This is a genomic window from Rhodospirillales bacterium (genome assembly GCA_023898765.1).
GTDB lineage: Bacteria > Pseudomonadota > Alphaproteobacteria > Micavibrionales > Micavibrionaceae.
Genome location: CP060238.1, coordinates 115344 through 229083, shown reverse-complemented (window position 1 = coordinate 229083; position 113740 = coordinate 115344). Strand labels below are relative to the sequence as shown.

General features: G+C 53.0%; 110 protein-coding genes, 4 tRNA genes, 1 other RNA gene and 1 pseudogene (3 of these 116 cut by a window edge). 63 read left to right on the top strand and 53 right to left on the bottom strand.

Annotated elements, in window-relative coordinates:
* Together H6853_01140 and H6853_01135 are read left to right on the top strand one after the other, a co-directional pair.
* Positions 1-894, top strand: a pseudogene (locus tag H6853_01140) (type IV secretion protein IcmB); it begins 2055 nt to the left of the window's first position.
* 188 nt (positions 895-1082) lie between these two features.
* Positions 1083-1586: a hypothetical protein gene (locus H6853_01135; GenBank protein USO03917.1), complete on the top strand. Its 504-nt coding sequence runs from the start codon at positions 1083-1085 to the stop codon at positions 1584-1586.
* Positions 1587-1621: 35 nt separating this feature from the next.
* Here the strand turns inward: H6853_01135 and H6853_01130 are convergent, their stop codons facing one another.
* Positions 1622-2854 carry a hypothetical protein gene (locus H6853_01130; protein USO03916.1) on the bottom strand — a complete coding sequence of 411 codons (1233 nt, stop codon included), beginning with the start codon at positions 2852-2854 and terminating at the stop codon, positions 1622-1624.
* A gap of 133 nt (positions 2855-2987) precedes the next feature.
* Positions 2988-3608: a hypothetical protein gene (locus H6853_01125; protein ID USO03915.1), complete on the bottom strand. Its 621-nt coding sequence runs from the start codon at positions 3606-3608 to the stop codon at positions 2988-2990.
* Positions 3609-3768: 160 nt separating this feature from the next.
* On the opposite strand from H6853_01125, the gene rpmH reads away from it, so the two are divergent.
* The 5 genes from rpmH (at position 3769) to H6853_01100 (ending at position 7244) form a co-directional block, all read left to right on the top strand.
* Positions 3769-3903: a 50S ribosomal protein L34 gene (gene rpmH / locus H6853_01120; GenBank protein USO03914.1), complete on the top strand. Its 135-nt coding sequence runs from the start codon at positions 3769-3771 to the stop codon at positions 3901-3903.
* 44 nt (positions 3904-3947) lie between these two features.
* Complete coding sequence (gene rnpA / locus H6853_01115) at positions 3948-4316, top strand: ribonuclease P protein component (GenBank protein USO03913.1); 369 nt, start codon at positions 3948-3950, stop codon at positions 4314-4316.
* Positions 4317-4335: 19 nt separating this feature from the next.
* On the top strand, positions 4336-4641 hold the full coding sequence (gene yidD / locus H6853_01110; protein ID USO03912.1) for a membrane protein insertion efficiency factor YidD: 306 nt from the start codon (positions 4336-4338) through the stop codon (positions 4639-4641).
* Positions 4631-6547, top strand: coding sequence for a membrane protein insertase YidC (gene yidC, locus H6853_01105; protein USO03911.1), 1917 nt, complete (start codon positions 4631-4633; stop codon positions 6545-6547). The genes yidD and yidC overlap by 11 nt, the downstream gene beginning before the upstream one ends.
* Before the next feature lie 70 nt (positions 6548-6617).
* The gene (locus H6853_01100; GenBank protein ID USO03910.1) at positions 6618-7244 is read left to right on the top strand and encodes a YihA family ribosome biogenesis GTP-binding protein; all 627 of its coding nucleotides are present in this window, start codon (positions 6618-6620) and stop codon (positions 7242-7244) included.
* Here the strand turns inward: H6853_01100 and H6853_01095 are convergent.
* Entirely contained in the window at positions 7228-7929 is a 702-nt protein-coding gene (locus H6853_01095; GenBank protein ID USO03909.1) for a hypothetical protein, read from the bottom strand. The genes H6853_01100 and H6853_01095 overlap by 17 nt on opposite strands.
* A gap of 39 nt (positions 7930-7968) precedes the next feature.
* Here H6853_01095 and H6853_01090 point away from each other — a divergent pair, with 39 nt between their 5' ends.
* From H6853_01090 to truA, 4 genes are read left to right on the top strand one after another with little or no spacing between them, the layout of a single operon-like run.
* Positions 7969-9240, top strand: coding sequence for a DNA recombination protein RmuC (locus H6853_01090; GenBank protein USO03908.1), 1272 nt, complete (start codon positions 7969-7971; stop codon positions 9238-9240).
* Positions 9233-9841, top strand: a complete 609-nt coding sequence (locus tag H6853_01085) for a peptide deformylase (protein ID USO03907.1) — start codon at positions 9233-9235, stop codon at positions 9839-9841. Before H6853_01090 ends, H6853_01085 begins: the two co-directional genes overlap by 8 nt.
* A 10-nt stretch (positions 9842-9851) precedes the next feature.
* Positions 9852-10802 (top strand): methionyl-tRNA formyltransferase, encoded by a 951-nt coding sequence (locus tag H6853_01080; protein ID USO03906.1) that lies wholly within the window; start codon positions 9852-9854, stop codon positions 10800-10802.
* Complete coding sequence (truA, locus tag H6853_01075) at positions 10799-11554, top strand: tRNA pseudouridine(38-40) synthase TruA (GenBank protein ID USO03905.1); 756 nt, start codon at positions 10799-10801, stop codon at positions 11552-11554. Before H6853_01080 ends, truA begins: the two co-directional genes overlap by 4 nt.
* Before the next feature lie 62 nt (positions 11555-11616).
* Here the strand turns inward: truA and H6853_01070 are convergent, their stop codons facing one another.
* From H6853_01070 to H6853_01050, 5 genes are all read right to left on the bottom strand, one after another.
* The gene (locus tag H6853_01070) at positions 11617-11853 is read right to left on the bottom strand and encodes a hypothetical protein (GenBank protein ID USO03904.1); all 237 of its coding nucleotides are present in this window, start codon (positions 11851-11853) and stop codon (positions 11617-11619) included.
* A gap of 275 nt (positions 11854-12128) precedes the next feature.
* Positions 12129-13328, bottom strand: a complete 1200-nt coding sequence (locus H6853_01065; protein USO03903.1) for a hypothetical protein — start codon at positions 13326-13328, stop codon at positions 12129-12131.
* A gap of 79 nt (positions 13329-13407) precedes the next feature.
* On the bottom strand, positions 13408-14607 hold the full coding sequence (locus H6853_01060; GenBank protein ID USO03902.1) for an LL-diaminopimelate aminotransferase: 1200 nt from the start codon (positions 14605-14607) through the stop codon (positions 13408-13410).
* A 44-nt stretch (positions 14608-14651) separates the two neighbouring features.
* Complete coding sequence (locus tag H6853_01055) at positions 14652-15095, bottom strand: two pore domain potassium channel family protein (GenBank protein USO03901.1); 444 nt, start codon at positions 15093-15095, stop codon at positions 14652-14654.
* A gap of 12 nt (positions 15096-15107) precedes the next feature.
* Entirely contained in the window at positions 15108-15896 is a 789-nt protein-coding gene (locus tag H6853_01050) for a YihY/virulence factor BrkB family protein (protein USO03900.1), read from the bottom strand.
* A gap of 93 nt (positions 15897-15989) precedes the next feature.
* On the opposite strand from H6853_01050, the gene H6853_01045 reads away from it, so the two are divergent.
* The 5 genes from H6853_01045 to glmS all read left to right on the top strand — a co-directional run bounded on the left by H6853_01045 (position 15990) and on the right by glmS (position 21634).
* A complete protein-coding gene (locus tag H6853_01045) occupies positions 15990-16628 on the top strand; it encodes a PH domain-containing protein (protein USO03899.1) in 639 nt (212 codons plus the stop codon).
* Positions 16625-17575 carry a GNAT family N-acetyltransferase gene (locus tag H6853_01040; GenBank protein ID USO03898.1) on the top strand — a complete coding sequence of 317 codons (951 nt, stop codon included), beginning with the start codon at positions 16625-16627 and terminating at the stop codon, positions 17573-17575. Before H6853_01045 ends, H6853_01040 begins: the two co-directional genes overlap by 4 nt.
* 64 nt (positions 17576-17639) lie before the next feature.
* A complete protein-coding gene (locus H6853_01035; GenBank protein ID USO03897.1) occupies positions 17640-18404 on the top strand; it encodes a DUF3108 domain-containing protein in 765 nt (254 codons plus the stop codon).
* 84 nt (positions 18405-18488) lie between these two features.
* Positions 18489-19805 (top strand): bifunctional UDP-N-acetylglucosamine diphosphorylase/glucosamine-1-phosphate N-acetyltransferase GlmU, encoded by a 1317-nt coding sequence (gene glmU, locus H6853_01030; protein USO03896.1) that lies wholly within the window; start codon positions 18489-18491, stop codon positions 19803-19805.
* Positions 19805-21634, top strand: coding sequence for a glutamine--fructose-6-phosphate transaminase (isomerizing) (gene glmS / locus H6853_01025; GenBank protein ID USO03895.1), 1830 nt, complete (start codon positions 19805-19807; stop codon positions 21632-21634). The genes glmU and glmS overlap by 1 nt, the downstream gene beginning before the upstream one ends.
* 307 nt (positions 21635-21941) lie before the next feature.
* On the opposite strand, the gene H6853_01020 is transcribed toward glmS, so the two are convergent.
* The 3 genes from H6853_01020 to H6853_01010 all read right to left on the bottom strand — a co-directional run bounded on the left by H6853_01020 (position 21942) and on the right by H6853_01010 (position 22946).
* Positions 21942-22017 (bottom strand) — tRNA-Glu (locus H6853_01020).
* Positions 22018-22142: 125 nt separating this feature from the next.
* Positions 22143-22796, bottom strand: coding sequence for a hypothetical protein (locus H6853_01015; protein ID USO03894.1), 654 nt, complete (start codon positions 22794-22796; stop codon positions 22143-22145).
* Between the two features lie 75 nt (positions 22797-22871).
* A tRNA-Gln gene (locus H6853_01010) sits at positions 22872-22946 on the bottom strand.
* Positions 22947-23144: 198 nt separating this feature from the next.
* On the opposite strand from H6853_01010, the gene H6853_01005 reads away from it, so the two are divergent.
* The 4 genes from H6853_01005 (at position 23145) to H6853_00990 (ending at position 26561) form a co-directional block, all read left to right on the top strand.
* On the top strand, positions 23145-23849 hold the full coding sequence (locus tag H6853_01005) for a CvpA family protein (protein USO03893.1): 705 nt from the start codon (positions 23145-23147) through the stop codon (positions 23847-23849).
* Positions 23846-25321: an amidophosphoribosyltransferase gene (locus tag H6853_01000; protein USO03892.1), complete on the top strand. Its 1476-nt coding sequence runs from the start codon at positions 23846-23848 to the stop codon at positions 25319-25321. The genes H6853_01005 and H6853_01000 overlap by 4 nt, the downstream gene beginning before the upstream one ends.
* Before the next feature lie 2 nt (positions 25322-25323).
* Positions 25324-26037 carry an SDR family NAD(P)-dependent oxidoreductase gene (locus H6853_00995; protein ID USO03891.1) on the top strand — a complete coding sequence of 238 codons (714 nt, stop codon included), beginning with the start codon at positions 25324-25326 and terminating at the stop codon, positions 26035-26037.
* 110 nt (positions 26038-26147) lie between these two features.
* Complete coding sequence (locus H6853_00990; GenBank protein USO03890.1) at positions 26148-26561, top strand: hypothetical protein; 414 nt, start codon at positions 26148-26150, stop codon at positions 26559-26561.
* Here the strand turns inward: H6853_00990 and H6853_00985 are convergent.
* Genes H6853_00985 through H6853_00970 form a run of 4 tightly spaced genes read right to left on the bottom strand, consistent with a single transcriptional unit; the run spans position 26558 to position 30840 of the window.
* A complete protein-coding gene (locus H6853_00985; protein USO03889.1) occupies positions 26558-27376 on the bottom strand; it encodes a mechanosensitive ion channel in 819 nt (272 codons plus the stop codon). The genes H6853_00990 and H6853_00985 overlap by 4 nt on opposite strands.
* Positions 27377-27403: 27 nt before the next feature.
* Entirely contained in the window at positions 27404-28825 is a 1422-nt protein-coding gene (gene der, locus H6853_00980; GenBank protein ID USO03888.1) for a ribosome biogenesis GTPase Der, read from the bottom strand.
* Between the two features lie 18 nt (positions 28826-28843).
* Positions 28844-30181, bottom strand: a complete 1338-nt coding sequence (locus tag H6853_00975) for a PQQ-binding-like beta-propeller repeat protein (GenBank protein ID USO03887.1) — start codon at positions 30179-30181, stop codon at positions 28844-28846.
* On the bottom strand, positions 30178-30840 hold the full coding sequence (locus tag H6853_00970; protein ID USO03886.1) for a hypothetical protein: 663 nt from the start codon (positions 30838-30840) through the stop codon (positions 30178-30180). Before H6853_00970 ends, H6853_00975 begins: the two co-directional genes overlap by 4 nt.
* Before the next feature lie 65 nt (positions 30841-30905).
* Between H6853_00970 and H6853_00965 the strand changes: the two genes are divergently transcribed.
* Both H6853_00965 and H6853_00960 read left to right on the top strand, forming a co-directional pair.
* Positions 30906-31262 carry a DUF2794 domain-containing protein gene (locus H6853_00965; GenBank protein ID USO03885.1) on the top strand — a complete coding sequence of 119 codons (357 nt, stop codon included), beginning with the start codon at positions 30906-30908 and terminating at the stop codon, positions 31260-31262.
* 85 nt (positions 31263-31347) lie between these two features.
* Positions 31348-32463 carry a L,D-transpeptidase family protein gene (locus H6853_00960; GenBank protein USO03884.1) on the top strand — a complete coding sequence of 372 codons (1116 nt, stop codon included), beginning with the start codon at positions 31348-31350 and terminating at the stop codon, positions 32461-32463.
* Here the strand turns inward: H6853_00960 and H6853_00955 are convergent.
* From H6853_00955 to H6853_00945, 3 genes are all read right to left on the bottom strand, one after another.
* Complete coding sequence (locus tag H6853_00955) at positions 32460-32759, bottom strand: hypothetical protein (protein ID USO03883.1); 300 nt, start codon at positions 32757-32759, stop codon at positions 32460-32462. The two genes, H6853_00960 and H6853_00955, sit on opposite strands and share 4 nt — an antisense overlap.
* Before the next feature lie 103 nt (positions 32760-32862).
* Entirely contained in the window at positions 32863-33072 is a 210-nt protein-coding gene (locus H6853_00950) for a hypothetical protein (protein USO03882.1), read from the bottom strand.
* 172 nt (positions 33073-33244) lie between these two features.
* The gene (locus H6853_00945; protein USO03881.1) at positions 33245-34513 is read right to left on the bottom strand and encodes an N-acetylmuramoyl-L-alanine amidase; all 1269 of its coding nucleotides are present in this window, start codon (positions 34511-34513) and stop codon (positions 33245-33247) included.
* A gap of 176 nt (positions 34514-34689) precedes the next feature.
* Here H6853_00945 and H6853_00940 point away from each other — a divergent pair, with 176 nt between their 5' ends.
* From H6853_00940 to H6853_00910, 7 genes are all read left to right on the top strand, one after another.
* The gene (locus H6853_00940) at positions 34690-35586 is read left to right on the top strand and encodes a hypothetical protein (GenBank protein USO03880.1); all 897 of its coding nucleotides are present in this window, start codon (positions 34690-34692) and stop codon (positions 35584-35586) included.
* Between the two features lie 364 nt (positions 35587-35950).
* Positions 35951-38362: an Rne/Rng family ribonuclease gene (locus H6853_00935; protein ID USO03879.1), complete on the top strand. Its 2412-nt coding sequence runs from the start codon at positions 35951-35953 to the stop codon at positions 38360-38362.
* A gap of 774 nt (positions 38363-39136) precedes the next feature.
* A complete protein-coding gene (locus tag H6853_00930) occupies positions 39137-39844 on the top strand; it encodes a hypothetical protein (GenBank protein ID USO03878.1) in 708 nt (235 codons plus the stop codon).
* 34 nt (positions 39845-39878) lie between these two features.
* On the top strand, positions 39879-40940 hold the full coding sequence (locus tag H6853_00925) for a glycosyltransferase (protein ID USO03877.1): 1062 nt from the start codon (positions 39879-39881) through the stop codon (positions 40938-40940).
* Between the two features lie 7 nt (positions 40941-40947).
* A complete protein-coding gene (locus H6853_00920) occupies positions 40948-41991 on the top strand; it encodes an NAD(P)/FAD-dependent oxidoreductase (protein USO03876.1) in 1044 nt (347 codons plus the stop codon).
* A gap of 9 nt (positions 41992-42000) precedes the next feature.
* Positions 42001-42795, top strand: a complete 795-nt coding sequence (locus H6853_00915; GenBank protein USO03875.1) for a hypothetical protein — start codon at positions 42001-42003, stop codon at positions 42793-42795.
* Positions 42792-43109 carry a 2Fe-2S iron-sulfur cluster binding domain-containing protein gene (locus H6853_00910; GenBank protein USO03874.1) on the top strand — a complete coding sequence of 106 codons (318 nt, stop codon included), beginning with the start codon at positions 42792-42794 and terminating at the stop codon, positions 43107-43109. Before H6853_00915 ends, H6853_00910 begins: the two co-directional genes overlap by 4 nt.
* Positions 43110-43226: 117 nt before the next feature.
* Here H6853_00910 and H6853_00905 read toward each other — a convergent pair whose 3' ends face one another.
* Positions 43227-43490 (bottom strand): Usg family protein, encoded by a 264-nt coding sequence (locus tag H6853_00905; GenBank protein ID USO03873.1) that lies wholly within the window; start codon positions 43488-43490, stop codon positions 43227-43229.
* Between the two features lie 197 nt (positions 43491-43687).
* Here H6853_00905 and groES point away from each other — a divergent pair, with 197 nt between their 5' ends.
* From groES to argS, 11 genes are all read left to right on the top strand, one after another.
* Positions 43688-43978: a co-chaperone GroES gene (gene groES / locus H6853_00900; protein ID USO03872.1), complete on the top strand. Its 291-nt coding sequence runs from the start codon at positions 43688-43690 to the stop codon at positions 43976-43978.
* 67 nt (positions 43979-44045) lie between these two features.
* Positions 44046-45698 (top strand): chaperonin GroEL, encoded by a 1653-nt coding sequence (groL, locus tag H6853_00895; GenBank protein ID USO03871.1) that lies wholly within the window; start codon positions 44046-44048, stop codon positions 45696-45698.
* Between the two features lie 99 nt (positions 45699-45797).
* A complete protein-coding gene (locus tag H6853_00890; GenBank protein ID USO03870.1) occupies positions 45798-46169 on the top strand; it encodes a hypothetical protein in 372 nt (123 codons plus the stop codon).
* A 97-nt stretch (positions 46170-46266) separates the two neighbouring features.
* On the top strand, positions 46267-46536 hold the full coding sequence (gene rpsT, locus H6853_00885; protein ID USO03869.1) for a 30S ribosomal protein S20: 270 nt from the start codon (positions 46267-46269) through the stop codon (positions 46534-46536).
* Positions 46537-47120: 584 nt separating this feature from the next.
* Entirely contained in the window at positions 47121-48554 is a 1434-nt protein-coding gene (gene dnaA / locus H6853_00880; protein USO03868.1) for a chromosomal replication initiator protein DnaA, read from the top strand.
* A gap of 195 nt (positions 48555-48749) precedes the next feature.
* Positions 48750-49865 carry a DNA polymerase III subunit beta gene (locus H6853_00875; protein USO03867.1) on the top strand — a complete coding sequence of 372 codons (1116 nt, stop codon included), beginning with the start codon at positions 48750-48752 and terminating at the stop codon, positions 49863-49865.
* Positions 49865-50836, top strand: coding sequence for a 2-hydroxyacid dehydrogenase (locus H6853_00870; GenBank protein ID USO03866.1), 972 nt, complete (start codon positions 49865-49867; stop codon positions 50834-50836). Before H6853_00875 ends, H6853_00870 begins: the two co-directional genes overlap by 1 nt.
* Before the next feature lie 7 nt (positions 50837-50843).
* Positions 50844-51749 carry an EamA family transporter gene (locus H6853_00865; GenBank protein USO03865.1) on the top strand — a complete coding sequence of 302 codons (906 nt, stop codon included), beginning with the start codon at positions 50844-50846 and terminating at the stop codon, positions 51747-51749.
* Between the two features lie 42 nt (positions 51750-51791).
* Positions 51792-52985, top strand: coding sequence for a DNA replication/repair protein RecF (gene recF / locus H6853_00860; protein ID USO03864.1), 1194 nt, complete (start codon positions 51792-51794; stop codon positions 52983-52985).
* Positions 52986-53140: 155 nt separating this feature from the next.
* Positions 53141-55579 (top strand): DNA topoisomerase (ATP-hydrolyzing) subunit B, encoded by a 2439-nt coding sequence (gene gyrB, locus H6853_00855; protein ID USO04555.1) that lies wholly within the window; start codon positions 53141-53143, stop codon positions 55577-55579.
* Between the two features lie 779 nt (positions 55580-56358).
* A complete protein-coding gene (argS, locus tag H6853_00850) occupies positions 56359-58182 on the top strand; it encodes an arginine--tRNA ligase (GenBank protein USO03863.1) in 1824 nt (607 codons plus the stop codon).
* 9 nt (positions 58183-58191) lie between these two features.
* Here the strand turns inward: argS and H6853_00845 are convergent, their stop codons facing one another.
* Genes H6853_00845 through H6853_00825 form a run of 5 tightly spaced genes read right to left on the bottom strand, consistent with a single transcriptional unit; the run spans position 58192 to position 63781 of the window.
* Positions 58192-58869 carry a transposase gene (locus tag H6853_00845; GenBank protein USO03862.1) on the bottom strand — a complete coding sequence of 226 codons (678 nt, stop codon included), beginning with the start codon at positions 58867-58869 and terminating at the stop codon, positions 58192-58194.
* A 49-nt stretch (positions 58870-58918) separates the two neighbouring features.
* Positions 58919-59617: a hypothetical protein gene (locus H6853_00840; GenBank protein ID USO03861.1), complete on the bottom strand. Its 699-nt coding sequence runs from the start codon at positions 59615-59617 to the stop codon at positions 58919-58921.
* Positions 59604-61901, bottom strand: coding sequence for a type IV secretion system DNA-binding domain-containing protein (locus H6853_00835; protein ID USO03860.1), 2298 nt, complete (start codon positions 61899-61901; stop codon positions 59604-59606). The genes H6853_00840 and H6853_00835 overlap by 14 nt, the downstream gene beginning before the upstream one ends.
* Positions 61902-61948: 47 nt before the next feature.
* Positions 61949-62545: a hypothetical protein gene (locus H6853_00830; GenBank protein USO03859.1), complete on the bottom strand. Its 597-nt coding sequence runs from the start codon at positions 62543-62545 to the stop codon at positions 61949-61951.
* A gap of 27 nt (positions 62546-62572) precedes the next feature.
* Complete coding sequence (locus H6853_00825) at positions 62573-63781, bottom strand: type IV secretion system protein (GenBank protein ID USO03858.1); 1209 nt, start codon at positions 63779-63781, stop codon at positions 62573-62575.
* A gap of 225 nt (positions 63782-64006) precedes the next feature.
* Between H6853_00825 and H6853_00820 the strand changes: the two genes are divergently transcribed.
* Positions 64007-64081 (top strand) — tRNA-Thr (locus H6853_00820).
* A gap of 5 nt (positions 64082-64086) precedes the next feature.
* Here H6853_00820 and H6853_00815 read toward each other — a convergent pair.
* Positions 64087-64488, bottom strand: a complete 402-nt coding sequence (locus tag H6853_00815; GenBank protein USO03857.1) for a flagellar biosynthesis protein FlgC — start codon at positions 64486-64488, stop codon at positions 64087-64089.
* A 66-nt stretch (positions 64489-64554) separates the two neighbouring features.
* On the opposite strand from H6853_00815, the gene H6853_00810 reads away from it, so the two are divergent.
* Positions 64555-65040: a hypothetical protein gene (locus H6853_00810; GenBank protein USO03856.1), complete on the top strand. Its 486-nt coding sequence runs from the start codon at positions 64555-64557 to the stop codon at positions 65038-65040.
* On the opposite strand, the gene H6853_00805 is transcribed toward H6853_00810, so the two are convergent.
* The 13 genes from H6853_00805 to hflK form a co-directional block, all read right to left on the bottom strand.
* The gene (locus H6853_00805; GenBank protein USO03855.1) at positions 65041-65559 is read right to left on the bottom strand and encodes a hypothetical protein; all 519 of its coding nucleotides are present in this window, start codon (positions 65557-65559) and stop codon (positions 65041-65043) included.
* A 35-nt stretch (positions 65560-65594) separates the two neighbouring features.
* Entirely contained in the window at positions 65595-66497 is a 903-nt protein-coding gene (locus H6853_00800) for a DMT family transporter (protein ID USO03854.1), read from the bottom strand.
* Positions 66498-66566: 69 nt separating this feature from the next.
* Positions 66567-67586 (bottom strand): ketol-acid reductoisomerase, encoded by a 1020-nt coding sequence (ilvC, locus tag H6853_00795; GenBank protein ID USO04554.1) that lies wholly within the window; start codon positions 67584-67586, stop codon positions 66567-66569.
* A gap of 73 nt (positions 67587-67659) precedes the next feature.
* The gene (locus H6853_00790; GenBank protein ID USO03853.1) at positions 67660-68085 is read right to left on the bottom strand and encodes a hypothetical protein; all 426 of its coding nucleotides are present in this window, start codon (positions 68083-68085) and stop codon (positions 67660-67662) included.
* A gap of 30 nt (positions 68086-68115) precedes the next feature.
* On the bottom strand, positions 68116-68676 hold the full coding sequence (ilvN, locus tag H6853_00785) for an acetolactate synthase small subunit (GenBank protein ID USO03852.1): 561 nt from the start codon (positions 68674-68676) through the stop codon (positions 68116-68118).
* A 37-nt stretch (positions 68677-68713) separates the two neighbouring features.
* A complete protein-coding gene (locus H6853_00780) occupies positions 68714-70504 on the bottom strand; it encodes an acetolactate synthase 3 large subunit (GenBank protein USO03851.1) in 1791 nt (596 codons plus the stop codon).
* A 226-nt stretch (positions 70505-70730) separates the two neighbouring features.
* Complete coding sequence (locus tag H6853_00775) at positions 70731-71273, bottom strand: hypothetical protein (protein USO03850.1); 543 nt, start codon at positions 71271-71273, stop codon at positions 70731-70733.
* 83 nt (positions 71274-71356) lie between these two features.
* Positions 71357-72244 carry a tRNA (adenosine(37)-N6)-dimethylallyltransferase MiaA gene (gene miaA / locus H6853_00770; protein ID USO03849.1) on the bottom strand — a complete coding sequence of 296 codons (888 nt, stop codon included), beginning with the start codon at positions 72242-72244 and terminating at the stop codon, positions 71357-71359.
* Positions 72234-72785, bottom strand: coding sequence for an alpha/beta hydrolase (locus H6853_00765; GenBank protein USO03848.1), 552 nt, complete (start codon positions 72783-72785; stop codon positions 72234-72236). The genes miaA and H6853_00765 overlap by 11 nt, the downstream gene beginning before the upstream one ends.
* A gap of 1 nt (position 72786) precedes the next feature.
* Positions 72787-74247, bottom strand: a complete 1461-nt coding sequence (locus tag H6853_00760; GenBank protein ID USO03847.1) for a DegQ family serine endoprotease — start codon at positions 74245-74247, stop codon at positions 72787-72789.
* Between the two features lie 70 nt (positions 74248-74317).
* Complete coding sequence (locus tag H6853_00755; GenBank protein USO03846.1) at positions 74318-74527, bottom strand: DUF2065 domain-containing protein; 210 nt, start codon at positions 74525-74527, stop codon at positions 74318-74320.
* Between the two features lie 5 nt (positions 74528-74532).
* Entirely contained in the window at positions 74533-75534 is a 1002-nt protein-coding gene (gene hflC / locus H6853_00750) for a protease modulator HflC (GenBank protein ID USO03845.1), read from the bottom strand.
* Between the two features lie 2 nt (positions 75535-75536).
* Positions 75537-76625, bottom strand: coding sequence for an FtsH protease activity modulator HflK (gene hflK / locus H6853_00745; protein USO03844.1), 1089 nt, complete (start codon positions 76623-76625; stop codon positions 75537-75539).
* A gap of 95 nt (positions 76626-76720) precedes the next feature.
* Between hflK and H6853_00740 the strand changes: the two genes are divergently transcribed.
* Positions 76721-77527, top strand: coding sequence for an Mrp/NBP35 family ATP-binding protein (locus H6853_00740; GenBank protein ID USO03843.1), 807 nt, complete (start codon positions 76721-76723; stop codon positions 77525-77527).
* On the opposite strand, the gene H6853_00735 is transcribed toward H6853_00740, so the two are convergent.
* Both H6853_00735 and H6853_00730 read right to left on the bottom strand, forming a co-directional pair.
* Complete coding sequence (locus H6853_00735; GenBank protein ID USO04553.1) at positions 77499-77972, bottom strand: dihydrofolate reductase; 474 nt, start codon at positions 77970-77972, stop codon at positions 77499-77501. The two genes, H6853_00740 and H6853_00735, sit on opposite strands and share 29 nt — an antisense overlap.
* Positions 77972-78766 (bottom strand): thymidylate synthase, encoded by a 795-nt coding sequence (locus tag H6853_00730; protein ID USO03842.1) that lies wholly within the window; start codon positions 78764-78766, stop codon positions 77972-77974. The genes H6853_00735 and H6853_00730 overlap by 1 nt, the downstream gene beginning before the upstream one ends.
* Positions 78767-78837: 71 nt before the next feature.
* On the opposite strand from H6853_00730, the gene ssrA reads away from it, so the two are divergent.
* Positions 78838-79243: a transfer-messenger RNA gene (ssrA, locus tag H6853_00725) on the top strand.
* Positions 79244-79311: 68 nt separating this feature from the next.
* Positions 79312-81291 carry an O-antigen ligase family protein gene (locus tag H6853_00720; GenBank protein ID USO03841.1) on the top strand — a complete coding sequence of 660 codons (1980 nt, stop codon included), beginning with the start codon at positions 79312-79314 and terminating at the stop codon, positions 81289-81291.
* Here H6853_00720 and H6853_00715 read toward each other — a convergent pair.
* A complete protein-coding gene (locus tag H6853_00715) occupies positions 81288-82211 on the bottom strand; it encodes a DMT family transporter (GenBank protein USO03840.1) in 924 nt (307 codons plus the stop codon). The two genes, H6853_00720 and H6853_00715, sit on opposite strands and share 4 nt — an antisense overlap.
* Before the next feature lie 126 nt (positions 82212-82337).
* On the opposite strand from H6853_00715, the gene H6853_00710 reads away from it, so the two are divergent.
* The 3 genes from H6853_00710 to H6853_00700 are packed head-to-tail and all read left to right on the top strand — an operon-like array spanning position 82338 to position 84773.
* On the top strand, positions 82338-82841 hold the full coding sequence (locus H6853_00710) for a hypothetical protein (protein USO04552.1): 504 nt from the start codon (positions 82338-82340) through the stop codon (positions 82839-82841).
* A 2-nt stretch (positions 82842-82843) separates the two neighbouring features.
* Complete coding sequence (locus H6853_00705; GenBank protein ID USO03839.1) at positions 82844-83791, top strand: hypothetical protein; 948 nt, start codon at positions 82844-82846, stop codon at positions 83789-83791.
* 46 nt (positions 83792-83837) lie between these two features.
* Positions 83838-84773, top strand: a complete 936-nt coding sequence (locus tag H6853_00700; GenBank protein ID USO03838.1) for an ABC transporter ATP-binding protein — start codon at positions 83838-83840, stop codon at positions 84771-84773.
* A gap of 108 nt (positions 84774-84881) precedes the next feature.
* Here H6853_00700 and H6853_00695 read toward each other — a convergent pair whose 3' ends face one another.
* Complete coding sequence (locus tag H6853_00695; GenBank protein ID USO03837.1) at positions 84882-86690, bottom strand: tetratricopeptide repeat protein; 1809 nt, start codon at positions 86688-86690, stop codon at positions 84882-84884.
* An 85-nt stretch (positions 86691-86775) separates the two neighbouring features.
* On the opposite strand from H6853_00695, the gene H6853_00690 reads away from it, so the two are divergent.
* A tRNA-Arg gene (locus H6853_00690) sits at positions 86776-86852 on the top strand.
* A gap of 134 nt (positions 86853-86986) precedes the next feature.
* Positions 86987-87247, top strand: a complete 261-nt coding sequence (locus H6853_00685; protein ID USO03836.1) for a hypothetical protein — start codon at positions 86987-86989, stop codon at positions 87245-87247.
* A gap of 70 nt (positions 87248-87317) precedes the next feature.
* Here the strand turns inward: H6853_00685 and H6853_00680 are convergent, their stop codons facing one another.
* The 3 genes from H6853_00680 to H6853_00670 form a co-directional block, all read right to left on the bottom strand.
* The gene (locus H6853_00680) at positions 87318-91835 is read right to left on the bottom strand and encodes a filamentous hemagglutinin N-terminal domain-containing protein (GenBank protein ID USO03835.1); all 4518 of its coding nucleotides are present in this window, start codon (positions 91833-91835) and stop codon (positions 87318-87320) included.
* 306 nt (positions 91836-92141) lie between these two features.
* Positions 92142-92639 carry an Hsp20/alpha crystallin family protein gene (locus tag H6853_00675; GenBank protein ID USO03834.1) on the bottom strand — a complete coding sequence of 166 codons (498 nt, stop codon included), beginning with the start codon at positions 92637-92639 and terminating at the stop codon, positions 92142-92144.
* 88 nt (positions 92640-92727) lie between these two features.
* On the bottom strand, positions 92728-94113 hold the full coding sequence (locus H6853_00670) for an AarF/ABC1/UbiB kinase family protein (protein USO03833.1): 1386 nt from the start codon (positions 94111-94113) through the stop codon (positions 92728-92730).
* An 81-nt stretch (positions 94114-94194) separates the two neighbouring features.
* On the opposite strand from H6853_00670, the gene H6853_00665 reads away from it, so the two are divergent.
* From H6853_00665 to H6853_00655, 3 genes are all read left to right on the top strand, one after another.
* Complete coding sequence (locus tag H6853_00665) at positions 94195-94857, top strand: DotI/IcmL family type IV secretion protein (GenBank protein USO03832.1); 663 nt, start codon at positions 94195-94197, stop codon at positions 94855-94857.
* Between the two features lie 80 nt (positions 94858-94937).
* Positions 94938-95228: a DUF2312 domain-containing protein gene (locus H6853_00660; protein ID USO03831.1), complete on the top strand. Its 291-nt coding sequence runs from the start codon at positions 94938-94940 to the stop codon at positions 95226-95228.
* A gap of 117 nt (positions 95229-95345) precedes the next feature.
* Positions 95346-95855, top strand: a complete 510-nt coding sequence (locus H6853_00655) for a hypothetical protein (protein USO03830.1) — start codon at positions 95346-95348, stop codon at positions 95853-95855.
* On the opposite strand, the gene acs is transcribed toward H6853_00655, so the two are convergent.
* Positions 95852-97792: an acetate--CoA ligase gene (gene acs, locus H6853_00650; protein USO03829.1), complete on the bottom strand. Its 1941-nt coding sequence runs from the start codon at positions 97790-97792 to the stop codon at positions 95852-95854. The genes H6853_00655 and acs overlap by 4 nt on opposite strands.
* 53 nt (positions 97793-97845) lie before the next feature.
* Positions 97846-98256 carry an EVE domain-containing protein gene (locus H6853_00645; protein USO03828.1) on the bottom strand — a complete coding sequence of 137 codons (411 nt, stop codon included), beginning with the start codon at positions 98254-98256 and terminating at the stop codon, positions 97846-97848.
* Positions 98257-98549: 293 nt separating this feature from the next.
* Between H6853_00645 and H6853_00640 the strand changes: the two genes are divergently transcribed.
* Positions 98550-99707, top strand: coding sequence for a hypothetical protein (locus H6853_00640; GenBank protein USO03827.1), 1158 nt, complete (start codon positions 98550-98552; stop codon positions 99705-99707).
* A gap of 54 nt (positions 99708-99761) precedes the next feature.
* Here H6853_00640 and H6853_00635 read toward each other — a convergent pair whose 3' ends face one another.
* Genes H6853_00635 through H6853_00625 form a run of 3 tightly spaced genes read right to left on the bottom strand, consistent with a single transcriptional unit; the run spans position 99762 to position 102590 of the window.
* A complete protein-coding gene (locus tag H6853_00635) occupies positions 99762-100754 on the bottom strand; it encodes an NAD(P)-dependent glycerol-3-phosphate dehydrogenase (protein ID USO03826.1) in 993 nt (330 codons plus the stop codon).
* A 43-nt stretch (positions 100755-100797) separates the two neighbouring features.
* Positions 100798-101892, bottom strand: a complete 1095-nt coding sequence (gene tsaD, locus H6853_00630) for a tRNA (adenosine(37)-N6)-threonylcarbamoyltransferase complex transferase subunit TsaD (protein USO03825.1) — start codon at positions 101890-101892, stop codon at positions 100798-100800.
* Entirely contained in the window at positions 101889-102590 is a 702-nt protein-coding gene (locus tag H6853_00625) for an FkbM family methyltransferase (GenBank protein USO03824.1), read from the bottom strand. The genes tsaD and H6853_00625 overlap by 4 nt, the downstream gene beginning before the upstream one ends.
* A gap of 78 nt (positions 102591-102668) precedes the next feature.
* Between H6853_00625 and hemC the strand changes: the two genes are divergently transcribed.
* From hemC to H6853_00605, 4 genes are read left to right on the top strand one after another with little or no spacing between them, the layout of a single operon-like run.
* Positions 102669-103604, top strand: a complete 936-nt coding sequence (gene hemC, locus H6853_00620; protein ID USO03823.1) for a hydroxymethylbilane synthase — start codon at positions 102669-102671, stop codon at positions 103602-103604.
* Positions 103601-104326, top strand: coding sequence for a uroporphyrinogen-III synthase (locus H6853_00615; GenBank protein USO03822.1), 726 nt, complete (start codon positions 103601-103603; stop codon positions 104324-104326). Before hemC ends, H6853_00615 begins: the two co-directional genes overlap by 4 nt.
* A complete protein-coding gene (locus H6853_00610; GenBank protein ID USO03821.1) occupies positions 104319-106019 on the top strand; it encodes a hypothetical protein in 1701 nt (566 codons plus the stop codon). Before H6853_00615 ends, H6853_00610 begins: the two co-directional genes overlap by 8 nt.
* A gap of 40 nt (positions 106020-106059) precedes the next feature.
* Positions 106060-107424 (top strand): heme biosynthesis protein HemY, encoded by a 1365-nt coding sequence (locus H6853_00605; protein USO03820.1) that lies wholly within the window; start codon positions 106060-106062, stop codon positions 107422-107424.
* Between the two features lie 10 nt (positions 107425-107434).
* Here the strand turns inward: H6853_00605 and H6853_00600 are convergent, their stop codons facing one another.
* A complete protein-coding gene (locus H6853_00600; GenBank protein USO03819.1) occupies positions 107435-108184 on the bottom strand; it encodes a rhomboid family intramembrane serine protease in 750 nt (249 codons plus the stop codon).
* 87 nt (positions 108185-108271) lie between these two features.
* A complete protein-coding gene (locus H6853_00595; protein USO03818.1) occupies positions 108272-108922 on the bottom strand; it encodes a hypothetical protein in 651 nt (216 codons plus the stop codon).
* Positions 108923-109136: 214 nt separating this feature from the next.
* Between H6853_00595 and H6853_00590 the strand changes: the two genes are divergently transcribed.
* The 5 genes from H6853_00590 to H6853_00570 form a co-directional block, all read left to right on the top strand.
* Positions 109137-109664, top strand: a complete 528-nt coding sequence (locus tag H6853_00590) for a hypothetical protein (protein USO03817.1) — start codon at positions 109137-109139, stop codon at positions 109662-109664.
* 74 nt (positions 109665-109738) lie between these two features.
* Positions 109739-110932 carry a hypothetical protein gene (locus H6853_00585; protein USO03816.1) on the top strand — a complete coding sequence of 398 codons (1194 nt, stop codon included), beginning with the start codon at positions 109739-109741 and terminating at the stop codon, positions 110930-110932.
* A 6-nt stretch (positions 110933-110938) separates the two neighbouring features.
* Positions 110939-112129 (top strand): glycosyltransferase family 4 protein, encoded by a 1191-nt coding sequence (locus H6853_00580; protein USO03815.1) that lies wholly within the window; start codon positions 110939-110941, stop codon positions 112127-112129.
* Complete coding sequence (locus H6853_00575; GenBank protein USO03814.1) at positions 112126-112956, top strand: hypothetical protein; 831 nt, start codon at positions 112126-112128, stop codon at positions 112954-112956. Before H6853_00580 ends, H6853_00575 begins: the two co-directional genes overlap by 4 nt.
* Positions 112949-113740, top strand: the 5' portion of a protein-coding gene (locus H6853_00570; GenBank protein ID USO03813.1) for a glycosyltransferase family 2 protein. 84 nt of this gene lie beyond the right edge of the window; only the first 792 of its 876 coding nucleotides appear in the window; it begins with the start codon at positions 112949-112951; the stop codon falls past the right edge of the window. Before H6853_00575 ends, H6853_00570 begins: the two co-directional genes overlap by 8 nt.
* On the bottom strand, positions 113724-113740 hold the 3' end of the coding sequence (locus H6853_00565) for a glycosyltransferase (GenBank protein USO03812.1). The gene runs 742 nt beyond the window's last position; 17 of the gene's 759 nt are visible here — the last part of the coding sequence; the start codon falls outside the window, past its right edge — the gene reads right to left on this strand; it ends in the stop codon at positions 113724-113726. The genes H6853_00570 and H6853_00565 overlap by 101 nt on opposite strands.

Sequence of the window (113740 nt, the reverse complement as noted above, 5' to 3'; positions counted from 1 at the left end):
CTTACCATGGAAAACGTCATCAGTGCGTTTGAACGGATGGTGACCTCCGCGATCCGGGAATTTCCGATTCTTGCCGGGGTGACAAAATTTGACGTTTCCGATTCGCGGGTTTGCGCGATTGACTTGATGGATGTGTCTCCCCAAGGGGACGATACGGCGGAACGGCAAACGTCCGTGATGTATCTTTTGGCCCGTCATGTCCTTGTCCGTAACTGGTGGATGGGCGCGGAAATGCTCTCGAGCGTTCCGGAGAAATACCGTGGATTCCATGAGACCCGTATCCAGAACATCATGGAAACGCCCAAGCGGCTTTGCTATGACGAATTTCACAGGACCGGCGGGTCTTTGTCTGTGCGGGCGCAGCTTGTGAGGGACGTGCGCGAGGGCCGGAAACGCGGGGTGCAGATTGCGCTGTCTTCGCAGCTTTTGGGCGACTTCGATCAGGATATGGTGGATCTGGCCACGGGCGTCTGGGTACTGGGCGCGGCCATTTCGGATCAGGCCGTGGATGATATCCGGGAGCGCTTCGGTTTGTCGGAAACGGCGCGGAACGTTATTCGTTATAAACTGACGGGGCCGAAGGCAGGGGGGGCGCCCGTCCTGTTTGTTCTGGGAACCGTTGACGGCAGGTATGAACAGTTTTTGTATAATACCCTGGGGCCGATCGAAATCTGGGCGCTTTCCACATCTTCGGAAGATGTGGCAATCAGGAGCCGGCTTTATAACATATTGGGCGCCCATCTCACGCGGCAGATTCTGGCGATCAACTTTCCAAACGGAAGTGCGCGAAATGAAATCCGGCGCCGCATTATTGAGCTGTCGGAGCATGGACATGCCCGGTCTGCGGCGCTGGCGCAGGTGATCGACGATATTGTAGCCGAACTGGTTGAAGCCAGCGGCCACAAGATGAAGGGTGTGCCGCAGGATCCTTCGCAGCCCGAGCCCGAAGGGGACAAACGCCGGAAAGTTGTTGATGACGACGATGATGACGAGATTCTGGGACCGAAGAAAAATCCGGCGCCTCCTGCCGAAGACTTTGAAGATAAGGACTCCAAAGACAAAAAAAACGGGCAGGATAAACCATGAGAGAAAATCCTGTAGATTCCTCTCCGGATCCGGAAGGGCAGGATGATATTGATGAAATGCTTCCGCCGGTCTGGAACAGGACGCGCGTTGCTCTGGCGGGTATTGCTGCGTTTGTTCTCCTGATTATTCTCTTGTCGTTATTTTCCTGCGATCCGCCGAAAGGCAGCATTTTATATGGCGTTTGCGGTGCGTTTTTAGAGCAGAATGTTGCTTATCCTGAAACGATCCGTCATGAATCCGTTGAACAATATCCTCGCGCGACCCGTATTAATTTCACGAGCATTGACGCGTTTGGCCAGTATAAAATGGAAATGATTGAATGCTCTTTCACGCAGGATGATGCGGGGGGGCTGATGATCGAGAAGGTGTTCTTCAACCGCCGGGAAGTCGACTCCGATATTATCAAAAAGTTTAATATTTCCATTCCGTCCATCATCGCTGCAGAGCCGGACCTGACTCTGCCGCCGCCTGCAGAGGATATGCTTGAGGGCCTGTATTAGAGGCAGGGAGTTTCCGCTCCCTGCCTTTGTTTGTTTTAGCTGAATGAAATACCGTATTGGGTGATGCCCAGTGTCGTCTGGACGGCATTCATGGCAGGGCCGAGGTTGACCGCGATGGCGCCGCCGATAAGATGGGTCATGCCCGCCATCATAGAGGCCTGGGAACTTCCCTCGGAAACGCCCCTGATAATGAAAAATCCGCGCACGATGCTGATCCATCCGATAATGGCGACAAAGACGATGACAGCCTGAATGACGGCTTCCGCATGGGCTTTTTCCGCGCCTGTCAGGCCGGGCGTATAAACCAGCTCCGGTTTCATGGTCACAACGTTTGTTTCAAACAGGGACGTGGAAAGGGCTCCGACCATTTTGTGAACGGAGAACAGGGCGCCTGCCACGAGGAAGGTCATAATTGTTCCAATCCCGGTTGGCCCGCGGGCGCCTTCCTGCTCTGTTTTTAAGAAACGTGAAATACCGATAATGACCAGGATCGTACCGGCAAGATAGCTGAAGGAAATCACAAGCCACAGCGTCGGCTCCCATATATCTTCGACAAGGCTGACGATCATGGCGTCCAGCCCTGTGCCGCTCGTGCCTTCCTTAAAGCCGCCGGTTGTAAAAGAATCAAGGTTGTCCGCATCAAGGCTCCTTTGTACGGCTTCCGCAACGGTCGGAAGGGCGAAGAAAGCGCCGCCGGCCAAAAAGCGTTTGACGGAGTCCCATATCTGGACCTGTCCGGGGTTTTCGACATGATCTCTCAGTTTCATAATACCCCAGATTCCAAGGAACACGCCGAAGAGGTAGGACGCGCCGGAAAAGAGGCCGGGGAGCCTGTTGGAAGACAGTATGAGATTGCATATAACCGTGCCCAGCGTTTCCCCTCCGGGGCAGCTTCCCCCTCCGCCATAGGCAACACCGCTCACTTCAGCCTGTTCCAGTGCGCCGTCTTCTCCAATCGTGATTTGCATGGCTTCGAAAACGAGCGGCAGGGCAAAGAGCGCACCGCCGGCTGCCAGGCGGATCATACCGTGTTGCAAAGGCGTGCTGCCCGGATTGTCGGCATGATCCTTGATTTTCAGGACTCCCAGAACGCCAAGCAAGGTTCCGAGCAGATAGGATACGCCGCTCAGCAGGCCCGGCAGATCGTCTATCGATTCTACGATATTATCCGAAACGGTATTGATATCCTGCGCAAAAACGGGGTTCGCGAAAGATATTACCCCAAGCGTAACGATATGGAAAAGCGCTAATTCTTTGAAATTCTTCATATTTTAGTCCCTCTCATGACCTTACTAAGTATACCACAGGGCCGGAGAAGAATAAAAATTTTGAAGGGGTGCTCCCGGCCTGTCAGGACCAGAAACAAAAATTCCTGTTTTATATCAATGCGTTGCCGTCCTATTAAGAGACAGGCGCATCCACTTTGACAGGAAGGTCCGCCGCGATGGGCTCGTCGTCCAGCATTTCGATCATTCCGCCGGGCTGGACGGCAAAATTTGCGATGAAAAGCGCGTTGGAATAATAGACAACGGCGTCGCAAAGCCAGTAGCCCTGCTCGTTCTTGCCCTCATAGGAGGCCGGACGGATGGTGCCTTCAATAACGGAGCGGGTCCTGTCGTCCAGATCCTTGGGCATATACGGGTCGTCCATGCTTTCGGCAATCAGGAAGGGGCCTTCTTCGCCGCGCACAAAAAAACAGAAGAAATTGAGGTATTCCAGTACGTTTTCATCCGTTATTTTGATGGGCGCTTTTGCATTGATCTCATGGATAGGCGGGGAGGTGCCGTTGAGCCAGTAAAGATTTCCCTGATCTGTCAGGTAATAAATGAACAGATTCCGCGGGGTCCATGCCGGATCTTTAACGCGAATCAGGGCAACCTGATCGTAAAAGGGCAACATTCGCCACTCCACGATCGTGGTTTCCGGATTCACCTTGTATTTCCCGCCGACAGGATCGATTTGATCCAGAAAGCCTGCAAGCTCTTCTCCCTGCACGGGAGTCCATTTGTCATCGATATACATGTAAGATTGAGCTTTCTGTAAGTCCCTGATTTAAAATCTTTAACCCGCCTATATTGCCAAACCTGACATAAATCGCAAGAAAAATTGACAGAAAAAGAGTTTCCCTGTACAACATCGCCAGAATTCAAGGAATTAAAGCCCAAATAAGGGGAAGAAAAGAATGAAACGTACCTATCAGCCGAGTGAACTTGTTCGTAAACGCCGCCACGGTTTTCGTGCCCGCATGGCTACCAAAAATGGCCGCCGCGTTCTGGCGGCACGCCGCGCCAAGGGCCGCGCCCGTTTAAGCGCGTAACATCCGTCCGCTCTTTATTTTATGATGAAGCGGCGCAAAACAGGGTGGAAGCCAAAAAAGAGAACATAAAGTCGCTGGACCGTTTGAAAAAACGGTCCGATTTTTTGCGTGCAAGGTTTCAGGGGCAAAAATGGGTGGCCAAAGGCCTGATCCTGCAGGTTTGCGAGAATGAGGGGAAAGGCATTCGGTTCGGGCTGACGGCGACCAGGAATTTAAGCAAATCTGCCGTGAATCGAAACCGGATCAAGCGCCGCCTGCGGAGCGTCGCATATGACGTTCTGCCTCTTGTGGCCAGGGATCATACGGACTATGTCCTGATCGGGCGGCCTCAGACCGGAACGCGCCTTTATTCCGACCTGAAAAAGGATCTGGAATATTGTTTGCGGAAGACGGGCGTTTTGAAGGGGGATTAAGTTAAGTGAGTAGAAGCGGATGAAGCAGGTTTTACAGTTCTTTATCAGGGGATATGCTTACCTGATTTCTCCGCTTACCGGTCCGTGCTGCCGTTTCCATCCCACATGCAGCGCCTATGCCATGCAGGCGCTTGAGAGGTACGGGGTGCTTAAGGGGCTGTTTTTGTCTCTCAAGCGGATACTGAGGTGCCATCCCTGGTACAAAGGGGCTTATCTGGATCCTGTCCCGGGCATTGATCGTGAAGGGATCATCGGTTATAAACGCCTGAATTCGAACTCTTGTCCAGGCTCTGGCCCCAAAACGAAAGCCGATCATGCAGAATAAAGATGAAATGCATCCAAATGATATCCGCAATCTCATTTTGTTTATGGTGTTGTCGGTAGCGCTTTGGGCGGCCTATGACCATTTTATTCTGGCGCCGCAGGCCGAGGCGATACGGGCGCAGCGCGAAGCTGTCGCCGCCGCCGTGAAAGAGTCTCAGGTATCCGGCGTTCCTTTTGTGGAAGAGGAAAAACCCCGCGATGAAGTTATTTCGCAAACGGCCCGTGTGCCGTTTGAAAATGAAGACGTTTCCGGCTCTGTCAATTTGACGGGCGGGCGGATTGATGACCTCAGCCTGAAAAATTATTTTAAAACGATTGAAAAGAAAAAAAGGGTTTCTCTTTTGTCTCCCTCCGGCGCGGCGTTCGCCCGCTATATGGAGTTTGGATGGGTGACATCGGACAAGAGTGTAAAAATGCCGGACAAAAATACGGTCTGGAAAGCCGGCGGTTCAAAAACTCTTTCCCCGCAGACTCCTGTGACGTTGACATGGTCGAATGGACAGGGGGTGTCTTTTGAAAAAACCATTTCGCTGGACGAGGAATACGGTTTCACTTTGAGCCAGCGCGTTGTCAACAAGGGATCGAAAACGCTGACGTTTTTTCCCTATGCCCTGATTTCTCAAAAAGGGTTTCCGGAAGAATATGCCGGGCGCTGGGTGGTGCATGAAGGGCCGCTCGCCTATGTCGGGAATGAAATGACAGAGCGCAGCTACGGCGATCTGGTGGAAAACCCGCGTGAAAAATTTGAAGCGGTCAAAGGCTGGATCGGTATCACGGAAAAAGACTGGCTGGTGGCCCTGGCGCCGGATCAAAAGGAATTCTCCACTTTTCGTTTTGCACACACCCCCGGGGCTTTGCCGAAAGATGCGGGGCGTTACCAGAGCGATATTATGGGGCAGGCCCGCACGATCGGGCCCGGTGAATCGGCCCGTTTTGAAAACCGTTTTTTTGCGGGGGCCAAAAAGATTCAGACACTAAATGCCTATGAAGAAAAATGGAATCTTCCGCATTTCGATCTGGCGATTGATTTTGGCATTTATTATTTTCTGACGCGCCCGTTCTTTTTTATTCTTAATTTCTTTTACGGTCTTGTCGGAAATTTCGGCGTTGCCATTATCATGTTTACGGTCGTGCTGCGCCTGGCTGTTTTTCCCTTGGCCAATACGTCCTACAAATCCTTTGCCAAGATGCGGAAAGTCTCTCCCAAGGTCTATAATCTGCGTCACGAATATAAAGACGATAAGAAAAAGCTGCAGGAGGAACTGGTCAAGCTTTATCAAAAAGAAGAAGTCAACCCGATGGCCGGATGTTTGCCGATTATTGTGCAAATTCCGATTTTCTTTGCGTTGTTCAAGGTGCTGTCCAACACCATCGAAATGCGTCATGCGCCGTTTTTTGGCTGGATCAAGGACCTGTCTGCGCCGGATCCGACCACGGTCTTTAACCTGTTTGGGCTGATTCCATGGGATCCGCCGCAAGCGCTTATGATCGGGGCGTGGCCGGTGATGATGCTGATAACATCGATTGCACAGCGCAAGATGTCGCCGCCGCCACAGGACAAAATGCAGGCGCGTATCATCGCGGCGATGCCGTGGCTGATGTGCTTTATTCTGGCGAAATTTGCGTCCGGACTCGTTATTTACTGGACATTCAGCAACCTGCTTGCTGTGATCCAGCAATATGTGATTACGCGCTCCATGGGGGTTGAGGTTCATTTGTTTTCCAGGGATAAGGATATAGAACAGATGGAAGAGGCTGTCGAAGAAGGCCCGTCCATCCATCCGGGGCTGGAAATGGTGGAAGAGGAGGTCGAAGAGGCCCTGTTCGGCGAGGAAGAGGACTCGAAAGACTCCGGGCCGGAAAAGCCGGTTTCCAAACCAAAACCCAGGAAAAAGAAGAAGAAATAATAATATCCGGTTCTCCCGCTTTCAAAACCGGGTTCATGCGGCAGCACATAAAGCGGCACATAAAATAAATATGACGGAAGAGTTTTCAAAACAGGAACTGGAAGAAGCGCGCAAAATTTTTGCGGGTCCGTGCGATTTTGTTCTGGGCGTTGCCGATCTGGCGCAGTTGCCTGCGGCAAGCTGCAGCGAAGTGGCGTTTGCGGGGCGCTCCAATGTCGGGAAGTCTTCTTTGCTCAATGCGTTAACGGGCCGGAAAGATTTGGCGCGCACGTCCGGCACGCCGGGCCGGACGCAGCAGCTTAATTTTTTTGAACTGGGCGGTGCGCTTTATCTGGTAGATATGCCCGGATACGGCTATGCGAAAGTCTCCAAAACAACGCGCAGGGAATGGGATAGCCTGATCTTTGATTATTTGCGGGGGCGGCCCACTTTGCGCTGCGTTTTCGTTCTGGTGGATGCCCGGCACGGCTTGAAGGACAGCGACGAGACTCTTATGACGATGCTGGACAAGGCGGCGGTTAATTACCGCATTGTGCTGACCAAGTGCGACAAGGGAAAAAATCTGTCCGCGCTGGAAAAGGATATTTTAGAAACGCTTAAAAAGCATCCGGCGGCGTATCCCGGAATTTTGCAAACAAGCGCGGCAAAGAATAAAGGAATCGATATCCTTCGCGCCGTGCTTATTGCCCTTCAATAACGATAAAATAGCTCCACATATCTGCGGCGGCGTTGCTGACGCACAGGCCGGCGATTCCGTCACAGCTTGCGCAAACAACGGCCGTGAAATCCGCATTCGTGCCGGTGTGCAGGGAATCGTCGATTAAATAATCCGCCAGAACGCCGGTGCCGGCAATGGCCGGAATGGTCGTGGTTCCTGTCACTTTCAGGTTGATATTCTCGCAGGCCGGTTTGCTGATCTGGTGGGCGGTCAGGATGATATCCTGCGTTGCGGAAGGGGTCCATTCGACATTGTTAAAAAGCCCCATATACCAGCCGGGATCTGGGTCGTTGTCCGTGCCGGTGAAAATTTCCGGATCAGCCTTGCCTGAAATAAGGCCGCCGCCTTCCGGGTGATAAACCTTGTGGATATAGGGGGCCGTATCGAAGCTGGCGGAATTGGGCAGATCGAAAACCAGATCGCTGGTATTGGAGCCGGACATAATCATCTGGTCCACAACGCTTTGCGCGGACTGGGCATAATTCAAAAGCCGCGTAACCTGGAATTCGACCAGTTCATCGTCGATATTCTGGGCGTCCGATTGTTCGTTCTGGCGGGACAGGGTCATCGTCAAGGCCCCGAGCAGGGCGAGGGCCAAAAGGATATAAACCATAACGCCACCGCTTTGCGCGGCTGTACCGTTCTTTTTTTGTTCAGATTTCAATTGAACTTTCCTTCCTGAATATGCGACCTTCATTATAGCATGGAAAACGAAATTATATCACCGGATTTAATATTGGACCCGCTTTCTTTGGGGATGGGGGCCGTGGCCGGGTTTTTGCTGGCGGCTTTGCTCTTTGCCGGCTGGGTTTTTTCGCTGGCAAGGCACAAGGCGGCGCTGGAGGCCCGTATAGAGGCCGAGCGCGCGGGCATGGAAAATAACTTCAAGGCGCTGGCGCAGGAAACGCTGAAATCCAATGCGGCGGATTTTCTGACTCTGGCGCAGGAAAAAATGGCGCAGACGCATCTGCACAGCGTCCATGATTTCGATAAAAGGCAAAAAGCGATTTCCGACCTTGTCTTGCCGGTGAGTAAAACGCTGGAGCAGATGCAGGATAAATTGCACGGTCTTGAAAAAGAGCGTGTGGGTGCCTATTCGGAACTGCGCGAGCATCTCAAAATCATGGCGGAGGATCAAACGCGCCTGCGGGCCGAAACCGCCAGGCTGACCGGCGCGCTCAGAAATCCTGCGGCGCAGGGCAAGTGGGGGGAATTCGTTCTGGAAGGATTGCTTGAAAAAGCAAGCCTGATCAAGGGACAGCATTACGATACGCAAACGCGGCTTTCCGACGGGCGGCGCCCGGATGTGATTATTCATTTACAAGACGGGTTTAACATTGTTGTCGACGCCAAAACGCCGATCAATGAATTTGTCGATAAAATGGATATGGATTTAACGAGCGAGGAAGCGGCCGCCGTGGAACAGCGTCTGGCGGGGCAGGTGCGCAGCCACGTAAGGCAGTTGGGGGCGAAAGGCTATTGGGAGCAGCTTGACGGCAGTCCCGATTTTGTCGTCCTCTTTCTGCCGTCCGAACAGGCTTTTAGCGCCGCGCTGCGAGCCGATCCTTCGCTGGTGGATTTTGCGGCCGAGAATCAGGTGGTGATTGCCTCTCCGACTCTGATGCTGTCGCTGCTGCGTGTTGTGGGTTTGAGCTGGCGGCAGGTAAAAATGGCCAAAAATGCCAGGAATATTGCGGAGCTTGGGGCGGAGCTTTATGACCGGATTGCCGTTTTCTCCGGCCACATGGAAAAGGTCGGCAAGGGCATGGAATCGGCGATGGGGGCTTATAACAAGGCGCTGTCCTCGCTGGAATCGCGCGTTCTGGTCAGCGCGCGGAAATTCAAGGATATGAAAGCGGCATCGGATACAAAAGATATTGTGCAGATCGCGCCTTTGGAATCCGCCGTTAAAACCTTGTCGGCCAAAGACCTTTCCGGGGCCGAAGAGGAAAGACAGGAAGAAAAATATGGTTGATATTTACGAAGTTGTTTCCGTTCCCCATCCGTCTTTGAAGACAAAGTCGCAGCCTGTGGAGGCTGTGGACGATCAGATCCGGGCGCAAATGGATAAAATGGCGGCAACCATGTATGCGGATAAGGGTATCGGGCTGGCGGCCAATCAGGTTGATATTCTCAACCGGGTCTTGGTCGTGGATGTCAATCCCGATACGTGGCATTACGGCGAGGAAGAGGAAGACGGTATTATCCGTGTTGTGTCGACGTACAAGACGGGCCAGAGGGAGGAAGAGGAAAAAGAGGCGCCTTCTCACCTGATTAAAATGGCCAATCCGGAAATTATCGAAAGGTCCGCGCAGAATTCGGTTTTTCCGGAAGGCTGCCTGTCTGTGCCCGGCCATTACGCGGATGTGGTGCGCAGCGCCCATATCAAGGTCAAATATCTTGATTATGATGGGAAAGAGCAGGTTCTGGAGGCCGAAGGGCTTCTTTCCCACTGTTTGCAGCATGAAATAGACCATCTGGACGGGGTGCTTTTTGTGGACCATATTTCCAACCTGAAACGAAATATGATCCTGAAAAAGCTGAAAAAACTTCAAAAAGATCAAATAGCCTTGTAAACAGGGCGGCATGAACAGAGATTCCAGATCCTTACGCATCGCTTTTATGGGCACGCCGGATTTTGCCGTGCCGGCCCTGCAAAACCTGATTGATAATCCGCGCTATGACGTGGTGTGCGTTTACACGCAGCCGCCCCGTCCCAAAGGCCGCGGGCAGCAGGTGCAGCTTTCGCCTGTCCATGAATGCGCGCAGGAGCATGGCATCAGGGTCCTTACGCCCCGGAACTTTAAACATCAAACGGATATTCAGGCCTTTAAAGCGCTTAATCTGGATGTCGCCATTGTCGCGGCTTACGGCCTTATTCTGCCGAAAGATATTCTGGAGGCTCCCAGATACGGATGTTTGAATATCCACGCCTCCATCCTGCCGCGCTGGCGGGGCGCGGCCCCTATCCAGCGGGCCATTCTGGCGGGAGACACGCAGACCGGCGTGACGATCATGCAGATGGATCAGGGGCTGGATACCGGCCCGATGATCCGCGTTCGCAGGGTTCCCATCCGGGCGCAAACGACCGCGGCAAGTCTGCATGACGAGCTTTCGGCGATCGGCTCGGCGATGATTGAGGATGTGCTGGACGATCTGGCAGATAAAAAGGGGGTGGATCTGACCGTGCAGCCGAATGAAGGCGTGACCTACGCTCACAGGCTCGAAAAGGAAGAAGGACGGGTTGACTGGACATGTCCGGCGGAAGAAATTGACTGCCGGATCCGTGCGCTCAATCCCTGGCCGGGAACGTGGTGTCTGGCGGCGGGCGGGGCGCGTTTAAAAATTCTGGAAGCGGGCTTGACGGACGAAAAAACGGACAAAAAGCCCGGCACGATTTTGGACGGCGGATTGATTGCTTGCGGCGAGAAAACGACGCTCCGATTGTCAACCGTGCAGCCGGAAAACAAAAAAGCGATGGACGCCGTCTCTGCGCTGAATGGCGGGTATTTAAAGGTTGGGGACCGGCTTCAATGACCCGCTGGAAAATGACGATTGAGTATGACGGGCGGGATTATTGCGGGTGGCAGGTACAGGAAAATATGCGCACGATACAGGGAAGTATCGAGGACGCCATCTGTAAGTTCTGTCAGCAGGATATTCAGATTTACGGCGCGGGCCGCACGGATGCGGGCGTCCATGCGCGCGGGCAGGTGGCTCATTTCGATCTGGACTACGGGGACAGGCCGATGGACGGGTTCCGGCTGGCCAAGGCGATAAACGCCCACCTGATTCCCGTCCCGATTTCGATTTTAAAGGCCGAAGAGGTAGATAGCGAATTTCACGCGCGTTTTCATGCCGTGCGCAAATTCTATACCTACCGGATCATAAACCGCCGCATGCCGATCGCGCTGGATCAGGGCCGGGCCTGGCATGTGAAAACGGAGCTGGACGTGGCGGCGATGCAGGCGGCCGCGCAGGTTCTGGTCGGGGAGCATGATTTCACCAGTTTCCGGGATTCAAATTGCCAGGCGAAATCTCCGATAAGGACGCTCGATGCGCTGGAGGTTGAAGCCAATGGCGAGGAAATTCTCATTCATGCGCAGGGGCGGTCTTTCCTGCATCATCAGGTGCGCAATATGGCGGGCACCCTGTCTTTGGTGGGCGAGGGGAAATGGACAAAAGAGGATGTCAAAGCGGCTCTGGATGCGTGCGACCGGACCAAGGGCGGCCCGACGGCGCCCGCAGAGGGGCTTTACCTTATGAGAATTGACTACGGGTCTTCCTGAAAAAAAATCCCTGTATGGATTTGGGGTCCATACAGGGATAGTCGGGGTCTTGGGAGGGTAACCTAGTGCAGGAGTCTGTTCTTGCTTTCTTCCGCACGGGAAAAATACTGCTGCATCATGAGCATGGTGAGCCACGCATCTGTCGGCAGGTCCTTGCTTTTTTTCCAGCGCTTCTTTTGTGCGATATCCAGTGTGCTGGACACGAGACGTTGTGCGCAGATGCCGGACCCGCAGAGCTTCGCGCCTGTGCGCTGAAGATCGGGAATGTATTTATCAAAACTGTTGTCTGCGCTTTTCATCTCGATATCCTTCGTTCCACATTCGAAAGATACGGATGAATTGTTACAGGAGTTTGAAAAAAACATGATTTTTTCAAGATATGTTATGGTGAGAATGCGGCAGAGTTTTCGTAACCCTGTTTTTTGCCTGAAATGTTTTAGCGCGTTCATCGTTTAGGTTGGTTCCATCCTGTCATTTCCGAGCGCAGCGAAGAATCTCCGGAAAAGTTTGGGATCCTTCGCCTTCGGCTCAGGATGACAAAACGGGTCGTGACTCGACCTGAACGCAGAATGCTCTAGCGTGGCAGCCGTTCGATAACGGGCCGGGAAGAGCGCCGGATGGGCCGGCCAAGGCGTTCCAGATAGGGGCCGATTTGATAGTGCATTTGTTCGACAAGATTGTTCAGGGAAGGGTGCCTGCTTCTTTCCGAATCCAGCCGGACGAGCATTTCCCTCAGCGGCAGCACATCTTTATAAAATTCCGCGCCTTTAAAGACCGTGGGAAGCAAAAGGCACAAATCTATGCGCGCCGTTTCGGGCCTGAAAAATTCCTGTTTTGGTTTTCTTGGATTGTCCGGGTGATTTTGAACAATGGCGTCCATGCACATATAAGCGACTTTCAAGTTTGCATTCACGATTTCAAAAAACTCCGCCATTTGCGGAAACTGTTTTGCGGAAAGCTCCAGTGTCTGCCGGCTCATGAAAAGGCGGCGGATGTCATTGCAATAATTGATGTGCCCCTCGATGGTGAATTTTGTCGGCGCGAGGGAAAATCTGGTGATCGTTCCGCCGAGCTTATCCAGCCCCTTTGCGCCCACGCCAAACCACAGTTCTTCCAGGGCGTTAAAACATAAATGGGGATCTTCCTGATGCGTCTTTTCGGTTATGACGGTGCGCCCGTCCGGTGCAAAAATCTTCCTGCCAAGCGTGATGGCGTCCAGCCCCCGCCCCAGAGGCTCCAGCATGGCGTAATAGCGTTTTTTGTCGGCGTCTTTGATCTTTGCGCACGTGGAAATGCATTCGCGAAGATAGTTTAAAATCGATTCTTTCGAGGCGTGGGGAAAATCTTCATCCAGGTCGTGAATGGTTTCTTCGGCAAACAGAAGCTCTATGGACTGCATGGCCTCGTCTACGCCGGACCGTCTTCCGTCTGCTATTTGTATCTGGCGGGTTACTTTCGGGGGAAGATAGCCGGCCTGAAACAGGCCCTTCATCATGAGCAGGGGGTCCAGTTCGTGCAGGATATTTTCCGTGATGCCGTCTTTTCTTTTCGACCACTCTTTGGGGACATTTTTCCCTGTTTCAGGTTTAAAGAGCCGCAGGCAATCCAGCGCAAATTCCGGCAGGAACCAGCGTTCCGATCCGTCTCCGTAAGGGTCCTTGTAAAAATTACGGAGCTGTCGTTCTTCGTTCCATGCTTTTAGAATGGAACTTCTGGAGAGCTTTGTATAGTCAAGCGGTGCGCTCGCGGCGCCGTAATCTGTTCTGACATCCATAAATAAAGCCTGCGATTATAAAATTTCAGGCGTTATAGCAGGAAACGCATCAAATTTCAAGAATATGAAAAATTATTTTTTACGCCGTCTTTGCGAGGTTTCCTGAGTCGTCAAACCGGATTCCGGCCTTTTCCATACGCGCCAGCGCTTCTTTCAGGCGTTCTTCCGGCGCGGTGAGGGCCACGCGGAAAAAGCCTTCTCCTTCCGGGCCGTAGGCGCTGCCGGGCGGGACCACGATACCGCATTTTTCGAGTAGAAGCGCGGCAAACTCTTCGCTGGTGAAGGAGGCCGGGACCGGAATCCACAGGTAAAAAGTGGCGGCCGGCGGATGAAAATCCCAGCCCAGCCTGTTCAGCCCCTCGATAAAAATTTTCCGGCGGCGGCCGTAAATATCGTTCAAATCTTTCGTGAGTTCGTCGGAATGTTTGAAGCCTTCCGCTGCGGCGCGCTGGATGGCTTTGAAGGCGCTGCTGTCCGTATTGTCCTTGACGGTGCCGAGCGCTTTTAACGCGGCCTTGTTTCCGGCGGCAAAACCGATCCGCCAGCCGGTCATATTGTACATCTTACTGGTTGAAAACATCTCGATACATACGTCTTTCGCGCCCGGTACGCTCAAAAAGCTGGGGGCCTTGTAGCCGTCAAATGTCATTTCCGAATAGGCGTTGTCATGGCAGAGCAGAATGTCGTGTCTGGTGCAAAATTCGATGGCCTTTTTTATGAAGCTTTCCGGCGCGATGGCTCCTGTCGGATTGTTGGGGTAGTTCAAAAACAGCAACTTGGCCCGTTTGGCTGCGTCCGGTGAGATGGCGTCCAGATCCGGCAGGAATTCATTTTCCGGCAACAGGGGCACCGCGACCGGTTCGCCGCCGCATAAAAGCGTGAAGTTGCGGTATACGGGATAAGCGGGGGATGGGTACAGCGTGACATCCCCTTCTGCGATATAGGTCAGGATTAAATGGGCCAGTCCTTCCTTGGAGCCGATCAGGGCGATAACCTCGTCAGACGGATCAATCTCCACGCCGAAGCGCTCCCGCATCCAGTCTGCCGCGGCGCGGCGGAATTCGTCCGTTCCCGTATAGGAAGAATAGTTGTGTGTGGAAGGGTCTGCGACAGCCTCTTGCAGGGCTTTGACAATCGGCGCGGGCGTTGGCAGGTCCGGGTCGCCGACTCCCAAAGAGATGACGTCCACGCCCTTGGCCTTGGCCTGCGCGATTTTACGGTCCAGCTCGGCGAACAGGTAGGGGGGGAGCTTTCCAAGATTGGCAATCGGCTGCGGCATGTTTTTTGTTCCTGTCTTTTTTAATTTGTTTGTTGTTTGTGTTTTTAATCTTCTGTTTTGCTTATTTTTTCATGCTCATAAAGCTTGGACATGATTTCAAAAATAAAAGCGGTTGACCATCCGAATAAAATAAAGCCGTTGGCGGACTGAAATGCGCTTAGCAGCCGCCAGTCCGTTGTGAGATGGATATCTCCATATCCGACTGTCGTAAAGGTCTGTGTTGAGAAATACAAGGCCGTTTCCAGGTCGGGAAGAATATGCATGCCCAGATAGAAAAGGGTCCATATCCAGATTTCGAATATGATGGCGAGAAAATTTCCAAGGACGGCAATAATGAGCATGGGAATTTTCCATGTGCGGCGGAATCGCTGGAACACACTCGGACCCGCTTTTTCAAGAAAACGCATCAGGTAATCCAGCGCGATGGCATGGATAACAACCGTCAGGGCAATGAGGAACGTGCCGACTATAAAATGGGTAAGCATCATGTTTTTTCTGTTTTACTTTCCAAGCGCTGCATTCAGATAGGCTCCAAAGATAAACAAAATGGCCGTGAGATAAAAGAAGATAAGCGCGATGACAATGCTGCCCAGAGAGCCGTAAGTGACATTGTAATTCCCGAAATTGGCGATATAGGCGGAAAAGGCGGTGCCGCCCAGCAGGAACATCAGCGCCGTAAATATCACGCCGGGCAAAAGTAAAAGCGTTTTTTGGCGTATATGGGGCAAAAAGCGGTGGAGGATTAACAGGGCGCCGACCAGGACCAGAAGGGCTGCGCCATAGCGCGTCAGGTTGAAAACGATTTCCTGCACAAGGCTGAAATGCAAAATCGGCGCGGCAAAATTCCAGATTGCGGGGCCGAACAAAACCATCAGCGACATAAAGAAAATCAGAAAGGCGGCCAATGCCACAAAGAGGAGGCTTTGAAGGCGCCGTCTCCAGAGGGGCCGCTTTTTTTGAACGCGGTAAGCGCGGTTTAACGCAATGCGCAGGGCCTCGACGCCGCTGGAAGCGGCCCAGAGCGTGCCGACGAATCCGAATGTTAAAAGACTGCCGGGCCGGACGCTGATGACTTCGCTGACGGCGGGGGCCAGCGCTGCGGCCACTTCCTGCGGCATGAATTCGAACATGAGCGCGATTATTTTCGGCCCGTCTTCGGGCGCGCTCAGAAACCCCGCCAGCGCCGCCAGAAAAATCAAAAAAGGAAACAGGGATAAAAAGGCTGTGAAGGCAATATGTCCTGCGGCCATAAGACCGTCTTCCTCCAGCATGCGTTTGAAGGCTTGCATAAAAATATTGCAAAGGCGCTTTATTTGTTTCACAGGCACATTATGCGCGAGTTGCCGATGGATTTACACATAAATAAAGTGTAAATTGCGTCTATGTCTTACGTTCATAAAATTATCGGTCTGGATGAACGGTTGATCGGTGTCTCGCGCCTTCACTGGATTTATACGCTTCAGGGATTGCTTTGGTTTACAGGACTGGCTGTCGTCGGGGTGCTTATAGATCAATATCTCTGGGCTTATTTTGGAAACAGGGTTCCATTTTATCGTTGGGCGCTGGACGGTTTCGGGTTTGATGCGCAGCATACGGGGATCAAATGGCTGTTTGCGGGCGCCGGTCTTTATATTTTCCTGGTATATTTCATTAAGACATTGGCGACGGAAGTCGCGCTGACCTCCCGGCGGGTTATATACAAGACCGGTTTGATTTTTGTTGAAGTTGAAGAAATCGAACTGGAAGAGATCAAGGGAGAACATATTCATCATGGTCTGTTGGGCCGTTTTCTGAAATACGGCGCGATTGATTTCGATTGCCGGTTTATCGGCGATGTCAGCTTACCGGCTATCCGTAAACCTTACCGGTTTATCAAGGCTCTTCATGTGGCTCGTTCGAGGGTCGTGGATAGCATGGCCTATGCTATTTCTTCCGTTCAGGGCGGAGGGCGGGAAGTCCGGAGGGTTCCCGAAATCAGGCAGGAACAGGAAGAAGACGGGCAGGCTGGAAAAAAAGCATGAGCTGCACGATTGTCTGGAACGGTTTGTCGCCTGAGGAATGGGACCGGCGCTTTGCTGTTTTGCCCCGCTCGACTTTTTTGCAAAGTTACGATTATGCGCGCGCCGTTTGTGCGCTTCAGAAGCAAAAAGCCCGTTTCGGCCTGATTCAGATAAACGGGAAAGAGGCGGGGCTTGTCCAGATTTTGGAGACCGGAATCTTGTGGGATGCTCTTCATACCGTGATTTTGGACCGGGGGCCTTTGTGGTTTGAAGGCTTTGGCGGCGCAGCGCATATCAGGATGTTTTTTGATGAATTTAATCGCCGGTTTCCGCCCCGTTTTGGCCGGAAACGCCGGGTATTGCCGGAAATTGAAGACGGCATGACCGCCCGGAAAATGCTTGAAAGCACGGGCCTTCGCCGGATGGAGGGACGCGAAGGCTATCAGACCATCTGGATGGATCTGGGGCCGGAGGAAGAGGCGCGCCGGGCTGCGCTGAAAAGCAACTGGCGAAACAAGCTGAACAAATCGGAGCGAAGCGGCCTTGAGATTGAGTGGGATGAACGCGGGATGTTTTTTCCATGGCTGTTAAAAACCTACGCGCTGGATAAAAAGATACGCGGCTATGACGGGCCTTCGCCCCAATTTCTGGATTATCTTGCCAAATTTTTGTCATCAAAGGGCAATATGTTGATTGGAAGGGCCCTTCTGGACGGGCGGCCTGTTGCGTGCGTTTTGTTTATTTCCCACGGGCGCAGCGCGACATATCAGGTCGGCTGGTCCAGTGAAGAAGGGCGCCGGAAGGCCGCGCACCATCTGCTTCTTTGGGATGGCACTGCCAGGCTCAGGGAAAAGGGCATTTGTGAAGTGGATCTCGGAGGCGTGAATGATGAAAGTGCCGCAGGCGTTAAAACCTTCAAGGAAGGTCTGGGCGGGCAGGGCATTTGTCTTGTGGGGCATTATTTTTAGCGGGAGTTTTCTGCTCTTTTCTCCCGTTACCTCCGGCGCACCTTTATATAAAAATTTTCAGCATATGGAATATGATGTGTATAGCGGCGGCTTTCATGTGGTGGAGGCCGGTCTGGAGATTGATTATACCCGGGAAGGGCGCTACCGGATGGTGTTTGGCGCACGCACACGCGGCCTTTTAGACAAACTCGTCCCGTGGAAAGGGTCTTTCGAAAGTGAGGGCTGGCGGTTTTCCAATCCGGAAAAAATTCGTCCGCAGCGTCATAAATCCGTTGCCGTCTTCCGGGGGGAAAAAGACATCAAGGAGTATAAATACGGGAAGGACGGATCTTTTCAGGAATACAGGCTGGAGGATGACGACGCCCAGAATGACGGCTCGCCCAAGGAGGTCGATCCGGTGTTGACAAAAAATACGACGGATGTCCTCGCGGCGACACTGACAGTTCTGGACCGGTTGCCGAAAGGCGGGAAATGCGAGGGGGCGGATGAAATTTTTGACGGAAAGCGGCGCTACCGCCTGATGTTTAAAGAAATCCGGCGCGTGACGCTGGAGGCGACGCGCTACAATGTCTATGCCGGGCCTGCGGTCGAATGTACGGCGGAAATCGAGCCGATGGGCGGAGCGTGGCATAAAAAGCCCCGTGGCTGGCTTTCCATTCAGGAACAGGGCCGTAAAAAAGGCACGATGCCGACGGTCTGGATCGCGAATATGGAGGAAAAGGGCCCTGCCGTTCCTGTGAAGGTGCGGGTAAAAACGGAATACGGCACCCTTTTCATGCATATGACGGCCTATCAAAACGGGAACAAAAGCCTGAAGCTGGAGCGTTAAGATATTGTAACACCGCGTAAAACTCTGTGACTTGTGCATTTTAGCCATTCCTTTAGAAGTATAGGGATGGACTCGAAACAGGATATGGCTCAAAAACTTGCCGTTGTCATTCTCGCTGCGGGCAAAGGCACGCGGATGAAGTCTTCTTTGCCAAAGGTCATGCACGAACTGGCCGGCCGGCCCATGATTTCGTGGCTTCTTGAAACGGTGGAAGAACTGGCGCCCCAAAAAATCATTATTGTGGCGGGGCCGGACATGGAGTCTCTGGCGCAGGCGGTCAAACCGTATCCGGTCGTTATTCAGGATACGCAAAACGGCACGGGGGATGCGGTCAAACCGGCCCTGCCGTTGCTGGAAGGGTTTGACGGGAAGGTCTTGATCCTGATGGGGGACGAGCCTTTTGTAAAAACGGACGCGCTGCGGGCCATGCTTGCGGAAGAAGGCGTGTCCGTGATGGCAGTGGAGCCTTTTGTTTCCAAGGGGCTGGGCCGGATGGTCGTGGACAGGGACGGCATGCTGGAAAGCATTATCGAGGACAAAGACGCCGGGCCTGCGGAAAAGGAAATTTCCCTTTGTAATGCGGGAAATTATTGCGTGCCTGCGGACCGTCTGGCCGGCTGGATAGACCGGATCGGCAACGATAATGCGCAAAAAGAATATTACCTCACCGACTTGCCGAAGGTGGCCGCGCGCGAGGGCGTCAAAACCCGTGTCGTCAATGCCGGATTCGTGGTGGGCTGGGGGGTGAATACGCGCTCCGAGCTGGCCGCGCACGAACATCAGCTACAGAATATGCTGCGGGAAAAAGCGATGGAGGAAGGGGCCGCGCTGAAGGATCCGCATACGGTTTACTTTAACTGGGATACGAAGCTCGGCAAGGACGTGACGATCGGCCAGAACGTTGTTTTTGGCGCGGGCGTTGACGTTGGCGACGGGGCTGTTATTCATCCTTTTTGCCATCTGGAAGGGGTGAAAGTCGGAAAAAATGCGCAGATCGGGCCGTTTGCCCGCCTTCGTCCCGGCACGGTTCTGGGGGAAGATTCAAAAATAGGAAATTTTGTCGAAGTGAAGAACACCTCTTTGGGAAAAGGCGCCAAGGCCAATCATCTGTCTTATATCGGGGACGCATCGGTGGGGGCGGGGTCCAATATCGGGGCGGGCACCATTACCTGCAATTATGACGGGTTCGATAAACACAAGACAAAAATCGGGGAAGGCGTCTTTGTCGGGTCTAATGCGACTCTGGTCGCGCCGCTGTCGATTGAGGACGGGGCTTATATCGCCGCCGGGTCGGCCATCACGGAAGACGTTCCGGCCAATGCCCTGTCTCTGGCACGCAGCCGGGCAATCGTGCGTGACGGCTGGGCGAGTGCGTATCGAAACAGGAAGGCGAAAAAATAATGTGCGGGATTATCGGCGTTTTGGGAAAAGAAGAGGCGGCGCCTCAAATCCTGGAAGGGCTCAAGCGGCTGGAATATCGCGGCTATGACAGCGCCGGGATTGCCACGCTGAAGGACGGGAAAATCACACGCCGCCGCGCCGAAGGGAAACTGGTCCATCTTGAAAAGCGGTTGAAGGAAGAGCCGCTGGCCGGACGTATCGGCATCGGCCACACCAGATGGGCCACGCATGGCGGGCCGACGGAAAATAATGCGCATCCGCACGCCACGGATAAAGTGGCTGTCGTGCATAACGGCATTATCGAGAATTACGCGGAGTTGAAGGAAGAACTGAAATCCCTTCAATGCCGCTTTGAAACCGATACGGATACGGAAGTGATTGCGCATCTGGTCACGCACTACCTGAAACAGGGCATGGCTCCGCAAGAGGCCGCGAATGCGGCGCTGGACCGGCTGGAGGGCGCGTACGCCCTGGCACTTATTTTTGCCGGGGAGGAAAATTTGATGGTCGGCGCGCGGCAGGGCACGCCGCTGGCGATCGGGTATGGAAACGGGGAGATGTTTCTGGCGTCCGATTCATACGCCCTGGCGCCCATGACCAAGAATATTACCTTTCTGGAAGACGGGGACCGTGTCCGCGTGACCCGCGAGGGCGTGCGGATTTATACGGCTGAAAATGACAATGTCGAGCGGCCCGTTCGCACCACGGCGCAATCCGGCGCAACCACGGGCAAGGGGGAATACGCCCATTTCATGCTCAAGGAAATCTACGAGCAGCCCAGCGTGATCGGGGATACGCTGAACTCTTTCATTAATCCGGCGACAGGGGAGATTTCCCTGCCTGCCGACCTTTTGGCCGCGCTGGACCGGGCGCCGCGCCTGACATTGATCGCCTGCGGGACCGCGTTTTACGCCTGCATGGTTGCCAAATACTGGTTCGAACAGGTGGCGCGCATTCCCTGCGAGATTGATGTGGCTTCGGAGTTTCGTTACCGCGAAGCGCCGCTGCCGCGCGAGGGCGTTTGCCTTTTTGTTTCCCAGTCCGGCGAAACGCTGGATACGCTGGAGGCGCTTCGATATTGCAAACGGGAGGGGCAAAAAATCCTCTCGATTGTGAACACGATCGAAAGTACGATCGAGCGTGAATCGGACTTTGTGTTGCACACGCTGGCGGGGCCGGAAATCGGCGTGGCTTCGACCAAGGCTTTTACCACGCAGCTGACGACGCTGGCCTGTCTGGCGCTGGCCCTTTCTTTCCGGCGGGAGACTGTTCCGGAGGAAGAGCGCGGGGGCTATGCGCAGGCGCTGCGTCATTTGCCGAAGCTGGTGGCCGATGTTTTGTGCCATGACGGGGAAATTGAAAAAATCGCCAGAGAGATTTTCAAGGTGCGCGATGTTTTATATCTGGGCCGCGGAAATCTTTTTCCGATCGCGCTGGAAGGGGCGTTGAAGCTTAAGGAGATTTCCTATATTCACGCCGAAGGCTATGCGGCCGGGGAGATGAAGCACGGCCCGATCGCGCTGATTGATACGAATGTGCCGATTGTGGCGGTTGCGCCGGGCAGGGATGTTCTTTTTGAAAAAACGGCCTCGAATATTCAGGAAACGGTCGCGCGCGGCGGGCAGGTTTTGCTGTTTTCGGATGAAAAGGGCTGCCGGAGAATGGATGGCCAGGTCAAGTGGAGCGTGACGCTTGGCGAGGTGCATCCCTTTGTCGCGCCGATTCTTTATGCCATTCCCGTGCAGCTTCTGGCCTATCATGTGGCCTATATCAAAGGCACGGATGTCGACCAGCCCAGAAACCTCGCCAAATCCGTCACGGTGGAATAGCCTGTTACGGGGGTATTGGCTTATACCCTGAAAATCTCATTTTATGCGTTAAATTCAGTGCGTTCGTACAAACGCAAAAACTTTGCATTGTCCCTGTTTCAGAATATCAGGAACAATTACACGCCATTATCAAGAAAAAGCGGCAGGAAGGACTAAGTTTTTCCTCTAGCATTTATACCCCTTCCTATACCCCCAAATTCGATAGAAATTATAGGGCAACATAGGAAGGCAATAGACTAAACATAGCCTAAAACCCTTGCTATTTCTAGAGTTTTTGGAAGTTATAAGATTTTATCGGAAGGAAAACTGGCGTCCCGTACGGGATTCGAACCCGTGTTGCCGCCGTGAAAGGGCGGTGTCCTAGGCCTCTAGACGAACGGGACGCACTAGAAAATCTGAATAGACTGGGTGCTTTATAATGGAGAAAAGCCATAAAAATCAAGCCTTTCTTTTCGCTGAAATGAAGATTTTTAAGCCCGCGTCAAAAAATCTAGGTTCTTTCTGGCGTTCAAGCGGATACGGGTTTGGGCGGCACGGCTTGCCGCCAGGCTGGCATAAAAAGCAGTTCAAATATGGCGGTAAGGAATTTATTTTCCGCGGGCTTTTGACCTGCGCGGCAACGGGCCGGGTTGTGACGGCCGATACCAAAAAGCGCGTTTACAAAAGCGGAAAGACGGCGGAGTGGACATACCTTCGCTGCTGGAAACCTGATAACCCGCAGAAAATCATGTGGGTGCGCGAGGAAAAAATGCTGGAACAGGTCGAAGACGTGTTTCGCCAGCTTGCTGTGCCGCGCGAGGCCATGGAAAGTCTGCGCGCCCATTTGCAGGGCACGGAACAATCCGAGCGCGCTTTCATCAAACGCCAGCTGGCCGAATGGCAGAAGGAATATAATCTGTGCCAAACGCGCCTCTACAAGCTTATGGATTTGCTTTTGGATGGTGGGCTGGAGCGCAAGGCTTTTGAAGCCAAGAAAGCCCAGATACGCGAACAGCAGATCAGCCTTGAAACCAATATGAAAGGCGCGCGCGCCGCCGATGACGCCTTTAAGGACGCTTTCCTTTCCATGCTTAACCTGGCCGCGGAATCCCATGATCTTTTCGCAGGTTCGACCGTGGCCCAAAAACGCCAGCTCATCAATTTCGTATTTGCGAACCTGCAAATGGACGGCGAAAATCTGCGGTTTTCCTTGAAAAAACCGTTCGATCGCATGCTGAATTTAACGAATTGTCATGAATGGCTGGGGTGGCAGGATTCGAACCTGCGAATGCCGATACCAAAAACCGGTGCCTTACCGCTTGGCCACACCCCAATGAATGAACCAATTAGAGCGGAAAACTATATAACTCGCCTGTAAAACGCAAGGGTGAAAATGAAGGAGGACCCCTTTTAAGCCGTTTCAGGGGCTGCCCGGTGGTCTTTGCGAAATCTTCCCGCTTTTGAGACATATCTGTGGTTTCTATCATCATTGTTTCTTGCAATTTCAGGGGCTTTTCCTTATCACTCACACATGATTGTTGATATCGCCGTTGCGGCTGTTGCCATATTATCTGCGCTGATTTCCTTCCTGCGCGGGTTTATCCGTGAGGTTTTGACGGTTGCCGGCGTCGTTGGAGGTCTGGTTGGCGCTTATTTCGCCGGGCCGCTTCTTGCGCCCCTTTTTCGGGAATGGCTGACGTCTCCTGACAGCCAGTCGCAGGAGAAGCTGTTCGATATCGTGCCGATGGAGATTGCCGCGGACGTTTCGGCTTATGGCACTATCTTTGTTATTGTTGTCATTATTTTGTCGGTTATCAGCCATTTTACCGCCGGAGCGGTCAAGGCGATGGGGCTTGGCCCGATCGACCGGACGCTGGGTATTGTGTTTGGGATTGCCCGGGCGGTGGTTTTGCTCGGGCTTTTGTATTTGCCGTTTCACCTTTTGATGGACGAAGGGACAAAGACCGAAATTTTTGCGGGCAGCAAAACGCATTTCTTCATTGAAAAAACGGCGGATTTTATGGCTGGTTTTCTGCCGCAGTCCGGAGGGCTTGAGGTCAACGCGCAGGATAAAATTAAAAAGAAACTGCTGGAGCAGGATCTTCTGCAGACGGCAGAAGATAAGAAAGAAACGGAAGATAAAAAGCCGGCGGGCGAGCAGAAAAAAGAAACGGGTTATCAGGAAGGCCAGCGCAGCAAAATGGATGAGCTGTTTAAAGAGCCTGCTTCACAATGAATAGAAGAGAGTCCTTAATGACGTGCGATGACGACAAACTAAATGAAGAATGCGGCGTTTTCGGAATTTACGGACATGAGGAGGCTTCGGCGCTGACGGCCCTTGGCCTGCATGCGCTCCAGCATCGCGGGCAGGAAGCCTCCGGCATTGTTTCTTTTGACGGGGAAAATTTCTACGCCCACCGGGCGCTGGGGCTGGTGGGGAAGACCTTCGGTAAAAAAGAAACCATTGCACGGCTCAAGGGATATCTTTCCATCGGGCATAACCGTTATTCCACAACGGGTGAGACGCTGGTGCGGAATATCCAGCCTCTCTTTGCGGATCTGGCTTTTGGCGGTTTTGCGATTGCGCATAACGGGAATTTGACCAATGCGGACAGCATCCGTGAGGAGCTTGTGCAAAAGGGAGCCTTGTTTCACTCCACGACGGATACCGAAGTGATTATTCACCTTATGGCGGTTTCGGAACATAAAATGAGTGTGGTTGAGCGTTTAAGCGATGCGGTAAACCGGATCAAGGGAGGCTACGCGCTTGTCGCCTGCGCCAAGGAGATGCTGGTCGGCGTCCGGGACCCTTACGGGATACGGCCCCTGGTTCTGGGTCGGCTTGGCCGGGGATATATCCTGACGTCTGAAACATGCGCGCTGGATATTATCGGGGCGGAATATGTGCGGGATATAGAGCCGGGCGAAATGGTCGTCATTGATAAAGACGGTTTGCGCAGCCTTCGTCCTTTTCAGGAAACCGGAAACCGTTTTTGTATTTTCGAATATATTTATTTTGCCCGGCCCGATTCCAAAATGGATCAAAAATCCGTTTATGAAATCCGCAAGAATATTGGCGCGGAGCTGGCGAAAGAAGCGCCCTGTGAAAAAGCGGACGTCATTGTCCCTGTTCCCGACAGCGGCGTTCCGGCTGCTATCGGCTATGCGCAGGCGAGCGGCGTGCCGTTTGAGCTTGGCATTATCCGAAATCATTATATCGGGCGGACGTTTATCGAGCCCACGGACCAGATCCGGCATCTGGGCGTCAAGCTCAAACACAGCGCCAATGAAGCGTATCTGAAGGACAAGGTCGTTGTTTTGGTGGATGATTCCATTGTGCGCGGAACGACATCGCGCAAGATTGTCGAGATGATCCGCGCGGCCGGGGCGCGGGAAGTTCATATGCGCATATCTTCTCCGCCGACCAGCCATAGCTGCTTCTACGGAATTGATACGCCCTCGCAGGAAGAGCTTATGGCGCATAAATACAGCGTCGAGGAAATTGGAAAACATATCGGGGTGGATTCGCTTGCTTATGTTTCCGTGGACGGGCTTTATCGCGCTGCGGGAGAAAAGGGACGCGATCGGAAATGTCCTCAATATTGCGACGCCTGTTTTACGGGCGAGTATCCGGTTGAACTGACGGATAAAAATTCAAACGGCGGGTGCTGCCGCAAGGTTTCCGTTTTGCGGGAGCGTCAGGCGTAAAAATGCCGGGATCCGTTGACTTGTCAGGAAAGATTGCTCTTGTAACAGGGGCGTCGCGCGGGATTGGCGCGGCGGTGGCGCGGGCTTACGCCGGGGCCGGCGCGCATGTGGTTTTGCTCGCGCGCAGCGTCGGCGGGCTGGAAGAGGTGGATGACGATATTCGCGCGTCGGGCGGCAAGGCGACATTGATGCCGCAGGACCTTCTGGATATGGCGGCGCTGGAGCGGCTGGGTCCGGCGTTGCTGGAGCGTTTCGGCGGGCTGGATATTTTTGTCGGAAATGCCGGCATGCTCGGGACATTGGGTCCGCTTGCCGATGCCGACCCCAAAGAATTTCAAAAGGTCATGGATACGAATGTAACGGCGAATTTTCGGCTGATCCGCACGCTCGATCCGCTTTTGCGCGCGTCGGAAGCCGGCCGCGCCATTTTTGTATCTTCCGGCGCGGCGCATGGCATGCGCGCTTATTGGGGGGCGTATGGCATCAGCAAAGCGGCGCTTGAAATGCTGGCAAAAACATATGCGGCGGAAACGGTGAAAACGAAGATACGGGTTAATTTTGTCGATCCGGGCGCGGTGCGCACAGCCATGCGCGCGTCAGCCTATCCCGGGGAGGACCCGCTTTCCCTGCCGGCGCCGGAAGAGGTGACGGATGTTTTTCTGGAATTGGCCGCGCCGGATTGCACACGGCACGGAGAGTCTGCCAGCGCTTATTAAGCCGCTTTTTTCGCGGTTTCTCCCTCTTCGCGGATAATTTGCATAATTATTTGAACATAATATACAATATGGGTATGAAATGGGAAGGCAGACGACAATCGGAAAATCTTTTGACTGCGAAATGGGTGGAACATTCGCAGATGGGAATGGTGGAAATAAAAAGAGCGTTTCCGTCGGGCGAGATTGAAAGTATCTATCCGGAAACATTGAATCAGGCTTGTCTGGCCGTAGAATTTGCGAAGCGCGCTTTCAGCCCTTCCGATACGCCATCCCTTTTTGAAAAAGATGCTCCTTCGGATGATATCGCGCCAAAAAACATTATGCGCGAAGTCGAGCAGCAATGCGATACGCTCACAGACCGTTTTCGTAGATTTGCAGCTGAAGAGGGGCTGTCGATTACGTCAGTTCCTGGAAAACACCCGTTTATAGAGATTATGGAAGCATTTACAGGAAAAACAGTTTCCTATACAGGTATTCAGGCCGAGCGTCCTGCTGCGGACATGTCCCTTCCTCTTTCTCCCTAAGCAGCCGCTTTTTTGACTGTCTCTCCCTCGCGGGTGATTTGCAATGTGCGCGTGGGGAACGGAATGGTGATTCCGCCTTTAACCAGCGCTTCCTTGACGGCTTTGGTCAAATCCCATTTCAGTGTCCAGTAATCGTCGGACTTGCACCAGAAGCGGAGCGTCAGATCGACCGAAGAGTCCCCCATGCCGGATGTCATCACCATAGGTTCTTTGCCTTTTGTGGTCAGGACCCTGTCTTCGGAGTCTAAAACCTTTTGGATGAGTTTGATCGCTTTGCCGATATCGTCGTCGTAACTAATGCCGGCGACAATGTCCTGACGGCGCTGCCCGTGGCGGGAATAATTGTAAATTTGCGCGTTGAAAATCGCGCTGTTGGGCGCGAAGATGGCGACGTTATCCGGCGTGGAAAGCTCCGTCGTAAACAGGCCCAGTTCCTTGACCGTGCCGCCGTCCGCGCCGAACTGGATATAGTCGCCGACCTTGAAAGGACGCAGGATAAGCAGCATGACGCCGGAGGCCACGTTGCTCAAAGTTCCCTGCAGCGCCAGTCCAATGGCCAGACCGGCGGTGCCTAAAACGGCGATCAGGCTGGTCGTTTGTACGCCAAACTGCGCCAGAACCGTAATCAGGGAAACGGACAGGATGGCATATTTGGCCAGGCCGCCTAAAAATCCGCCCAGCATATCGTCGAGTTTTTTAATGCCCTGAATACGCTTGCTGATCCAGTTTCCGATCATCCAACCGGCCGCCAGAATGAGAAGGGCGCTTATAATCCGTACGCCCCAGTCAATAAAAATGTTTATGCTGTCTTCCATGATCTTCTCCGTTTCAAAAATTTGCCGTTATTTATATGGATTTTTACTGGCCCTGACAAGCAGGCGGACCGCGATTCCGGGGATGTCAAAATCCTCGCGCAGCGAATTGAGGATATAGCGTTTATACGCATCGGGCAGCTTTTGGGGCCGCGAAACCCACAGGGCGAAAGTCGGCGGGCGGATATTGATCTGGGTTATATATTTCAGGCGGTTTTGTTTTCCCTGCACCAGCGGGGCGGGGAGCTGGCTTTCCTTGGCGGCGAGCCAGCGGTTTAATTTTCCTGTGGGCACGCGTTTGTTCCAGAGCGTGTAGGTCTTCAGGATTTCACGCATCAGGATATGCAGGTTTTTTCCGTTCAGGGCGGAGATGCTGACGGAGGGGATATCTTTCACCTGTGCGAGAGACTGCTCCATCTGGTATTTGATTTCCGCGAGCGTCTCTTCTTTGTTTTCGATGAGATCCCATTTGTTCAGCGCGACGATCATGGCACGCCCTTCGTTTAAAATATGTTCGGCAATCTGGAGGTCCTGTTTTTCGAACAAGGCGGGCGTGTCGATGACCAGAATGACCACCTGCGCCAGACGAATGGCCCGAAGGGTGTCCTCCACCGCCATTTTTTCGATATTGTGATCGACTTTGGATTTCCGGCGCAAGCCTGCCGTGTCCACCAGTTTGATTTTCCGGTCTTCGAATGTCCAGTCCACGGCGATGGCGTCGCGGGTTATTCCGGCTTCCGGCCCTGTCATGACGCGGTTGTCTTTTAAAAGCGCGTTGAGCAGGGTGGATTTGCCGACATTCGGGCGGCCCACGATGGCGATCTTGATCGGTTTGTCGGTTTCCTCTTCCATCGCCAGCGCGGCAAAATCGAACGCTTCGTTTCCTTCCAGATCGTCCAGGTTTTCAAGGCCGGGAAAAAAAGAATCTTCTTCTTCCCCTTCTTCTTCTTCGGTGCCTGGAAAATAGGGTTCGAAGGCCTGATAGATATCTTCTATTCCGTGGCCGTGCGCGGCCGAGAGCGGAATAGGGTCGCCAAAGCCGAGCGCATGCGCTTCGGCGATGGCCGCGATGGTGGCCTTGTCGTTCTCGCATTTATTGACGGCCAGGATGACCGGTTTTTTTTGTTTCCTTAAATAATTGGCGAAATGTTCGTCCATGGGGGTGAGCCCTTCGCGGCCGTCGATCAGGAATAAAATGGCGTCCGCGCGGCGCAGGGCTTCGTCGGTCTGGCGGCGCATGCGCCCTTCGATGCTCTGGTCGAAAGCCTCTTCCAGTCCGGCTGTGTCCATGACGAGAACGGGCTGATCCAGAAGATACCCTTCCGCTTCCCGCCAGTCGCGCGTCACGCCCGGCGTGTCATCGACGATCGCCAGCTTCTTTTGGGCGAGCCGGTTAAACAGGGTTGATTTCCCGACATTCGGGCGGCCCACAATGGCAATGGTCAAACGCATGGGATGTGTTTTAGGCTATTACCGGAACGCGAGCAAGGACCCATCTTCGGCCAGAAGGTAGAGGGTCCCGCCGGCAAGGGCCGGGGCGATGCGGATGGCGTGCCCGGTGCGCCACTCCCGCAGCAGGGACCCGTCCTCCGGGTTGATTTCAACAGCCCGTCCGTCATCGCTGAAAGCTATTAGGCGTCCGCCGGCCAGAAGGGGGCCTGTCCATGAAACAGGGTCGGAGCGCTCTTTCTCGTTCCGGTAACGCGCCAGCCGGGATACCCATTGGATGGCGCCCGTTTCCCTGCCCAGTGCGACCACTTCGTTGTCCGATGTCAGAATGAACACGTAGTTGCCGGCCAGCCACGGTGTTTGCGCGCCTGCGATATCGCGCTGCCAGACCCGCTGGCCTGTGCGTTTGTCGATGGCGACGATTTTGCCGCCGAAACTGATGGCAATGACAAGGTTTTTATCGATCACAGGCAGGCCGCGAATATCGGAAAGGGAGGAAAGTCCTCCGGCTCTTGAGACGCCCGAGAGGTTGTCCGACCAGGCCGTCGAGCCGTTTTCCACCCGCAGGGCGTGCAGGGCGCCGGAAGAAAAGCCTGCAATGGCAATTTCACGGTCGGCGGCGCAGGCGGCGCTGCCAAGCAGGCTCGTATTGCCGCCGATGCCTTCATATTCCCAGATAAGCTGCCCGTCCTTGGCGTCAAAGGCCGTGACGTTGTTGTTCAGGGAGGAGACGAAAACCCGTCCGTCCATGATCGTGGGCGCGGCGCGGGAAGGTGCGCTTAATCTGGCCCGCCAGTAAATTTCGCCGTTGTCCGGATTGACGGCCAGAAGCTCGCCATATCCCGATGTGGCGTAAAGAACGCCGCCGGAAAAAGAAAGTCCGCCGCCGATGACCGGGTCGTCTTCGTTCTTCTTCCGGATATTGGCTTTCCAGAGAAGGGTTCCTTTTTCAATGGAGAAAGCGGAAAGGCGGGACTCCGTATCCAGCGTGAAAATCTTGTTGTCCGCGATCACGGGCTGGGCCGTGAGCGGGAGGGATTTACGGCTGCCTTCCCCGGTATCGGCGCTCCAGATTTTATTCGGCTGGTCTGCCGTAAAGGCCAGGTTTTGCATGGCGTGGTTGGGATAGCCGCCGCCTTGCGGCCAGAACTCGTTGTTCCATGCGGAAGGGGAAATAAAGCCCTGCGCTTTCAAAGCGTCGTCATCCGGCTCAAGCTGTTTTTGAAGCTCCAGAATGGAGACCCGTTCACCGGGCAAAGGCGCTTCTTCTTTTTTCTGCCCCGTTAACTTGTCCACCGTGGAACAGGCAGGCAGCAGGAACAGGAGAAGGAAGGGAAGCAAAATGCGGGCGTTGTTCATTCTTTGGTCCTTTCTTTTCGGGACTCATAAAGTTGACGCAGGGCCTGCGCCTTCTCGGCAAGGGAGGCGGGGACGTCTTTTGCCCTTTCAAAAAGCGCCAGATATTTAAGGGCGGCAGCGGCATTTTGCTGCAAATGCATTTCGATCAGTGCGGCGTCCAGACGGGCCTGCCAGACCCACGGGCTGTTTTCATCGGACAGGACGGGGCTGAGCGTATCCAGAAGAAGGAGGGCATCCGTTTTTTCCTGGGAGGAGAGCAGGGCCCGCACATACAGGATGCGGGAGAGATCGAGAAGGTCGTCCGGCCCTTTTCCCGTTTCGAAAATCTGCTTGTAAAGTGCGGCGGCCTGCGAAAACTCTCCTTTTTCCGTATGCAGGCCTGCGGCCGTTAAAAGGGCGACCGCCTTATGTCCGCTTCTTGTATCGCGGGAGATTTTTTCCAGATCGGCAATGGGTGTTTCCCCTTCCAGCGCGTCGATCAGCCTTGCCGTTTCCTGTCCGTCGCGGCGCGCATCCCAGCTTTTATATCCTGTTGCGGCGGCGGTGCTCAGGACCAGAAGAACGGCGGCCAGAATGACGGTCGAGCCGTATTCCGCCCATAATTTTTGCATTTTTTCCTGTTTGAGCGCTTCGTCGACTTCGTTGAAAATATCGGCCATTCCTTGATCTTCCTTTTCCGTTCCGGACCCTTATACGAAAAGCGTGCTATACTGTAAAGATGACAGTGAAACGCTCTAAAATCGGCTATACGCGCAGCGAATTCAGCGCTATTTTCCAAATTTACAGCGAGAATGTCTATGCGGGCCTGTTTCGGGATTTTTCTTTTACGGAAGTAGACGGGCGTTATTTCATTTCTTTTCGGGAGGAGGCAGGGAAAGTTCCCCTTGTTACCATCGAAAAACGCCGTTTGGGGCCGGATAAAGCGTTATTTGTGGCAACGTCTCCGGGACCGGGAGGCACGCTGGTTGAAATTGCCCGCAGTGAAAAAATAGGCGCTTTTGTGCGCAGCCTGAAGGAAAAGATTGAAAATCTGCGCGCGGGAAAGCCCCTGTCCGGCGCCAGTGTCCGTTCGGTTCCCTAGTGCGCGAAGTCAGCGGCAGTTGACAAAACTTTGATTTATGGACAATCTCACGATCGTTTTCGAGATAAGGCAACAAGGTGTTTTCATGAAAAGACTCTTACTCCCCGCGCTTGTTTTTGCTGTTTTGGCGTTGCCGGTTTCCGCCGGGGCAAAAACATATGACAAGGACTATATCGGCAAAATAAAGGTTTACCGCGCGGCGTTTGAGGATACGTTCGTTCATCTGGCGCGGGATAACGATCTGGGGTTTGTCGAAATGCGGGCGGCCAATCCGAATGTCGATCCGTGGATTCCCGGCGCGGGGACAAAAATCATTTTACCCAAGCAGCATCTTTTGCCGGACGCGCCGCGCGAGGGGATTGTTATCAATCTTCCCGAAATGCGGCTTTATTTTTTTCCGAAAGGGGGTACGGCGCCCAAAACCTATTCCATCGGGATCGGGCGGGAGGGACTGAAGACACCTGTAGGCAGCACAAAAATAGCCTGGAAAAAAGTTGGCCCGACCTGGAGTCCTACGCCGCGCATGCGCAAGGAAGACCCTTCCCTTCCGGCTACGGTTCCGGCAGGGCCTGAAAATCCGATGGGCACGCATGCCATGTATCTGGGCTGGCCGCAATATGCCATTCACGGTACGAACAAGCCTTACGGGATTGGACGGCGTGTCAGCAGCGGCTGTATCCGGATGTATCCCGAAGGCATCAAGGATATTTTCCCCCGGGTTCCCGTGGGCACGAAAGTCAGCGTCGTCGATCAGCCCGTGAAGGTCGGCTGGATCGAGGACAAAATGTATATCGAGGTCCATCCGACGCAAAAACAATCCCTGAAAATTGAAGATGAGGGTTTGCTCAAGGCTTATGAGATCACCAAGGAGGATATGAAGCGCATTGCGGCCAAGGCGGGCTCTTACGCTGGCCAGATTGACTGGGAGAGCGTCCGGGAGGCGGTGCGCAGCCATAGCGGCTATCCGGTGGCCGTGCTGGATAAGCGGCGCAAGATGGGGCAGCGTGTGCAGGACGACCTTCAGGTCTTGCTTGAGGAAGCCGGCACCAGCAAAAAAGAGATCAAGCTGGAGGCGGCGAAAGGGACACAGCCGCAGAAAAAGGAACAGGCACCGAAAGCGCGGGCACGCGAAAAAGCGACATTGCCGACGAAAGAGGAGTCTTCGTCATCCGGCGCTTCGCCCGTTCCATTCAACGATTAAATGCTGCTTTTGTTCAGCAGGACATAGACAAGGGCAAAGAGGGACGGGGCGTAAATGGGGCTGAGCAGCAGAATGTAGCGCCAGCGCCGCCGCATAAAAGAGGCCCACAGGGCCAGCGCCGTGCAGACAATCCAGACAAAGACGGCTTTGCGCGTCATTTCCACGCCAAAGGCTGCACCGACAATTTCTGTCCGGAGCAGGTCCGACATGACAAGGATATTGACGTTTACGGCATAGACCAGACCGCCAAGACCGATAATTAGAAGGAAGAGCAAACCTTTAAAAAGGATATTCATTTTTTTATTCTGCCTTGGTTTTATTCAAATAAAAAGCTTTGTTTCAAATAAAAAGGGCCACCTAAAATTTCAGGCAGCCCTCTTTTTAAATTCGAGTCCGAATCTATTTCATTTGTCTTTCTTCGAAAACAGGCTCTGCACTGCGAACCGGTGCAGGGTCGTTAGGACCAACCGTCCGGTCGTCAGCGTAAGGAGCTTGTGTCAGTGTTTCTGTTTCATCTTGTTCGTTTGCCATGTTGCTTTGTGTTGTTTGGCATGCGCCCAAAGCGACAACAGATCCCAGAACAAGTGCAGATGTTAAAAGTTTTTTCATTTTTTTTCCTTTTATCTTGATAGTACGGGTTAACCACTTTCGAGAAACTCAATTCTCTCCCATCGCTGGGAAACGAGTCTCTTATACATCACTCTTTAAACAGGCGATAATTGTTTTTTGACATTTTTTTGAAGTTTTTCAACCCCCTTTCAGGAAAAAAGGGTAAAAAAACTTAACTTCTGTTGTTTTTTTGCACTTTTTCAAAATACGCATTCACGCCGTCCACAAGGGCTGCCGCGACTTTCTTGCGGTAAGCCGGGGTGGCGAGATCTCTGGCCTCCTTTTTGTTAGACATAAACCCAGTTTCGATCAGGACGGAAGGGATGTCGGGCGCTTTCAGAACGGCGAATCCGGCGTAGCGATGCGGTTTTTCGAGAAGTTTCAGGCCGCGGGCCTCCATTTTCCGGACCAGCGTGTTGGCAAAAAACTTGGATTGATTCATCGTGTCGCGCATGGTCAGGTCGATCAGGATATCGGCGACATCCTTGTCTTCGTGGCTCAAATCGACGCCGCCGATCAGGTCGGCCTTGTTTTCTTTTGCGGCGAGTTTCTCGGTTTGTTTGTCCGATGCGGTGTTGGAAAGGGTATAAATCGAAGCGCCGCGCACCTTCGGGTTGTCGATCGAATCGGCGTGAATGGAAATGAACAGGTCCCCTTTATGTTCCCGGGCAATTTGGACGCGCCTGTAGAGTTTGATGTATGTGTTTGTCGTGCGGGTAAGATGGACGCGGTAGCGCCCCGTATTCTCAAGCTGTTGTTTGAGCTCTTTCGCGGTGGCCAGCGTGACGTTCTTTTCATAGATTTTTCCGTGCCCGATCGCGCCGGGATCCTGTCCCCCGTGGCCGGCGTCAATGATAATCACGGGTTTCGGCCCCTGATCTTTCGGGGCGGGCTTTCTGGCCGGGGCGATGATCTGCCCGGACGCGGCGTTTGCCGTGCGCAGGGAAGGATCGGCTGTTTGCAGGTTAAATCCGGGGGGCGGGGTTTTCAATGTGCCGTAAATTTTGTCTTTCTGTTTTTGAAAGTCCGATACCGGGACCTGCACAAAATCGACCACAAGACGGTTTGGTTTTCCGCCGGAGGCGGGCAGGAGAAACGCATTGTGCACGGCGGCGGGTTTTTCCAGGTCTATAACAAGTCTGGAAATGCCCGGTTGCAGCAATCCGGTGCGGACTTCGCGGACGATATTGTTCTTGGGTTTTTCGATGGCCCCGACATTCCAGGAAAAACTCGGCAAATCCACCACGACGCGGTAGGGGGAGGCAAGGGTGAAAACCCGGAAATCGGCTGTGTCGCTGAGGTCCAGGACCATCCGCGTCTTGTCGGGATGCGCGCCGAAGCGCAGGTCGTTGATCTCGAGCGCCTGTGCCCTGGCGGGGCAAGCGCAAAACAGGCCCAGCAGGAGGCACAGGAGATATAAAAGCAGAAATTTTTGAAACACGGCGACAGGAATCCCAAATAACGATACAGAACATAAAAAATTACGGCAGAGCGCCCAAAAGGTCCAGCTATGAGAGAAGATAATCACCCTGAAATGTAATTGCCATATTGTTATTGTTCTTAAAAGCTGCTATGGAGTTCTGAAAAATAAAAACAAAGGGTAGAGAAGAATAGGGCATGTATTCAGCGCAAAATATTAATGGGGATTTATTATCACTCGCAGCAGGGTTTCAACAAATTGCTGTGGAGCTTTATGATACCAACGGAAAGCCTCGTTTGGATAGAAGCGTTATTCTGTCGTCGCAACCGAATGCAAGAGAGATATTGTTTCCAGTGGAAGGAGATCGTTTTTGCGCAGATTCTTCATCTCTTAAAAATTTTCCTGAGAAGGCAAGAGAAATACTTCAGAGCCAAAAAAAAGAAGAGAGTTTTTTTGTTTTCCTTTCTGAAAACGATGTCAAAGCTCTTTCTGTCTTCCGCCACGGATCAAGCGCCCAAACTTTGATTGGGTGGAAAGCGGACGATGATGCTGTCGTTATTCGTGTTCCAAAGACACAAGATGCAATGCGCCATCTGCGTACGGATACGCCGATTGTTGTACAGCCTCTTGATACATTGAAAATGTCTCCAGACTCGGCGGTGAATATAGAGATACTTCCCTTCATGCCTGTTTTGCCAAATCGCGGAATTTTAATGCGTGACGACATCCCCGGTCACAGTACGGCTCGATTTGGAGAGTTTGTGGTCGTTGGCACGGATGGCTACCGGCAGGAAGTGGCAATGCCATATTTTGACAATTGCATGGCTTCGTTGACGGCTGTCTTACACACTGTGGGTTACGAGATTGAAGCCCCAAGGGATATAGCGCTGTTTCCTGACGGTACCCCAGTCTTTGTTGATCCCGAGACAATTTCTATAACCGATAGCCATTTTCCTCCGGAAAGACCTTATAACCTCCTACTAAGTTATATGAACGAATATGTGGGACGGAATTTGTTCAATTGGCTCCAAACAAAGAAACCGGCGGTACAAAATGGGTACGAAAGGAAAGAAAAGAGCTTTCACTTCGTATGACAGTGGATCGACGCGTTAAAATTTTAACGTTGTATCCGGGCGGGCAAGTGTGTATGGTGCCATCTGCGACACGTTGCGGCCTTGCAATATAATACGGAAAGTGTTGATTTTATAAGGTTTCGCAGGCTGTAACGGAATCGGTAAGGTCCTGAATAAAGGTACTTTTTCCGTGACGGCGCCGGATACAGAGAAGTGAGAGACAAGTAAGCCGCAAATCCTGCGGGCCTCTTATCAAGTGGTATTCCCGCCCATCTTCCGGATCAGGATCCCGATTTTATGAATATTTATTATTGAGGCGTTCTTGCGCCGCTATTCCTTGTGATCGCTAGGGGATATGGCTGCAGCGCCCGAAAAGGAATTTAAAATGACAAAAACAATGTTGATTGACGCCACTCATGTTGAAGAAACACGGGTTGCGGTTGTGGACGACCAGCGTCTGGTCGAGTTTGATTACGAGAGCAAGGTCCGCAGGCAGCTGAAGGGAAATATTTTTCTGGCCAAAGTGACACGCGTTGAACCCTCCCTGCAGGCAGCGTTCGTGAATTTTGGCGGCAACCGCCACGGCTTCCTGCCTTTTTCTGAAATCCATCCTGATTACTTTCGTATTCCGGTGGCGGACCGCGAAGCGCTTCTGGCGGCGCAGGCGGCGGAACTGGAAGAGCACGATCAGGAAAGCGCGGATGACGATGAAGAAATGTCGGACGCGGAAGATGTCTCTGCCGGGCCGGAAGGCGATGACGAGGATTTCATCGAGGAAGATATAATCGAGGAAGTCGGAGGAGAGGATAAACCGGCACCGGAGGATAAGGAAAAAAAGAAAAAGAGAACGTCTAGAAAGGCGGAAACGGAAAAAGACGATGACGATATTGAGGAAGACGTTTTAGAAGAAACGGAGACTGCGGAAGAAGAGTCCTCTCTGGAGGAGGACTCTCAGGAAGAAGAAACAAAAGAGGAAAAGCCCCGGGGCCGTTACCGCGGGCGCTCCAGAAACCGCCGCGCCGCTGCCGGCAGCCGCCGTGTGGAGATGGTGGGCGGGGAAGGCGTGGACAGCGACCGCCCGTTCCGTTTCAACATGCGCCGCCAGTACAAAATTCAGGAAGTCGTCAAGCGCGGCCAGATCATGCTGATTCAGGTTTCCAAGGAAGAGCGCGGCAACAAGGGCGCTGCGGTTACAACCTATCTGTCTTTGCCGGGGCGGTACTGCGTTTTGATGCCGAATTCGCCGCGCGGCGGCGGCGTGAGCCGTAAGATCGCGAATTACAAAGACCGCCGCCGGATGAAAGAGGTTCTGGCGGAACTGAACGTGCCCGAAGGGATGTCCGTTATTTTGCGGACCGCCGGCGTGTCGCGGACGAAGGCTGAAATCAAGCGCGATCTGGATTACCTGACCCGTTTGTGGAACACAATTCGCGAAGACACATTGCAGGCCAGCGCGCCCGCTCTCATTAACGAGGAAGGCAATCTTATCAAACGCTCGATCCGTGATCTGTACGATAAGGATATAGATGAAGTGCAGGTTGCCGGCAGCGAAGGCTTCAAAACGGCCAAGAGCTTCATGAAGATGCTGATGCCCTCCCATACAAAATATGTGCAGGAATATAAGGACGAGAAGGTCCCGCTCTTCAACCGCTACAATGTTGAAAGCCAGATCAGCGATATCGGCCAGACGACCGTGAGATTGAAATCCGGCGGATATCTGGTGATTAACCCGACGGAGGCCCTTGTGTCGATTGACGTCAACTCCGGGAAGGCCACCAAGGAACGCCATATTGAAGAAACGGCGTTAAAAACCAATCTGGAAGCGGCCGTCGAGGTTGCGAGACAGTTGCGCCTGCGTGATCTGGGCGGGCTGGTTGTGATTGATTTTATCGACATGGAAGAACGCCGGAATAACCGCAAGGTGGAACAGAAATTAAGCGGCGCGCTTTCTTCGGACAGGGCGCGGATTCAGGTCGGGCGGATTTCCTCTTTCGGGCTTCTGGAGCTGTCGCGCCAGCGTATGAACCCTTCTCTGGCCGAGATGCAGTTTGAAGTTTGTCCCCATTGTCAGGGCGAGGGGAGCGTTCCGACGCTTGATTTTGCGGCGATCAAGGCTATACGGGCTCTGGAGGATGAGGGGATTAAAGGCACGGCCGCCGAACTTTCTTTAAATCTTCCTCACGATGTGGGCATTTATGTTCTCAATCACAAGCGCGACATGCTTGCCGGGATTGAGGCGCGTTATGATTTCCGCGTGCATGTGCGCACCGACGCCAATATGCCGCAGGCCGAATATAAAATTGAAGTTTTGCAAAAAACCGGCAAGGCCGAAAAAGAAGCGCCGAAGGCCGCTCGTCCGGCGGATGTGGAAACGGGTGAGGGCGAATCCGGCAAAGCGGAAGGAACAAACCGGTCCAGGACAGGCCGCCGTCGTGGCCGCAGAGGGGGGCGCCGGAATAAAAATCCGAATGCGCAAATGCCGCAGGAGGATATCGGAAACCGGAAACCTGATACGCCGAAAGACGTGGACGGAAATGTCGCCGTGAAAGAAGACTCTCCGCAGGGGAATATCAAGGAAGAAAAACCAAGACGCGGGCGCGTGGCCAGGAAAGCGGAAGATAAAAAAGAGGATAAATCTTCTGCAAAAAAAGAGCCGGCGAATCCTGCTAAAAAACCGGTTCAAAAACCTGCGGAGCCGTCAAACGACGTAACGCCGCCTGCGCCGAAAGACTATGAAACGGTCAATGAAGCGCCGAAGACAAAGAAAAAAGGCTGGTGGAACAAGCTGGTTGAGTAAAAGGTTCTTCGAGAAAAGTTTATCAAAAAAACAGGCCCTTGGCGTTTTCCATGGGCTTGTTTTTTTATCACCCCTTTTTTTTGGAATGCCTGTTTTTCGTCATTGCGAGGAGGGCGAAGCCCGACGCGGCAATCCAAAGCTCCCCTTTTTGTCATTTCCGAGCGCAGCGAAGAATCTCCGGGAAACGCCCAGATCCTTCGCCTTCGGCTCAGGATGACAAAACGGGCCGTGCTCGATTCAATCGCAGAATACCCTAAAAGAAGTCGGGAATCGGGTGCGGGAGCGCATGCCGAAACCTCTAAAATTTTAGATAAATTACGCGCAAAATTTATCCGGTTTTAATTTTTCATAATTATAATAAAAATTGAACAATGTTTTATCTGCTTTTGAGAGAAGTTTGATTAGACTTTGAAGAATAGACGAGGGGGCCTTCCGGACGGGCTGATACGGAAGGCTGGATTGGGTCCCGGACGGGAGAGGGGAAGCTCCTGTCCGGCGAGACCTTCAAAAGAAGGAACGGGTTTTTAACAGAGAAGTTTTTGTTAGTTATTCGCTGGTTTGCCGGGCCTGACGGGTTTTTTGTCCCGCATTTCTCACCTTGGCAAAGGCTTTATGGCAAGCAAGCGGGTTCGTCCCCTTAGCCGCCGGGTTTTTCCCGGCGGTTTTTTTTACGGGCCTTTCGGCCCTTTGGGGTTTTTCCCGGCGGTTTTTTTTGTGCTTGTGCTGAAAAGGCGTTACACTTGCACAAATTTTTCAATGATAGGGTTTTGATCCATGAATATTCTAAAAACGTCTTTGCTGTCTTTTGCCGCTCTTTGCGCTGCCGGTTTCCTGTCGGGGCCTTGTGCTTTTGCCGAGGAAGGAAAACGGGACGCCCAAAAAGAAACGGCCGCGCAGGAGGCTCCCAAAACGGCGGAGAAAAAGGAAACGGCCCTTTCAAAATGGATCGAGGCCGAAAACAAATTGATCGGAACGCTGGATAAGAAGAGCAAGGATATCTTTTTTGTGATCCGCAACAAGCATGGCGTGATCCGCAGCGTGCGGATCGTGGACCGGGACATCAAAAATGCGATCAAGGCGTGCGGAAAGAAAAATCCGGATATGAAACAGGGAATGGCGGACCGTTTCAAAGCGTGGGAAGCGGCTGTTTTGCCTGTTCTGGATCTGGCGGAAAAATATCTGGCGGAAGAAATCAAAACGCAAAAAGTCGTTTTTGAGAGCGATTTCAAACATGTCCTGAAACTCAATGACGAGGCTTTTGCCGAGGGGGAAAAGCAAATCCAGAAAGTGCCTGTGACGACCAAAGAGGCCTGCACCAGCCTTTTGGAAAGCATGGACCGGACGGAAGACGAAATGGTTGAGATTTTGCAGGACATGCTGCTGCCGGAAAGCGTGATCCGTGAGCGGGTGGAGCGGGCGGAAAAAGCGGCCAGAGAAGAGGCTGAAAAAGAAAAAGCCAAAAAAGAAAAAGCGCAACAATAATACCGGCGGATAACAGACATAAGGTCGTTCAGGCATGAAAATCCTTCAGGTCATGGCAGGGGCGGAGCATGGCGGCGCCGAGACGGCCTTCGTGGATATGTGCATCGCGATGCACGAGGCCGGCGAAGAGATCGAAATTGTCACCCGTTCCAATGATATCCGGGTGCCGCGCCTTGAAAAAGCAGGCCTTGTTGTTCATACCGCGCCGTTCGGCGGGGCGGTGGATGTTTATACGCCGTGGCGGATCGGGAAAATTATCGCCGATTTTGAACCTCTGATCGTGCAGACATGGATGGCGCGCGCGGCCAAAAAAACGCCCGGCTGGGCCAGGACGAAAACGCGGCAACGTTATCTGGTGGCTTCCCGTCTTGGCGGCTATTACAAAATCAAGAATTTCAAATCTTCCGATTATTTCACCACGATCACGCCGGACTTGAAAGACTATCTTGTGAAAGGCGGGATCGAGGCGGAACGGATTCGGTTTTTGCCGAATTTTGCGGAAACGGAGTCGGATGTGTCTCCTGTCGCCCGGAAGGATATGGACACGCCGAAGGATGCGACGGTCCTTTTGACGCTGGCGCGTTTGCACGAAAACAAGGCGCTGGATATTTTGCTTCGGACCCTGCCGGATTTACCGGATGTTTATCTCTGGATGGCGGGGGAGGGGCCGGCGCGGGCCGCGCTGGAAAAGCTGGCGGATGATCTGGGCGTGCGCGAGCGTGTGCGGTTTCTGGGGTGGCGCACGGATCGCGCGGCTCTTTTGCAGGCGGCGGATATTTGTGTTTTTGCCTCCCGCAAGGAGCCTTTCGGCACGGTCTTTGCGCAAAGCTGGGCGGAAAAGACGCCTGTGATTGTGTCCGATGCCGACGGGCCGCGCCAGTTTTGCCGGGACGGGGACGATTGCCTGATGGTGCCGCGGGAGGATGTCGGGGCGCTTGCCCATGCCGTTCGCAGGCTGATGGAGGATAAGGTCCTTCGGATGACTCTGGTCAAAAACGGGTATAAACGTTATCGCGAGGAATTCACGAAAGAAAAATCCGTTGGGGCTTATATCGAATTTTATCTGGATATATTAAAGCAGGAAAACCTAATATAGGGGTGTGATGACAGAAGCAAAACATAAAACGGACGTTATTATTGTGGGCGCGGGGCCGGTGGGCCTGTTCGCGGTGTTCGAACTGGGGCTTTTGGACATGAAAGCGCATCTGGTCGATATTCTGGACCGGCCCGGCGGGCAGTGCGCGGAGCTTTATCCGGAAAAGCCGATATATGATATCCCCGGTCATCCGGTTATTAGCGGGCAGGAACTGACGGACCGGCTGATGGAACAGATCGCGCCCTTCGGCCCGACATTCCATTTAAGCCAGATGGCGGAGAAGCTTGAAAAAAATGCGGACGGCCGCTGGGAACTCACGACGGACGAAGGTACCGTGCTGGAAGCGCCTGTGGTGGTAATTGCGGCGGGGGGCGGTTCTTTTGTGCCGAAGAAACCAAGTATTCCGGGGCTGGAAGCCTATGAGGGAACATCCGTTTTTTATGCGGTGCGCAAGCGCGATCAATTTAAAGGAAAAAATATCCTTATCGCGGGCGGGGGCGACAGCGCGCTGGACTGGACGCTCAATCTGCAGCCCGATGCCGCTAAAATGGCTCTGGTTCACCGCCGGCCCGATTTCCGGGCCGCGCCCGACAGCGTGTCTAAAATGCGCGCGCTGGTGGAGGCCGGCCGGATGGATCTGCATATTGCCAACATTACGGCATTGCACGGCCATGACGGGCAGCTGGAGTCCGTGACGATGCAGGCCAAGGGGGAAGAGCCTTACGATGTCGCCTGCGATACTCTTCTGGCTTTTTACGGCCTGACGATGAAACTGGGTCCGATTGCGGATTTCGGGTTAAACCTGCATGAAAACCTGATTCCGGTGGATACGGAAAAGTTTGAAACAGGCACGGCCGGGATTTTCGCCATCGGCGATATCAATTATTATCCGGGAAAACTGAAACTGATCCTGTCCGGGTTTCATGAGGGCGCGCTCATGGCGCAGCAGGCGTTCCGCTACGTTTACCCGGACCGGAAGTTGCGGTTTCAGTACACAACCTCTTCGACCGATCTGCAGGAAAAACTTGGCGTATCTGATAAGGCGGCCTAGTCTTTTCCCATGGTTTCGTTCGATATCATAACGGCTGCGGGGAAGGCTTATATAAAGCTGTGGGAAGAGCGCGCGTATTTACTGCATCTGGCGCTGGTCCCGACCCTGATTAAACTGACCTGTTATACGGCGGCGATGGCGCTGGGATATGAAGAAAACATCCTGCGCCTGTCCTTATGTCTGCTGCCGGCCTATTTTGCGGAAGGCTGGATGCTGTCCCATCTGGTGCGGCTGATTGTTCTGGGCCAGCGCTGGCCGTTTCGCCCCTCCGGCGACGAAGAGGCGGATATGCCTTTATTGCGCGAGCGCCTGCGCGGGGTGATGAGCGGGACTTTGGCCTATGTGTTAATCAATCTTGCGCTGGCCGGGTATTTGACGATCATGCTGCATTTCGGGCCGCAAGGGGCTGCGCCGGAAGACATTGACCCGCGCAAGGCGCTGTTCGGTTTTGCGTCCCTTGTTTTTGCCTTTTGGGCGGTGCGGCTGATCTGGCTTTATATTCCGCTGGCCCTGAATATGCCGGCCCGGGATTATTTGAAATCGCTGGGCGGGTTTTCCTCTTCCCTGTCCCTTATCGGGGTGTGGCTGCTGTGTTTCGTTCCGGCGGTCGCGGCGATGCTCATCGGGCAGAGCATGATTTTAGCCCCTTTTCTGGAAGGGGAGGTGCCGAAGATAGTGCATTTTTCCATTATTTTTCTGCGGGTTGTTTTGGATACGATCAAGGTTCTTTTGTGTACGGCGGGGATTGCTTACGGTTTGTCCGATCTTTATAACAACGGCCGGAAAAAAGGAGGGGCGTCATGAAAATTCTGGTGACGGACCAGGAGGGGCAGGAGCACGAGCTGGAAGGGCTTGAAGGCTGGCGGGTCATGGAAATTATTCGCGATCACGGCCTGCCGATCAAGGCGGAGTGCGGCGGGGCCTGTTCCTGCGCGACCTGCCATGTCTATGTGGATGCGGCGTGGGTTGACAGGCTTTATCCCAAGACGCAGGAAGAAGAAGACATGCTGGACGAGGCTATCGGCGTCGAGGAGAACTCCCGCCTGTCCTGCCAGATTTTGATGGAAGAAAAGTTTGACGGGCTGAAGGTGACATTGGCGCCCGGGACAAAAGATTGACGAAAGACGGACGCCGCCGTTGATAAGCGCCGCCCTGAAAACCCCTCTCCCTTCAGGGAGAGGGCAACGAAGCCCCGCTTTGGCGTAAGACAAAGCGATGGCTAAGTGGGTGAGGGGTTACTGTAGAAAAAACTCGCATGCACAGAGCCGGACGTCGCCGGGGGTGATGATTTCCTTTTTGGCGACATAGACGGAATGGATCGGGCCGTCCAGTTTCCGGGTCCAGAACCCTAAAAAACCGTGCAGCTTTGGAAATTTGGGGGCGAGGTCGTAGTCCTGCCAGACGAACTCCTGAATCAGCTGCGGGTGATCCGGCATGTGATAAAAAATCTGCGCCGTGGTCAGCCTGAATCCGCCCAGTTGAATTTCCAAGTCACTCATCCCTCCATTCTAGCACAAAACTTCTGTTCAATGCCTTAAAGGGCCGGGAAAGCGCGGGTCTTGGGCAGGGGCAAAAAACTTGCAAAATTTGAAGGGATGCCCTATATATTTGGCACTCCCAAAAAGGGAGTGCTAACAGGCCGGTGGGGCTCTGTTATTTTGTTAACAAAATCAAACTCTTAAAGGAGGAACTCAAAATGAAATTTCGCCCTTTGCATGATCGTGTACTTCTGCGCCGCATCGCACAAGATGAAAAAACGGCCGGCGGGATCATTATTCCTGACACGGCGCAGGAAAAACCGATTGAAGGAGAAGTTGTCGCTGTGGGAACAGGACATGTGAACGATAACGGCGACGTTCGTCCGCTGGATGTGAAATCCGGCGACCGCGTTATTTTCTCGAAATGGGCCGGAACCGAAATTACCGTCGATGGCGAAGAGCTGATGGTGATGAAAGAATCCGACATTATCGGCGTTCTGGCCGCTTAACCGGTGAAGTTGTTCCCGCGCAGGCGGGGACCTGAAAAAATTAACTTATATAAAAGGAGAAAAAACAATGTCTGCAAAAGATGTACGTTTTTATGAAGACGCCCGCGATGAAATGCTGAAAGGCGTGGATATCATCGCGAATGCGGTAAAGGTTACGCTGGGGCCCAAAGGCCGCAACGTTGTGATTGAAAAAAGCTTTGGCGCGCCGCGCACGACAAAAGACGGCGTGACGGTTGCCAAGGAAATCGAACTGAGCAACAAGCGCCAGAATATCGGGGCGCAGCTTATTCGCGAAGTGGCCTCCAAAGCCAACGACCAGGCCGGAGACGGAACGACGACGGCGACGGTTCTGGCGCAGGCGATTGTCAGGGAAGGCATGAAAGCCGTATCCGCCGGACGCAACCCGATGGACCTGAAACGCGGAATTGAGGCGGCGGTGAAAGAAGTCGTCGAGGACCTGAAAAAGCGCGCCAAGGCTGTCAAAACCAATGACGAAATCAAGCAGGTGGGAACGATTTCCGCCAATGGGGATTCCGAAATCGGTGAAATGCTGGCGCAGGCGATGGAAAAAGTCGGGAATGAAGGCGTGATTACGGTGGAAGAAGCCAAATCCCTTTCGAACGAGCTTGAGGTTGTCGAAGGCATGCAGTTCGACCGCGGATATCTGTCTCCGTATTTCATCACGAATCCGGACAAAATGGTCTGTGAACTCGACAATCCTTACATCCTGTTCCACGAAGCCAAGCTGTCCAATTTGCAGGCGATGCTGCCTGTTCTGGAAGCCGTGGTTCAGTCTTCCCGCCCGCTTTTGATTGTGGCCGAAGACGTGGAAGGCGAAGCCCTGGCGACGCTGGTCGTGAATAAACTGCGCGGCGGTTTGAAAATTGCCGCTGTGAAAGCACCCGGTTTCGGCGACCGCCGGAAAGCGATGATGGAAGATATGGCCATTCTGGCCGGCGGACAGATCGTGTCCGAAGATCTGGGCATCAAGCTGGAGAATGTCACGCTGGACATGCTGGGCACGGCCAAGAAGGTTCAGATTACCAAAGACGAAACCACCATCATTGACGGCGCCGGCGGTAAAAAGGACATCGAAGCCCGCGTTTCCCAGATTCGGGCGCAGATTGAAGACACGTCCTCTGACTATGACCGTGAAAAACTGCAGGAGCGTCTGGCGAAATTGTCCGGCGGCGTTGCTGTTTTGCGCATTGGCGGGGCCACGGAAGTGGAAGTGAAAGAGCGCAAGGACCGTGTTGACGATGCGATGCATGCCACGCGCGCGGCTGTGGAGGAAGGCATTATCGCCGGTGGCGGGACCGCTCTTCTTTATGCCGCGAAGGTGCTGGACGGTATCAAGGTCGCCAATGAGGACCAGCAGGTCGGGGTCGATATTATCCGCCGCGCGCTGCAGGCGCCTGTACGTCAGATTGCCGAAAATTCCGGCATGGAAGGCTCTATCGTTGTCGGGAAGCTGCAGGACCAGAAAGATTCCAATTTTGGTTACGATGCGCAGGAAGGCAAATATACCGATCTCGTAAAAGCCGGTATCGTCGATCCTGTGAAGGTTGTGCGTACAGCGCTTCAGGACGCCGCTTCCGTGGCGGGCCTGATGATTACGACCGAGGCCGTGGTGACCGAAGCGCCGAATGACAACAAGGAAGGTGCCGGCATGGGTGACATGGGCGGCATGGGTGGAATGGGCGGCATGGGAATGATGTAAGTCTTTCCACCCGTTTCGTTCCACAGGAACAAAATGCAAAAGGCCGGGAGAATTTCTTCCGGCCTTTTTTGTTGGGCGCTTGGGTGCTATAAGGGCGGTATGAGAAACTTGAAAACCCTTATTCTAACACTCTGCGCCCTTTTGTGTCTGGCGAACGGGGCGGCGGCGCAGGAGCCGGCCGCGTTTTTTGAAACACTTTATGATGTGCCCGTGATGCCGGGGCTTGAGGAATTGCCGCAGGGCGCGCTGGCCTTTGACAAGCCTTCGGGGCGGATCGCGCAGGCGCAGGCGGCGGGCCGGGGTGTTTCACGTCATGAAATACAGGCCTTTTACCGCGAAGCCCTTCCGCAGCTTGGCTGGCTGGAGCGCCCTGACGGCAGCTACCGGCGCGAGGGAGAGGTTCTGCAGCTCGAAATCCGGGAGGAACAGGGCTATGAAATCGTTCATTTTACGCTTTCTCCCCTGCGTTAGAGGCGATTCGGGGCAACAGTTTTGCTTGACAAAGGGTAGGTTTCCCGCGTAAAACAGCCCGACTTTAAGACAATTTGAAACGAAAAAGAGATTAAAAATGGCCAATCACGCCTCATCCAAAAAAAGAATTCGCCGCAATGCCCGTCGTGCGGTTATCAACGGTGCCCGCCGGGGCCGCATTCGGACTTTTATCAAAAAAGTGGAAGCTGCGATCGGTATCGGGGATGCTGCCCAGGCACAGGAAGCGTTGCAAGCGGCGCAGCCTGAAATTCAACGCGGCGTTGCCAGGGGAATTTGGCACAAAAATACGGCAGCCAGAAAAATTTCCCGTTTGTCCGGCAGCATCAAGGCGCTTAAAAAAGCGTAGGATTTTTTTCTGCCGTTTTTAAAAACCGCCATAAAAACAAAAGCTTTGAAGCCCTTTATGAATTTGTTCATGAGGGCTTTTCTTTTATGTTCCAGAATCCATTGTACAAAAATTTCTTTTTAAATTTTTTTGATTCTTTCCTGTTGAAAGGGTGAAAAAATCTGTTTACGGTTCTTCTCAATCACCCCGGAAAAATTTTTTTTCAGAGAACTTTTTGAAAGTTTTTTTAGGGGTTTCCGATGGAGATAAAAAATAAAAATGCTCCGAAGATCTGACGGTGTTTTTTTCAGGTTTTTATGTCGGTGGGGTATAGAGGGTTTTTGTTGCTTCGGCAGCATAAAACTGGAGGGAAGACAGCAAAAATCGTAACCTGCGCGGCAGGTGTCCAGATTTTAAGCCGTGAGCCTTATTTTATAGAGTGGTTTGACTTGGTGCGGGTGTGAACATGTTTGTTTGCATGTGCTGTGCTTGTGCTTTTTTGATGTCAAAGCGCGGGTTGGTTTGAGTGACAAATCGGAATGATTTGGAATGATATTGTGAATTCAATTTTGTAAATATAAAAACGTGAGTGGAGATCAAAAGGAATGACGAATGTAAAAGGAAGTGGCACCACCGCCGCGCACCAGAAAGAAAATACCGCCCCTGAATCTTTCCAGCCAAGCCCGGAGATTCTGGCCGTCTGGAAAGAAGTTCATAAAGCCTTGCGCGGCGAATTCGGGGAAGCCGTTTTCCGGAGCTGGTTGAAACCTTTGAAGCTGCGCGCGTCCTATCACGGCACGCTGGAGGTCTCCGTGCCCACGCGCTTTATGAAGGACTGGATCGGGACCCATTATGCGGCCCGCATTCTTGAGATGTGCGCAGAGCAAAGCAGCGAGATCAAACGTCTTGAGATCGTCGTCGTTCAAAGCGCCCTTCCGCTGGATGATGAGGAAGAGGCGGACAAGCCCCTCAAGGCAAATGAAAATAAAACCAGGGAACAGGAGGCTCTTTTTGATATTTCCTCTCCGCTGGATCAGCGTTTTACGTTCGATAGTTTTGTTGTAGGAAAACCAAATGCGCTGGCGCATGCGGCGGCGCGCCGTGTTGTCGAGAGCGCGAGCGTTCCGTTCAATCCGCTTTTCGTTTATGGCGGCGTCGGGCTGGGCAAGACGCATTTGATGCACGCGATCGCCTGGGCCATGCAGGAGCAGAATCCGGGTAAAGGGGTTATGTATCTGTCTGCCGAAAAATTCATGTATCAGTTCGTCAAGGCGTTGCGCGCGAATGAGACGATGGCCTTTAAGGACTTTTTCCGCTCCGTGGACGTGCTGATGATTGACGATATCCAGTTCATCAGCGGCAAGGAATCGACGCAGGAGGAATTTTTCCATACCTTCAATGCGCTGGTGGATCAGAACAAGCAGATTATCATTTCATCCGATAAAGCGCCGTGCGATCTCACAGGACTGGACGAGCGGCTCCGCTCCCGTCTGGCCTGGGGGCTTGTGGCGGATATACAGCCCAGCACCTACGATCTGCGCCTTGGCATTTTGAAGGCCAAAAAGAAACAGCTTCAGGCGAATGTGCCCGAAGCCGTCCTGGAATTTCTGGCGCTGAAGGTCACGTCGAACATCCGTGAACTTGAAGGGGCGCTGAACCGGATCGTGGCCCATGCGGACGTGGCCAAGCGGGACATCACGCTGGAAACGACGCAGGAAGTGCTTCAGGATCTTTTGCGCTCCCATGACCGCCGGATTACGATTGATGAAATCCAGCGCAAAGTGGCCGAGCATTACAATATTCGCCTTGCGGATATGCACTCGGCGCGCCGGGCGCGCAACGTGGCGCGTCCCCGGCAGGTGGCCATGTACCTGTCCAAGCAGCTTACGGCGCGTTCCCTGCCGGAAATCGGCCGCAAATTCGGCGGGCGGGACCATACGACGGTCATGCATGCCGTGCGCAAGATCGAAGAGCTTTCGGGGGAAGACCCATCCTTCGCACAGGATGTCGATGTCATCAAACGGGCCCTGACCGGCTGATATTCCGGCTGATATTCGCGTTTTTCCTGTTATGTTCCATCTCCTTATCTTTGCGCGGGGCTTTCCCTTTATGGAAGCCCCGCTTTTTCTATTCTTATAACCTATGGGAAAACCCTCTAAAACCGCTTGGCAGCAGGGTCTTGTGTGCTATAGTCGGGGTTCCTAAAGCAGATAAATGATGAATGGATTTTTGCGATGAAGCTGAGCATAGACCGCACCGCCCTTTTACGTTCCTTAAGCCATGTCCAGAGCGCCGTGGAGCGCCGGAATACGATTCCGATTCTCTCCAACGTGCTTTTGAAGGCCGAAGACGGGGTTTTGAGCCTCTCCACGACCGACATGGATATGGAGATTAACGAGGCTGTGGCGGCGCAGGTCACCGAATCCGGCGCGACCACGGCGCCTGCCAGCACGCTGTTCGATATTGTCAAAAAACTGCCCGAAGACGCGCAGATCGAAATCGTTCTGGAGCCGTCCGGGAACCAGATGAGCGTCAAAGCCGGCCGCTCCAACTTCAAGCTGGCGTGTCTGCCTGTGGCGGACTTCCCGGAAATCGGTCAGGGCGATCTGGGCACAAGCTTTTCCCTGCCCGCCAACGACCTGCGCGCTTTGATCGATCGGACGAAATTTGCGATGTCGACGGAGGAAACCCGCTATTACCTGAACGGCATTTACATTCACGCGGCGGAAAATGCCGGTGTGAAGGTTCTGCGTGCGGTGGCGACGGACGGCCACCGTCTGGCGCGTTTTGAAATGCCGCTGCCCGAGGGTGCGGCCGATATGCCGGGCGTTATTTTGCCGCGCAAGGCTGTGGCCGAGATGCGCAAGCTGATCGATGAGGCCGGCGATTCAATCCAGATCAGCCTCTCGGAAAGCAAAATCCGTTTTACCTTTGACCATATCGTCCTGACGTCGAAGCTGATCGACGGGACCTTCCCGGATTATCAGCGCGTCATTCCCGAAGGCAATGACAAGGTTGTGGAGATCAGTCCGAAAATATTCACCGGGGCGATTGACCGCGTGTCCACGATTTCCGACGGCAAGTCTCATGCGGTGAAAATTGCCCTGAACGGCAAGACCATGACGCTGTCCGCCAATTCGCCGGAATCCGGCAGCGCGACAGAGGATGTGGAAATCAACGGGAACGACAATATGGAGATCGGCTTTAACGCCAAATATCTGCTGGATATCACCTCCCAGATCGAGGGGGATGGCTGCCGCCTGACGCTGGCCGATTCTGCCAGCCCGACGATTATCCAGGACACCAGCGATACGTCTTCCCTTTACGTGTTGATGCCGCTGCGGGTGTGATGCCCGCACCTGTTTCCAAAGGGGTCGGGCTTGATTTTGAAACCTACAGGCCCGAAGAGCTGGATTTAACGGCTCTTGAAGGCACGCTCGAACGCTGGGATATCCATTATCATACGAAGCCGGACGAGATTGCGCAGCGCATCGAGGGCGCGCATGTTGTTATTTCCAATAAAGTGGTCCTGACGCGGGAGATCATTGAAAACGCGCCGGATTTGAAGCTGATCGCCGTGGCGGCGACGGGCGTGAACAATGTGGATCTTGAGGCGGCGAAAGAGGCCGGAGTGACCGTTTGCAATGTCACGAATTATGCGACCGAAGCGGTCACACAGCATGTTTTTGCGTTGATACTGGCGCTGGCGACGGGGCTGACGCAATACAATGATATCGTCCGGCAGGGGCGCTGGCAGGCGAGCCGGACGTTTTCGATTCTGGATTTTCCGATCACAGAGCTTGCGGGAAAAACGCTGGGAATTGTCGGGCATGGGACATTGGGCAGGGGTGTTGAGGCGATTGCGCGGGCCTTTGGTATGGAGGTCTTGATCGCAGAGCGCCCCGGCGCAGGCGATATCCGGGAAGGGCGGCGGCCTTTTGAAGACGTGCTGAAACAATCCGACATTCTGACCCTTCATTGCCCCCTGACGCCGGAGACGGAAAATTTAATTACAGCGAAAGAGCTGGCGATGATGAAAGACAGCGCCTTTTTGATTAACACCGCGCGCGGCGGCGTGGTGAATGAACAGGATTTGGCCGATGCCCTGCGCGCCGGAACGATCGCCGGGGCGGGGGTGGATGTATTAAGCAGGGAGCCGCCCCGCGAAGGCAATCCCTTGCTGGAGCCGGATGTTCCGAACATCATTGTTACGCCGCACACGGCCTGGGCCAGCCGGGAAGCGCGCCAGCGCCTGATGGATCAGCTTGCGGAAAATATCGCGGCCTTTAAATCCGGCACGCCCCGGAATGTTGTGGTGTGAACGTGTCATGAGCTGGATTCTCCTTTCCTGCATTCCACCTTTTTTATGGGCGTGTAACAATCTGATGGATGAATATCTGGCCAAAAGCACATTTGCCGGATCGGGGGCGCTGCTTATCTACGCCTCTGCTGTATTTGAAATTTTTGCGGCGGCCAGTTTTTACGTTTTTGTACCGCATGTGATAGAGGTGAATCTTTTTCCAGCATTTATGATGATGGGGCTGGGTTTTTTACTAACGTCTTCTTTCCTTCCTTATATCTACGCGCTTCAGGAAGATAATGCCGGGAATGCGGTGCCGATCTACCAGACGATACCGGTTTTCGTCTTCATACTAGCATTGGTGTTTCTTGGGGAAACGGCAACGTTTCTTCAGGCGGGTGAGGCACTTTTGATTGTCAGCGCTTCCATCATGGTGGGGTACGATTTTCAAAAGAAGGCGATCAATAAAAAAGCGGTTCTTTTGATGTTGCTGGCGTCCATGATCATTGCCGTGTTTATGGTGCTCTCCAAGTTCTTCATTGTTCAATATAGCTGGCAGATCTTTGCTTTCTGGTCGTGGATTGGGTCTTCGCTGGGGTCAACCTTTCTTGTTTTGTCTGTGCCGTCATGGCGCGGAAAGGCATTGGAGATTGCCAGAGGGAAAAGCCGTTTTGTTTTCTTTATCTTTTTAATACAGGTTCTGCTTCAATCGGTCGCTATGGCCGTCTGGTATAAGGCTGCTTCGGTGGGGCCTTCCGTGGCGCTGGTCCAGACGATCGGCGGGGTGCAGCCAGCTTTTATTCTGATTTTGTCCCTGCTGGCCGGGCTTTTTTCTTCCTCTATTTTTCCCAGAAAAGCGCTAGATGGGCCGCTTTTGTTTAAATTTGTGATGATCAGCTTTATAATACTGGGCGTATATTTGCTTTCCCTGTAAAACCCCGTGTTCTTCTGTGATGTTGTCGTTTAAAATGTGTCTATGTCCTATATTTCCCGTTTAGCTCTTTCCCATTTTCGCTCTTATGAAAACGCGCGGCTGGAAGGTCTTTCTCCCGGCCTGATTGTTTTGAGCGGGCCGAACGGCGCGGGCAAGACCAATATATTGGAAGCGGTGTCCCTGCTCACGCCGGGCCGGGGCCTGCGCGGCGCGGGGGCTTTCGAGATGCAGCGGCAGCACATTACCCTCTCCCATGGGGAGAGGGAGGGACCCGCAAAGCGGGAGGGTGAGGGATTAAATCCGTGGGCCATATCCGCCACCGTACAAACGTCCGGCGGGCCGGTGAAGCTGGGGACGGGGCTGGATACGCAGACAGGCCGCCGGAAAATCCAGATTAATGGCGTGCCCGCCAAAAGCCAGATGGCTTTAAGCGATTATTTGTCCTGCGTCTGGCTGACCCCGCAGATGGACCGGCTGTTTATTGATGGCGCAGGCGGGCGGCGGCGCTTTCTGGACAAGCTTGTTTTCGCGTATGATCCGGGGCATTCGGGCCGGGCCACGCGCTACGAGAATGCGCTGCGCCAGCGCTCGAAAATTCTTTCTGAAGGGGAAGGCGATCCGGCGTGGCTCACGGGGCTGGAACAGCAAATGGCGCAAACGGGCGTGGCGCTGGCGGCGGCGCGACTGGAATTTGTCCGGCGCCTGCAAAAAGCCTGCCTGCAGGCCGGTTCGGAGGAAAAAGGTTTTTTCCCGCAGGCCGGATTGTCTGTGCGGGGAACGATTGAGGAGCTTTTGCAAAAGGCGCCCGCGCTGGAAGTGGAAGAGATGTTCGTCTCTCAACTGGCGCGATCCCGCGTCCGCGATGCGCAGACCGGCGGCGCGGCGACCGGGCCGCATAAAAGTGATCTGAGCGTGTCCTATGCGGCCAAGAACATGGCGGCCGGTCAATGCTCGACGGGGGAGCAAAAGGCGCTTTTGATCGGGATTATCCTGGCCCATGCGCGGCTGATGGCGGCGGAACGGGGGAGTCCTCCCGCCCTGCTTCTGGATGAAATCGCGGCCCATCTGGATGAGGACCGGCGCGCCGTTTTGTTCGGATTATTGCACCGGATCGGGGGGCAGGTCTGGATGAGCGGGGCCGATCTGGAGCTGTTTTCCGCGATAGAAAACAATGCGCAGTTTTTCTCTGTCGGGACGGGCGAAATTCTTCTTTTAAATCAAGGGCTTGCAGCCTGAAAAACGGGTGTAAAATCCCTGTTTTTCTCTGTTTTTCGTCCCGGTTGCGTGCTATAACAAAGCCTTCATGAAATAGCGCAGAAAACTGCGGTTTTTCCTTATTTTTAGAGCAAAAGAAACCTATGAGTACAGCAGCCCGAAAGACAGACAAAGACATGCCTCCGAAAAAGAACAATACCGGTGATTATGGTGCCGATTCCATCAAGGTTTTGCGGGGGCTGGATGCCGTGCGCAAGCGTCCCGGCATGTATATCGGGGATACCGATGACGGCACGGGTTTGCATCACATGGTTTACGAGGTCGTCGACAACGCGATTGACGAATCGCTCGCCGGGCACTGCGACCGCATCGACGTGATGATTAACGCCGACGGGTCCGTGACCGTGAAGGATAACGGGCGCGGCATTCCGGTCGACGAGCATCCGGAAGAGAAAGTGTCTGCAGCGCAGGTCATTATGACCCAGCTTCACGCCGGGGGAAAATTTGACCAGAATTCCTACAAAGTGTCCGGCGGTCTGCACGGGGTGGGGGTGTCTGTTGTCAATGCGCTGTCCGAATATCTGACCCTGACGATTCGCCGAGAGGGCAAGGAATGGTTTATGCGCTTCCGGCACGGGGAGCCCGAGGGCGATCTCCAGCCGAAGCGTGACATGGAAGAAGGCGAGCGCAACGGAACGGATGTGACTTTCCTGCCGTCGACCGAAACCTTTACCATGACGGAATTTGATTTTTCGACATTGGAGGAGCGCCTGCGGGAGCTGGCTTTCCTGAATTCCGGCGTGAATATTTACCTGACCGATTGTCGCGGCGAAACGCCCAAGGAATCGCATCTTCATTACGAAGGCGGAATCCAGAGATTTGTGGAGTGGCTGGACCGCAGCAAAAAGCCGATCATTAAAGAGGCGATTTCCATTGTATCGGAAGACGACGCCAGCGGCACCACGGTGGAAGCGGCTCTGGAATGGACGGATGCCTACCATGAAACCATGCTGTGTTTTACGAACAACATTCCCCAGCGCGACGGGGGAACGCATTTACAGGGTTTTCGTTCGGCGCTGACCCGCGTGATTTCCAAATATGCGGATGAAAAAGGTCTTTTGAAGAAAGAGAAAGTCAAACTGACCGGCGAGGACATGCGCGAAGGGTTGACATGCGTGTTGTCCGTCAAGGTTCCGGACCCGAAATTCTCTTCCCAGACCAAAGACAAGCTTGTGTCGTCCGAAGTGCGACCGGTTGTGGAATCGGCGATCGCGGAATATTTCGGCATGTGGCTGGAAGAAAATCCGGTGGAAGGAAAAATGATTGTCGGCAAGATTGTCGAAGCGGCAACGGCGCGCGAGGCGGCCCGTAAAGCGCGGGATCTGACCCGCCGCAAGGGCGTCATGGATATTTCCAACCTGCCGGGCAAGCTGGCGGATTGCCAGTCGCGCGATCCGGCGGATTCCGAAATCTTTATTGTCGAGGGGGATTCCGCCGGCGGTTCCGCGAAGCAGGCGCGCGATCGGAAGAACCAGGCCATTTTGCCTCTGCGGGGGAAAATCCTGAATACGGAGCGTGCGCGTTTTGATAAAATGCTCGGCTCCGAACAGGTGGGAACGCTGATTACGGCGCTGGGCACGGGGATCGGCGCGGATGAATTCAATCTGGATAAAATCCGTTATCACAAAATAGTCATCATGACGGATGCGGACGTGGATGGATCGCACATCCGCACGCTTTTGCTGACTTTCTTTTTCCGGTACATGCCGGAGGTGATTGAAAAAGGCTATCTCTATATTGCCCAGCCGCCGCTTTACAAGGTCAAGCGCGGAAAAGGCGGGGAGACATATCTCAAAGACGATGCCGAGATGGAAAATTACCTGATTACGGCGGCGCTGGGGGACCTTAAACTGGTCGATCATACCGGGGCGGAGCGCGCGGGGAACGACCTGCGCGACCTGATCGAAAAATCGCAAGGGCTGCGGGCGAGCATGAACGCGCTGGCCAGGAAGGTCGGCAACCGTGACGCTGTCGTGCAGGCGGGAATCGCCGGCGCCTTTGACGGACAGATTTTCGAGGATCAAAAGCTGGCGGATAAATACGCGAAGGATCTGGCCGGGCGGATGAACGCGCTGGCCGCCAAAAACGAAAAAACATGGGAAGTCTCCTTTACGGAGGAAGACGGCTATGTGTTGAAGCGCGTGATTCGCGGCGTGGAAGAGTCTTTAAACATTACGCCCGACCATATCCGCTCTCCCGATGCGTTGCGCCTGCAAAAAGGGCGGGAGTGGATGAACGAAAATTTTGCGCGGCCGGCAAAGCTGGTGACGGCGGAAAAGGAACTGACGGTCGCGGGTCCTGCGGCTTTGTTCGAAGCGGTGCTTGCGCAGGGCAAAAAAGGCCTGTCCATGCAGCGTTATAAAGGTCTGGGGGAAATGAATCCGGAGCAGCTCTGGGAAACCACGCTGGATCCGGAGGCTCGCGTACTGCTGCAGGTGAAGGTCAAGGACGCCGAAAAAGCTTCCGAGCTTTTCTCGACGCTGATGGGCGATGTGGTGGAGCCCCGCCGCGACTTTATTCAGGAAAACGCCCTCAAGGCGCAGCTGGACGCTTAAGGTCTTGTTGTCCTTCCGGGCGAAGGGCCGCGCAAGCGGCCTGAAGTCGGGGAATCCGGTTCCTTTCGTTAAAAATCTGACGTGTTGATTGTTTCGAATTTTTAACACGAAGGGCACAAAGGACATGAAGTTTCACGAAGTTTTTCTTTTTCAAACAATGACTTCGTGTTTCTTCGCAAGCTTCGTAAGCTTCGTGGTAAAAACGATTTACCGGTTTTTGCGATGCTTTCGCGGACTTCATGTCCTTTGTGCCCTTCGTGTTAAAATCCGAGTCTCAACGTCTTTTAAGGTATTGCCTTGCATCTATGATGAGATTCTTCGCTGCGCTCAGAATGACAGGCGGCTTTTTACCCGTCACTCCCGCGAAGGCGGGAGTCCGGAGACATAAGTTTCTGTGTTGCTCTTGGGCACTGGATACCCGCTTTCGCGGGCATGACGATAAGAAGAACTCTGCGTTCCCTGCGCCTCTGCGGTAAAAAATGAAATGCGCGCCGGCGATGCTTTCGCGGACTTCATGTCCTTTGTGCCCTTCGTGTTAAAATCCAATTCTTGACAGATTAGGAATAATATCCTATAATGGGCTGTTTTAACGGGGCCCTGAAAGGGGCTGTAACGCAAGGCGCAACAAGGAGGCGCGGCAAAGGAACTAATGGAAAAATTCTTCTTTATCAAAAAGATAGCCCTTATTCTTCCCGGTTTGGCCAACGAACTATTGGAATCGGGAAAGGGGCCTGCGGCGCTTGTGAAATGGAGGCGAATGGTTTAAAAACGCTGGGACCATGACATCACTTGCACATAAATTGTCGGGAATTGTTGGCGAAGCCTTTGTGGCGGCGGGGTTGCCGGCGGAGCGGGGGCGGGTAAACGTGTCGGACCGGCCGGATCTGGCGCAGTTCCAGTGCAACGGGGCGTTTGAATCGGCAAAGCTTGCCAAAAAGAATCCGCGTGAAGTGGCGCAGGGGATTGTGGACGTACTGTCAAAATGTCATCCTGAGCAAAGCGAAGGATCTCAGGAAGTGGAAAGAGATTCTTCGGCTGCGCCTCAGAATGACATCTTTAGTAAAGTCGAAATCGCCGGTCCCGGCTTTATCAACCTGAATGTCACGGATGCGTTTTTGGCCGGGCATCTCAAATCTCTGGCAGGGGACGAACGTCTCGGAACGCCGGAAATCCAAAATGCTCCGCCTGTCGTGCTGGATTACGGCGGGCCGAATATCGCCAAGCCCATGCATGTGGGGCATTTGCGCGCGGCCATCATCGGGGACTCTTTGCGCCGGATTATGACGTTTGCGGGATACAAGACTTACGGCGATGTGCATATGGGCGATTGGGGAACGCATCTGGGGATGTTGATTTCCGATTACCTCGAAAAAGGGGAAGAAAATCTGGTTCTGGAAACGGATGTCAGCGATGAAGCGGCCGTGGCGCGCCTGATGGATGATATGGCGGTGCGTTATCCGAGGGCCTCCGGCGCGGCCAAGGAAAATCCAGATCTTATGAAGCGCGCGCAGGAAGCGACTCTGAAACTTCAGAACAAGGAAGAACCTTATTATCCGATATGGCGGAAAATTTTTGAAGTGTCTGTCGCGGGCATGAAAAAGACGTATAGAAATCTTGATGTTCATTTCGATCTCTGGAAGGGGGAGGCCCACGTCCATGATCTTATCGCGCCGATGGTGGAGGGGTTGAAAGAAAAAGGATTGGCCGAAGAGAGCGAGGGTGCGCTTGTTTTTCAGGTTGCGGAAGAAAACGATAACAAGGAAATGCCGCCGCTCATTATTTATAAAAGCGACGGCGCGGTGATGTACGGCACGACCGATATGGCGACACTGGTGGACCGGATGGCGGAACAAAATCCGGAAAAAATAATCTATGTGGTGGATCAGCGTCAGTCTTTGCACTTTGAACAGGTTTTTCGTGCGGCTAAAAAATCCGGTATTGTGCCGGAAACGGTCGAACTGACCCATGCCGGGTTTGGCACGATGAACGGCCCGGACGGCAAGCCGTTCAAAACCCGCAGCGGCGGCGTGATGCGGTTGCAGGATCTTATTGAAATGGCGGAAAGCAAGGCGCGGGAGCGTTTGACCGAAGCGAATCTGGCTGCGGATATTGAAGGCGATGAACGCGAGGACGTGGCGCACAAGGTTGCGATTGCGGCGATCAAGTTTGCCGATCTTCAAAACCAGCGTCAGGCCGATTACGTTTTCGATCTGGACCGTCTGACCAGCTTTGAAGGAAAGACAGGGCCGTATTTATTGTATCAGGCCGTGCGCATTAAATCCCTGCTGCGCAAGGCGGGCTGTAATGACTGCCGGAATAAAGCTGATTTCAAAATCAAAGACGAAGACCGTGCCCTGGCGCTTTTGCTGACGGAATTGCCGGATTATATTGACGCTTCGTTGCGTCACTACGCTCCGCATCATTTATGCGACTACGCCTACAGGCTGGCGCAGGAATTCAGTTCTTTTTACGGGACCTGCCATATTTTATCCGAAGAGGATGAGGCGCTCAAAAAAAGCCGTCTGGCGTTATGCGCCCTCACAGCGGCGCAGCTTGAACTGGTTCTGGGGCTGTTGGGCATTTCCGTTCCGGACCGGATGTAGGGGGGCAGGTCAGGCTGCGGCCGCGGCTTGCTTTGGTTTCCGTCCCCGTTTTTGCGGGCGCACAGAACGGCCGATCATCTTTTCAACGCTGTCCAGAAAATCGTCGGATCCGCGCGGGCGGCCCGTTTGGAGGTGAAGCTCGATATCGTCATTTTCTTTCATGGGGGTGGACATATTCAAAAAGCCGGTCCAGTCCGGTATGAAATGGACGAGCGGTTTTTCTTTCGCCAGTAAAATATCTTCTTTGTTTTTTGTATGCGCTCTCGCACTGCTCCAGAGATAGCATTCGGCGCCGGGTGCCAGACCTGCCATGACGGGCAGGACTTCGATAAACCGTGCGGCAGAGAGAAGGGAACGCTCATCCATCGGATAGGAAAAAAAGCGGCTCTGGAAGAGGCTTTTTTTACGGCCTGTGCGGGCGTTGATATGAGCACAGTAGCGGCGATGCGTTTCCCCGATGGCCTGCGCCAGACCTTCCGGGGTTTGCGGGAAGGCAATCAGGTGAATCTGGTTGGGCAACAAACAGTAAGACCAGATCGAAACATTGTGGATTTTACATTGCTGTGCCAGAAGGCTTAGATAGGTTTTCAAATCGTCTTTTTCAAAAAAAATATTCTCCCCTTCGCTTCCGCGTTGCATGATGTGGTGCGGTGTATCGGGCAGAACAATGCGAGCCTGGCGTGCCATATCTCATCCTCCGGTTGAATCGGTCCGGAAAAGTATACTGTCCCCGATTTTATCGGGCAAGAAGAACCTGATAAAAATGATATGTTCCGGCAGCGGGCGTTCCATTGCCTTCGAAACAGGCGGCTTCCTTTCCGTTTAAATTGGCCTCGGAAACCAGATCCCCTGCGGCAAACGTTCCCTGGTATTTTGTTGTATAATTTGCGTTCCCGGCTGTTTGTGGCGGATCTCCTCCGGGATTTGTAACGCCGAGTTTTGTGTTGATCTCCGTGCAAACCATTTTAGTTACGTTGGGTAGAAAGAGGGTGAGGTCTGCATTGCTCGCCGCAGCCCCGTCCGTTCCAACGCCATTTATGCGGATCGCGCCCGTAATGGCCCACTGGCTTTCATCATTGGCGCCGCCCGGAGGGGCCTGCCAGATTTGCTTTCCACCGAGAGGATCAAATATTTCACAGCTGTCATCGGCGCAGGAAGCGTTGGTATAACCTGCAACAGCCGTATTTTCAAAATCCAGATCGCTTTCGGACGTTCCTTTAAGCCGGAGCTTGTTCACGGCCCGTTCAATATTTTGTGCATAAGACAAAATATCTGCCGCCGCAATTTTGGTTTGTTTCTGGGTCAGGTTGCTCGTGCCCTGATTTGAATCCTTATTGAACGCAAACATCAACGCGCCAAAAAGGGCGATGGCGACAAGGATGATTACAAGAATGTTGCCGGAGTCCTGTTTGTTTCTGTTTTTATTCCGCTGCATCTGTCGTTCCTTTGGCTTTGAAAATGGCATCCCGTATTTTTTTGCCGGAATTTTCAAGAAAGTTTCGTGTTTTTTCATCAAGCCTTGCTTTGATATAGCCTATCTTTTGCGTCGCGCCTGCGGGCGGCGACGAAAGTGTCTCCGGCGTTTCGTCCACCAGATCCTTCCACGAAATGGCTTTTTCGGCGGTATTTTTTACGCCTTCAGAGGGCGTGGTTGCTTGGACGGGCGGAGGTTCCTGTGCTGCAGTAGGCGGAGTGTCCGGAACAGGATCCGGTTCCGGTTCCAGCGCCTTTGCGGCCTCTTCCGGGAATTGTCGGGCATGAAGCTCTGCCAGCGCAAATATGCCGGCATCAATCGGAGAATCCGTTCCTGCCTGACCTGCCTGAAACCCTCCGGCGAGCGCCGCAATTTCCGGCGGCGTTTCTACGGCGACATCGGCCCCCATCGCCGTCCAGTTTTTGTTCACAAGACAATCCCGCAGCTTTGTCATCTGTTCCGAATGTTTCAAGAGATGTTCATCCGGAGGCGGAAGGGCCAGAAAACGGGTAACCCGCATGGCTTTGGCCATGCCGGGATTGCAATAGAAGATATTCGCCTGATTAAGATCGCCTCCGAAAGAGATAATAGCTTCACCCTCTTTCATTTCTTTAAGGTCGTCATAATCGGCCCGTGTACCCAGATCGACCTGCGCCTGCTGGGTGTCATGATAGCCCCCTGTCGTCATGGTCCCGCCGGTGAGATTATAGCTGGAGGCTTTTAATACGTAGGCCTTCCCGACGTGATTTTCAAAAAACTCCCTTGTCTGGGTCGGGTCCTGAAGTTTCCCGAAGATTTTAATGTTACAGTTGGCGGTGATGGACCGCGCCTCTTCCTTCACCCTTTTTTCCATGGCCTGAAGGTCCTGCGCAGCAAAGACGAGAGAGAATCCTAAAGAACGCGCCTGAGCGGCCATCACCGCCATGCCTTGCGCGGTGTAATATCCGACCTCGTCAAAGACGGTCATGAAAGGCGTGGAGGAGAAGGTTGGTTTGTTCTCAATAATTGTAGAGCTTTCTCCCTCCAGATTCGCGCCCAGAGACGAGCCCATCATTCCTTTTAACGTGGCAACAAGAATTTTACCCAGGTTGGCCGTTTCATCTCCGGATTTTTCAAGCGCGGGGATAAGCACAACAAGAACGCGCCGGTTCAGGACAATATCCACCATATCGACATCGGCATCCTGAGCGTCAAAAATATAGCCGTAATCATCCCCGAGAGATTGCAGTGCGCGTGTAAACTGCATGGTCAGGTAACCGTGCTGCTGGCGCACCGTTGTCGTGTCCACCATGGGCTGGTCCGGTCCCACGGGTTTTTCTTTTCCGTTGTCGTCAAACGCATCATCAACGTAGCCCGGCAATGTGTCGAGATAACCCTGAAGACTCTCACGCAGTTTTTGTGGGATGGCTTCATCCCGTGAAATCTGGATAATTCTGTCCAGATTCATGAATTGCCGCAATGTGCTGACCGATAAAGGCACATCCTGATTGTCCCTTTTCCAGGTAAGGGCCGGCATCAGGGAGTTGAGCAAGGATACCGCCCGCTCTTTCCACATCGCGTTGTCCCCTTCGGCTTCCGGCATGAGAGATACCAGCATGTTGGCCAGATAAGAGGACGAACCGCTGGAAAACGGGTTCATGGTGTTGGAGGGCGCGCGTTCGTCCGAGTTTCCCGTCATATAGTTCAGAACCAGAAGATCGTCGTCCCGTCCGAACCGGCGGACAAGGGAAGAGATGGAAGACCATAAATCCGTATCGGCCTTACCGTCGACATATACAAAGCCCGACCCCCATGTCAGGGCGTTTGTGACCATGGATTTTAATCCTTCCGTTTTACCGGATCCTGTGGTTCCCAGATACAGGGCATGGGTTCGGGCGTCGGAGTTGCTGTACCAAAGCTGTTCGCCGGTCGTAATATCGTTTCCCAAATATAAAATGCCTTCAGGCGTTCCATCTTTTCCGGGCGTTAAATTATTCCTGTCCAGATAAGGGGCGCCAACGGGAAGCTTTCCGGGCAGGCTTCTGTCCCGTGTTTTCAGCCACCAGAAAAACAGCAGGTAAACAATCAGGAGAATGTCTGAAAAAAGAACGGCAGAGGGAAGAAAGACAAGAGACAAAACACCCATAAGGCAAAAGGTTAAGGCGTATTCCGGTTCCTGAAGCTTATCTCCAAAACGGACATAGAGCGGGCGGATGTCACGCATGACATCTTTCTTGCCGTAAGCATATCTTTTTATATCAAACATTATTCAAAAACCAGAAAAGTGAAAAACCTGTCTTTCTTACTTAAAATTTAAAGTCCGTTTAAAAAATCACTCGCAGAAACGGGAACGCCGGTAGACGATCCTTCGTCTTCCCGACCTGAATTTGCCGTTTGCTCCGCGGAAAAGACCCCGGAAGATTGTGGCGTCAGGGAAGAAAGGTAGAAAAACAATCCCAGAACGACAATAACGCCAACAGCCGTCACCAGCCATTTGAGAGCTTCTGTTTTATGCGAGCTTCTTTGAACGGGCGGTGGGATTTCCGCCGCGCCCCCTGCGATTTTTGCGCCTTCTTTGGGGCCTTGTGTGTTTGCGGCAACGGGAACGGTTATATTATGTTGTGCCGCATTTTGAAGGGCGGAGGACACGCATATAAGGGCTTGAACGGCATCTTCCCTGTTGAAGAAAGGCGCAATATCCTCATGCTGTCCGGCGGAATTTTTCATGCACAGGATGTGGCGCCCGTTTTCCCTTTCGTGTATTTCGAAGGCGGAGGATTTGACCTGCGAAAGTTCCATGCGCCAGACGACGGGATCGATGGCCCCGGGAAGGGAGAGGACAAGGCATTCCCCGCTGACGCTGGCTGTGGACTGGTGCTTTCCTGTTAGTTTGTTCCAAAATTTGCACATGATGGTTTTCCTGTTCTTGAGTTGTTTTTATGCTGCTTTCAGTTTTTTAATTCCGCGTTTTTTGGATCCGCTATAATCGATTTGCGGCACCGGGCGTGCCAGATCGGAGTTCATGTAATCCACCATTGTTTGGACGGCGTCTCCGACTTTCGCCCTTGGAATGGGCCGCTTTGCCATTTTTTCGGCTTTGTAGTGGGCGATTGCGCCAAGCGCTTCCGGGTGATGGGTATGGCGTCCTAAATTATTAAGGGGATACCAAAGGGCCCTGTCATAACCGCGCAACCAGACAAATTGAGCCGGCGCCAGAACGCCCCCTTCTTCTCTGGCGACGGTAACGCCCCGCAAAAGGGCTGTCGTTTGCCAGGCGTGCTGATTGCATTGTGAAAGCATTTTTCCGGCGAGATCCCTGTTCTTTAAAATCTTCCGGGCGTCTTTGACAAGGCCCCGGTCTTTTTTAAGGTCGAGCCCTTTGTCATGCGACCAGCATTTTGCAAGGCGCGAGAGCAGGTCATCGGCATCCCTTCTTTTGCGGCAAGCCTTGAGGCAGCAAGAGGCAAGAAGAATTTGTTTATAGGGCGGAAGTTTCGCCGCCCCCTGCCAGCGCGGCCCCAGTTGTTGGGCAAAAGCCCTGAAGGCCGCTCCTTCGTCCAGCTTTCCGTCAGGAATGGGGATGCTGTTATAGGCCAGCCATTCTTCCGGCCCCAGAGCTTCGGCAAATAAAGGAAGCTCTGCCGGAACGGGAGAACCCGGCGGACGGGGAGGCTGGTTGGAAGGGTTGAATTTTACAAAAGGGGAAATGATGGGAAACGCGCCCGCCTGAAACTTAATAAGCCCGTCCAGATTGAAGCGTTGCCGGTACTGCGTGCCCGGACCCTTGAAAATAGCCCAAAGGCCGATAAGGGAAATAATGCCTCCGACAATCCATTTGAACGGCGTGAGCGCCAGTGTTGTCATAATACTTATTTTTTTTGTATCCAGATTCTCGGCGCGAACTTTCGGGGTGCCTTCGAACCACTCCCAAAAAAGTATTTTTTCCTTGCCCCATGCGACCACAAAGTCGTCGTCCACGAAATGCGAGACAACCCACATTTCGCCGTAACGGACCCAGCGCAGGGCGCTCAGGATTTCTTCCGTCCAGAGCCACCAGACAAGATAGCCGCAGGCGCCCAGAACGACGAGCATAATGCCCATGCCTGTCGCGACATCCGCTGAACCGTCCTGCTTGCCGTCTGCCATGATGATTGCCCGTTAATAACCCGACTTCTTGTAGTTTCGCACCACCGGGCAGTCTAGCAGAAAAAAAGGATTTATTCCAAATCGTTCGGGGGTTTTATAGGGGGTTTTACAGGGGGTAAATCAGGAGGGGCCCAGAGGCTTAAAGGAGGCTTAAAAGAGGGTAAAAGGCGCGGAAAAGACTGTTCAGCCCTGTTTTTTTTTGTTAGTGTCCGTCTTTCTGAAAGGGCCGGCATAGCACAGTGGTAGTGCAGCGGTTTTGTAAACCGAAGGTCGGGAGTTCAAATCTCTCTGCCGGCACCATTTTTTTAAGCTTCATCATCCAGAATGCGCAGAAGTTCGTCATTCATTTCACCGGCGGTTTTGATAGTCGCCAGATTGGCTTTATAGGCCGTTTCGGCAAGCTTGAGGTTCACGGCATCCTCCGCAAGGTCTGTATTGGGAACGCCGATCAGCCCGTCTTCGTTGGCGAAAGGAGAATCCGGCGCATAAGCCGGAACGAATCCTGGATCTTTCGGGATGTTTTCGGCCTGTACCCCGCCCCCCTCACTCGCTTTCTGGACGGTTGTCAGGGCGCTGTAAGGCGCGCGCCCGTCTTTTTCGTCCAAAGCCCCGGCTGAAGAGACATTGGCGATATTCGACGCGCTCGCCTCCACCCGTTTGGAAGCGGCAAATAAACCCGATAATGCAGTAGATATGGCGCCAATCATATTTTTAGTGTATCATTTATACGTTAATAACGCGTTGATATATTTAACAACATTTCGGTTATCCCCATGATTTTTCGTAACACATTGATTTTGTTTTCCTTTTTCGCGGTTCTTGCCGTGTCTTCGTCTGCACTGGCCAAGCCGAAACCCTGGGTGTTCAGTTGGGGCATGGGCCATGAGGAATGGACGTCCTACAAGACGTTCAATCCGTATCTGGAAAACGGCAAGCACCCGCATAATACACAGTGGCAGGGGCGGGACTGGTACGCCGAAGACTGGCTGTCCCAAAGTGAAAACGGTTTGAGCCTTATCGACGGGTTTTATCAGGCCAATATCCTCAAAGACCAGAAGATAGATGATGATATTCCCGTTCTGGTTGTCGGGCCCCAATTTTACCACCTTTCCGGATATGATAAACGCCGTGTGGCCCACGTGGTCGACGTGGTCTACGGTGTGACGCGCAGCAGGCCGAACGGAACCTTTATCCTGAAAGACTGGCGCACCAAACTGCCAATCGGGATCTATACCGAGTACGGTCTGCAGCTTCAGTAATTAATGAAGCCTGTTGTGAGGGGCGTCTTTTTTTAAGGAGGTGCTGACGCGCACCTCCGGCTCGTCTACCGGGACGATTTCAAGGAAATCACCTATTCTTTCTTTCATCCATTCAACGGCCAGTGCTTTACCCGAAAGGAAAGCCGTTTCATTTATAAATCCGAAGAATTCACGGGTTTGGGCAAGGGAAGAGGCTATATATTCCGGGTCATTCGAGAGGTTTTCAATTCCTTCCACGGTGTCTCGAATAAAATTTTTTGCGTCCATGGAGAGAAGAGTCTGATCGTCCTGAGTGCAGGCAAGAAACCGTTCGAAGCCGGTCATTGTTTCGCCGATTATCAGTAAAAAACCGGCTCTTTCACAGACCATGGCCTGTGCGTCCAGATCACCATTGTTTTTGTAAGGAGAAACGTTTTCGCCATCGGGAAAAAGAGTGCTGCTGGTATCGGCATAACAGGTTTCCAGCAGGGCTTGATAAGCCTGCAGGTGAAGAGCGTATGGGGGTACAAAATCCGGCATTCAGCCAGAAGAACAGGGTTTAATAATTATGTCAACTATATTTTCGCCCGGATACGGTCTTCTGTGATTTTTCCCTGCCGGCTTTCCCGCCAGATGATAAAGAGATTGGAGACAATGACAATGCTTCCGCCGATCCAGATGGAAAGGGACGGCAGGTCCTGCCAGATGACCCATCCGAACAGGGTGGCCCAGATAATGCCGGAGTAATTGAAGACGGTAATGATCGCGGCGGGCGCTTTGCTGAAGGCGACAGAGATCAGATATTGCGCCAGGGCACCGGTCAATCCTACACCAAAAAGGAGAGGTATTTCCTCCACCGTCGGGGGGCTGGCGACGAAGGGCAGCGCCAGTGCGGACGTAATAGTTCCGATGAGGACAAAATAAAAAGTGACCGTTTCCGGTTTTTCGAATTTTCCCAGATGCCGCAGAAGGGTTTGCAATATGGCGTGCATGAAGGCGGCGCTTAAAGCCAGCGTGACGCCGAGCGTATTTATCTCTCCGGCGGGAGTTGCCATGATAAGGACGCCGGTGAATCCGGTTAAAACAGCGCCCCATCGGTAAGGGCCGACTTTTTCATGCAGGAAGAAAAGCCCCAGAACCGGGATAAATAAAGAGGAGGTGAACAGAAAGGCGGTTGTGTCCGCCATCGGCATGGCGGCAAACGCGGCAAAGGTCAGGACCAGGCTAAGTGTTCCGAGAAGGGAACGCATGCCGACAGCCACAGGTTTTTTTTGAATAACCAGAATGTCCCGTTTTCCCATCACGAAAATTATGAACAGGAAGGGCAGGGTGGCGATCAGGTTCCGGTAAAAGGCAATCTCGATGACGTGGTGAGTTTCGCTTAAAATCTTGGCAAATACCATCATCACGGCGAATAAAAAAAAGGCCGCCGCTCCGGCGGCCATACCCAAAATAGGATTGTCTTTATGTTCGGTCATGGAAGGGAGTGTAAAGAAAAACCCCGGCTTTGTACCGGGGTTTTTTGTCAGGAACGTTTTTTTCGTTCTTTAATTTTTGTTTTTATCGACCAGCCTGTTCTTGCCGATCCAGGGCATCATGCCGCGAAGATCCTGACCGACTTTTTCGATCGGGTGAGCCGCCGCCTGGGCGCGCAGTTCTTTCAAACGGGTCAGGCCCTCTTTGTTTCCGCCCAGAAATTCCTCCACGAATTTTCCGGACTGGATTTCTTCGAGGATCTTTTTCATTTCCTTTTTGGTTTCCGCGGTGATAATGCGCGGGCCGCGCGTGTAATCGCCAAATTCCGCCGTGTTGGAGATGGAGTAGCGCATATTTGCCAGCCCGGCTTCATAGATCAGGTCCACGATCAGCTTGGTTTCGTGCAGGCACTCAAAATAAGCCATTTCCGGCGGATAGCCCGCTTCGACAAGGGTTTCGTAACCGGCCTGGATAAGGGCTGTCATGCCGCCGCATAAAACGGCCTGTTCCCCGAAAAGATCGGTTTCGCATTCATCCTTGAAGGTCGTTTCAATGATGCCGGAGCGTCCGCCGCCAACCCCGCTGGCGTAGGCCAGAGCAATATCCTTGGCGTTTCCGGTGGCATTCTGATGAACCGCAATCAGGCAGGGCACGCCGCCGCCTTTTTGATATTCGCCCCGCACCGTATGGCCGGGACCTTTCGGGGCCACCATGAAAATATCGAGGTCAGACCGCGGTTCGATCAGTTTGAAATGAATGTTCAATCCGTGCGCAAAAGCGAGCGCCGCGCCCTCTTTCATGTTGTCATGAAGATGCGCGTAATAGATGTCTTTCTGCAGCTCGTCCGGCGTGGCCATCATCATGATGTCCGCCCACCTAGCAGCTTCGGAAACGTCCATTGTTTCAAAGTCGGCATCCTGCGCTTTTTCGTTCGAGGCGCTTTCGGGGCGCAGGGCGATCCGGACATTCCGGCAGCCGGAATCCCGCAGGTTTTTCGCGTGGGCATGCCCCTGCGACCCATAGCCGATCACCACAATATTTTTGTCTTTGATCAGATCAAGGTTGCAGTCTTTATCGTAGTAAACATGCATCGGTGTATACTCTTCTTTGGTTTGTAAGTTCGCTTGCGGCACAGATACTCTCCTTATTGTTTAACAGTTTCAATTATTGTCCCATGGCGGCGTCGACAACGCGGGTCAAAGCGAGGAAGTCGTCAAAGTCGCCGGTGAGAACGCCATCTTTTTTTCCGACAATTTTATCATCGAATTTGACCTGGACCAGCAGCGCTTCATGGGAACTTTTGAACATGCCCCATTGCTGCATGAACAGGCAGGAATATTCCTTGTCCAGTTCGACCCATCCGTCCCGCTCAACGGCTTCCAGTGTAATCCGGCGGTGAAGACCGCCCTCGACCTGCTCATTGGCGTAGCGCTGCGCCTTGATTTCCTGGATCTCGCGGGGGGCGATGAGGGAGCCTACGCCCGCCGCGCAACCTTTGACCATTTTGACGTCAGCCTGATCCTGCGTCACGCAGGCGGAAAGCCCCAGCGCGGCGAAGACACAAAGAGCGGTAAGTCCGAGTTTTTTCATTTGTTTTTCCTTACAATACAATGGTTGCAATTAAATTTCAGTCTGGCCGCGCGACATCGCGGCGGCGCCGGTACGGCTGACATCCACCAGTCCCAGCGGGCGCATAAGATCGATAAAAGCATCTATTTTTTCCGAAGGGCCCGTGACTTCGAAAACAAAGGATTCAATCGTTGAATCCACAACGCGGGCGCGGAAAATATCTGCAGACCGCAGGGCTTCGATACGCTTCTCCCCTTCTCCTGTAACTTTGACCAGTGCGAGCTCCCTTTCCACATGCGCGCCTTCGATGGTGAGGTCGGAGACTTTGTGGACGGGAACAAGCCGGTCGAGCTGGTTTTTAATCTGTTCAATCACCATCGGCGTGCCGGAACTGACGATGGTAATGCGGGAGAGATTCTGGACATGATCCGTTTCCGCGACGGTCAGGCTTTCAATGTTATAGCCGCGTCCGGAAAACAGGCCGATGACCCGCGCCAGAACGCCCGGTTCATTGTCCACCAGAACGGAGAGCGTATGGATCTCGATCTCTTCCAGTTCCGGGCTGGACCCGTAAACGCTCTGGGTGCCGATTTTTATTTTTTTATGTGCCATATGAATGGTTTAGGCGTAAAGCCCCTCCTTGTCCAGTTTAGACCAGTTTTTTATCGAATTTTTCAGCGTCCGGCGAGAGGATCATTTCGTTGTGGGCCTTGCCGGAGGGGATCATCGGGAAGCAGTTTTCCGTCTGATCGACGCATACATCGACCAGAGTGACACGGTCGGTGTTCATCATTTCCTCGATCACGCCGTCCAGTTCATCTGGCGTTTTTGCGCGCAATCCCACGCCGCCATAAGCCTGCGCCAGCGCCACAAAATCAGGCAGCGCGGCGGTATAGCTTTCCGAGTAACGCTCCCCGTGGAGGAGTTCCTGCCATTGGCGGACCATCCCCATCCAGTGATTGTTCATAATAAAGACCTTCAGGGGCAGGTGGTACTGCACGGCCGTCGAAAGTTCCTGAATGGTCATCTGGATGGAGGCTTCTCCCGCCACGTCAATCACGAGGGCATCGGGATGGGCGGTTTGTACCCCGACGGCCGCAGGCAGGCCGTATCCCATCGTGCCAAGGCCGCCGGAGGTCATCCAGTGGTTCGGCTTGTCGAAAGGAAGGAATTGCGCCGCCCACATCTGGTGCTGTCCGACTTCCGTGGTAATGAAAATCTCCCGCGTTTCTTTTGCAAGATGTTCCCGCAAGCGCTCCAGCGCAAATTGGGGCTTGATAATTGTGCTGCTGTTTTTGTAGGCAAGGCAGTTTTTGGCTCGCCATTCGTTGATTTTCTTCCACCATGCGACCTGGGCCGCCGTGTCGGGTTCGTATCCTTTGTCTTTCCAGACTTCCAGCATGGCTTTGAGCGCCAGCCCCGCATCTGCCACGATGGGCAGGTCCACATGAATGTTTTTATTGATCGAACTGGCATCAATATCAATATGAATTTTGGTCGATTTTGGGGAAAAGGATTTTGTATTGCCGGTGACCCTGTCATCAAAACGGGCGCCGATGCAGACCATCACGTCACAATCATGCATGGCCAGATTGGCTTCATATGTGCCGTGCATGCCCAGCATGCCCAGCCATTGTTTGTCACTGGCCGGGTAGGCCCCCAGCCCCATCAGGGTGGAGGTAATCGGATGCCCCGTGATCTGGACGAGCTCTGTCAGGATTTTACTCGCTTCCGGGCCTGCATTGATAATGCCGCCTCCCGTGTAAAAGACCGGTTTTTTAGCCTTGGCGATCAGCGCAACCGCATCTTTAATTTTGGCCATATCCGGCTCGGTTTGCGGTTTATAGCTGTGCCGGATGGTCTCCTTGCGCGGGGTGTAGACACTTTCCGCAAACTGGACATCCTTCGGCAGGTCAATGACAACCGGGCCGGGGCGGCCTGTGCGGGCAATGTGAAATGCTTCATGGATAATGTTGGAAAGTTTTCCAACGTCTTTCACCAGATAGTTGTGCTTTGTGCAGGGGCGGGTGATGCCTGTTGTGTCGGCTTCCTGAAAAGCGTCATTCCCGATTAAGAAGGTGGGAACCTGTCCGCAGATACACACCATCGGGATAGAATCCAGCAGGGCATCGGTCAGGCCCGTAACGGCGTTCGTGGCCCCCGGACCGGATGTGACCAGAACAACGCCCACTTTTCCGGTTGAGCGGGCATAGCCTTCGGCCGCGTGGGCGGCTCCCTGTTCATGCCGGCATAGAATATGTTTAATTTTCTTTTGTTGGAAAATGGCGTCATACAGCGGAAGGACGGAGCCGCCGGGATAACCGAAAATCGTATCCACGCCCTGTTCCGTCAGGGCTTTAATCACCATGTCGGCTCCGGAGATCTTATGCTGTTTTGGCGCGGCGGGGTTGGCTTTGTCTTTGGCTGTTGCGGTTGTCATTGTCTTTCCCTTTTTCTTTGGTCCCTTTGTTATGTCGATTTCCTGATTTTTTGCAATAAAAAACCCCGAATTTTCATCCGGGGCACTTACCTTTTCCTGACTTAATTTAACCACGTCAGACCGGCAGCACCCCCTCGGGGAGCACCACACGCACGACGACAAGGTTATCGGTCATTTTGTTCATGGGGACCACAGTTAAAGGACTTTTCGCCTATTGGCAATCTTTTTATCGGCGAAGCAATAGTTTTTCGGCAGGTATGTCTGGGCCCATGTGTCTTCGTTTTTCTGCATGTTCATGGCATTCATCCCCGTATGAAAGTATATTTTTATTGCGCGCGTGCCTATTCTTGCAGTTGCTATATGCTGCCTTATACCTCTCTTCTTCTTCCTCCAGGAGAGTGGTCTGAAAGGCTGTTCGTATCAGAGTTCCAACCTGTGAATCAGCGTCAATATTCTTGTTGTCGTGTTGAGCCCCGAGGAAAAATGTATCTGATAGTTTCAGGTTTTGAGGGATGTTAACCCCTTCTTCTTCAGAGTTTACAGTTCCTTCTTCTAGCGCGTCTGTGTAGAGGGAGAGAGTGTCTGGCCGGGCCAGAAAGTTTAGAGTGTCTCTGAACTCGCTAATTAAAGATTCCTCGAATCCCAACGCACTCAATTCGTTAAAAGCGGCCGTGAGACTCTTGCTTTCAACACGGTTTTCCTTCGGGATAACCCGGTCTTCGTCCCGACAGATAATGGCTGTGATTTCTTTTGCTGAAAGTCGCGGCATTTTCTTTCTCCCAATCTGGCAATGAGCAGAAAGTAAAAGATTTTTTATATTATGTCAATAATTTTATAGCGAAGAGTGTTTTTTTACACGATCTTGTCCGGATCCACCTGATTGCGAAACCATGTGACCTGGCGCTTGGCGTATTGGCGGGTTTGGGCGCTGGCCTTTTCTATAGCCTCTTCTTTGGACGTTTGTCCGGAAATCCAGTCCCGTAAGGCACGGAATCCCAAGGCTTTTACGATCGGCGCGCTTTCATGGACCTCCCCTTTGTCCAGGCGTTCCATGAAGGCTTCGGCTTCTTCCGCAGCGCCGTTTTCCAGCATCCGGAGAAAACGCTGGTCGCAACGCTCCCGCAACGTGTCCCGTTCCGGCAGGACCAGCGTGATCTCGAATTTCCATGCGTCCGGCGGGCGCAGGCGGGGATGTTTTTGCCACTCGGCCAGCGTTTTTCCCGTAGCTTCCAGCACTTCCCACGCCCGCACCAGACGCGCGGTGTGATAAGGGTGAAAGCGCCTAGCCATCACCGGATCGCGTTTTTCAAGTGCCGCATGAAAGGCCGGGTTGCCCATTTCCTTTTGCCGCGCGGCAGCGGCCCGGCGGATATCTTCGGGAATATCGGGGATGGGAGAGAGTCCTTCGGTTAAGGCTTTGAGATAGAGCCCCGATCCCCCAACGACAATAGGGGTGTGGCCTTCTTCCAGAATTTGTGCAATCCGCGAGATAACCATTTCCCGCCAGTTTCCGGCGCTGCAGGATTCGTTGGGATGAAGCGCGCCATAAAGATCGTGCGGCGCCTGTTCCTTATCTTCCTCCGAAGGCTGGGCCGTAAGGATGGGCAGGGCATCATAGACCTGCATGGAATCCGCGTTCAGGATGACGCCGTTTCGTTCCGCCGCAAGCTTTAATGCCAGCGCCGATTTCCCGCTTGCCGTAGGACCGCCGATAATATGGACGGTTTTCTTAGACGGCATCTAGAATATCGAGGAGGAGCGGCAGCTCCGTGTAGCCGCTTTCGGCGTTCAGGTGCCCGCCGCCTTGAATCAGGCGGGGTGTTGTATGGAGGTGTTGCCCGAGTTGTCTGGCCTGTTCCGGCGGCACATAAGGGTCGTCGTCGCCATGCAGGATAAAAACGTCGCCGGCATTTTGGCCGATCGTTTCCCAGTAGAAGGATTTCTTGATAAAGGGCGCGTTCAGCGTGTCGTATTCGGGCTTTCCGATTTTATCCAGAACGGGGCTGACCAGAACGGTTTTATCTGTTTTGCAGATGCCGCTTTCAAGCAGGTGCAGCACAAAGGTCGCCCCGAGGCTGTGGCCGATCAGGGCCTGCGGCTGCGAATAATCCGTAACCTGCTCTTTCAGGGCTGCCAGCCAGCTGTCCGGCGACTGATTTTCCGGTGTGGGCATGGCTGGAATCCATGCTTCCCATCCTTCCGCGTCAAGCTTGTCTTTAAGCCACGGAAACCAGTTTATTTCCGGTGATCCCTTGGTCCCGTGAAAAATAATCGCCTGCATTTTACTCCTTTAATTTCAACGCCACAAAGCGGACTTCTCCCTCATTGCTGACCAAAAGAAGAACGGAAGAGCGCTTGGACTTGACGGCTTTTGCGATGATATCTTCGGCTTCCTGCGGCGTGGTGACCGCCTGCTGATTAATTTCGACGATAATGCTGCCTGCGCCCAGCCCCTTTTCAGCGGCTTCGCCTTTGGGATCGACTTTGACAATCGCTACGCCTTCGACATCGTCGGGCACGTTAAAGGCCTCACGGTTTTTATCCGTCAGGGCGCTGAGCGTTATCCCCACAGAGTCTATATCGACGCCTTTAATGTCTTTTGTTTCCTGCGCCGTTTCCAGAAGGCCGTTTTCTTCGGCTTTTTCCAGTTCGCCGATCACGACCTTGGCTTTATGTTCCTTGCCGTCGCGCCAGTATTTCAGCTCCGTTTTTTTATCAATCGGCGTTTCGGCGACAATACGGGGCAAAGAGCGCATGTCTTCAACATCTTTTCCGTCAAACTCCGTAATGATATCTCCGGCCTTGAGTTTCGCTTTTTCGGCAGGTCCGCCGGGAGTCACGCTTGCGACCAGCGCGCCGTGCGCTTTTGTAAGTCCCAGGCTTTCCGCGATTTCATCCGTAACGGTCTGGATACGCACGCCCAGCCATCCCCGGCGCGTTTTCCCGTATTCGATAAGCTGGGAAATAACCGGTTTCACCATGGCGGAAGGAATGGCAAAGCCGATTCCAACGCTGCCGCCGGAGGGAGAAAAAATCGCGGTGTTAACGCCAATAACCTTTCCGGAGAGATCAAACATAGGTCCGCCGGAATTCCCGCGGTTGATAGAGGCGTCCGTTTGAAGGAAATCATCATAGGGGCCGGAATTGATATCCCGCTGGCGGGCGGAAATGATACCGGCCGTCACTGTGCCGCCAAGCCCGAAAGGATTCCCAATCGCGACAATCCAGTCTCCGACGCGCAAGGCATCGCTGTCTCCGAAATCAACCTGTGTCAGTTTCTTTTTGGTTTCGATTTTGAGAACGGCGAGATCCGTTTTTTCGTCCCGTCCGACAATCTCAGCTTTGATCTTGGAATCGTCTTGCAGGATAACGTGGACTTCCTCGGCGTCGCGGATAACGTGGTTATTTGTGACGACATAACCTTTTTCGGCATCAATAATGAAACCGGACCCCAAAGAGGCAGCCGGCAGTGCCGGTTGTTCGTTTCCATGACGGTTCATAAATTCTTCAAAGAAATCCTCAAAAGGGGACCCCGGGGGGAATTCGGGCATTTCGGGAAACCCTTCCGGCACTTCAGCCGCTTTTTGGGTCGAGGAAATATTGACGACGGCGGGCAAAAGCTTTTCGGCCAGATCGGCAAAACTCTCCGGGGCGCCAAGAGGAACGGCTTCACGTGCCAGCGCGCTGCCGGGCGCAATCGAAAACAAGGCCATAACTGTGAAAATTGAAAGAAGGATGCGCATGAATTTTTCCTTAATGATCTTAATTGTAATGCATTTTAAGAACCAGCGTTAATCTATGGTGTTAGTCGGCTCAGGTCAACAAAACCGATTTGAAGAGCCAGAGGAGGCAAACACCAAATCCGGCCATGCCCAGTCCGTAAAGCCGCAGATTCGCGATATCGGACATCAGGGCAATAGCCATCATTTTCCGAATAAAGTCCGGAAAAAGGGCATAAATGAGGCCCTCAATGACAAAAATCAGGGCAAAGGCAAGGAGGAGATGCTCGCTCAGGCTGCCCATGTTTCCTACTTTGCGCCGAAATATTTGAAAAATTCGCTGTCCGGCGAGAGGACAAGCTGCGTGTCCGGATCGGCCAGCGTCTTTTTATAAGCTTCCATAGAACGGATAAAACCGTAAAATTCTTTATCCTTGTTGAAGGCATCGGCGTAAATCCTGATGGATTCCTTATCGCCTTCCCCGCGAATGATCTGGGCGTCCCGCGCAGAATTCGCAAGGATGACGACACGTTCCTTGTCCGCCGTGGAGCGGATTTCAAGGCCCCGCTCTTCCCCTTTGGAGCGGGTTTCCGTGGCGCGCTCCTTGAGTTCGGAAATCATCCGGCGCACGGTAGAATCCCGCAGATCGTGCGTTAAGTCCGCACGCACAATGCGCACGTCCACAATTTCAATTCCCAGTTTGTCCTGTTTGATCTTGCGGTTCACACGGGCGCGAATGGATTCCATCACGTTTTGACGCTTCGACGATAAGAGCTCGCGCAGGGTCGTGACCCCCATAACGGTCCGCGTGGCGTCTTCCAGAATATTTTCCAGACGGGCGTTGGCGCGGTCGATACTGCTTAATGTTTTCAAAAACTGGAGCGGGTCGATAATTTTGTAACGGGCAAACGTGTCGACAATAATGGGTTCCCCGCTGACATCTTCGATGATGGAGGTTGCCGTTTCTTTTGACGCCGCTTCTGGTGCTGTTTCCGTTGATGCCGCTTCCGCTTCATTTTCAGGGACTTCGGATTCAGGGGCGCCGGAATCCCTTTTTTCAATCAAGGAACTTGAAATCACCATTTGCTTGGGTGTGGGGTCGACGGGCAGGATGCGCCGGTCGAAATAGCGGACCTCCTGAACAAGCGGGATTTTAAAATGAAGCCCCGGTTCTCGCGGCTCCCCGATAGGCTGTCCCAGTTGCAAAACGATGGCCTGCGCGCGCTGGTCAACGGAGAACAGGGACTGGGAGACGACAATCAAAGCCAGAGCGGCCACCATGACAAGAATGGTTATTTTGTTATTGCCCATGATTATTTTTCGCCTTTCTTTTTAAGTTCGCTCAGGGGCAGATAAGGCACAACCCCCTGATCGCCGGAGGAATCCAGAATAATTTTCCGGGCGTTTTGTAAAATTTCTTCCATCGTTTCAATGTAAATACGCTCCTTGGTCACGTCTTTTCCGTCCAGATAAGCCTGGTGGACGGCGTTAAACCGTTCGGCGTCCCCTGTCGCCTTGGCAACGGCGGACTGTTTGTACCCTTCCGCTTTCTGGATTATCTGGATCGCGGAACCGCGGGCCTTGGGCAGGATATCTTCGCGGTAGGCGCGTGCCTTGTTTTGCGTGTCTTCCGCGTCCTGCTTGGCGGACTGGACATCCTGGAAGGCTGCCTGCACGTCGGGATGGACTTCCGCCTGCTGGATCAGAACCTGTTTGATGTCGACCCCGGACTTGTACTCGTCCAGATTTCTCTGGATGATTTCACGGGTATGCTGCGCCACCTGATCGCGTCCTTTGGTGAGGATCGAAAACATGCGGGTCTGGCCGACGGCTTCCCGAATGGCGCTTTCCGCGACTTTTTTGATGGTATTTTCCTGATCCTGAATATTGAACAGGTAGTCTTCGGCGGAGCGGATGTCCCACTGGACGACAAGGTCCAGATCGACGATATTCCGGTCGGAGGTCAGCATCAGGCTTTCTTCCGGCACGTCCTGCGTCTGACCCCTTGTCCCGCGGGCGTACCCCTCCGCAAACCCGATATTGATTCGCCGGATTTCCGTTACATTAATCTTGGTCGCGCTTTCCAGCGGGGTTGGCAGGTGATAGCCCAGCCCTTCTGTCGATTTTGTCCGGTTCCAGGCGCCAAAGCGCTGGATCACGGCATTTTCACCCGGATTGACGATATAAAACCCGCTGGCGAGCCAAAGCGCCAGTCCCAGTATGAGCGCGATGAGAAAGATCTTTTTGTTGTCCATATTGCCGGGCAAAGCATCCTTGAATCCATCCTGCGCCTTGCGCAGCATTTCATCCAGATCCGGTTGCTGCGGTCCTTGCCCCCCGCCGCGGTAACCGCCGCCGTTTCCACCGTTTCCCCAAGGGTTTTTTCCATTTCCATCCGGCATGTTTAAAACTTTCGCTCTTTAAATTTCGTGCTTTTGATTTATGGTTCACACCATATCGGTTTTAAAATCGAAGTCCATACCAAAAGGAAAGAAAAATGAGTTCCATAAAGTGGAATCCGCCGCCGGAAAAACCGCAAAACCCGAAGCTGGATTTGCCCATTCGGAAAATCATTGCGGTCGGCTCCGGCAAAGGGGGTGTGGGAAAATCCACCGTGGCGTTCAATCTGGCGTGCGCGCTGGCCAAAAGCGGTCAAAAGGCCGGGTTGCTGGATGCCGATATCTACGGTCCCTCTGTGCCGAAACTCACGGGCTTGTCAGGACAAGGGCCTTCGCAAAAAGACGGGAAATTAATCCCGCTCGAAGCGCACGGCCTGAAGGCAATGTCGATCGGCTTTTTGGTCGAAGAGGGCAAGGCGCTCATCTGGCGCGGCCCGATGATCCACAAAGCGCTTTTCCAGATGTTGCAGGATGTGGCATGGGGCACGGACGCCAAGCCGCTGGACGTTCTGGTGATCGATTTGCCGCCCGGTACGGGCGATGTCCAGTTGACGCTGGCGCAAAAAGTGCGGCTGGACGGCGCGGTGATTGTTTCGACCCCGCAGGATCTGGCTCTGGCGGATGCGCGGCGGGCGGTCGAAATGTTCCGGACAACAGGCGTGCCGATCCTCGGTCTCATAGAGAATATGAGCACCCATATCTGTTCAAATTGCGGGCATGAGGAGCATATCTTTGGCCATGGCGGCGCACAGGAAGAGGCTTCGAAACTAAACGTACCGTTTTTGGGTGAGATTCCTTTAAGCGCCGGGATCAGGGAGAAATCGGACAGGGGCGAACCGGCGCAGGCAGAGCGTTTTCAGGAGATCGCGGACCGGCTTAAGTCTTCTCCAGCGTTACAAAACTAAACCCTTTATGATCTTCGCGGGCCGTTTCGGTCCATTCCGTTCCAAGGGCGGGAAAAAAGGCATCGCCCTCGGGTGATTGATGCACGCGCGTGAGGTAAATCCTCTGTGCCAGCGGGAGGGCCTGTTCATATATCTGCGCCCCGCCAACGACCATTATTTCCCCCTCGGATATGTCTTCGGCTTTTGAAACGGCCTCTTCCAGAGAGGCGCAGGTGAGGGCGCCTTCATGTTTGAAACCGGAGCGGCTGACCACGATGGAAGTCCGCCCCGGCAGCGCTTTGCCAAGCTGTGCCAGAATGCTCTCATAGGTTTTACGGCCCATGATGCAGGGCTTTCCCATTGTCACTTCTTTGAAATGCTTGAAATCTTCGGAAATATGCCACGGCATTTGATTGTCTTTGCCAATGACGTTGTTTTCCGCCGCTGCAACGATGAGACTTAACATCATACCGCGACGGCTCCCTTGATGTGGGGGTGGGCGTCATAACCGGCCAGTTCAAAATCCTCAAATTTAAAGTCGAAAATGTTTTTGATGTCCGGATTGAGGCGCATCTCCGGCAGCGCTTTGGGCGCGCGGGAAAGCTGTTCGCGCGCCTGCTCCAGATGGTTGGAATAAAGGTGCGCGTCGCCGAATGTGTGGACGAAGTCGCCGGGCTTTAAACCGCAGACCTGCGCGACCATCATGGTCAGCAGGCTGTAGGAGGCGATGTTAAAAGGCACGCCGAGGAAGATATCCGCGCTGCGCTGGTAAAGCTGGCAAGAAAGTTTCCCTTTCGCCACGTAGAACTGGAAAAAACAGTGGCAGGGGGGCAGGGCCATTTTCGGAATTTCCCCGACATTCCAGGCGGAAACAATCAGGCGGCGGCAATCCGGATCGGTTTTGATGCGCGCGATCACATCTGAAATCTGGTCGATGCTGCTGCCGTCCGCTGCCGGCCAACTCCGCCATTGATGGCCGTAAACAGGGCCAAGATCGCCGTTTCCATCGGCCCATTCATTCCAGATCCGCACGCCGTTATCCGTGAGATATTTCGTATTTGTGTCTCCGGCAAGGAACCAGATCAGTTCATGGATAATGGATTTGAGGTGCAGTTTCTTTGTGGTCACCATGGGGAAGCCTTCGGAGAGGTCAAAGCGCATTTGATGCCCGAAAACGCTCAAGGTGCCCGTGCCGGTCCGGTCTTCCTTTTTCGTGCCGTTTTCCAGCACGTGGCGCATCATATCCAGATATTGCCGCATTTTTCCTGTGCCTTTCTCTGTATGGGCCAATAGGGGCCGATTCGAACGCCCCATTATAGAGAAAGTCATAATTCTTTGAAATTTTAACTTTTTTTCGCTATAGTAAAAATACGGGCTTGCCCGTTATGACGCTAAACGCGGTTGCGGAATAAACGTCGTGGACCCGGGGGCAGTACCCGGCAGCTCCACCATTTTAGCCCTCCTCGACGGCCGGGCTAACAGCATGGGGCTGAAACAGGATCGACACGCGTGGTAAAGGCTTCTTGTGGCGTCCGGTTTTTCCGCCGTTATCGGATAAATTTGATAGTTGCAAATGACAACTCTCAGTTCGTAGCAGCCAACGACAATTTTGTCGCTGGTGACGAAGCTATCGCTGCCTAATTGGGCCGCGTAGCACAGCTACTTCAATTCCTTAGGCATTGAACCGTTTAAGGTGGGGTTTTGGGGCCGGCGTCCTAGCAACAGAAAGCCGGTCCTTTTCTTTTTTTGTGAACTGTTATCGGTTGCCGGTTACCGGCGGTTCGTTTTCCATGTAGTGTCTTACGATGACCTGCAAACATCAATGGATGACCCTCACATGGCTGGCTGCGTTTTTGTGCAGCCTGTTTCTTGTCAACGCCTGGCAGCTTGAGTTTTTTCTGGGCGCGGTCCTGCTTGTTTTCGTCTGGTCCTGCGCCTGTCTTTTCAAAGGGCTGGAGACAGGATGGGAGATTCCCAAAAGCGCGGTTCTGGCCTTTGCCGGAGGGTTTTGGGCGCTGGCCTTTTTGAGCGTTTTCCGGTCGGAGCTTCCGTTTGTCTCCCTCTCGGCCTTTTGTTTTTTCAGCGTCATGCCGCTTAGCTTTCTGGTTTTCATCCTGTGCCGTGATGAAGAGGCTTTAAAGAAAACCGGTTATGTGCTGGCGGCGGTGTTTGCCGGTTTGGCGCTTTGGGCCCTGATCCAGTTTATATTTCTGAATGAGTATTTTGAAGGGCGCGTGCGTCATCCGTTGGCCAACCCGAACGCTCTGGCCGCGCTTTTTAATCTGGCTCTCTTTCCCGCCATGGGCTGGATGTGCGTGGCGCCGAACAAGCGTCAGGCTTTTATGGCCCTTGGGCTTTGTGTTTTGCTCGTGGGGGGAATTATGGCGACAGGCAGCCGGGGGGCTTTGTTGTCTGCGTTTCCGGCCCTTTTTGTTTTTCTTGTTTTCGGGTGGCACCGGGTTAAAACGCATTGGCGTATTTTAAGTCTTTTGGGCATATCTGCGATTGCCCTTTTCTTTTTGAGTTCGTTGGGAAACACCTACTATGAGGCAATGGCGTGGCGGGTTATGGACACTGTCCGGCTGGTTCCTGATGATATTTCCAACAACCGCCTGAACATCTGGGCGGGGACCTGGCTGATGATTAAAGACCATTGGCTTTTGGGAACAGGGATTGGAACGTTCTTCCTCTATTATCCGGAATACCGCCTGCCGCAGGACATGACCGGGGCTATAAGTTCGCATAGCGATCCGCTCCAATATTGGGCCGAAATGGGCCTTTTCAGCCTCCTCCTTTTTTACGGTTTTACAGCGGCGGTGCTTGTGCGGACCTTCAGGGCGCTGGCGGCTATTCCAAAAGACTCCGTGCTGCGTATCGCTGTTCTGGCACCTTTTTGCGGGATAAGCGCCGTTGTCGTGCACACGCATGTGACCTTTAACCTCTATAATATCTCGATTTTATTTGGTGTCGGATTTTTACTGTCGGTCTGGTTTCTGGCGACGGGAAAGGTTTTGAAAGACCGGCGTTTTAAAGTCTCTTTTCCTGCAACACTGCCTCTTTCCGTTAAGCAGTTCGTTGTGATGCTTCCTTTTCTTTCCATAGGGTTTCTGCTTTCCACCTATATCGTGAGCGAGCATTTTGTGAACCGGGCCCGCGACAATATTTTTGAAGGCGATCTGAACGCGTTTGCAGGGAATATAGAACGGGCCAATATCATCGGTCTCCAATCCAATTACCGTGCCTATATTCTGGCGGTGAACGTACCGCTGGGGATTTTGCAGGAGAGCGGGAATACGCTTTCCGAAGAACAAAAGAAAGACCTTTACGATCAGGCCACATTGATTTTAAAGCGGGCGCAATATTTAAATCCGCGCAGCGCTTCGGCGCTTTATTATCAGGCCAAGCTGCAAACGCTTGTGCCGGCCTCTTTTTTACCTGCGGATGCGCCGGGCAAAGAAAAACTTTACGCCCGGACCTTGCGCCTTGATCCTCTCCATCTGGGGGCGCGCATGGCGCTGGCAAACGAGATGTATGACAAAGGGGATTTAGGCGGGGCCTTTGCCCTTTTAAAAGAGGGGATGGATTATAAATATAATTCCCCGCTGGCGCTGGGGTTTTACGGGCGCCTGCTGCTGATGTCCATCGAAGCCGACGACAAGGAAACGCAAAGACTTGCAGGAAACAAAATGGTCAGGTTTAAAAAACTCATGGACAGCAGCTACAAAAAGCAGAACACAACGATCGGGCGGCAGCTCTTCGGAGCGGAGGATGTTTTAGGTCCCTAAAAGGTTTTTTCGTTCCCCTTTTTCTCGTGCCAGACCAGATAGAGTCCGCTCACGATAATAAAGGCCGATCCGGCGGCGATTCTCAGGGTTAAAACATCTCCGAACATCAGATAGCCCAGTACAACGGCCCAGACCATCTGGATATACAGGAAAGAGGAGGCGGCAGCCGTCGAGGTCAGGGTAAAAGCCATCCCGACAAGCAGGACGCCGGTGCCGGACCCTATTCCGGCGAGGGCCAGCATAAACATGTGCCGGGCCTCGGGGACTTTAAATTCCGCCAGACTCAGTCCGCCGGAGATAATCAGTGTCGAAAGGATGGGATAAAAGGCAAAGGAAAACTTCGTTTCGTCCTGTCCTATTTTCCGGTTGGCAAGGTTTCCAAGCGACACTAAAAGCGCGGACGCAAGGGCGTAAAGAACGCCCATGTTAAACTGCCGGGCCTCCGGATTCAGAATAATGAGAATGCCGGTTATTCCTCCCAGAAGCGATATCCAGTGAAACAGATGCGCTTTTTCTTTCAGGAAAGGAATGGCCAGAAAGGTCGTGATGAGGGGCGCGCAAAAAAAGAGGCTGTAGCTGTTGGCCATGGGCATGGCGGCCAAAGCGAAGATCAGGCAAATGAATTGCAGGGTTAACAGGACGGAGCGGAGCAAATGGAATTTCAGATACCGGGTTTGGAGAGTCTTTCGAAATCCCCCGAGCTGGCGGTGCAGGGCGAAAACAGCAAGCAGGGCAAAAACATCGTTCCAGAAGACGATATTGTAGACAGACACGTCCGAAGCCGTTCCCTTCATGAGGGCGTTTGAAACGGCAAACAGGCTATAGCCCAGAAAAGCGCATAAAATACCTTTCGAATTCGGGGTATGGAGAGGGAAGGTCAAGGACAAGTTATCCACAATATCGGGTTGATTTGATTGCAAAACGTATATTTGTCTTCGCAAATATCTGCCGCCTTGTCTATGATTCATTCGTGAAGGGCGCTCGCCCTTTTCGGCTTTCTTGATTTTTATCCCTTCTTGCTTCAGGTTTGGTACCAACAGGTCATGATGAACGAAGACGAAAACGATAATATCCTGCGTTACGATAAAATGGTGGAACGCGCCTTGCGCGGCGTCGTCCGTCACGCCATTGAAGAAGTGATCGAGGAAGGCGGGCTTCCGGGCGACCACCATTTTTACATTACCTTTATGACGGATTATCCGGGGGTGAATATTCCGGATTACCTTCGGGACCGATATCCGGGCGAAATGACGATCGTCCTGCAATACCAGTTTTACGACCTGTTCGTGGATAACGACAAGATGGGCGTGACGCTTTCGTTTAACAACGTGCCGGAGCGGCTGGAAATACCGCTTGCGGCGATCACGATTTTTGCCGATCCGTTTGTAAATTTTGCGCTTCAGTTCCAGCCTCTGGGCGAGGATACTGAGCCGGATTTTGAGCCGGACGATGACGGTCCCGGCGGCGGCGGAGATGACGGTGACGACGATGAATCGGGCGAGGGCAAAAAAGGCGAAGTCGTCTCGCTTGATCAGTTCCGGAAGAAATAAAAATGTCTGCGTTCTGGCACGCGGATATCGATCCCGGGCACGAGCCGCATAAGGTTTTGATCGTTCGTGACGTTTTGGTTGATAAGGAACGCGAGTCGCGTCCTGTCAAAATTAAAGTCTATTATCCCGTTAATCATTCCATGACCCATTTGCCGGTAGTGCTCTGGTCCCACGGGCTGGGGGGAAGCGTTGACGGGGCCGCCTTTATTTCCCGTTTTCTGGCGTCTTACGGCTATGTCATGGTTCATGTCCAGCATCACGGAACGGACTCCACCCTCTGGGAAGGGAAAAAAGGCCACCCGTGGGACATTATTCGAAAAGCCGAGATTCCGCGCAGCGCGACTCTGGACCGGTTCGCCGATATTCCTTTTGTCTTGAACAGCCTTGAGACATGGATGGCGCAGCATCCTGACGTGAATGCACATGCGGATTTGGAAAGGCTCGGCATGTCCGGCCACTCTTTCGGGGCGATGACAACGCAGGTGATGGCGGGGATGCTGTTTCCCGATGAAAAAGGGCGCTTGCGCAGCTTTAAACAGCCCGTTTTCAAGGCCGGTATTCTTTATAGTCCCGTTCCGATCCAGCATATTGCACTGGATGATCCGGATGATATTTACGGCTGTATTGATGTACCCCTTCTTTTTATGACAGGGACGGAGGATGACTCGCCCGTGGAAGGTTGGGCTTATACAAAGCGTTTGGTCGTCTACGACCATTGCGGCCATCCGGACAAGCATCTTCTGGTGTTAAAAGACGGGGACCACATGGTGTATAACGGCTCCCGGGGACAACTGGGAAAGAACCCGAACCGCCACCGGCATGAGGAAATCATCAAGATTTCTGCACTGGCTTATTGGGAGGCCATGCTGAAAAAGGACGGGGCCGCCAAGGACTGGTTTACGGGCAGCGGTTTTAAATCGTGGCTCGGTTCGGATGCGGAGGTAAAATAGGGACAAGGTCCTTTACTCTTTCTCTTGAAACTTTATATTGCCGGGCATGAGCGGCGATGCAATCCAGATAAAATCTTTAAACAAAACCTATGCGGCATCGGGTAAAGCCGCCAGAAAAGTCGCGTTGAAGGATGTGGATCTTTCCATTCCAAAAGGGTCTATTTTCGGTCTTTTGGGCCCGAACGGCGCCGGAAAATCTACCATCATTAATATCATGGCGGGCCTTGTGGTAAAAACGTCTGGCAGCGTCAAAATATGGGATATGGATATTGATGAAAATCCGCGCGGGTGCCGGGCCGCCATCGGGGTGGTGCCGCAGGAAATCAATTTCGATCCGTTTTTTACGCCGCTGAAATTACTGGATATTCAGGCAGGACTTTACGGCGTGCCGAAATGCGAACGCCGGAGCCGGGATCTTCTGGCTCTCGTCGGGCTGGAAGAGCAGGGGCATTCCTATACGCGTTCGCTTTCCGGCGGGATGAAACGGCGCTTGATGGTTGCCAAGGCTTTGGTGCATACGCCGCCGGTTCTGGTTCTGGATGAGCCTACCGCCGGTGTGGATGTGGAGTTGCGCCAGATGCTTTGGAAAAAGGTGCGCGATCTGCGCGATCAGGGAGTGACGGTTTTGCTTACCACGCATTATCTGGAAGAGGCCGAGGAATTGTGCGACCGGATCGCCATTATCAACCATGGGGAAATTGTCGCGAACGACGAAACGGAAAACCTGCTGGCCCGGATAGAGAGCAAGGAAATCCGCTTTCGTCTGGCGAAGGAGTTCAGCGATATTCCGGAGGGGCTGAAAAAATTTCAGGCGCAAAAGGAAGGCCGCCGGACGTTAATGGTGCGCTACTCCCCCGAAGACCAGTGCGTGGGTGAAATCATCAGCCTGCTGCAGAAATCCGGGCATGAAATCCATGATATTTCGACAGAAGAAAGCGACCTGGAAGACGTTTTTTTACAAATTACCCGCAGCGCCGAATGATTCGACAAAAGGGTTTTTTTGTGCTTTTCTGTCTTTGATTTCTGAGTGTTTGAGAAAAAGGTTGCATACTGTAAAAAGGGCGGTGCCTAGTGGGGTGCCGCCCTTTCTTTATGCGTCATAGCCGAATTTTTCAATATAGGGCGCGAGGGCGGGCAGGGCCGGCGCCAGATGTTCTTCATAATTTTTCCAGCGGTAAAGGGAATCCTTGTAAATCGGCCGGCTGACCTGCGCATAGCTGGCCGATGTGACGGCTTTGTCCTGTTTTATCCTGTGATATTCCAGCACGTTTTTGTCCCATTGCAGGCCGATAAATTCCAGCATTTTGCGCGCTTCATCTTCTGTATCTTCGACAAGGTCTTCATAGCGCACATGATGTATCCGGAGGCCAGGAAGATTTTCTTCATATTGGAACAGCAAATCAAAGCTTTTTGTATAAAGCCGCACCGCACTTTCAAGCCCGGCCAGAGGCAGCATGCCTTTGTTGGGAAGGAAATGCTGCATCAGGGCGCTGAGAATGCAATCGCAAGGATGGCGCAGCACGACAATGGCTTTCAGGTCCAGGAAAATGCGGTTCATCGGGCCGAGCAGGATCATATTCAGCGGCATTTTGTCGATCAGGGTTTTCCCCGCTTCCAGATCCATGTAACGCGCCGCGCGGGCAAAATATTCGCTTTGGAGCTGTGCAAGCTGCAATGTGTCAATCCGGGCGATATCCGGCAGGTTTTTTAACGTTTCTGCCATTGTGTCGGCAACGGGCCGCTCTTCCATGACGCAGGCTTGCGGATGGGCGTGCAGGAGGCGGTCGAGCAGCGTGGTGCCGCTGCGCGGAAAGCCCACCAGCATGACAGGGGGGCGACCGATATAGGGAACAGGCGCGCTCCATGTTCCTATCCGGTCTTCCGTGAACAATTTTTGATAGGCTTCGATGTCTTTAAAAATTTCTTCTTTGTCGCGGTTTTGGACATCCGGCGCTTCCAGCCAAAGGTTGTTGGCTTTTTCTATGTACAAAAAGGCGTCCTGATAATTTTTTAGCCCGTCACAGAGTTTTCCCATTTCGTAGTATTTCATGACAATTTCATGGGCTTGAACGGCTTTTGTGTCGTCCCATGCCTGCAAAAGCGCCAGCGCCTGTTTCTCTTTTTTCTGCCGCCGTAAAATGCGGGCTCTGGCAAGCAAAAGGGAGGAATCTTCTTCAGGCGAGGCGTCCAACACGTCCGAGGCTTCGTCAAGCCGGTTCATTTTTTCCAGAACGGATACAAGGTTGGCGCGGACGATTCCGAGATTTGGAGCCAGATTAAGGGCCTTTTTGTAGTGAAGGGCGGCGGTTTCGAAGTTCTGATTTTTCTCCTCATAAGAGCCCAGATTGGAATGGGCTGCCGGAAGGTCGGGGTTTATTTCCAGCGCGGCTTCCGTTTGTTCTATGGCTTTTTTGAACCGGCCCAGATCGTGGTAAGCGCCGGCGAGATTCATACGGGCCGGTAAAAAACCGGGCGCCGCTTCAATGGCTTTGAGCAGAACGTTTTCCGCTTCCTGCGGGCGTTTTAGCTCCAGCAGGCATTTCCCAAGGACCGTCAGCATGGGCGCGTTGCCGGGTGTCAGCTCGCAGGCTTTTTGATAATAGGTGAGGGCGTCTTCCCTGCGGCCTGATTTATGGGCGCATTCCCCAAGGCGGAAATGAACGATGCCGGCCTCTTTATGCATCTTGAGGGCCTTTTGATAGAGGGTTTCGGCCTGCGCGTAATCTTGCCGTTTTTGCTGGACCAGACCCAAAATATCAAGGGCGGCAAGGTTGTCGGGGCTTTGGTTTAAAATACCTTTGGCTGCGGCTTCGGCCTCATCTGTGCGCCCTTCATGAAGCAGCGAAAGGGCGTCCCGAACCTCTTCGGCCAACACGTCTTGAGGAAGCGGAGCATTCATACGCAAAATAAATCCTTTTGGATTGACAGAAGGGACCCTTCCTCCTTATACCCTGTGGGACCGGTACTTACAATGCATCGGCGATGCGCCCGTAGCTCAGTCGGATAGAGCGCTGGTTTCCGGAACCAGAGGCCGGGGGTTCGAATCCTCCCGGGCGCGCCATCTTGCTTTTGTCCCTGCAGAAACCACCCAACACCTTGAAAGGCAAGGCTCTTTACCGAATTGGATGGACATGGTTTTGGTCCATGAGGGGTGGAAATTTGCGCACGAAGAATCCGCCGTGCTAGGCTCGAAAGATGATGAAATTCAAAGACATAGAGGATGTAGACGATTGGCTCGAACCGATGGACTATCCGGGCTTCTGGTATGCCACCCAGCCCTATGACCTTGTGCTTCAACCCCGCGATCACTGCGACCGGCAGATCGCCGCCGGGGAAATCGATCAAGAAACGGTCCTGGAGGTGCTTAAATACATGGCCCGTTTGGAGCTTACCGAAAGACTCGGGCTGACACGCCGCCTGGCAACACCCTGGCTGAAACTGGTGGAGAGCTATTAGCTGTTTAGTCCCACGGTGTAGAGGAATCACGTATAAGGAGATTCCAACCAAGGAGGAGTTAAGCCTCTTTTTACAGCCCGACAAAGCAGCCGCCGGTGACGCCGTTTATCACAAGACAATTGCCGTTCTCATCGGGCCCTGAAGTTCCTTCTTCGCTTTCTCCCCAGGGCGAGCCCAAACCTTCTTCCTCTGGATCGCCCCTTTCCTCTTCGGAAGAAAGAAAAACCGAAGGGCTCCGCGGCGCGGTGCCTCCGGAAAGAGCGATATTTCCGCTCGCATTATATTCGTAAACGCTTGGCAGGGTTAGGCTCGCTGGCGGCGCGGCGGCGCTATAGATAAACCCGTTGCCGCTTTGGCTTATGGAGGCAGGCGGCGTGCCCGCGAAGGTCGTGCTATAGCGTTCAAAAGCGGGAGAGAGTCCATTCGGCGTGATCGTATCCGGGTCGGCGGAATACACCAGCCATCGGCCGTTCGGAGCATTCAATGCGCCTGCGCCCGCATTATTGACGAAGTTACCCTCCGCCACCATGGTGATGGCGTTACCTGCATCACTGCCGCTTACCGCACCGCCGAGCGTCACATCACCCCCGGCGTTGAACGTCGTAATGCTGGAGGTCCAAACGGGATCAATCTGCCCAAAAGGCGAAGCCAGCAACGCAATATCACTGGCCGATAACGCCGTGTTATAAATGCGTACGTCGTCTATGAGGCCGTCAAAATATGTACTCGTTCCTCCAAAGGAACCTATATGTAGTGGTTGATTAGAGGTCTTTATTTGAGAAAGAGGGTTAGTACCAGTAAGAACTACAGTTTCTCCAACACCATCAATGTAAATTTTCAAAGAATCTGCTGCATTAGCTTGATAGGAAAAGGCTACATTATGCCATGCGTTATCAGCAGTTATTAAATTTGTAGACTCACCCTGTATCCAAGTGCCATCTCCTCCAGAAATGTATACTTGCAGCTTATTACCACTGGTTTTGTTAAAATTGATAACGCTGTCACCACCATCCGGCTTCTTTCTTAATATTTGGTATGCACTATTATCATTATTAACTTTAATCCATGCTGATCCTGTTACGGTGTTAGGAAGATCAAGTGAGCTATGGTCTATTATTTCCACATAATCATCCGCTCCATCGAAATTGAGGCTATTGCCGAGACCGAAGGGGGTATCGGCAGACCATATCGGGCCGTTTTGAAGCGTGCCGTCATTGCCGTTGCCGCTAGAATCGGCGGCGGCGGTGCCTGCGCCTTCATCGAAATCCCAGTGGCCGACGAGGCCCGCCGTTAAGTCATGGGGCGTCACGAAAATATCCTGCCCGGCGGTGACGGAAACGGCGCCGCTTCCGGCGTTGACGCTCGTATTCAGCCGTACATCATTGCCGCCGTCCAGCGTGATGTCGCCCCCGCCCGAGCGCAGGCCGATAGTTGAAAAATCCAGATCGCCCCCGGCGGTCACGTCAATCGTCCCGCCATCCGAAATGACCCCGCCGCTGCCGCCAATATTGCCCGTACTCTCCAAAGAGACATTTGTCCCCTGAACCGTGCCGAGGTTCAGCGCGCTGGTCTGCGTAAGCGTGACATCCCCCCCGGCATCGAGATTCACCAGCCCGCCGCTTAAGGCTTCGAGATTGGTGGTGTCCAGATCGATATTTCCCGCGCCCCCGGCGGTCATCGAAATATTCCCGCCGCTGCCTGTGCGGGTCGCGCGGATCGTCCCGGCGGACACATCCGTGATATCGCCGTTCGTGGTGGTTAAAGAGATAGAGCGGTCGTTATCGAGGCTGAGCGTATCGCCCTTTAAATCCAGCGTAATCGTGTTGGTGGCTGCCAGCACAATATCCGCGCTGCTTGAGAGGCGCTCCAGATAGCGCGTCGTAAACACCCCGTACCCGTCCGATGCCATCGCCTTTGCCGCTTCCGTCCCGCCCGTCCCCGGCGGCGTCAGCGCAATCCCCCATTTCGCGGATTGGTATTGTTCAATGAGTTGGCGTTGTTCTGTAGGCAAATCATCTGCATAGAAAATAATATCTGAAATCGTCCCATTCCAATAACCATCCGGTGCAGCATTTCCACCAAACCCTATTATCAGAGGTTGATTTCCATCGGCTAACGAATTTGCACTTTTATTTACGAATCCATGAAAGAAACCATTATTGTATAAATCAGCTTTAACTCCATTCGCGCCCCACGAATAAATTGAATTATTGCTATCTAGATTAGTTAACATTATGTCAGCGTAAACGTCTGCGCCGCCTAAATTCCACGAAGTAAAAATCAAATTTCCACCGCCAGGACTCTCTTTCCATATACTGTATTCCCATGATGATCGTTTACCCAAAAGGCCCTGTTCTGCATTAGGATCGTCGGAGTTTGCCGTTATAAACATTTGAAATGTGTTATCTGTAAACGATAAAGAGCTGTCATCTGCTACGATTAACTGGTCATCTGTACCGTCATAAACAAGAGACGAAACATTGCCAAATCTGTTTTTTACCCAAATCGGCATTTCAGATTCGGTGGACTGGGTAGCATGATTTGTATTATTTCCTGATTTGTCTGACAACTGACTCACCAACCCACGGCGAAGCGTATCGGCGGCATGGGTCGTTGTAAGAGTTTCCTGCACGGTGATTGTGGTGCCTGCAATATTCGTGATGGTGTAGGTATCGCTGCCAAGCGTGTCGGCCGTGGTGACTGCACCGGCAGCGCCCAGTCTAATCCGTGCGCCAACTTCAAGGTTCGCAGATACATCTGCGCTGGTTGTAATGGTATTGGTGCCTATGGTCCCTCCGGCAGTTGCCCCGCCGAGACTGTCGGTAGAGTAGGTGAGCGTGACTTGTGTATCGTCTGCTGCATCCAGCCAGAGCTGGAGGTCTGCGGCGAGATTAACGGTTGTGTCCGTGCTCACAAAAGCCGGATCGACGTTGCCGTAGATGGTGATGTCTGCGGGGTCGAGGAGGTAGGTGCCTTTTTGGTAGGGGTTGACCAAATTGTCATCCTGAAGGAGCGCAGCGACTGAAGGATCTCCGTCCGTTTCGTGAGATCCTTCGCTATCGCTCAGGATGACAGAAGAGGGCGCGGGGGTGACGGCTGTGGTTGGATCATACCGCACGCCCAAATCCGCAAATCCGTTGGCCAGCAGGTTGATTTTGCCCGACGTTTCCAGAAACCCGCCATTGCCGCCATTGATGCCACCTCTGCTAAGCACGAGGCCGTTAAATTCGGTTGTATCGTCCGACCAGAAAATCGTGCGGCCCGCATCGCCACGCTCAATGGCGTCGTTCAAAGTCAGAGCATTCTTGTCTACATATAAGGTTTGCGCCGTTTGCGTCTCGCCCCGGCCCAGATAATCTCCGCCCACCTTGATCGACCCGCCCGCACGGTTTTCATGGGCCATGAAGTCTTCTTCGCTGCGAACCTGTTTATCGGCCGTCATGGTGGCCGTTCCCCCGGCATCTTCCTCATTTGTCATCTCGACCGAAGCCGCCGCAGGCGGCGCAGTGGAGAGATCTTCATTGTCTGCTAACGGGTCAGATCCCTCGACTTCGCTCGGGATGACATTGGAAGAAGCGCTCAGGATGACATCGTTGGCGGGGGCGGAATGACCGGAAGCGTCAATGACCGTGCCTTCCAGCAGGGAGATGTGATCCCCCAGCACTTCAATCTGCCCGCCGCGCTGACCTTCCTGCCTGCCGGACGCATCCAGTACGCCGCTATTGATGACGCCGCCGCCTTCGGCCATGAGCACAATCTGCCCGGCCTCGTCGCGCCCGATGGCTGTTGCACGCACAACCCCGCTATTGAGGATCAGATTATCCACGAGCGTCTTCGCCGCCGCCGCGCTTAAATGCACCTGCCCGCCTTGTGCTTCGATCAGGCCCGTATTGAGGATCGTTTGAGAAAGAGCCTCTTCTTCCACTGCCAGCTCCACCAGTCCATCGCCGTATAAATCCAGCGTTGCGCGGGTCCCCGCCGCCAGCTCCACACGTCCGGCTTTTGCGCGGATTATCCCTGCATTGACAATAGTCGGGGCGACAAAGGCCGCCAGACCTGCATCCGCCACCGTGATCGTGCCTTCATTGACGATCACACCACCCGGATTGATATCCGTGATCTCAACTTGCGGCGCGCCGGACATAAATCGATCTGTATCAATACTGCCAGTAGACGCAATAATCCCTCCGACATCCACAACGGAGCCCCTGCCAAAGATTACCCCGTTGCGGTCCAGCACCATCACGGTGCCGTTCGCCTTCAGCGTGCCCAGAATTTGGGTCGGGTCCGCTCCTGCGCCCGTCACACGGTTCACAGCGATGGAGTGCGCGCCCGGCTGGTGGAACTGCGTCAGGGCCTCCCGCCCGATATGGAAGCTCTCCCAGTCAATGACGGCCCGATCGCTCGACTGGCGCACATGCAGCTCGGCAGGCGTCTCATAATCCAGCTGCGCCGCGCCGCCTGTCACAACCCCGCCGCGCGGCAGAGTATCCGCCGCCAAACCTTGCGCATGCAAAGGCCCCGCCGGGTAAAGGGCAGAGGATAAAAGGAACACAGATAAGGTGGTGCTATTTAAAAAACGCGGCATAGACCCCTTCCCTGGGATGGCGCAAAACACTCCTTTCATCCTATGTCAAGACGGCGAGAGGTCCAAGAGTAAAACAGCGCCCTCCACACAGCGTGAAGAGCAAAAGGCCCTGTAAAGGCCGGTCGCCCGCCAAATGGCATGTAGTACAAAACAGCTTCGTACTACAGGAAAATCCCCTTGGCGCTACGCGCAAGATGTGCGCTGTACTACAAACGTGCCGTTTTCCGTTCAGCGCCACCCCCGCACGGGGATGGTGGCCCTTTATTTAAAAAAGACCTGAACTTTGTTCAAACGGTTTTGCCCGGTCTACGCGGCCTTCTTGATTTTCAGTTTTTTCGGTTTTTGAATGGCCCCGGCCTTTTTCGGAACCTCAATGCTCAAAACCCCGTTTTTGAAAGAAGCTTCGGCTTTGTCGCAATTGGCCGTTTCCGGCAGAGAAATTGTGCGCTGAAACGAACCGTAGGACGTTTCACGGCGCAGGTAATTTTCATCCTTCTCTTCTTTTTCTTCTTTCTTCTCGCCTTTCAGCGTCAAAAACCCGTCTGTCACGGATATTTCGACGTCATCGGGATTCATACCGGCCAGTTCCGCCTTTACCTTGAAAATTTCACCATCTTCAATGATATCAACAGCCGGGAAGGCTTGTTCTTTTGCCCATGCAGGCAGGCTTGTGCCGCCAAAAAAATCGTGAAGCAGACGGTCCATATCCTCTTGCAGGGACATTAAAGAGTGCCCGAACCGGCTTCTGCGCTGAACGGGGACGTTTGACGGACGGTTCCAATGGATAAATTCATTCAATGTCATCGCTTTTCCTCCTTAATAATCAAGTCTGGTTGAGAGGGGGAAGTATAGCACGGGACAAAGCCGTATTTTTTGACAAAAATCAAAAAATTTAAAGGGCAGACGGCACGTCAAATTTTTTGAGGGTTTTTTCCTGCGTTTTGGACAGGGTTTCGAGATCAAAATTCTGAATGAGTTCGTTAAAGACACGGTGCCAGTTAATTTCGGCTTTAAGGTGCAAAAAGACGGAGCCGAGCCCGAGAGCGGCGCGATCCATGAAAACAAACTCACGCGGGACGGCAACGCCGGTTCCGTTTTTGCTCGCTTCGCGCAGTTTTTTGTGGACTTTTTCGGCCGTCTCGCGGCCGTAAAAACCGTTTGTCACTTCACCGATCGGACGGATTTTATCTTCCATGACAGGGCTGTAAAGAAATCTTGCCCAGATATTCAGGGTTTCGATCTGGTCTTTGGTCAGATTTTTGAACCCCCATGTTTCGTAGGCATGGACGGAGCGCTCCATATCGTTTGCTATCAGGGAATGGTAAAGCTCGATAACGCCGCCAATGAAAGAAGGCGGAAAAACACGCACGCATCCAAAATCCAGCAGGTTGATCGAATAGTCCGGCCGGACGGTGTAATTGCCCAAATGCGGATCCCCGTGAATGACGCCGTAATGGTAAAAAGGGACATACCATGCACGGAACATGTTCATGGCCAGTGTATTGCGTTCCTCAGGGTGTACGTCCACAAAATTCAGGATTGGTTCCCCTTCCAGCCATGTGGCGCAAAGCAGACGCGGCGTGGATAGCGCATCGTTTATTGTTGGAACATGAACGTTTGCCTCATCTTTAAGCATATGGCCATAGAGCTTGCAGTGACGGGCTTCAAGGTCATAGTCCAGTTCTTCATAGAGCCGCGCCGCCAGTTCGGTATGGATATGCTCCGTCCGGATAGATTTGTCGTAGTGCCTGTAAACGGAGAACAGTATTTTAAGCTGGCCCAGATCGGCCTGAATCGCGCTGCGCATATCAGGATATTGAAGTTTGCAGGCCAGCAATTCGCCGTCATGGGTTGTGGCTTTATGCACCTGTCCCAGGCTGGCGGCAGCGGCGGCTTCTTTTTCGAAGTTTTTGAATTTGTCTTGCCAGTCCGGCCCAAGTTCCGTTTTCATCCGGCGGCGTACAAAAGACCAGCCCATAGGCGGGGCGTTCGATTGGAGCTGCTGAAGGGTTTGGGCATATTCAGCCGGAAGGGCTTCGGGGATCGTGGCCAGAATTTGTCCGATCTTCATGAGCGGGCCTTTCAGGTTGCCCAGCGCCTGTGTGACCTGATGGGCATGTTCTGTGCGCTCTATCCGGATGCCCAGATATTTTTCGCTGGCCAGCCTGGCGGCAAGCCCGGCCATTGTTCCGCTCACACGGCCATAGCGGGCGAGACGTCCTCCCAGAGTGCTTTCGCTCTCGTTTTCAGGCGAATTTTTTTTGGAATATGTCCTCATGGGAGATAGAAAATGGAGCAAATGCAGGAAAAGTCCAGAGCTTTTCTGGTAATACATATAAAAATATGATGGAATCGAGAAATGGCTACACCTCTTTCAGAGTTCAAATTAAAGGTCCTGATTCAAAAAACGCTCTTTCGAGCGTTCTTTTTGGGTGCGTTCCTTTTCTTTTTGAGCGTGTTTTTCTATGCGTTCTACGCGGACATGACACGCGAGAGCCCCGGGAAAGTGGCGCCTTTTATTGAACATTTGAGGTCCAAAAAAGATATTGAATCGCCCCCGCCGGCGTCACTTGAAAAACCTCACAGGACAGCCCGCGAGATGGAGCGCTGGGTATCCCAGACGATATCCGAAGTTTTCACGCTGGATGGAAACGATTATACGCAGCAGGTTGAAACGATCCGGAAATATTTTTCTGCTGCCGGGTATAAACAATACAAAACCTATCTGGAAAATGCAGACATGGAAGGCGTCCTGCAAAAAAATGACCTGAAGGTCCGTGTTTTTGTAGAGCAGACACCCTTGCTCCTGAACAATGGAAATGTGGGCGGCGTTTATCGCTGGCTTTATGAAGTGCCTGCGACCATCAGCTATGTGCCGCGCACATCCAGTTCCTACAAGCCGGGGGAAGAAGGGGTAAACCGGAAGCTAAACATTCGTTTGCAGGTCCGGCGCTACGACAACCCGGACGACCCGGAAGGCCTGCAGATTGAAAGCTGGACCGTCTTACCCAGAAGAAAATAAGGCCGGATTGTTTAAACGGGCTTTACGCCATCTTTTTGCATGGCTATAAACCGAAGGCTTGGATTTAGGAGAATTAAAAAATGAGTAAAGCGAACGTAGCGGAATTTCCGCAAGGTGAAGAGGGAGAAAAGGACGTTGAAGGCATTGCCGGAAAACGGCTGAAATCTTTCGTTGAACGTATCGAGCGGCTTGAGGAAGAAAAGGCGGCGCTGGCCGAGGATATCAAGGAAGTCTATGCCGAGGCCAAGGCTGTCGGTTTTGATGCGAAAACAATGCGCAAAATTGTGTCCTTGCGGAAAATGGACGTTGAAAAACGCCGTGAAGAAGACGAACTTCTTGAGCTGTATAAAGCCGCTATCGGTCTGGAATAAAAGGATTTTTTAAGAAAGGTTTCTTCTTAACTTTTCCGTAACCTGTTATCTGTATCATGTCCTCAAACATAAGAAGTTTGGGGTTTTTGAATGCAGGACATATCGTTACAGCAAGCGATGAATCGCGTCTCCAGCGGACTGGAACAGGCGGGTCTGGCGTCCCCGGAAACGGCCCAACCCTTACGTGAAGAGATTGATGTTTTCGCGCAGTATGATCCGCTTCTTGCGGACCTGCAAAAACAATATCTGGATGCCAGAGCGGTCCGCAAAAGGCAGCTTGAGAGTTTTGGCGCAGAGGATCCTATGGCGGAAATCGCCGCCGATATGGAAGACAGCGCCTGGTGCGCCATGCAAACGCGCTATATAGAGCTGCGCGATGAACGGCTTTTAATGGCGCGCGTGCAAAAAGAAATGCGGGCGGAGCGCCGGGAACGCGCGCGCCTTTCTCAACGGGAGAAACAAAAAAGAGCGCTTCTCTTTTTTCAGCAGGCAGAAATTTTCAGGCGTATCAAAGACAAAGAGCAAAGAAAAAAGCTGGAAGTCGAAAATTTTCTTTTGGCGTTTATTCTTCTCTGGTTCGGGCCGATGACGGGTTTGGCCTGTCCCACGAACAATTTCAGGGCTTAGGCTTTGTTTCGTCCTTGTATCAGGTTGTCCACGATATCAGGTTCGGCGAGTGTGGATGTGTCTCCCAGATCTTCGTATTCATTCGCGGCGATTTTGCGCAAAATCCGGCGCATGATTTTCCCTGATCTTGTTTTGGGCAGTCCCGGCGCCCATTGAATAACATCCGGCGTCGCAATCGGGCCGATAACGGTCCGTATGGTTTGAATGATTTCCTGTTTTACGGTTTCATCCGGCTTGAACCCTTCGCGCAGCGTAACATAGGCGTAGATACCCTGTCCTTTGATCTCATGCGGAAAGCCGACAACGGCGGCTTCCGCAACGGCGCTGTGTTCGTCGATGGCGCTTTCGATTTCAGCGGTGCCGAGGCGGTGGCCGGAAACGTTAATGACATCATCCGTCCGGCCCGTAATCCAGTAATAACCGTCCTTATCCCGCCGGGCGCCGTCTCCGGTAAAATATTTTCCGGGGAAGGCGGAAAAATAGGTTTCTTCAAAGCGCTCATGATCGCCGTAAAGGGTCCGCATTTGGCCGGGCCAGCTATCGAGAATGCACAACACGCCTTGTGCGTCTCCTTCCAGAATATGTCCTTCCTTGTCTACAATCGCAGCCTGAATGCCGAAAAAGGGAAGGCCGGCGGAACCCGGTTTGGTCGGCATGGCCCCCGGCAGCGGGGTGATTAAATGTCCGCCAGTCTCGGTTTGCCACCATGTATCGACGATAGGGCAGCGCCCGCCCCCGACAATTTCGTGATACCACATCCAGGCTTCGTGGTTGATGGGCTCTCCCACCGTGCCTAGAACACGCAAAGAGCTGCGGTCCGTTTTCGTTACAAACTCGTTTCCCGCTTTGATAAGGGAGCGGATGGCCGTGGGGGCGGTATAAAAAATATTGACCTTGTGCTTGTCGACGACTTGCCAGAAACGCGACCAGTCGGGATAGTTTGGTACGCCCTCGAAAACAAGGCTGGTAGCGCCATTGGCCAGCGGGCCATAGACAATATAGCTGTGGCCGGTGACCCAGCCGACATCTGCCGTGCACCAGTAAATATCTCCGGCTTTATAATCGAACACCCATTCATGGGTGAGCGCGGCATAAACCATATAGCCGCCGGTGGTGTGTAATACGCCTTTGGGCTTACCGGTCGAGCCGGAAGTATAGAGAATAAAAAGCGGATCTTCCGCATTCATCATTTCGCACGGGCAGTCCGAAGGCTGATCGTCCACCAGTTCATGCCACCAGATATCGTGTTTTTCATTCCACGAAATTTCCCCGTCCATATGTTCCAGAACCAGAACGGTATGGATGCCGGGGCAGGATTTGACCGCTTCGTCCACATTGTTTTTCAGCGGAATTTTTTTTCCGCCGCGCACGCCTTCATCGGCGGTGATAATGATTTCAGAGCCGCAATCAAGGATGCGGTTTTTGAGAGATTCCGGTGAGAACCCTCCAAACACAACCGAGTGAACGGCGCCGATTCTCGCGCAGGCCAGCATGGCGTAAACGGCTTCGGGGACCATAGGCATATAGATCGTAACGCGGTCCCCCTTGGAGACACCGCGTTCCTTGAGAGCGTTCGCCAGCCGGCACACTTCCCCTTTGAGTTCGCCATAGGTGATTTTTTTCTCAAGGGCTGGCTCATCGCCCTCCCAGATCAGGGCCACGTCGTTTTCTTTTTCAGGCAGGTGCCGGTCGATGCAGTTGTAACAGGCATTCAGCATGCCGTCTTCGTACCATTTAATGGAAACGGGTTTATCGAAGGAGGTGTTTTTAATTTTTTTCGGAGGGGTAAACCAGTCAAGGCGGCGGCTCATCTCTTCCCAAAATCCTTCGGGGTCCTTAAGCGATCTGGCGTAAAGCTCTTTATATTTTTCCGCCGTGATGTGAGCGCTTCGGACGAGCGATTCAGGGGGAGGAAATATTTGTTCTTTTTCGGACATTTTGAACCTCGCAGCTTCAGTCTTGGCAGACTATAGCAAAAGCGCAGCTTCGGTTAAAGCCCGCCCATTTTTAAAATCGCATTCCATTCTTTTTCCGTGACGGGTGAAACCGACAGGCGGGACTGGCGGATAAAAGACATCCCGGCCAGATCTTCATGCCCTTTGATATCGGTCAGGCTCACGGGGGTGGAAAAATCTTTGAGGGGGGCCACATCGACGGTGACAAATTTTCCCGTTTCATCCAGCGGATCGGGATAGTGTTCCCTCATGATTTCAAGAATGCCGACAATTTCCTTGCCCTCATTGGAATGGTAGAAAAAGGCCCGATCGCCTTTTTCCATCAGTTTAAGGTTATTGCGTGCCTGATAATTCCGCACAGGTTTCATCCAGCGGCACGCGCCTTTTTCCTTTTGCTGGTCCCACGACCATTTATAGGGTTCGGATTTAACAAGCCAGTAATTCATTGTTTTTCCTGTATATTTTTCTATCTGGACGAGGTTTTTTCAGGACTTCGGACGCACTATAGCAGAAAAAGCGTGAAAAAGTCGGTAAGCTTTTTATTTTATGTAAACAAAAGGCTTGCATATTACATAATATTATTATATAACCCTTTAACCTTTTGTTAAGGAAGTGCGAGCTCCGGTGGGGTAAGGCAGGAACATGAGGCGGCGCTCTCAGGCGGTCTCTCAAGAGACAGAAACCAAAAGAGAGCAAAGGTAAACGGTATTTAAGAGTTATAAGGATAAAGGAACAGAGGATGGGAACGACAACGATTCAGACGGAGAGAGATCGGGCGCTTCGCTTTTCTATAAAAGACGCTTCAAAAGACGCTTTTAACGTCACCTTCATTCCTGAAGGGCGTATTCTGGTGGAAGCGCATGGCGGAACGGTTGCGGTATTGAATGCCAAAAAAGTGATAACCGATTATGATGACTCTGAGAAACTCAGCACCAAAAACGCTTTTTCAAAGAGAACGGAACCTCAGAGGGCCTTTGTTCCCATGGCTGTTAACGTGGACCTGGCGGGGAACCCGTGCAATATTCGTATAGGGGCTGACGCATTACTCGTGGCGCACCCGGAAAACGGTCTTTTGGTGAGTGCTGCCAGTGCCGAAGTGGGTGTTGTCGGGGCCAAAAAAGTTATAGATATCGATCGTGCCGGTTCCTTTGTAGATGGGTTTGAAGAACGCATAGCAGAAGCCAGGGCGCAGAAAATGACAGACGCTGCGGCGGCACTGAAAGAATCTGCAAAATTCGTGGACGTAGCACTTGTTAAGGAGGAACCGGCGGTTTCCTCCGTCACGCCGGGCGCTTTTGAAATAGGGCATGTTTTTACGCAAGAAGAACTACAGAAAAACGCACCGGATTTGTTGTTTCTGAAAGGTTACACTTATGTTGACTGGAACAAACAAAACGGCCAGATAGAACTAATGAGTCCGGAGTTGTTTCCCGGCATCAAACCGGCAAAAGAGCGTATAGGCGAGGGCCGTCCGGATTTTGCCAAGGGCAAAGAACTGACAGGGTCATGCGATTCTGTGATCAGTTATCGTGATCGATTGAATAAAAAATGCGCCAAAAGTCCTGAGTTAAAAGGCATGGAATTTCGTTTGGCAACAGACAAGGATTGGGAACAGTTTGCGGCAGGCAAATTTAAAGCTGCCGCAGGTGCTCAAAAGCCGGCGTTGGCTCTGGAAGCTCCTGCGGATGAAACGTTGCAGGAAAGCAATCTCGGTGGCCGGGAGTATTATGTCGCCAGTCAGGGAGGCGATAGTTTGACCTCACGGTTCGCGACGGTACGCAATGACACCAGCGGTGAGAAAAGGACAGTAGACAAAAGAGATGTTCAGGCCGGCGGACGTTTATTTGTGACGGTGCCTGGCCTTACGCACGTCCGGCTAAGAAACTGTATTTCGTAAGTCAAACATGAAGCAAGCCCTTAGCGGGCTTGTTTTGTTTTACCGGGCGGCGTTTTAAATATTTTCCGCCCGCAAGGGGCGTTTGAGGACGTGCTCGATCGTGTCCTGAATGCTCTTTCCTTCATTGAGGCAATCATTGACGGCGCTGGAAATCGGCATGTCGACGGCGTGGTTTCTAGCCATGACCTGTAGGGCATGGGCGGTGCTGACCCCTTCGGTGACGGCGCTGCGGCTGTCCAGAATATCCTTCAGCGGTTTGCCTTCGCCAATTTGGACGCCGAGTGAAAAGTTGCGGGACTGCATGGACGAGCAGGTCAGGATTAAATCACCGATGCCGCACATCCCCATCAATGTTTCCTTTCTGGCCCCCATGGCGGATGCCAGACGCCCTATTTCCGTCAGGCCGCGTGTAATCAGGGCGGCGCGGGCGCTTTCTCCCATGCTGCGTCCGTGGATGACGCCGCAGGCGATGGCGATCACATTTTTAACGGCCCCGCCGATTTGCGCGCCGACGACGTCATCCGTTAAATAGGTTCTCAGTCTCGGGCTTCCCAATGCCTCAACGAGTGCTTTTCCCAGCTCTTTGTCTTTTGTTCCGATTGTCACGGCGCCGGGCAGGCCCCGGGCGATCTCCTTGGCAAAAGTCGGGCCGGTGAGAACGGCGAGCGGAGAGCCGGGCAAAACCTCTTCGGCGACGCGCGACATAAGATGCCCGGTTTCAATCTCGATGCCCTTGGAACAAAGAACGAGCGGCTGGCCTTCGTTTATATCGCGTTTGAGGGATAAAAGAGTAGAGCGCGTATGCTGCGCGGGGGTCACAATGAGAAGTATATCGCTTTGCGCCGTCAAATGAAGGCTATCTGTTGCGACGATATTTTCATTGAGCTTGATTCCGGGAAGGAAGGGGACGTTTTCATGCTTCTGGTTAATCGCGGAAAGCGTTTCGGCTTCCCGGACCCAGAGCGTAACGTCGCGGCCCAAAGACGATAAGTTTTGTGCGAGGGCCGTGCCCCAGGCGCCTGCGCCGATAATCCCGATTTTCTTCATAAAACCCACCCTCTTCTTGTTTTTTTGTTTCAGACCTTTTCTTTCAAGCCTTCACACCGCCACCTGTTTGTGGTTCTGCTGCCGGGTCAAGGGGCCAACGCGGTCTGGCCGCGATGTCGAGGGGATCGGTTTTATTTTGGTTTTTCTTTTCGATTCCCACCCAGGCAATCATGGCTCCGTTGTCGGAACATAATTCTCGCGGCGGTGCAATAAAAGCGGTCCCGGAGGCTTTCGTCAAGTCTTTCAATGCGTTTCTGACGGCCAAATTCGCTGCAACGCCGCCGCAAATGACGAAGGCGGCTTCTTTTGCCTTTTCTTTGTATTCATCCTGAAATCTCAAAATAGCGTTTTGGCAGCGGCTTGTAAGGATTTCTGCGACGCTTGTCTGAAACGCGCAGGCCAGGTCGGCAATATCGTCCATTTGGAGCGGGCCCTTGGGAAGCTTTCGGACATGGTTGCGCACGGCTGTTTTAAGGCCGGAAAAGGAAAAATCACAGCCGCTGCGGTCGGTCATCGGGCGCGGCAAGGGAAAGCGTTCTACCGCTTTTTGCGGGTTTTTACATTGACTGGCGGCGCGTTCCAGATTCGGGCCGCCGGGATAGGGCAGCCCCATCAGCTTGGCGGATTTATCGAAACACTCGCCCAGCGCATCGTCCAGCGTTGTGCCCCATCTCCGGTAGACGCCAAGGCTTTCCGCGACCAGAAGCTGTGTGTGTCCGCCCGATACCAGCAATACCAGATAGGGGAAGTCTATATTATCGCTTAAGCGGGGCGTTAACACATGCGCTTCCAGATGGTTGACGGCGATAAAAGGCAGGTTGTGTGCGGCGGCAATGGCTTTTCCGGCCATCATGCCGACCATCACGCCGCCGATCAGGCCCGGTCCGCAAGTGGCGGCAACGCCATCGAGGTCGTGAAAGTCGATTCTTGCATCGCGCATTGCCCCTTTAATAAGCGCATCAAGGTGATCCAGATGTGCCCGCGCGGCGATTTCCGGCACTACGCCGCCAAAGACTTCATGTTCCTTGATCTGACTCAGGACCAGATGCGACAGGATTTCCCGCCGGTCATTGACGACCGCGACGGCCGTTTCATCGCACGAGGTTTCAATTCCCAGAATTTTTACAGGCGTGTTCATGAAGCTTTGAAAAAGACGATATCGATTTGAAGCTGGCGCATCAGTTTTTTGCTGAAATAGCCGGGGAGCACAAAATGCGGTTCGAAGCAGCGGTCTTTGAGCCATTTCATAAGGGCCTCCGCTGTGGGTTCTCCGCCATAAAGAGGCAGCAGGGACAGCTCCAGTTGCCAGCCTGAAATTTTATTTTTCTTTATACTTTCGGCTGCGCCTTTCAGGACGGAAAATTCATAGCCCTGCGTGTCGGCTTTGATAAAAAGTTTTTCCTTTTCGTCGGTATATTCATCCAGAAGGCTGTCCAGCGTTTGGATACTCACCTTCTCCGTGCCGATATATTTCGATTTGGGCAGAGCGGTGAGCGTGTTTGCCTCCAGCGGTAAAATGGAACTCATTTCGTGGTTTTGCGAGACATTGATTTCGATCTGGCCGTTTTCTTCGCCAACGGCCATGGGGGCGGCGATATCCCATTTGGGGTCATGTGTGCTGATCGACTGAAGAACGCTGTGGTTTTTTCTTAAAGGTTCGAAAGAGACAATCCGGCCTGTAAAACCGGATTGACGCAGGCGCGTGGCATATTGTCCCAGATTTGCACCGATATCCAGAACCGTGTCTATTTTATGGTGATCCAGCAAGGCAGCCAGACGGATGTCTTCGGCCTTGACATCGGCATAGACGGTTTTCTTTTTTTGAAACAGGCGCATCCTTTTTTCCTCTTTTTATTGGCTGTTCACAGTCATTCCATCTTTTCTTTAGGCTGTAAAGCGCCTACAAAATGAGGGATGAACAAAAGAAAAGTCAAAATCGGCACAAGAGGGTCGAAACTCGCGCTTGTGCAGGCCCGCAGGGCCGAGGTGGCCTTAAAGACGGCCCATCCCGGTTTGCAGGTTGAAATTGTTGAAATCCTCACTTCCGGGGACTGGAAGCCCGAAGACGGCGAAACACGCCTGTCCGAAGTAGGCGGCGGCAAAGGGCTTTTTGCCAAGGAAATTGAAAAGGCGCTTTTGGACGGCGCCGTGGATTGCGGCGTTCATTCGCTCAAGGACATGGATTCTTTTTTGCCGGAGGGGCTGGCGCTTGCCTGCTTTATGGAGCGGGAAGACCCGAGGGATGCTTTTTTAAGCGCTTCTTTCCCTTCCCTTGAGGCGCTGCCGGAGGGGGCCGTGATCGGGACATCTTCTTTGCGGCGGCAGGCGCTCCTTTTGGCGAAAAGGCCGGATTTAAATATTGTTCCCTTGCGCGGAAATGTCGGTACACGCATTGAAAAAATGAAAAAGGGGCAGGTAGATGCAACGCTTCTGGCCATGGCAGGGCTGAAACGCCTCGGTCTGGAAGAAGAGATTGCGGCGCCGGTCGAAATAGAAGACATGTTGCCTGCCTGCGGGCAGGGAACGGTCGGGATTGAAATCCGGCAGGACGACAGTTTCATGCATGATATCCTCGCGCCGCTCCATTGCGCAAAGACCGGCTTGTGCTCGCTTGCCGAACGGGAAGTCCTCAAGGTTCTGGACGGGTCCTGCCACACGCCGATCGGCGCTTACGGCGTTTTTGAAAAGGATGAACTGTATCTCCGCGCTCTTGTGGCGGAGAAGAACGGGGCCGCCATTTATCGAGAGGAAAGCCGCGGGAGCGTCCAGACGCCGGAGGAAGCCGTTTTATTGGGACGGGGATTGGGTTTGCGTCTTAAAAATAAAACGCCGCCGGATATTTTCTCATGAGCGGCCCGACGATCCTGCTGACCCGTCCGGGCCCTGCGTCGGAAGCTCTGGCGCAGGAGCTTTCCCAAAAAGGTTTTGTGCCCTTTATAGAGCCGATGCTGACCGTTAAAAATCTCCCCGTGGATTTGCCGGATTTGTCTGCATATCAGGCGCTTGTCTTTACGAGCGCCAACGGGGTTCGTGCTTTTTGTCCTTTGAGCTCCCGGCGCGATTTGCCCGTTTATGTCGTTGGAAACCGTACAAAAGAGGAGGCTTCCGTCTCAGGTTTTCAGGATGTGCGCTGCGGCGGCGGGAATGTGAAGGCGCTGGCGGATCTTTTAAAAAAGGACAATCCCGGGACAATCCTTTATGTACGCGGGCAGCATGTGGCGCGGCCCCTTCTTCCTCTTTTACCGGAGATGGAGATAGAGGAGGTTTGTGTCTATCTGTCTGAAAAATCAAAAAAAATCACGGAATCTTTGTGGAAAAAGCTGGCGGCGGGAGAGGTGGACGCCGTCCTCTTTTTTTCGGCGCGTACGGCCTGCACTTTCGTCGATATTCTGCTGGAGGCGGGAAAGGGCGATCTGGCAGGCGGCATAAAAGCTTTGTGTCTAAGCGATGAGGTGCTAAAGTCCCTTTCCGTATTGTCTTGGGAGAAGACGTATGTTTGCAATATGCCGGAGCGGGGTGAAATGATCGCTCTTTTGGGCCGGGTCTATGGGGAAAAAGAAGAAAATGAGTAGCAACGAGACGAAATCTCTACAAAACGCAGAAAAAATTATCGAACGCTTTGGCGGCATTCGTCCGATGGCGCATAAAATAGACGTGCCGGTTACAACGGTACAGGGCTGGAAAAAGCGCGATGTGATCCCGGCAGGGCGGCGCGAGCAAATTCTGGAGGCGGCGCAGGAAAATAATATTGACCTGGAAGGGGTGCTGGAAGAGGATTCAATTGCCAACGAAAACCAGCCGAAGGAAAAAATACAGGGAGAAAAGCAGACAATGCCGACACAAGAGATGCAGCCCCCCAAACAGCATAAGCCTGCTGCGTCCACGGCCTCACACGTTTCCGGAGAAGAGTATAAAACGCGGGATGAATTGATGGCGGAAATTCAGAAAAAAACGGACAAAATGATCCAGACGAGTATTTGGTCAACGGCGGCTCTTTTGGGGGTCGCTTTGATCGGAGGCGCCCTTCTTTTCTGGCCCAGTGCCAAGAAAATTGATGCGCAGGGCAGCCAGATTGCCTCTCTGGAGGGCGAGGTCGATACTCTGGGGCAAGAGGTGCGCGACGTAAACCGCCGCGCTTCTTTTTTGAAGGATCTTGTGCCCGAAGACATGCAAGAAAAACTGGATTCCCTTCAAACGCAGGCGCGTAACCTGCAGGAAAATGTGCAGCAGCTTTCACAAAAAGCGGACGCGATTCAGGAAACTGTTTTTTCGGAAGAAGGGGGCTCTCTCTCTGCACGTCTGGAAAAACTGGAAGCACAGGTTGTTGATTTAACGGGATCTGAGAATATCGGAAATATGATCGAGCGTATTCGTAAGCTTGAACAAACGGTCTCCGGGCAGGAGGCTCTCGGCGCGGCCATGAGCGAGCTGGGCGAGATTGTCTCCGGCATGGGGGGGCGTGTCGGGACGCTGGAAGAAAAACTGGTGCAGGCGCAGGGGGAAGACGGCGCGCTGGGAAAAACCATGGAAGGGGTTTCCGCTGACGAACTTAAAGCCGCTGCCATGCTGATCGCTTTTTCAAAATTGCGGGATTCTTTGAACCGTGAGGCGCCGTTTGAAGAAGATCTCGTCATTCTCCAAAAGCTGGCGGGGGAAGACAATCAGGAATTGCAGGCCTCTTTGACACAACTGGCGCCATACGCCAATGGCGGTGTGCTCACGCCGGAGGGCTTATCCAATGAATTTAAGTCTTTGGCCGGAGATATCGTGATTTCCTCTCTCAAAGGGGAGGATGTTTCTGTCATGGACAAGGCCAAAGCGCGCTTTGTGAATGTTTTTAAAGTTGAAAAAGGCGGAGAAATTGTCGGGGGCACTTCCTCGCAAAAAGCGGTTGCACGCGCGCAGGCTCTTCTCGATCAGGGGGATGTCGAAGGGGCCATTGCCCAGCTTCAGACGCTGGACGGCGAAGCGTCGGAGACAGCGCAGCCTTTCATCGAGCAGGCGCAGACGACGCTTTTGTCCGGTCAGGTGCAGGATATGCTGCAAAATATGATTCTCTCCAGTCTTGGCAAGGTTTCGGGTAAAGGCGCGCCGGCTCTGCCTTCCGCAGAAGGTTTGGATTTAAACAATATTAAGGGCACGCTGAAAGAGGTTGTGCCCGAAGGGCTGCATCAGGAGCAGGGCGTCATCAAAGATGAAGAATCCGGCGTGACAGTTTTACCGCGGCAAAAAGGGTTTAAAGGATTCTCCGCTGGCCAGCCCTAGTTTCGTCCGGTTTTAAAGAAGACAAAGAAGGGAAAAGAGTATGCTTCGGGCTATGTGGTTTTTTGTCCAGATTGCGCTCGTCGTCGCGGCGGCGCTCTGGCTTGCGGCGCGCCCCGGCTCCATTGCGATAGAATGGATGGACTACCATATCAGTCTTCAGGCGGGTATTTTTCTCCTTATCCTTGTGGTCTTTGTGCTCGTTGTGCTCTTCTTTTTTCGCGTGCTGGGCGCGCTTGTTTCCATTCCTAGACGGATTGTGGGGTTTCACGAAGAAAGCGCAAGGCGGCGCGGATATCGCGCTTTGACGAAAGGGTTTGTGTCCGTTGCCGCCGGAGACGCGAAAAAGGCCACGCAGTTCTCAAAACAAAGCCGGGCTTTGTTGCCGGACGATCATGGCCTGCCTCTTTTGCTGGAGGCGCAGGCGGCGCGGCTGCGCGGGGAAGAGGGCGCCGCACGCCGGTCTTTTGAGGCGCTGCTGGAAGATGAAGATGCGGCTTTCTTCGGCATAAGAGGGCTTTTGAAATCCGCATTGGATGCGGGGGAAATCGGCCGGGCACTGGAGTATGCTCACAAGGCTGAATCGGCACATCCGAAGCAGGGCTGGATTCTCAAAACCGTTTACGATCTTGAAATTAGAAATCATTTGTGGGAAGCGGCGGAAAAAACATTAAAAAAAGCGGTCCGCTACAAAGGAATAGACAGGGAGAAAGCGCGCAGCGACGAAATTGCACTTCTTGTTTTGCGCAGTGAAGCGGAAGAACTGGAAGGCCGTAAACGCCCTATGATGCGCTGTCTGGAAAAGGCATATGCGCTTGATCCTTTCTTTGTGCCGGCGGTTGTTCGCCTGGCTGAAAAATATGTTCATAAGAAAAGACGCCGTAAGGCCGTATCTCTCATTGAAAAAATATGGCGCGAAAATCCGCATCCTGATCTTTTGCCGCTTTGGAAACAGTTGGAGCCGGCCAATAAGAAAAAGGATTCTTTGCGCCGGATGCAGTGGTATGAAAGGCTTGTGGCCTTAAATCCCGATAGCGCTCTGGGGCAGTTTTCCGCCGCGCAAACGGCGATTGAGGAAGGACTCTGGGGCGAGGCCAAAGCTTATCTCATTATCGCTTTGCGGCTGGAACCTTCCGCAGCGCTTTATAAATTAATGGCCAAGGTCGAACTGGAAACGAGCCGGAATGAAGATGCGGTGCGTGAGTGGCTTGAAAAGATAAGCGAAGCGCCGCCTTCGAAGGTCTGGACATGCAGGGAAACGGGTATCGTTTACGAACGCTGGTCACCGCTGGCGCGGCCTCACGATTCTTTCAATACGATTGTCTGGGGCTATCCCATGGCGCGCCGGGAGGGGGAAAGGCTTTCCTCTCCGTCTTCAATTGAGTCTTTAATGATTGAAGCTGCTTAGGGCGGGCGCTCTAAAGCTTCATAAATTTCAGGATAACAAAGCCGCCGAGGAATCCGCCTATATGCGCGGCCCAGGCGATATTGCCGCCATCGGGGCTTCCCATTACGCCGAAAAGAGCGGAAATGCCAATCCATAAAAGGACGAAGGGCATGATTCCAAAACGCCCCCCTATATTGCCGCGGCTTTTGTTAATCATGACAAGGGCGGCGGCAAACAAACCGCTTAAACCGCCCGAAGCGCCGACAACCGGATAGGGGGACAAAGGGTTGATGATAAAATGTGCCGCAATGCCGGACAGGCCGCACAGCACAAAGAAAAGAACCATTCTTTTGCTTCCCATCCAGCGTTCGACTCCGCTGCCAAACGCCATAAGCATGACACCGTTCATCCCGATATGGAGCCAGCTTCCGTGCAGGGCCATATGTGTAAGGGGGGTGACAAGGGAGATTGGTTCAAAGGGGGCCGCCCCTGTGAAGCGGCCTGGGATAAAGGCCAGATGCAGGAAAACCCACTCAAGCATCTGAGGAGGCAAAACGAGGTGCACCAGGACATGAACGGCGATCAGGAGTCCTAAAAGGATTTTGGTGGCAGGCGGCAGGTTTATCAGGGGTTCCTGCGGCCCGCGTTCTTTTTTTTCAAGCTTTCTCTCTGCTTCTTCTGCTTCGCGGCGCATTTTGTCGCGCTGCGCCAGGGTTGGCATTTGCACGACATTGCTTTTGTCGTTCGCGCTTCCTTTTCCATTTTCCGGGGAATCTTCCATCGCTCAAGTATAGTTGCTTTTGTAAAAAAATCAGCGGCTTTTTGGGGCCGCTGAAATCTTCATGAAGGAATAACATTGTGGTAAGGATTAGCTTGGGGCCATGCCGCCAAACATTCCGGCCGTTTTTTCCGCATCATATTTATATTTGACGCTTTCATCTCCTCTGGCTTCCAGCCCACCGCCGGGGGTTGCTTTGACGATATTGGCAACGCCTTTCATAATATCCATGGCCATGACCTTCGCTTGCCCAAGCTGCTGTTTGAGGTTTTCAAAAGCGGTCGAAAAAGCTTCTTTTGCCAGTTCTTTCCCCATCACGACAAATTTTTCGATCGTTCCCGTTTCAGGAATCTTTCCTTCCGTCACCTTATCGAAGGCACTGAGGGAAACTTCCTGCTCTTCAGGCTTTTTTGCCGCCGGCTTTTTACCGCCGCCACCGGACTTTCCTTTCGAGCCTTCTTCCCCTTCGTCTTCATCCTCACCTTCCCTGATAGCGATATCAAGGTAAGTGCGGGCCTGATAGCTGACGGGATAGGCATGCAGGTCTGCAGGATCGAGCGTTTTTCCGCTCAGGCCCGCTTTCAGTTCAACATGGAAAAGATCGGAGTCATGCCAGTCAAAAACAACGCAGTGACTCTTATGGTCACCTGAAATAGGATATTTCCTGACCAGTTTTTTACCCGGATAGACAGGCTCCTTGATGCCTGCGCTTCCGATAAGATCCTGAATATCGACTTTCATTTTTACTCGCTCCCTTTTCTCTACAGGCATTGTGCCCTAGTATTTTACGAAATTGCAAATCCATCATGGTCATAAAAGCTTAAAGAAGCGTTAAAGCATTAAAATTTATTCTGGAAATTATATATTTCCCTGCCGCATCTCAGGACTTTGAGAATTTCCACTGTGCCTGCTACAATGAAAAAGGTGCATTTGGATAAGATAAGGATTTTTGCGGATGCGTTTCGGTTTTGTCATTTTGTCGGTGTTTTGTGTTTTGGCGTCCGGTGCGCAGGCGCAGGAGCGCCCTTTGTATAACAGTTCCGGCAGCAGTTCCGGCTCCGGAGGCAGGGCGATCTATAACGGGTCTTCCGTTTCGGGGGGCGGCAATCCCCTTTCCCTGAACCAGATTGTCGAGGGACGCAGCACCACGGGGTACGAATATAGTTACAAAGGAACAGGATATAATCCTTACGGTGCCGGCAGCCTCGATTCCAGCGAGATTACAATGGAGGACGTTCGAAAATTCCGGGCAGAGCAGGCGGCGCAATATGCCGAGCAGGAAAAGGCCGCGAGAGGCAGCTTCATGAGTTATGATTCCGAGGAAAGGAAAGAGGAGGAAGAACAGGAGTATTTAAACCGTCTTCAGCAGGAAGAAGCAAAGACCGAAGAAGCTCCGGCACAAACGACAAAGAAAAACCTTGTTTATAAGGGTCGGCCGCGGGATATCGAAAAGCCCCGCCGTATTTTTAACTCCGTACCCTAAAAGCTCTATATTCCAATTGGCATGAAATCTTCTTTCCGTTAGGCTTCGGGCGTAACGGATTTTTTGGGGGTTTTATGGCCGGTATAGACGCCTTGCGGTTTTTTTGTCTGCTTATGGCGTTGTGTCTTTATGCTCTTTTCGGTTCTTCAACGCCGGATCATCCGGGCGTTTGGGAAGTTGTCGTCGGCGCGGCGCTTCTTTTGGCCGCAGGCGTTCCTGCGGCGTTTGAAATTATAAAAATAAATGGCTCCCGCTTTTTATGGCTTCGCAGTCTTTTCCTTTTCGGCCTTTTGGTTCCCTTTGCCATAGGGGTAGGAAAGGGGGCGGAACTGACGTTAATTCTGCGGGATATGGCGGCATTTTTCTTTTTAACCCTTCCTCTTTTCTTTACGGATTTGATTTCCGAAAAAGCCGCTTACATGAAATTTTTTGAATGGGCGCTGGCCGGTGCGGGGGTGGTCTTCGCGTTGCGGGCGCTGGGGCCTTTTTACGGTTATATGGCGCCTTCCCAGGAGCTGTTATATCTGGCCAATTCGCCACTGGTTTTGTTTGCGGCCCTTTTCCTTTTCGGAAAGGTTTTTGAAATCCTGCATAAAGGACCCGCCCTGCGGAACTTGTTTTGGGCGGGTCTGGCGGGGGCTGCGCTGTTTATTTTGTTGTCTTCCATGCTGCTGGACGTTCAGCGGGCAACCCTGGGGGCAACCTTGTTAACGGCATGTGCTCTTGTGTCTGTGTCTTTTGTCCGGTCGCCTTTGCGTTCTTTGTTTCCGGTGTTTGTCCTGATCGTTGTCATCTTTCTTACGCTGCCGTTTTTGCAGGAAGCATTTCACAGCGTCAGTCTGAAAACGGCGCAAGTTGGTCTGAATATGCGGCTTCAGGAGGCGCGGGCCGTTGTGACCTCTGTGAGCGGGTCTTTTGGGTCCGTCCTCTTCGGTCTGGGGTGGGGGGCCGAGTTTGCTTCTCCGGCTGTAGGAGGGATAAGCGTGAATTTTACACACAGTCTTTTGACTTACATGTTTTTGAAAACAGGATTGGCCGGATTGTCTCTGACCCTGATTTACCTGGGAACGGTTTTCAGGAGGCTTTATGCGGTTTTTGTGGAAGACGTATCACTGGGGTTTTCTTTGCTTTGGCCGCTTTTGATCCCCGTTTTTCTTTATGCTTCGCATAAATCGCTGGATTTTGGCCTGATTTTGCTTTTGATTTATATTGCAGGAGCAAAGCCGGGCTCTTCGCTTTTATCCATACCCGCCAAGACTGCTGTGTAAATTTTAATGGCCAAGCCTTCAGTCCTTTTTATCAATCGTGTTTATCCCCCTGTCCGCGGGGCCAGCGGGCGGATATTGCACGATCTGGCCCGCAGTTTCGCTGCGGACGGGTGGTCGGTTACGGTTCTGACAACGGGAGAAAAAACCGTCCAGACGATGGAGGAAGGTGTCCTTGTGCGCCGGATTAAAGCACCGCTTCGTATGAAGGGAGCACTTTCCTATACAGGCGTTTGGCTGCGCCTGTTTTTCGCTGCGCTGAGACTCGCGCGGCGGGATCTGGTGGTGAGTTTGACGGATCCTCCTTTGTTAATTGTACTTGGCCGTCTGTATGCGAAACTGAAGGGCAGCAGGCATATTCACTGGTGTCAGGACCTTTATCCGGATTTATTTTCGGCGATGGGTGTAAAACTTCCGGCCTTTCTTGTGTCTTTGATGCACCGGCTGTCCCGCCGTTCCATGAAGTCTTGTGACGGCATTGTTGTGATCGGGCGCTGTATGGCAAAAAGAATAGAGGCGCTGGGTGTCGAGGCGTCCCGTCTCTCTGTCATTCCAAACTGGGCTGATTTCGAGCTTTATATGGAAGGGCAGCGTTCTGCGCCGCCGCAGGGCCCGAAGAAAAATTTAAGGCGGGATGAAAACCGGAAATTCCGTGTCCTCTATGCCGGAAATCTTGGGCGCATGCATCCGGTAAAACCTGTTTTGGAAGCGGCTTCCCTTTTGAGCGATCATCCGGAAATCGAATTTGTCTTTGCCGGCATGGGGCCCCGATATGAGATATTGGCCCGCGAGCGGGAGCGTATGGGTCTTGCGAACATAAAACTCCTGCCCTGGCAGCCTCTCGAAAATCTACGCGCCCTGATGGAAAGCGCAGACGTGCACCTGGTTTCCATGCGTTCGCAATCCGCCGGAATGCTGGTGCCGTGCAAATTCTATTCCGCACTGGCGGTACAGCGGCCTGTTGTCTATATTGGGCCGGAGGATACCGAGATCGCAGCCGTTATTAAAAGTTTTGGTGTGGGGATGAGTGTCCCGCCCGGAAAAGGAGCCGAATTGGCGCAGGCCATTATAAAATACAGGAATGATGGAGAAGAATGGTTTCGGGCGCAGGAATGTGCCGCCGGAGCCGGAGAAGTTTTTTCCCCGGAAGCCTCGATTCGCACGTGGCTGAAACGGGCTGAAGACGTGGTGGCCTTATGAGCCGGGCAGAGCCGACATTGGGAGATCTGTTACAAAGTTTTTGGTGCGCGAAATATTATGTGATGTTCGGTGCCCTGATCTGTGTTCTTTTCGGCGTCGCTTTTTTACGCATCGTCACGCCGGCCTATAAGGCGGAAATGATTATTGCGCCTGCGGACGGGTACGCGCTCGGGGATTATGCGTCTTCACTTTCGGCGGATCGCTCGATTTCCCTTCCTTTCTGGCGGCCTGCGGAAGCCGAAGGCGTTTCAACGGATTTTTACCGTTTTATCCATACGGCGCGCGGCGGCATGGCGGCGGAAATTCTGTTAAAAGATAAAAACGTTTTAAGCGGTATCCGCCGGGACGGAAGCTGGCGGTATCATGCCCGGCATTGGAATGCGGCCGAGCTGTCCGAATATTTCAAAAGGACCGTCAAAATAGAGCCGATTGGGGCGACACCGCTGCGCCGTATGTCTTATCGTCATCCCGATCCCGATTTTGCGGCGGCGCTTCTTCGCAAAATTCATCTGGTTGCGGATCAAATGATTCGCCGGGATCGCCGCCGCCAGTCTCAGGCGCGGATTGACTATCTGGAAAAGTCGCTCTCCAGAACGCAAAATCCCGATCACCGGAAAGGCATCACAGACCTTCTGATGCAGCAGGAATATGTTCAGATGCTGGCAAATCTGGATGAGCCTTATGCCGCTATTATCGTGGAGCCTTCCGCAAGCGGATCGCGTCCGGACTGGCCCAGGGCGGAGCTTGTCCTTCCGGCGGCGTTTCTGGCGGGAGTATTTTTAGGTTTTCTGGTCTGGTCCGCAAGACAGGCGCGGGTGCATGAATAAAATTCCCGTCAGCGTTCTTGTGACGACATTGAACGAAGCGAAAAATCTTCCGCGTTGTCTGGCTGCGCTGGAAGATTTTGATGAGGTTATCGTGATCGATTCCGGCAGCCGTGACGGGACGGTGGAGGCCGCCCGCAGTTTCGGGGTAGGCGTTATTGACTATCGATGGAACGGAGCATATCCCAAAAAGCGGCAGGATTGTTTGAACAGGCTCAATTTAAAACACGACTTTATTTTCTTTGTGGATGCGGATGAGGTGGTAACGAAGGAACTTGCCGGCGAGATCCGGCAGCTTGATTTTTCGATGGCCGGATATTTTGTCAAAGGCCGCTATGTGTGGAAAGGGGAGCCGCTTCGTTTCGGGTTGAAGAATAATAAACTGGCATTGTTCGACCGCCGGAAAATAGAGTTTCCGGTCGTGGACGATCTGGATATTTCCGGCATGGGGGAGATGGAGGGGCATTATCAGCCTGTTTTAAAAGAAGCACATCGGGGTGAAAAAACGGGGCAGCTTCGGAAAAGCCTGCTGCATTACGCGTATGAAGACAGGGAAGGCTGGGAAGCCCGGCATAAACGCTATGCATACTGGGAGGCGCAGATGATTCGCCGGAGCGCTTACCCTGAAGATCCTTCCGTTTTTCGTCAGGGTATTAAAACGCTCTTTAGAAAAATGCCCCTGAGGGCCGTTACCGCCTTTGCGCATTCCTATTTTTTAAAGATCGGATTTCTGGATGGAGCGGCAGGATTTGAATTTGCCCGTTCGCGCTTTATGTATTACCGGCTT

Bases quoted from the DNA above. Each gene is read 5' to 3' on its own strand.
- H6853_00815 (USO03857.1), bottom strand. From the start codon at position 64,488: ATGATTGGCGCCATATCTACTGCATTATCGGGTTTATTTGCCGCTTCC.
- argS (USO03863.1), top strand. From the start codon at position 56,359: ATGACATCACTTGCACATAAATTGTCGGGAATTGTTGGCGAAGCCTTT.
- H6853_01130 (USO03916.1), bottom strand. From the start codon at position 2,854: ATGAAGAATTTCAAAGAATTAGCGCTTTTCCATATCGTTACGCTTGGG.
- H6853_00940 (USO03880.1), top strand. From the start codon at position 34,690: ATGTATTCAGCGCAAAATATTAATGGGGATTTATTATCACTCGCAGCA.
- H6853_00580 (USO03815.1), top strand. From the start codon at position 110,939: ATGGCCAAGCCTTCAGTCCTTTTTATCAATCGTGTTTATCCCCCTGTC.
- hflK (USO03844.1), bottom strand. From the start codon at position 76,625: ATGCCGGATGGAAATGGAAAAAACCCTTGGGGAAACGGTGGAAACGGC.
- groES (USO03872.1), top strand. From the start codon at position 43,688: ATGAAATTTCGCCCTTTGCATGATCGTGTACTTCTGCGCCGCATCGCA.
- H6853_01005 (USO03893.1), top strand. From the start codon at position 23,145: ATGATTGTTGATATCGCCGTTGCGGCTGTTGCCATATTATCTGCGCTG.
- H6853_00920 (USO03876.1), top strand. From the start codon at position 40,948: ATGACAGAAGCAAAACATAAAACGGACGTTATTATTGTGGGCGCGGGG.
- H6853_00910 (USO03874.1), top strand. From the start codon at position 42,792: ATGAAAATTCTGGTGACGGACCAGGAGGGGCAGGAGCACGAGCTGGAA.
- H6853_00685 (USO03836.1), top strand. From the start codon at position 86,987: ATGATGAAATTCAAAGACATAGAGGATGTAGACGATTGGCTCGAACCG.
- glmU (USO03896.1), top strand. From the start codon at position 18,489: ATGGCTCAAAAACTTGCCGTTGTCATTCTCGCTGCGGGCAAAGGCACG.
- truA (USO03905.1), top strand. From the start codon at position 10,799: ATGACCCGCTGGAAAATGACGATTGAGTATGACGGGCGGGATTATTGC.
- tsaD (USO03825.1), bottom strand. From the start codon at position 101,892: ATGAACACGCCTGTAAAAATTCTGGGAATTGAAACCTCGTGCGATGAA.
- H6853_01070 (USO03904.1), bottom strand. From the start codon at position 11,853: ATGAAAAGCGCAGACAACAGTTTTGATAAATACATTCCCGATCTTCAG.
- H6853_00800 (USO03854.1), bottom strand. From the start codon at position 66,497: ATGACCGAACATAAAGACAATCCTATTTTGGGTATGGCCGCCGGAGCG.
- H6853_00840 (USO03861.1), bottom strand. From the start codon at position 59,617: ATGCAGCGGAATAAAAACAGAAACAAACAGGACTCCGGCAACATTCTT.
- H6853_00845 (USO03862.1), bottom strand. From the start codon at position 58,869: ATGGCACGCCAGGCTCGCATTGTTCTGCCCGATACACCGCACCACATC.
- H6853_00950 (USO03882.1), bottom strand. From the start codon at position 33,072: ATGAAAAAACTTTTAACATCTGCACTTGTTCTGGGATCTGTTGTCGCT.
- H6853_00720 (USO03841.1), top strand. From the start codon at position 79,312: ATGACCTGCAAACATCAATGGATGACCCTCACATGGCTGGCTGCGTTT.
- ilvC (USO04554.1), bottom strand. From the start codon at position 67,586: ATGCATGTTTACTACGATAAAGACTGCAACCTTGATCTGATCAAAGAC.
- acs (USO03829.1), bottom strand. From the start codon at position 97,792: ATGTCCGAAAAAGAACAAATATTTCCTCCCCCTGAATCGCTCGTCCGA.
- H6853_00595 (USO03818.1), bottom strand. From the start codon at position 108,922: ATGAAAGTCGATATTCAGGATCTTATCGGAAGCGCAGGCATCAAGGAG.
- H6853_00665 (USO03832.1), top strand. From the start codon at position 94,195: ATGGCTACACCTCTTTCAGAGTTCAAATTAAAGGTCCTGATTCAAAAA.
- yidD (USO03912.1), top strand. From the start codon at position 4,336: ATGAAGCAGGTTTTACAGTTCTTTATCAGGGGATATGCTTACCTGATT.
- H6853_00810 (USO03856.1), top strand. From the start codon at position 64,555: ATGATTTTTCGTAACACATTGATTTTGTTTTCCTTTTTCGCGGTTCTT.
- H6853_00970 (USO03886.1), bottom strand. From the start codon at position 30,840: ATGGCCGATATTTTCAACGAAGTCGACGAAGCGCTCAAACAGGAAAAA.
- H6853_00760 (USO03847.1), bottom strand. From the start codon at position 74,247: ATGCGCATCCTTCTTTCAATTTTCACAGTTATGGCCTTGTTTTCGATT.
- gyrB (USO04555.1), top strand. From the start codon at position 53,141: ATGCCTCCGAAAAAGAACAATACCGGTGATTATGGTGCCGATTCCATC.
- H6853_00780 (USO03851.1), bottom strand. From the start codon at position 70,504: ATGACAACCGCAACAGCCAAAGACAAAGCCAACCCCGCCGCGCCAAAA.
- H6853_00825 (USO03858.1), bottom strand. From the start codon at position 63,781: ATGGCAGACGGCAAGCAGGACGGTTCAGCGGATGTCGCGACAGGCATG.
- H6853_00890 (USO03870.1), top strand. From the start codon at position 45,798: ATGAGAAACTTGAAAACCCTTATTCTAACACTCTGCGCCCTTTTGTGT.
- H6853_01040 (USO03898.1), top strand. From the start codon at position 16,625: ATGAGCTGCACGATTGTCTGGAACGGTTTGTCGCCTGAGGAATGGGAC.
- H6853_00590 (USO03817.1), top strand. From the start codon at position 109,137: ATGCGTTTCGGTTTTGTCATTTTGTCGGTGTTTTGTGTTTTGGCGTCC.
- groL (USO03871.1), top strand. From the start codon at position 44,046: ATGTCTGCAAAAGATGTACGTTTTTATGAAGACGCCCGCGATGAAATG.
- H6853_01055 (USO03901.1), bottom strand. From the start codon at position 15,095: ATGATGCTTACCCATTTTATAGTCGGCACGTTCCTCATTGCCCTGACG.
- H6853_00790 (USO03853.1), bottom strand. From the start codon at position 68,085: ATGAAAAAACTCGGACTTACCGCTCTTTGTGTCTTCGCCGCGCTGGGG.
- H6853_01035 (USO03897.1), top strand. From the start codon at position 17,640: ATGGAATATGATGTGTATAGCGGCGGCTTTCATGTGGTGGAGGCCGGT.
- H6853_00585 (USO03816.1), top strand. From the start codon at position 109,739: ATGGCCGGTATAGACGCCTTGCGGTTTTTTTGTCTGCTTATGGCGTTG.
- H6853_00700 (USO03838.1), top strand. From the start codon at position 83,838: ATGAGCGGCGATGCAATCCAGATAAAATCTTTAAACAAAACCTATGCG.
- hflC (USO03845.1), bottom strand. From the start codon at position 75,534: ATGGGCAATAACAAAATAACCATTCTTGTCATGGTGGCCGCTCTGGCT.
- yidC (USO03911.1), top strand. From the start codon at position 4,631: ATGCAGAATAAAGATGAAATGCATCCAAATGATATCCGCAATCTCATT.
- rpmH (USO03914.1), top strand. From the start codon at position 3,769: ATGAAACGTACCTATCAGCCGAGTGAACTTGTTCGTAAACGCCGCCAC.
- H6853_00735 (USO04553.1), bottom strand. From the start codon at position 77,972: ATGTTAAGTCTCATCGTTGCAGCGGCGGAAAACAACGTCATTGGCAAA.
- H6853_00740 (USO03843.1), top strand. From the start codon at position 76,721: ATGAGTTCCATAAAGTGGAATCCGCCGCCGGAAAAACCGCAAAACCCG.
- H6853_01045 (USO03899.1), top strand. From the start codon at position 15,990: ATGTCTTACGTTCATAAAATTATCGGTCTGGATGAACGGTTGATCGGT.
- H6853_00960 (USO03884.1), top strand. From the start codon at position 31,348: ATGAAAAGACTCTTACTCCCCGCGCTTGTTTTTGCTGTTTTGGCGTTG.
- H6853_00935 (USO03879.1), top strand. From the start codon at position 35,951: ATGACAAAAACAATGTTGATTGACGCCACTCATGTTGAAGAAACACGG.
- H6853_00615 (USO03822.1), top strand. From the start codon at position 103,601: ATGAGCGGCCCGACGATCCTGCTGACCCGTCCGGGCCCTGCGTCGGAA.
- H6853_00660 (USO03831.1), top strand. From the start codon at position 94,938: ATGAGTAAAGCGAACGTAGCGGAATTTCCGCAAGGTGAAGAGGGAGAA.
- H6853_00755 (USO03846.1), bottom strand. From the start codon at position 74,527: ATGGGCAGCCTGAGCGAGCATCTCCTCCTTGCCTTTGCCCTGATTTTT.
- H6853_00645 (USO03828.1), bottom strand. From the start codon at position 98,256: ATGAATTACTGGCTTGTTAAATCCGAACCCTATAAATGGTCGTGGGAC.
- H6853_00695 (USO03837.1), bottom strand. From the start codon at position 86,690: ATGAATGCTCCGCTTCCTCAAGACGTGTTGGCCGAAGAGGTTCGGGAC.
- H6853_00805 (USO03855.1), bottom strand. From the start codon at position 65,559: ATGCCGGATTTTGTACCCCCATACGCTCTTCACCTGCAGGCTTATCAA.
- H6853_00655 (USO03830.1), top strand. From the start codon at position 95,346: ATGAATCGCGTCTCCAGCGGACTGGAACAGGCGGGTCTGGCGTCCCCG.
- H6853_00995 (USO03891.1), top strand. From the start codon at position 25,324: ATGCCGGGATCCGTTGACTTGTCAGGAAAGATTGCTCTTGTAACAGGG.
- H6853_00625 (USO03824.1), bottom strand. From the start codon at position 102,590: ATGCGCCTGTTTCAAAAAAAGAAAACCGTCTATGCCGATGTCAAGGCC.
- H6853_01100 (USO03910.1), top strand. From the start codon at position 6,618: ATGACGGAAGAGTTTTCAAAACAGGAACTGGAAGAAGCGCGCAAAATT.
- der (USO03888.1), bottom strand. From the start codon at position 28,825: ATGCGTTTGACCATTGCCATTGTGGGCCGCCCGAATGTCGGGAAATCA.
- H6853_00675 (USO03834.1), bottom strand. From the start codon at position 92,639: ATGACATTGAATGAATTTATCCATTGGAACCGTCCGTCAAACGTCCCC.
- dnaA (USO03868.1), top strand. From the start codon at position 47,121: ATGACGAATGTAAAAGGAAGTGGCACCACCGCCGCGCACCAGAAAGAA.
- H6853_01135 (USO03917.1), top strand. From the start codon at position 1,083: ATGAGAGAAAATCCTGTAGATTCCTCTCCGGATCCGGAAGGGCAGGAT.
- miaA (USO03849.1), bottom strand. From the start codon at position 72,244: ATGCCGTCTAAGAAAACCGTCCATATTATCGGCGGTCCTACGGCAAGC.
- H6853_00600 (USO03819.1), bottom strand. From the start codon at position 108,184: ATGGAAGATTCCCCGGAAAATGGAAAAGGAAGCGCGAACGACAAAAGC.
- H6853_00925 (USO03877.1), top strand. From the start codon at position 39,879: ATGAAAATCCTTCAGGTCATGGCAGGGGCGGAGCATGGCGGCGCCGAG.
- H6853_00705 (USO03839.1), top strand. From the start codon at position 82,844: ATGTCTGCGTTCTGGCACGCGGATATCGATCCCGGGCACGAGCCGCAT.
- H6853_00680 (USO03835.1), bottom strand. From the start codon at position 91,835: ATGCCGCGTTTTTTAAATAGCACCACCTTATCTGTGTTCCTTTTATCC.
- H6853_01090 (USO03908.1), top strand. From the start codon at position 7,969: ATGGAAAACGAAATTATATCACCGGATTTAATATTGGACCCGCTTTCT.
- H6853_00670 (USO03833.1), bottom strand. From the start codon at position 94,113: ATGAGGACATATTCCAAAAAAAATTCGCCTGAAAACGAGAGCGAAAGC.
- H6853_01060 (USO03902.1), bottom strand. From the start codon at position 14,607: ATGCCGCAGCCGATTGCCAATCTTGGAAAGCTCCCCCCCTACCTGTTC.
- ilvN (USO03852.1), bottom strand. From the start codon at position 68,676: ATGGCACATAAAAAAATAAAAATCGGCACCCAGAGCGTTTACGGGTCC.
- H6853_00765 (USO03848.1), bottom strand. From the start codon at position 72,785: ATGCAGGCGATTATTTTTCACGGGACCAAGGGATCACCGGAAATAAAC.
- H6853_00875 (USO03867.1), top strand. From the start codon at position 48,750: ATGAAGCTGAGCATAGACCGCACCGCCCTTTTACGTTCCTTAAGCCAT.
- H6853_00575 (USO03814.1), top strand. From the start codon at position 112,126: ATGAGCCGGGCAGAGCCGACATTGGGAGATCTGTTACAAAGTTTTTGG.
- H6853_00610 (USO03821.1), top strand. From the start codon at position 104,319: ATGAGTAGCAACGAGACGAAATCTCTACAAAACGCAGAAAAAATTATC.
- H6853_00975 (USO03887.1), bottom strand. From the start codon at position 30,181: ATGAACAACGCCCGCATTTTGCTTCCCTTCCTTCTCCTGTTCCTGCTG.
- H6853_00955 (USO03883.1), bottom strand. From the start codon at position 32,759: ATGAATATCCTTTTTAAAGGTTTGCTCTTCCTTCTAATTATCGGTCTT.
- H6853_00835 (USO03860.1), bottom strand. From the start codon at position 61,901: ATGTTTGATATAAAAAGATATGCTTACGGCAAGAAAGATGTCATGCGT.
- H6853_00985 (USO03889.1), bottom strand. From the start codon at position 27,376: ATGGAAGACAGCATAAACATTTTTATTGACTGGGGCGTACGGATTATA.
- H6853_00775 (USO03850.1), bottom strand. From the start codon at position 71,273: ATGCCGCGACTTTCAGCAAAAGAAATCACAGCCATTATCTGTCGGGAC.
- H6853_01050 (USO03900.1), bottom strand. From the start codon at position 15,896: ATGCAAGCCTTCAAACGCATGCTGGAGGAAGACGGTCTTATGGCCGCA.
- H6853_01085 (USO03907.1), top strand. From the start codon at position 9,233: ATGGTTGATATTTACGAAGTTGTTTCCGTTCCCCATCCGTCTTTGAAG.
- hemC (USO03823.1), top strand. From the start codon at position 102,669: ATGAACAAAAGAAAAGTCAAAATCGGCACAAGAGGGTCGAAACTCGCG.
- H6853_00915 (USO03875.1), top strand. From the start codon at position 42,001: ATGGTTTCGTTCGATATCATAACGGCTGCGGGGAAGGCTTATATAAAG.
- H6853_00905 (USO03873.1), bottom strand. From the start codon at position 43,490: ATGAGTGACTTGGAAATTCAACTGGGCGGATTCAGGCTGACCACGGCG.
- H6853_00930 (USO03878.1), top strand. From the start codon at position 39,137: ATGAATATTCTAAAAACGTCTTTGCTGTCTTTTGCCGCTCTTTGCGCT.
- glmS (USO03895.1), top strand. From the start codon at position 19,805: ATGTGCGGGATTATCGGCGTTTTGGGAAAAGAAGAGGCGGCGCCTCAA.
- rpsT (USO03869.1), top strand. From the start codon at position 46,267: ATGGCCAATCACGCCTCATCCAAAAAAAGAATTCGCCGCAATGCCCGT.
- H6853_00870 (USO03866.1), top strand. From the start codon at position 49,865: ATGCCCGCACCTGTTTCCAAAGGGGTCGGGCTTGATTTTGAAACCTAC.
- H6853_00605 (USO03820.1), top strand. From the start codon at position 106,060: ATGCTTCGGGCTATGTGGTTTTTTGTCCAGATTGCGCTCGTCGTCGCG.
- H6853_01065 (USO03903.1), bottom strand. From the start codon at position 13,328: ATGGATGTCAGAACAGATTACGGCGCCGCGAGCGCACCGCTTGACTAT.
- H6853_00640 (USO03827.1), top strand. From the start codon at position 98,550: ATGGGAACGACAACGATTCAGACGGAGAGAGATCGGGCGCTTCGCTTT.
- H6853_00830 (USO03859.1), bottom strand. From the start codon at position 62,545: ATGTGCAAATTTTGGAACAAACTAACAGGAAAGCACCAGTCCACAGCC.
- H6853_00730 (USO03842.1), bottom strand. From the start codon at position 78,766: ATGCGGCAATATCTGGATATGATGCGCCACGTGCTGGAAAACGGCACG.
- H6853_01125 (USO03915.1), bottom strand. From the start codon at position 3,608: ATGTATATCGATGACAAATGGACTCCCGTGCAGGGAGAAGAGCTTGCA.
- H6853_00865 (USO03865.1), top strand. From the start codon at position 50,844: ATGAGCTGGATTCTCCTTTCCTGCATTCCACCTTTTTTATGGGCGTGT.
- H6853_00710 (USO04552.1), top strand. From the start codon at position 82,338: ATGAACGAAGACGAAAACGATAATATCCTGCGTTACGATAAAATGGTG.
- H6853_00635 (USO03826.1), bottom strand. From the start codon at position 100,754: ATGAAGAAAATCGGGATTATCGGCGCAGGCGCCTGGGGCACGGCCCTC.
- H6853_01080 (USO03906.1), top strand. From the start codon at position 9,852: ATGAACAGAGATTCCAGATCCTTACGCATCGCTTTTATGGGCACGCCG.
- H6853_01000 (USO03892.1), top strand. From the start codon at position 23,846: ATGAATAGAAGAGAGTCCTTAATGACGTGCGATGACGACAAACTAAAT.
- recF (USO03864.1), top strand. From the start codon at position 51,792: ATGTCCTATATTTCCCGTTTAGCTCTTTCCCATTTTCGCTCTTATGAA.